105 protein-coding genes, 1 tRNA gene, 1 rRNA gene and 5 pseudogenes (1 of these 112 running past the window's edge) are annotated in these 115,343 nt (G+C 35.5%); 42 read left to right on the top strand and 70 right to left on the bottom strand.

The features are described 5' to 3' along the window. A 5S ribosomal RNA gene (gene rrf, locus BOQ64_RS20315) occupies positions 1 to 86 on the top strand; the annotation flags it as partial. A gap of 544 nt (positions 87 to 630) precedes the next feature. Beyond that, complete coding sequence (locus BOQ64_RS20320; protein ID WP_129058586.1) at positions 631 to 828, top strand: bacteriocin-like protein; 198 nt, start codon at positions 631 to 633, stop codon at positions 826 to 828. A gap of 183 nt (positions 829 to 1,011) precedes the next feature. Here BOQ64_RS20320 and BOQ64_RS20325 read toward each other — a convergent pair whose 3' ends face one another. Both BOQ64_RS20325 and BOQ64_RS20330 read right to left on the bottom strand, forming a co-directional pair. After that, on the bottom strand, positions 1,012 to 2,640 hold the full coding sequence (locus BOQ64_RS20325) for an acyl-CoA carboxylase subunit beta (RefSeq protein WP_129058587.1): 1,629 nt from the start codon (positions 2,638 to 2,640) through the stop codon (positions 1,012 to 1,014). 279 nt (positions 2,641 to 2,919) lie between these two features. Continuing rightward, the gene (locus BOQ64_RS20330) at positions 2,920 to 3,444 is read right to left on the bottom strand and encodes a GNAT family N-acetyltransferase (protein WP_129058588.1); all 525 of its coding nucleotides are present in this window, start codon (positions 3,442 to 3,444) and stop codon (positions 2,920 to 2,922) included. Between the two features lie 174 nt (positions 3,445 to 3,618). Here BOQ64_RS20330 and BOQ64_RS20335 point away from each other — a divergent pair. From BOQ64_RS20335 to BOQ64_RS20350, 4 genes and pseudogenes are all read left to right on the top strand, one after another. Next, positions 3,619 to 4,496: pseudogene (locus tag BOQ64_RS20335) on the top strand (DMT family transporter). A 14-nt stretch (positions 4,497 to 4,510) separates the two neighbouring features. Then, complete coding sequence (locus tag BOQ64_RS20340) at positions 4,511 to 5,590, top strand: PorV/PorQ family protein (protein ID WP_129058589.1); 1,080 nt, start codon at positions 4,511 to 4,513, stop codon at positions 5,588 to 5,590. A 10-nt stretch (positions 5,591 to 5,600) separates the two neighbouring features. Beyond that, positions 5,601 to 6,371 carry a hypothetical protein gene (locus tag BOQ64_RS20345; RefSeq protein ID WP_129058590.1) on the top strand — a complete coding sequence of 257 codons (771 nt, stop codon included), beginning with the start codon at positions 5,601 to 5,603 and terminating at the stop codon, positions 6,369 to 6,371. Positions 6,372 to 6,451: 80 nt separating this feature from the next. After that, on the top strand, positions 6,452 to 9,322 hold the full coding sequence (locus BOQ64_RS20350) for a T9SS type A sorting domain-containing protein (RefSeq protein WP_129058591.1): 2,871 nt from the start codon (positions 6,452 to 6,454) through the stop codon (positions 9,320 to 9,322). A 431-nt stretch (positions 9,323 to 9,753) separates the two neighbouring features. On the opposite strand, the gene uvrC is transcribed toward BOQ64_RS20350, so the two are convergent. Further along, entirely contained in the window at positions 9,754 to 11,550 is a 1,797-nt protein-coding gene (gene uvrC, locus BOQ64_RS20355) for an excinuclease ABC subunit UvrC (RefSeq protein WP_129058592.1), read from the bottom strand. An 85-nt stretch (positions 11,551 to 11,635) separates the two neighbouring features. Then, positions 11,636 to 12,397, bottom strand: coding sequence for a hypothetical protein (locus BOQ64_RS20360; protein ID WP_129059829.1), 762 nt, complete (start codon positions 12,395 to 12,397; stop codon positions 11,636 to 11,638). Between the two features lie 131 nt (positions 12,398 to 12,528). Here BOQ64_RS20360 and hutH point away from each other — a divergent pair, with 131 nt between their 5' ends. The 3 genes from hutH (at position 12,529) to BOQ64_RS20375 (ending at position 16,312) form a co-directional block, all read left to right on the top strand. Then, positions 12,529 to 14,016, top strand: a complete 1,488-nt coding sequence (gene hutH / locus BOQ64_RS20365) for a histidine ammonia-lyase (RefSeq protein ID WP_129058593.1) — start codon at positions 12,529 to 12,531, stop codon at positions 14,014 to 14,016. Between the two features lie 115 nt (positions 14,017 to 14,131). Continuing rightward, complete coding sequence (locus BOQ64_RS20370) at positions 14,132 to 14,581, top strand: GNAT family N-acetyltransferase (protein WP_129058594.1); 450 nt, start codon at positions 14,132 to 14,134, stop codon at positions 14,579 to 14,581. A 249-nt stretch (positions 14,582 to 14,830) separates the two neighbouring features. Next, positions 14,831 to 16,312, top strand: a complete 1,482-nt coding sequence (locus BOQ64_RS20375) for a S8 family peptidase (protein WP_129058595.1) — start codon at positions 14,831 to 14,833, stop codon at positions 16,310 to 16,312. A 69-nt stretch (positions 16,313 to 16,381) separates the two neighbouring features. On the opposite strand, the gene ygiD is transcribed toward BOQ64_RS20375, so the two are convergent. Beyond that, complete coding sequence (gene ygiD / locus BOQ64_RS20380) at positions 16,382 to 17,209, bottom strand: 4,5-DOPA dioxygenase extradiol (protein WP_129058596.1); 828 nt, start codon at positions 17,207 to 17,209, stop codon at positions 16,382 to 16,384. Positions 17,210 to 17,291: 82 nt separating this feature from the next. Next, entirely contained in the window at positions 17,292 to 17,804 is a 513-nt protein-coding gene (locus BOQ64_RS20385) for a YceI family protein (RefSeq protein WP_129058597.1), read from the bottom strand. A gap of 377 nt (positions 17,805 to 18,181) precedes the next feature. On the opposite strand from BOQ64_RS20385, the gene BOQ64_RS20390 reads away from it, so the two are divergent. Both BOQ64_RS20390 and BOQ64_RS20395 read left to right on the top strand, forming a co-directional pair. Then, positions 18,182 to 20,320 carry a S9 family peptidase gene (locus tag BOQ64_RS20390; protein ID WP_129058598.1) on the top strand — a complete coding sequence of 713 codons (2,139 nt, stop codon included), beginning with the start codon at positions 18,182 to 18,184 and terminating at the stop codon, positions 20,318 to 20,320. 376 nt (positions 20,321 to 20,696) lie between these two features. Then, positions 20,697 to 21,722 (top strand): LLM class flavin-dependent oxidoreductase, encoded by a 1,026-nt coding sequence (locus BOQ64_RS20395; protein WP_129058600.1) that lies wholly within the window; start codon positions 20,697 to 20,699, stop codon positions 21,720 to 21,722. Between the two features lie 81 nt (positions 21,723 to 21,803). On the opposite strand, the gene BOQ64_RS20400 is transcribed toward BOQ64_RS20395, so the two are convergent. The 3 genes from BOQ64_RS20400 to BOQ64_RS23255 all read right to left on the bottom strand — a co-directional run bounded on the left by BOQ64_RS20400 (position 21,804) and on the right by BOQ64_RS23255 (position 26,270). Further along, complete coding sequence (locus BOQ64_RS20400) at positions 21,804 to 24,839, bottom strand: AAA family ATPase (protein ID WP_129058601.1); 3,036 nt, start codon at positions 24,837 to 24,839, stop codon at positions 21,804 to 21,806. 3 nt (positions 24,840 to 24,842) lie between these two features. Next, positions 24,843 to 26,048: an exonuclease SbcCD subunit D gene (locus BOQ64_RS20405; protein WP_129058602.1), complete on the bottom strand. Its 1,206-nt coding sequence runs from the start codon at positions 26,046 to 26,048 to the stop codon at positions 24,843 to 24,845. A gap of 69 nt (positions 26,049 to 26,117) precedes the next feature. Further along, positions 26,118 to 26,270 carry a hypothetical protein gene (locus BOQ64_RS23255; RefSeq protein ID WP_164975860.1) on the bottom strand — a complete coding sequence of 51 codons (153 nt, stop codon included), beginning with the start codon at positions 26,268 to 26,270 and terminating at the stop codon, positions 26,118 to 26,120. A 168-nt stretch (positions 26,271 to 26,438) separates the two neighbouring features. On the opposite strand from BOQ64_RS23255, the gene BOQ64_RS20410 reads away from it, so the two are divergent. The 3 genes from BOQ64_RS20410 to BOQ64_RS20420 all read left to right on the top strand — a co-directional run bounded on the left by BOQ64_RS20410 (position 26,439) and on the right by BOQ64_RS20420 (position 28,252). After that, positions 26,439 to 27,260: a hypothetical protein gene (locus tag BOQ64_RS20410; RefSeq protein WP_129058603.1), complete on the top strand. Its 822-nt coding sequence runs from the start codon at positions 26,439 to 26,441 to the stop codon at positions 27,258 to 27,260. Positions 27,261 to 27,265: 5 nt separating this feature from the next. After that, positions 27,266 to 27,514 (top strand): VF530 family DNA-binding protein, encoded by a 249-nt coding sequence (locus BOQ64_RS20415; RefSeq protein ID WP_129059831.1) that lies wholly within the window; start codon positions 27,266 to 27,268, stop codon positions 27,512 to 27,514. A 237-nt stretch (positions 27,515 to 27,751) separates the two neighbouring features. After that, the gene (locus BOQ64_RS20420) at positions 27,752 to 28,252 is read left to right on the top strand and encodes a peptidylprolyl isomerase (protein WP_129058605.1); all 501 of its coding nucleotides are present in this window, start codon (positions 27,752 to 27,754) and stop codon (positions 28,250 to 28,252) included. Between the two features lie 206 nt (positions 28,253 to 28,458). Here the strand turns inward: BOQ64_RS20420 and BOQ64_RS20425 are convergent, their stop codons facing one another. The 3 genes from BOQ64_RS20425 to BOQ64_RS20435 all read right to left on the bottom strand — a co-directional run bounded on the left by BOQ64_RS20425 (position 28,459) and on the right by BOQ64_RS20435 (position 31,811). After that, the gene (locus tag BOQ64_RS20425; protein WP_129058606.1) at positions 28,459 to 29,052 is read right to left on the bottom strand and encodes a hypothetical protein; all 594 of its coding nucleotides are present in this window, start codon (positions 29,050 to 29,052) and stop codon (positions 28,459 to 28,461) included. A gap of 3 nt (positions 29,053 to 29,055) precedes the next feature. Then, complete coding sequence (locus BOQ64_RS20430; RefSeq protein WP_129058607.1) at positions 29,056 to 29,433, bottom strand: YchJ family protein; 378 nt, start codon at positions 29,431 to 29,433, stop codon at positions 29,056 to 29,058. Positions 29,434 to 29,669: 236 nt separating this feature from the next. Further along, a complete protein-coding gene (locus BOQ64_RS20435) occupies positions 29,670 to 31,811 on the bottom strand; it encodes a M3 family metallopeptidase (protein ID WP_129058608.1) in 2,142 nt (713 codons plus the stop codon). Between the two features lie 253 nt (positions 31,812 to 32,064). Here BOQ64_RS20435 and BOQ64_RS24240 point away from each other — a divergent pair, with 253 nt between their 5' ends. Together BOQ64_RS24240 and BOQ64_RS20440 are read left to right on the top strand one after the other, a co-directional pair. Beyond that, on the top strand, positions 32,065 to 32,163 hold the full coding sequence (locus BOQ64_RS24240) for a lipoprotein (protein ID WP_228448501.1): 99 nt from the start codon (positions 32,065 to 32,067) through the stop codon (positions 32,161 to 32,163). 95 nt (positions 32,164 to 32,258) lie between these two features. Further along, positions 32,259 to 32,879, top strand: a complete 621-nt coding sequence (locus tag BOQ64_RS20440) for a DUF2807 domain-containing protein (RefSeq protein ID WP_262708787.1) — start codon at positions 32,259 to 32,261, stop codon at positions 32,877 to 32,879. Between the two features lies 1 nt (position 32,880). Here the strand turns inward: BOQ64_RS20440 and BOQ64_RS20445 are convergent, their stop codons facing one another. The 5 genes from BOQ64_RS20445 to BOQ64_RS20465 all read right to left on the bottom strand — a co-directional run bounded on the left by BOQ64_RS20445 (position 32,881) and on the right by BOQ64_RS20465 (position 37,329). Next, positions 32,881 to 34,767: a monovalent cation:proton antiporter-2 (CPA2) family protein gene (locus BOQ64_RS20445; RefSeq protein ID WP_068940047.1), complete on the bottom strand. Its 1,887-nt coding sequence runs from the start codon at positions 34,765 to 34,767 to the stop codon at positions 32,881 to 32,883. A gap of 3 nt (positions 34,768 to 34,770) precedes the next feature. Continuing rightward, positions 34,771 to 35,292 carry an NAD(P)H-dependent oxidoreductase gene (locus BOQ64_RS20450; RefSeq protein ID WP_068940045.1) on the bottom strand — a complete coding sequence of 174 codons (522 nt, stop codon included), beginning with the start codon at positions 35,290 to 35,292 and terminating at the stop codon, positions 34,771 to 34,773. A 198-nt stretch (positions 35,293 to 35,490) separates the two neighbouring features. Further along, positions 35,491 to 36,312 carry a TPM domain-containing protein gene (locus BOQ64_RS20455; protein WP_129058609.1) on the bottom strand — a complete coding sequence of 274 codons (822 nt, stop codon included), beginning with the start codon at positions 36,310 to 36,312 and terminating at the stop codon, positions 35,491 to 35,493. Next, complete coding sequence (locus tag BOQ64_RS20460; protein ID WP_129058610.1) at positions 36,293 to 36,724, bottom strand: TPM domain-containing protein; 432 nt, start codon at positions 36,722 to 36,724, stop codon at positions 36,293 to 36,295. The genes BOQ64_RS20455 and BOQ64_RS20460 overlap by 20 nt, the downstream gene beginning before the upstream one ends. Continuing rightward, positions 36,724 to 37,329 (bottom strand): LemA family protein, encoded by a 606-nt coding sequence (locus tag BOQ64_RS20465; protein ID WP_045492756.1) that lies wholly within the window; start codon positions 37,327 to 37,329, stop codon positions 36,724 to 36,726. The genes BOQ64_RS20460 and BOQ64_RS20465 overlap by 1 nt, the downstream gene beginning before the upstream one ends. A gap of 76 nt (positions 37,330 to 37,405) precedes the next feature. On the opposite strand from BOQ64_RS20465, the gene BOQ64_RS20470 reads away from it, so the two are divergent. Together BOQ64_RS20470 and BOQ64_RS20475 are read left to right on the top strand one after the other, a co-directional pair. After that, positions 37,406 to 37,903, top strand: a complete 498-nt coding sequence (locus tag BOQ64_RS20470) for a dihydrofolate reductase (protein WP_129058611.1) — start codon at positions 37,406 to 37,408, stop codon at positions 37,901 to 37,903. A 149-nt stretch (positions 37,904 to 38,052) separates the two neighbouring features. Then, positions 38,053 to 38,622 carry a membrane protein gene (locus BOQ64_RS20475; protein WP_045492762.1) on the top strand — a complete coding sequence of 190 codons (570 nt, stop codon included), beginning with the start codon at positions 38,053 to 38,055 and terminating at the stop codon, positions 38,620 to 38,622. A gap of 39 nt (positions 38,623 to 38,661) precedes the next feature. Here the strand turns inward: BOQ64_RS20475 and BOQ64_RS20480 are convergent, their stop codons facing one another. The 5 genes from BOQ64_RS20480 to BOQ64_RS20500 all read right to left on the bottom strand — a co-directional run bounded on the left by BOQ64_RS20480 (position 38,662) and on the right by BOQ64_RS20500 (position 41,794). Continuing rightward, positions 38,662 to 39,183: a hypothetical protein gene (locus BOQ64_RS20480; protein WP_129059833.1), complete on the bottom strand. Its 522-nt coding sequence runs from the start codon at positions 39,181 to 39,183 to the stop codon at positions 38,662 to 38,664. 4 nt (positions 39,184 to 39,187) lie between these two features. Next, positions 39,188 to 39,820, bottom strand: a complete 633-nt coding sequence (locus BOQ64_RS20485; RefSeq protein ID WP_089739454.1) for a trimeric intracellular cation channel family protein — start codon at positions 39,818 to 39,820, stop codon at positions 39,188 to 39,190. Between the two features lie 49 nt (positions 39,821 to 39,869). Further along, positions 39,870 to 40,109 carry a four helix bundle protein gene (locus tag BOQ64_RS20490; RefSeq protein ID WP_228448507.1) on the bottom strand — a complete coding sequence of 80 codons (240 nt, stop codon included), beginning with the start codon at positions 40,107 to 40,109 and terminating at the stop codon, positions 39,870 to 39,872. Positions 40,110 to 40,267: 158 nt separating this feature from the next. Further along, entirely contained in the window at positions 40,268 to 40,732 is a 465-nt protein-coding gene (gene coaD, locus BOQ64_RS20495) for a pantetheine-phosphate adenylyltransferase (protein ID WP_047098871.1), read from the bottom strand. Between the two features lie 72 nt (positions 40,733 to 40,804). Beyond that, positions 40,805 to 41,794, bottom strand: coding sequence for a D-alanine--D-alanine ligase (locus tag BOQ64_RS20500; RefSeq protein ID WP_129058613.1), 990 nt, complete (start codon positions 41,792 to 41,794; stop codon positions 40,805 to 40,807). Between the two features lie 156 nt (positions 41,795 to 41,950). On the opposite strand from BOQ64_RS20500, the gene BOQ64_RS20505 reads away from it, so the two are divergent. The 6 genes from BOQ64_RS20505 (at position 41,951) to murI (ending at position 48,878) form a co-directional block, all read left to right on the top strand. After that, on the top strand, positions 41,951 to 43,039 hold the full coding sequence (locus BOQ64_RS20505) for a PASTA domain-containing protein (protein ID WP_129058614.1): 1,089 nt from the start codon (positions 41,951 to 41,953) through the stop codon (positions 43,037 to 43,039). A 73-nt stretch (positions 43,040 to 43,112) separates the two neighbouring features. Beyond that, complete coding sequence (locus BOQ64_RS20510) at positions 43,113 to 44,186, top strand: RluA family pseudouridine synthase (RefSeq protein WP_185147092.1); 1,074 nt, start codon at positions 43,113 to 43,115, stop codon at positions 44,184 to 44,186. A 51-nt stretch (positions 44,187 to 44,237) separates the two neighbouring features. Beyond that, positions 44,238 to 45,188, top strand: a complete 951-nt coding sequence (locus BOQ64_RS20515) for a type IX secretion system membrane protein PorP/SprF (protein ID WP_129058615.1) — start codon at positions 44,238 to 44,240, stop codon at positions 45,186 to 45,188. Between the two features lie 51 nt (positions 45,189 to 45,239). Further along, positions 45,240 to 46,364, top strand: a complete 1,125-nt coding sequence (gene hemW / locus BOQ64_RS20520) for a radical SAM family heme chaperone HemW (protein WP_129058616.1) — start codon at positions 45,240 to 45,242, stop codon at positions 46,362 to 46,364. A 90-nt stretch (positions 46,365 to 46,454) separates the two neighbouring features. Next, positions 46,455 to 48,005, top strand: a complete 1,551-nt coding sequence (locus tag BOQ64_RS20525) for a DUF4139 domain-containing protein (protein ID WP_129058617.1) — start codon at positions 46,455 to 46,457, stop codon at positions 48,003 to 48,005. 42 nt (positions 48,006 to 48,047) lie between these two features. After that, positions 48,048 to 48,878: a glutamate racemase gene (murI, locus tag BOQ64_RS20530; RefSeq protein WP_129058618.1), complete on the top strand. Its 831-nt coding sequence runs from the start codon at positions 48,048 to 48,050 to the stop codon at positions 48,876 to 48,878. Between the two features lie 268 nt (positions 48,879 to 49,146). Here murI and BOQ64_RS20535 read toward each other — a convergent pair whose 3' ends face one another. Beyond that, positions 49,147 to 49,746, bottom strand: coding sequence for an NAD(P)H-dependent oxidoreductase (locus BOQ64_RS20535; protein ID WP_129058619.1), 600 nt, complete (start codon positions 49,744 to 49,746; stop codon positions 49,147 to 49,149). An 84-nt stretch (positions 49,747 to 49,830) separates the two neighbouring features. On the opposite strand from BOQ64_RS20535, the gene BOQ64_RS20540 reads away from it, so the two are divergent. After that, complete coding sequence (locus BOQ64_RS20540; protein WP_129058620.1) at positions 49,831 to 50,178, top strand: winged helix-turn-helix transcriptional regulator; 348 nt, start codon at positions 49,831 to 49,833, stop codon at positions 50,176 to 50,178. Here the strand turns inward: BOQ64_RS20540 and BOQ64_RS20545 are convergent. From BOQ64_RS20545 to BOQ64_RS20570, 6 genes and pseudogenes are all read right to left on the bottom strand, one after another. Then, positions 50,175 to 50,746, bottom strand: a pseudogene (locus BOQ64_RS20545) (RsmD family RNA methyltransferase). The gene BOQ64_RS20540 and the pseudogene BOQ64_RS20545 overlap by 4 nt on opposite strands. Before the next feature lie 82 nt (positions 50,747 to 50,828). Next, complete coding sequence (locus BOQ64_RS20550) at positions 50,829 to 51,545, bottom strand: DUF3822 family protein (protein ID WP_129058621.1); 717 nt, start codon at positions 51,543 to 51,545, stop codon at positions 50,829 to 50,831. An 18-nt stretch (positions 51,546 to 51,563) separates the two neighbouring features. After that, entirely contained in the window at positions 51,564 to 52,058 is a 495-nt protein-coding gene (locus tag BOQ64_RS20555; RefSeq protein ID WP_129058622.1) for a Smr/MutS family protein, read from the bottom strand. 87 nt (positions 52,059 to 52,145) lie between these two features. Then, positions 52,146 to 52,643, bottom strand: coding sequence for a metallophosphoesterase family protein (locus BOQ64_RS20560; protein WP_129058623.1), 498 nt, complete (start codon positions 52,641 to 52,643; stop codon positions 52,146 to 52,148). After that, on the bottom strand, positions 52,643 to 53,092 hold the full coding sequence (locus BOQ64_RS20565) for a hypothetical protein (protein ID WP_129058624.1): 450 nt from the start codon (positions 53,090 to 53,092) through the stop codon (positions 52,643 to 52,645). Before BOQ64_RS20565 ends, BOQ64_RS20560 begins: the two co-directional genes overlap by 1 nt. A gap of 87 nt (positions 53,093 to 53,179) precedes the next feature. Further along, positions 53,180 to 53,641 carry a hypothetical protein gene (locus tag BOQ64_RS20570; RefSeq protein WP_129058625.1) on the bottom strand — a complete coding sequence of 154 codons (462 nt, stop codon included), beginning with the start codon at positions 53,639 to 53,641 and terminating at the stop codon, positions 53,180 to 53,182. Positions 53,642 to 54,032: 391 nt separating this feature from the next. Here BOQ64_RS20570 and BOQ64_RS20575 point away from each other — a divergent pair, with 391 nt between their 5' ends. The 5 genes from BOQ64_RS20575 (at position 54,033) to BOQ64_RS20595 (ending at position 62,438) form a co-directional block, all read left to right on the top strand. Further along, positions 54,033 to 55,637, top strand: coding sequence for a GNAT family N-acetyltransferase (locus BOQ64_RS20575; RefSeq protein ID WP_129058626.1), 1,605 nt, complete (start codon positions 54,033 to 54,035; stop codon positions 55,635 to 55,637). A gap of 26 nt (positions 55,638 to 55,663) precedes the next feature. Continuing rightward, the gene (locus tag BOQ64_RS20580; RefSeq protein WP_129058627.1) at positions 55,664 to 56,953 is read left to right on the top strand and encodes a lysine N(6)-hydroxylase/L-ornithine N(5)-oxygenase family protein; all 1,290 of its coding nucleotides are present in this window, start codon (positions 55,664 to 55,666) and stop codon (positions 56,951 to 56,953) included. A gap of 1 nt (position 56,954) precedes the next feature. Continuing rightward, entirely contained in the window at positions 56,955 to 59,321 is a 2,367-nt protein-coding gene (locus BOQ64_RS20585) for a TonB-dependent receptor (RefSeq protein ID WP_129058628.1), read from the top strand. Between the two features lie 10 nt (positions 59,322 to 59,331). Further along, positions 59,332 to 60,615 (top strand): hypothetical protein, encoded by a 1,284-nt coding sequence (locus tag BOQ64_RS20590; protein WP_129058629.1) that lies wholly within the window; start codon positions 59,332 to 59,334, stop codon positions 60,613 to 60,615. Between the two features lie 278 nt (positions 60,616 to 60,893). Then, the gene (locus BOQ64_RS20595) at positions 60,894 to 62,438 is read left to right on the top strand and encodes a serine hydrolase (protein ID WP_129058630.1); all 1,545 of its coding nucleotides are present in this window, start codon (positions 60,894 to 60,896) and stop codon (positions 62,436 to 62,438) included. A 213-nt stretch (positions 62,439 to 62,651) separates the two neighbouring features. Here BOQ64_RS20595 and BOQ64_RS20600 read toward each other — a convergent pair whose 3' ends face one another. Then, positions 62,652 to 63,197 (bottom strand): archaemetzincin, encoded by a 546-nt coding sequence (locus tag BOQ64_RS20600; RefSeq protein WP_228448502.1) that lies wholly within the window; start codon positions 63,195 to 63,197, stop codon positions 62,652 to 62,654. A gap of 327 nt (positions 63,198 to 63,524) precedes the next feature. Continuing rightward, a complete protein-coding gene (locus BOQ64_RS20605; RefSeq protein ID WP_129058632.1) occupies positions 63,525 to 64,001 on the bottom strand; it encodes a SixA phosphatase family protein in 477 nt (158 codons plus the stop codon). A 114-nt stretch (positions 64,002 to 64,115) separates the two neighbouring features. On the opposite strand from BOQ64_RS20605, the gene ruvX reads away from it, so the two are divergent. The 5 genes from ruvX (at position 64,116) to BOQ64_RS20630 (ending at position 67,715) form a co-directional block, all read left to right on the top strand. After that, positions 64,116 to 64,532, top strand: coding sequence for a Holliday junction resolvase RuvX (ruvX, locus tag BOQ64_RS20610; RefSeq protein WP_129058633.1), 417 nt, complete (start codon positions 64,116 to 64,118; stop codon positions 64,530 to 64,532). Next, positions 64,529 to 65,101, top strand: a complete 573-nt coding sequence (def, locus tag BOQ64_RS20615; protein WP_066698489.1) for a peptide deformylase — start codon at positions 64,529 to 64,531, stop codon at positions 65,099 to 65,101. The genes ruvX and def overlap by 4 nt, the downstream gene beginning before the upstream one ends. A 76-nt stretch (positions 65,102 to 65,177) precedes the next feature. Continuing rightward, positions 65,178 to 65,735, top strand: a complete 558-nt coding sequence (locus BOQ64_RS20620) for a DUF5606 domain-containing protein (RefSeq protein WP_129058634.1) — start codon at positions 65,178 to 65,180, stop codon at positions 65,733 to 65,735. Between the two features lie 278 nt (positions 65,736 to 66,013). Beyond that, on the top strand, positions 66,014 to 66,781 hold the full coding sequence (mazG, locus tag BOQ64_RS20625; RefSeq protein WP_129058635.1) for a nucleoside triphosphate pyrophosphohydrolase: 768 nt from the start codon (positions 66,014 to 66,016) through the stop codon (positions 66,779 to 66,781). A 55-nt stretch (positions 66,782 to 66,836) separates the two neighbouring features. Further along, positions 66,837 to 67,715, top strand: a complete 879-nt coding sequence (locus BOQ64_RS20630) for a hypothetical protein (protein WP_129058636.1) — start codon at positions 66,837 to 66,839, stop codon at positions 67,713 to 67,715. 69 nt (positions 67,716 to 67,784) lie between these two features. On the opposite strand, the gene BOQ64_RS20635 is transcribed toward BOQ64_RS20630, so the two are convergent. Both BOQ64_RS20635 and BOQ64_RS20640 read right to left on the bottom strand, forming a co-directional pair. Further along, the gene (locus BOQ64_RS20635; protein ID WP_129058637.1) at positions 67,785 to 68,243 is read right to left on the bottom strand and encodes a hypothetical protein; all 459 of its coding nucleotides are present in this window, start codon (positions 68,241 to 68,243) and stop codon (positions 67,785 to 67,787) included. Between the two features lie 123 nt (positions 68,244 to 68,366). Further along, positions 68,367 to 72,086, bottom strand: a complete 3,720-nt coding sequence (locus BOQ64_RS20640; protein ID WP_129058638.1) for a metallophosphoesterase — start codon at positions 72,084 to 72,086, stop codon at positions 68,367 to 68,369. 26 nt (positions 72,087 to 72,112) lie between these two features. Between BOQ64_RS20640 and BOQ64_RS20645 the strand changes: the two genes are divergently transcribed. Then, a complete protein-coding gene (locus tag BOQ64_RS20645) occupies positions 72,113 to 73,288 on the top strand; it encodes a Pycsar system effector family protein (protein WP_129058639.1) in 1,176 nt (391 codons plus the stop codon). An 87-nt stretch (positions 73,289 to 73,375) separates the two neighbouring features. Here the strand turns inward: BOQ64_RS20645 and BOQ64_RS20650 are convergent, their stop codons facing one another. The 26 genes from BOQ64_RS20650 to BOQ64_RS20770 all read right to left on the bottom strand — a co-directional run bounded on the left by BOQ64_RS20650 (position 73,376) and on the right by BOQ64_RS20770 (position 98,776). Next, on the bottom strand, positions 73,376 to 75,694 hold the full coding sequence (locus tag BOQ64_RS20650; RefSeq protein ID WP_129058640.1) for a GAF domain-containing protein: 2,319 nt from the start codon (positions 75,692 to 75,694) through the stop codon (positions 73,376 to 73,378). Positions 75,695 to 75,881: 187 nt separating this feature from the next. Further along, on the bottom strand, positions 75,882 to 76,286 hold the full coding sequence (locus BOQ64_RS20655; protein WP_129058641.1) for a hypothetical protein: 405 nt from the start codon (positions 76,284 to 76,286) through the stop codon (positions 75,882 to 75,884). A gap of 86 nt (positions 76,287 to 76,372) precedes the next feature. Beyond that, positions 76,373 to 77,026, bottom strand: coding sequence for an ankyrin repeat domain-containing protein (locus BOQ64_RS20660; RefSeq protein WP_129058642.1), 654 nt, complete (start codon positions 77,024 to 77,026; stop codon positions 76,373 to 76,375). A gap of 6 nt (positions 77,027 to 77,032) precedes the next feature. After that, positions 77,033 to 77,425, bottom strand: a complete 393-nt coding sequence (locus tag BOQ64_RS20665; RefSeq protein WP_129058643.1) for a hypothetical protein — start codon at positions 77,423 to 77,425, stop codon at positions 77,033 to 77,035. Positions 77,426 to 77,543: 118 nt separating this feature from the next. Further along, positions 77,544 to 78,641, bottom strand: a complete 1,098-nt coding sequence (locus tag BOQ64_RS20670; protein WP_129058644.1) for a hypothetical protein — start codon at positions 78,639 to 78,641, stop codon at positions 77,544 to 77,546. 110 nt (positions 78,642 to 78,751) lie between these two features. Next, positions 78,752 to 81,028, bottom strand: coding sequence for a hypothetical protein (locus BOQ64_RS20675; RefSeq protein ID WP_129058645.1), 2,277 nt, complete (start codon positions 81,026 to 81,028; stop codon positions 78,752 to 78,754). A gap of 17 nt (positions 81,029 to 81,045) precedes the next feature. Then, entirely contained in the window at positions 81,046 to 81,549 is a 504-nt protein-coding gene (locus BOQ64_RS20680) for a DUF4280 domain-containing protein (RefSeq protein ID WP_129058646.1), read from the bottom strand. A gap of 38 nt (positions 81,550 to 81,587) precedes the next feature. After that, positions 81,588 to 82,238: a hypothetical protein gene (locus BOQ64_RS20685; RefSeq protein WP_129058647.1), complete on the bottom strand. Its 651-nt coding sequence runs from the start codon at positions 82,236 to 82,238 to the stop codon at positions 81,588 to 81,590. Next, complete coding sequence (locus BOQ64_RS20690) at positions 82,178 to 82,660, bottom strand: hypothetical protein (protein WP_129058648.1); 483 nt, start codon at positions 82,658 to 82,660, stop codon at positions 82,178 to 82,180. Before BOQ64_RS20690 ends, BOQ64_RS20685 begins: the two co-directional genes overlap by 61 nt. 297 nt (positions 82,661 to 82,957) lie before the next feature. Continuing rightward, on the bottom strand, positions 82,958 to 84,337 hold the full coding sequence (locus BOQ64_RS20695; protein ID WP_129058649.1) for an NADH-quinone oxidoreductase subunit N: 1,380 nt from the start codon (positions 84,335 to 84,337) through the stop codon (positions 82,958 to 82,960). 152 nt (positions 84,338 to 84,489) lie between these two features. Then, positions 84,490 to 85,983 carry a NuoM family protein gene (locus BOQ64_RS20700; protein WP_129058650.1) on the bottom strand — a complete coding sequence of 498 codons (1,494 nt, stop codon included), beginning with the start codon at positions 85,981 to 85,983 and terminating at the stop codon, positions 84,490 to 84,492. A 2-nt stretch (positions 85,984 to 85,985) separates the two neighbouring features. Continuing rightward, on the bottom strand, positions 85,986 to 87,899 hold the full coding sequence (gene nuoL, locus BOQ64_RS20705; protein ID WP_129058651.1) for an NADH-quinone oxidoreductase subunit L: 1,914 nt from the start codon (positions 87,897 to 87,899) through the stop codon (positions 85,986 to 85,988). A gap of 2 nt (positions 87,900 to 87,901) precedes the next feature. Continuing rightward, positions 87,902 to 88,231, bottom strand: coding sequence for an NADH-quinone oxidoreductase subunit NuoK (gene nuoK / locus BOQ64_RS20710; RefSeq protein ID WP_065396642.1), 330 nt, complete (start codon positions 88,229 to 88,231; stop codon positions 87,902 to 87,904). 4 nt (positions 88,232 to 88,235) lie between these two features. After that, positions 88,236 to 88,733 (bottom strand): NADH-quinone oxidoreductase subunit J, encoded by a 498-nt coding sequence (locus tag BOQ64_RS20715; protein WP_129058652.1) that lies wholly within the window; start codon positions 88,731 to 88,733, stop codon positions 88,236 to 88,238. Next, positions 88,733 to 89,290 (bottom strand): NuoI/complex I 23 kDa subunit family protein, encoded by a 558-nt coding sequence (locus BOQ64_RS20720; protein WP_040996950.1) that lies wholly within the window; start codon positions 89,288 to 89,290, stop codon positions 88,733 to 88,735. The genes BOQ64_RS20715 and BOQ64_RS20720 overlap by 1 nt, the downstream gene beginning before the upstream one ends. Before the next feature lie 57 nt (positions 89,291 to 89,347). Further along, entirely contained in the window at positions 89,348 to 90,412 is a 1,065-nt protein-coding gene (nuoH, locus tag BOQ64_RS20725; protein ID WP_129058653.1) for an NADH-quinone oxidoreductase subunit NuoH, read from the bottom strand. Between the two features lie 97 nt (positions 90,413 to 90,509). After that, positions 90,510 to 91,508, bottom strand: coding sequence for a 2Fe-2S iron-sulfur cluster-binding protein (locus BOQ64_RS20730; RefSeq protein ID WP_129058654.1), 999 nt, complete (start codon positions 91,506 to 91,508; stop codon positions 90,510 to 90,512). Between the two features lie 41 nt (positions 91,509 to 91,549). Next, positions 91,550 to 92,422, bottom strand: coding sequence for a hypothetical protein (locus BOQ64_RS20735; protein ID WP_129058655.1), 873 nt, complete (start codon positions 92,420 to 92,422; stop codon positions 91,550 to 91,552). Positions 92,423 to 92,427: 5 nt separating this feature from the next. Further along, on the bottom strand, positions 92,428 to 93,786 hold the full coding sequence (gene nuoF, locus BOQ64_RS20740) for an NADH-quinone oxidoreductase subunit NuoF (protein ID WP_123859054.1): 1,359 nt from the start codon (positions 93,784 to 93,786) through the stop codon (positions 92,428 to 92,430). A 76-nt stretch (positions 93,787 to 93,862) separates the two neighbouring features. Beyond that, a complete protein-coding gene (nuoE, locus tag BOQ64_RS20745) occupies positions 93,863 to 94,372 on the bottom strand; it encodes a complex I 24 kDa subunit family protein (protein ID WP_068939949.1) in 510 nt (169 codons plus the stop codon). A 104-nt stretch (positions 94,373 to 94,476) separates the two neighbouring features. Further along, positions 94,477 to 95,700, bottom strand: a complete 1,224-nt coding sequence (nuoD, locus tag BOQ64_RS20750; protein WP_047096007.1) for an NADH dehydrogenase (quinone) subunit D — start codon at positions 95,698 to 95,700, stop codon at positions 94,477 to 94,479. Positions 95,701 to 95,762: 62 nt separating this feature from the next. Continuing rightward, on the bottom strand, positions 95,763 to 96,257 hold the full coding sequence (locus BOQ64_RS20755; RefSeq protein ID WP_129058656.1) for an NADH-quinone oxidoreductase subunit C: 495 nt from the start codon (positions 96,255 to 96,257) through the stop codon (positions 95,763 to 95,765). A gap of 6 nt (positions 96,258 to 96,263) precedes the next feature. Next, entirely contained in the window at positions 96,264 to 96,824 is a 561-nt protein-coding gene (locus tag BOQ64_RS20760) for an NADH-quinone oxidoreductase subunit B (RefSeq protein ID WP_002983540.1), read from the bottom strand. Between the two features lie 79 nt (positions 96,825 to 96,903). Further along, positions 96,904 to 97,275, bottom strand: a complete 372-nt coding sequence (locus tag BOQ64_RS20765) for an NADH-quinone oxidoreductase subunit A (RefSeq protein WP_045492896.1) — start codon at positions 97,273 to 97,275, stop codon at positions 96,904 to 96,906. Positions 97,276 to 97,397: 122 nt separating this feature from the next. Beyond that, positions 97,398 to 97,574 (bottom strand): hypothetical protein, encoded by a 177-nt coding sequence (locus tag BOQ64_RS23260; RefSeq protein ID WP_164975861.1) that lies wholly within the window; start codon positions 97,572 to 97,574, stop codon positions 97,398 to 97,400. A 68-nt stretch (positions 97,575 to 97,642) separates the two neighbouring features. Beyond that, entirely contained in the window at positions 97,643 to 98,776 is a 1,134-nt protein-coding gene (locus BOQ64_RS20770) for a GNAT family N-acetyltransferase (protein WP_129058657.1), read from the bottom strand. A 105-nt stretch (positions 98,777 to 98,881) separates the two neighbouring features. Here BOQ64_RS20770 and BOQ64_RS20775 point away from each other — a divergent pair, with 105 nt between their 5' ends. Then, on the top strand, positions 98,882 to 99,592 hold the full coding sequence (locus BOQ64_RS20775) for a zinc metallopeptidase (RefSeq protein ID WP_129058658.1): 711 nt from the start codon (positions 98,882 to 98,884) through the stop codon (positions 99,590 to 99,592). Here the strand turns inward: BOQ64_RS20775 and BOQ64_RS20780 are convergent. The 10 genes and pseudogenes from BOQ64_RS20780 to rbfA form a co-directional block, all read right to left on the bottom strand. After that, positions 99,589 to 100,194, bottom strand: coding sequence for an IMPACT family protein (locus tag BOQ64_RS20780; RefSeq protein ID WP_129058659.1), 606 nt, complete (start codon positions 100,192 to 100,194; stop codon positions 99,589 to 99,591). The two genes, BOQ64_RS20775 and BOQ64_RS20780, sit on opposite strands and share 4 nt — an antisense overlap. A 103-nt stretch (positions 100,195 to 100,297) precedes the next feature. Next, complete coding sequence (locus tag BOQ64_RS20785; RefSeq protein ID WP_129058660.1) at positions 100,298 to 102,352, bottom strand: YCF48-related protein; 2,055 nt, start codon at positions 102,350 to 102,352, stop codon at positions 100,298 to 100,300. Between the two features lie 109 nt (positions 102,353 to 102,461). Next, a complete protein-coding gene (locus BOQ64_RS20790; RefSeq protein ID WP_129058661.1) occupies positions 102,462 to 102,647 on the bottom strand; it encodes a bacteriocin-like protein in 186 nt (61 codons plus the stop codon). A gap of 42 nt (positions 102,648 to 102,689) precedes the next feature. After that, on the bottom strand, positions 102,690 to 102,854 hold the full coding sequence (locus BOQ64_RS23265; RefSeq protein WP_164975859.1) for a bacteriocin-like protein: 165 nt from the start codon (positions 102,852 to 102,854) through the stop codon (positions 102,690 to 102,692). 65 nt (positions 102,855 to 102,919) lie between these two features. After that, a pseudogene (gene ribD / locus BOQ64_RS20795) lies at positions 102,920 to 103,944 on the bottom strand (bifunctional diaminohydroxyphosphoribosylaminopyrimidine deaminase/5-amino-6-(5-phosphoribosylamino)uracil reductase RibD). 64 nt (positions 103,945 to 104,008) lie between these two features. Further along, positions 104,009 to 105,811 carry a DUF349 domain-containing protein gene (locus BOQ64_RS20800; RefSeq protein WP_129058663.1) on the bottom strand — a complete coding sequence of 601 codons (1,803 nt, stop codon included), beginning with the start codon at positions 105,809 to 105,811 and terminating at the stop codon, positions 104,009 to 104,011. A 64-nt stretch (positions 105,812 to 105,875) separates the two neighbouring features. Next, positions 105,876 to 106,621 (bottom strand): annotated as a pseudogene (locus BOQ64_RS20805) (shikimate dehydrogenase family protein). A gap of 63 nt (positions 106,622 to 106,684) precedes the next feature. Next, positions 106,685 to 108,484, bottom strand: a complete 1,800-nt coding sequence (locus BOQ64_RS20810; RefSeq protein WP_129058665.1) for an endonuclease — start codon at positions 108,482 to 108,484, stop codon at positions 106,685 to 106,687. Positions 108,485 to 108,564: 80 nt separating this feature from the next. Beyond that, positions 108,565 to 109,769, bottom strand: a pseudogene (locus BOQ64_RS20815) (ABC transporter permease). A 3-nt stretch (positions 109,770 to 109,772) separates the two neighbouring features. Beyond that, entirely contained in the window at positions 109,773 to 110,132 is a 360-nt protein-coding gene (rbfA, locus tag BOQ64_RS20820; RefSeq protein ID WP_047096027.1) for a 30S ribosome-binding factor RbfA, read from the bottom strand. 93 nt (positions 110,133 to 110,225) lie between these two features. Between rbfA and mce the strand changes: the two genes are divergently transcribed. The 3 genes from mce to BOQ64_RS20835 all read left to right on the top strand — a co-directional run bounded on the left by mce (position 110,226) and on the right by BOQ64_RS20835 (position 112,148). Further along, positions 110,226 to 110,624, top strand: coding sequence for a methylmalonyl-CoA epimerase (mce, locus tag BOQ64_RS20825; RefSeq protein ID WP_047095995.1), 399 nt, complete (start codon positions 110,226 to 110,228; stop codon positions 110,622 to 110,624). 63 nt (positions 110,625 to 110,687) lie between these two features. Beyond that, positions 110,688 to 110,761 (top strand) — tRNA-Ile (locus tag BOQ64_RS20830). A gap of 187 nt (positions 110,762 to 110,948) precedes the next feature. After that, positions 110,949 to 112,148 (top strand): site-specific integrase, encoded by a 1,200-nt coding sequence (locus BOQ64_RS20835; RefSeq protein WP_129058666.1) that lies wholly within the window; start codon positions 110,949 to 110,951, stop codon positions 112,146 to 112,148. Positions 112,149 to 112,162: 14 nt separating this feature from the next. On the opposite strand, the gene BOQ64_RS20840 is transcribed toward BOQ64_RS20835, so the two are convergent. Then, positions 112,163 to 113,587 (bottom strand): hypothetical protein, encoded by a 1,425-nt coding sequence (locus BOQ64_RS20840; RefSeq protein ID WP_129058667.1) that lies wholly within the window; start codon positions 113,585 to 113,587, stop codon positions 112,163 to 112,165. 195 nt (positions 113,588 to 113,782) lie between these two features. Between BOQ64_RS20840 and BOQ64_RS20845 the strand changes: the two genes are divergently transcribed. Both BOQ64_RS20845 and BOQ64_RS20850 read left to right on the top strand, forming a co-directional pair. Beyond that, entirely contained in the window at positions 113,783 to 114,781 is a 999-nt protein-coding gene (locus BOQ64_RS20845) for an AAA family ATPase (protein ID WP_129058668.1), read from the top strand. After that, positions 114,759 to 115,343, top strand: partial view of a DUF3871 family protein gene (locus BOQ64_RS20850; protein WP_129058669.1) — the start only. 690 nt of this gene lie beyond the right edge of the window; 585 of the gene's 1,275 nt are visible here — the first part of the coding sequence; its start codon is at positions 114,759 to 114,761; the stop codon falls past the right edge of the window. Before BOQ64_RS20845 ends, BOQ64_RS20850 begins: the two co-directional genes overlap by 23 nt.

Below are 115,343 nucleotides of genomic sequence, written 5' to 3' on the forward strand. Positions count from 1 at the left end.
CTCACCTGTTCCCATTCCGAACACAGAAGTTAAGCCCACCAGCGCCGATGGTACTGCTAACGCGGGAGAGTAGGCCGCCGCCAGTTTTTATTTTATTTTAAAAGTCTCATACAGCAATGTGTGAGACTTTTTTTTGCTGTATACCTACTCCAAGCAAAGCAAATCATATCACTATAACAATCACTACCACTAACTCAGCATATGAGTAATGAGTAATGAGTAATGAGTAATGCAGGGTGTTCTCAAAACAGGACTTGTTACAATCTATAATATCTTGCCCTCATCCTTTCATTCATTCTTTTCTTTACCGTATATTCTTTATTGCTGTATCGCTATTCTAGATTTATGATCTATTCTTACTTGTATTATGGATCTATTCCCTGGTATTATTACTTCTGATAGATGTATGGAGTACATATACTAAATTTTCACACAAATGTTCTTTATTTTCTCTTTTGATTTTAATAATAATTCCATAAATTAAATCTTTACGTAGTGATTTATTGTTTATAATTTGCTGTTAAATATTGGTTCTGGTTTTCAGTAATCTAAGTTAATTTCTTATTATTGATATAAGAAGCGGAAGCCGAAAAGCTTTAATAGAGTAGGCTACATTAAAACTAAATAACTATGAAAAACTTAGTGAAAATCTCAAGAGAAAATTTAAAAACACTTAATGGGGGAGCTACAGGACCAGGTTGTCCGGATGATCCACAATTTGGAATGTGTTATCCTACAGGCTGGCCTAATGGAATCTGTATGACTAAATATCAATGTTGTGTTCAGCTTGGTCATCCTAAAGATTGGTGTAAAGAAGAATATTTGTAATCTGGAACTACTTTAAAGTTTTTGTTCTAAGAATTGAATATTACAAAAAAATTATTGAACCTACTATCAATTTTGTACTTCAATGGGTAGGTGAACGAATAAAACTTTATACTTGAAGTTTAAAAATAAAAAGGCTATCTCAATACCTGAGATAGCCCTCTTTTTATCTATATTTTGATTTAATCAGACTTGAATTACTCCTAAGTTGAATTTCTCTGTAATAGGAGAGTGATTAGCTGCTTCTATTCCCATAGAAATCCATTTTCTGGTATCTGTTGGGTTGATGATAGCATCAGTCCATAATCTTGCCGCAGCATAGGTAGATTCGGTTTGTTTCTGATATTTTTTTGAAATAGTATCTAATATTTCATTGTGTTCTTCTTCAGATATTTCTTTACCTTGCTTTTTCAACGTAGATTCTTGAATCTGTGCCAGTACCTTAGCGGCTTGGGCTCCACCCATTACTGCAAGATCTGCCCAAGGCCATGCTACAATCAGTCTGGGATCATAAGCTTTTCCGCACATTGCATAATTTCCTGCTCCATAAGAATTTCCTGTAATGATGGTAAATTTGGGAACTACAGAATTGGAAACAGCATTTACCATTTTAGCTCCATCTTTAATGATTCCGCCGTGTTCTGATTTGGAACCTACCATGAAGCCGGTAACATCCTGTAAGAAGATTAAAGGGATCTTTCTTTGGTTACAGTTGGCAATAAATCGGGTTGCTTTATCAGCAGAATCGGAATAGATTACTCCACCAAACTGCATTTCTCCTTTACCACTTTTAACCAACTTTCTCTGATTGGCTACAATTCCTACAGACCAGCCATCCACTCTTGCAGTGGCACAAATGATACTTTTACCATAGTCTGGTTTATATTCTTCATATTCCGAGTTATCTACGAGACACTTGATAATTTCGTAAGTATCATATTGCTCAGCTCTGGAAACAGGCATAATTCCGAAAATATTATCAGGGCTTTCTTTTGGTGGGAAACTTTCTATTCTGTCGAAACCTGCTTTTTCAGTGCTTCCGATTGATTTCATGATGTTTTTGATTCTGTCTAAAGCATCTTTATCATCTTTAGCTTTATAATCAGTAACCCCTGAAATAGAGCAGTGTGTTGTAGCACCTCCCAATGTTTCATTATCAATACTTTCTCCAATAGCAGCTTTTACAAGATAACTTCCTGCAAGGAAAATGGAACCTGTTTTATCCACAATCATTGCTTCATCACTCATGATAGGAAGATAGGCTCCTCCAGCTACACAGCTTCCCATAACAGCTGAAATCTGGATGATTCCTGAAGCACTCATTTTAGCATTATTTCTGAATATTCTACCGAACATTTCTTTATCCGGGAAAATTTCGTCCTGCATAGGTAAGTATACTCCTGCGGAATCAACAAGGTAAATGATTGGAAGTCTATTTTCCATTGCAATTTCCTGTGCTCTCAGGTTTTTCTTTCCTGTGATCGGAAACCATGCTCCTGCCTTTACAGAGGCATCATTGGCTACAACAAGACATTGTCTTCCGGAAACGTAGCCCATTACTACTACTACACCTCCACTAGGGCAACCACCATGTTCTTCATACATTTCATAGCCTGCAAATGCACCTATTTCTATGGAATCAGAATTTTTATCAAGAAGATAGTCTATTCTCTCTCTTGCAGTCATTTTTCCTTCTTCACGAAGCTTCTGAAGCCTCTTTTCACCGCCTCCTTTTTTGATCTCGGCAAGCAAGCGATTTATCTCTGATAATTTTAATCTGTTCTGATCTTCTCGTTTGTTGAATTCGATGTCCATAGAATTTTCAATTTTTTACGCTTAAAGATACTATTTTTATGAGGAATACGGATAGGAAGTAAAACAGATGTTTAATAGTTTGGTTATTAGTAAATTGTGAAATTTTTAACTAAAAAATATTTTTAAATAATTTATATTTTTTCTAACTTTACACTAGAGTAATAGAGGTTGAAATCCCCTGAAAATTACTCTGTTCCTAGTTTATTTTTTTAATAGTTTATTATTTGAAGGCCCTGAAAGTTCAACCAATTTTCAGGGTTTTTTATTACTGACTAAAAATTATGAGTAATATTTTCTGTATTCTAAAATACTAAGGTCGGTAGGAGGATTTTTATATTTTCTGTATTTTTTGGTAAGCTTGAACCCTAGTTTCTCAGGAATTTTTCTGCTGGCTGTATTTTCTTCATCTACGGGATATAGAATATAGTTGAAAGTCAAGTTGCTTTCAGAAAATTCAATGAGCGTTTTTATGATCTCGGTACCTAATCCTTTTCCCTGAGCACTTTTTTTTAGCCATAACCCAAGTTCAATAGACTCTTCTGTTATATTATGAATACCACAGCAGCCTACAAAAGTTCCTTTAGAATCCAGAACGGCCATTACCAGGTCCGTATTTTGTAATAAAGTCTTTTGTGACTCATTGACAAATGTAATAATCTCTTGTCTGTCCCCTTGAGGATTGAAGGGCATATATTGAGTAACCTCCTCTGTAAAATGTTCAACAATATCATCTATGTATGAATCATTAACAGGTTGTAATGTTATACGCTCTGTTTTAATTTTAATATCCGGGCTTAATATCATGTAGCTATTATTTTATTTCTTTTTGGAAAATTAATAGAATAGATCATGTATTAGATAGAAGAACTATTAGAAACTTTATTTCCCAATTTTTATTAACTTAAATTTATATTTTTTATGAGATTTATAAAAGCCTATTTGTAAATTTGCATGTTAAAATTTTAAAGAAGGTAGGATATGCATAAATTAGCTCTTTTCAGGTTGCACTTAATAATATTTTTATGGGGATTCACTGCAATTTTAGGAAAACTGATTCATGCCAATGCTCAGATCCTTGTATTTTACAGAATGTTGTTCGCAGCAATTTTTCTTTTTGTATTCATCAGGATATATAAAAAAGAAAGCATTAGGGTTTCAAAAAAAATATTTTTCAGCTGGCAGCAATAGGTTTTACCATGGCACTTCATTGGTATTGCTTCTTTTATTCAATCAAAGTTTCTAATGTCTCCATTGCGTTGAGTTGCTTGTCATTATCTACACTCTTTGCCTCTATTTTAGAGCCTGTTATCTTTAAAAGAAAGATAGATATTTCAGAAGTGGTGATGGGAGTAGTGATTGTAGCCTGTATTTTACTGATCTTCAAAACAGAGTTCCAGTATAAGGAAGGAATTATGTATGGCGTTCTTTGTGCAGTCTTTGGAACTGTATTTTCAGTTTTTAATGGTAAAATGTTTGGAAAAACGAGTTCAGGGAATATTATATTTTACGAAATATTCTGTGGTTGGTTTATTTTAATGTTATTTTATTTGTTTTCTGGGCAAATTTTTCAAATGAATGAAATAAACTACCGCGATATAGCGTTAATATGCTTGTTAGCCAGTGTTTTCACTGCTTTTCCAATGCTGGAATCAGTGAATTTAATGAAGTATATATCGCCTTTTACTCTAATTTTAACAGTTAATTTAGAACCTGTTTACGGAATTATACTAGCTTTTTTTATCTTTGGGGAATCAGAACATATGAGCCCAATATTTTATATTGCTTCAGGAGTTATGATACTGGCAATCATTGCGAATGGATTAATAAAAGCCAGGAAAACTAAAAACTTTAACTAGCATCAATTTTATAGATGAAAAAATACTTTTTACTCGCATTTTCACTGCTCTACGGGCTGTCTCAATCTCAGATTATCAGGAAGTATTCCAATGAATTCTTAAATATCGGAGCCGGAGCCCGAGGACTGGCAATGGGAGGGGCTGTAATATCCAATCAGGATGACGTGTATTCCCCTATGTGGAACCCGGCAGGTTTGATGGCTATAGAAAAAGACTGGCAGGGAGCAGCAATGCATGCCGAATACTTTGAATCTATTGCAAAATATGATTATTTAGCGTACGCGAGAGTAATGGAAGAAGGAGTTTTTGGAGTTTCAGTAGTAAGACTGGGGGTAGATAATATTTTGAATACAACTCAGATGATTGATGCTGAAGGAAATATTGATTACGATAAAATCACGAAATTCTCACAGTCTGATTACGCAGCTATCCTTTCATATGCATTCCGCCCTGGGGGAAACCCGAACCTTGATGTTGGGGTAAATGCTAAAATTGTCTATAGAAATGTAGGTAAATTTGCGAATGGCTATGGATTCGGTTTTGATGTGGGGGCCATTTATAAAGGTGAAAACGGATGGAAATTCGGAGGAATGGTAAGAGATATTACAACTACTGTCAACTTTTGGAGTATTAATCAGAAAGAGCTGTCAACAGTAGTAAACGGTGAAGAGTTCAACCCGGCACCAAAAGATAAAATGGAACTTACCATGCCTAAGCTTAATGTAGGTGCAAGTAAATTATTTGAAATCAACAGCAGTGTTTATGTATTGCCGGAAGCTGGGATTAATGTAGATTTTGCGAAAACCGCCTCTCTTATTTCTACTGATTTTGCAAGTATCAGCCCTTACGCAGGTGCTGAATTAGGATACCAGAAAATGATTTTTGTAAGATTGGGTATCAATAGATTCCAGTCTATTACAGATATAGAAGATTTAAAAAGAAAAGTTTCTTTCCAGCCAAGTGCAGGGATTGGGATCAGATATAGAGGACTTACCCTGGATTATGCTATTACGAATTCGGGTATTGGAGGTTCTAATTTCTATTCTAATTTCTTCTCGCTTAAGCTGGATATGGGAGCATTCAGAAATGACTAAAATATAGGATATGAAAAAGTTATCAATATTAATGCTGGCGATCTGTTCAACAGCTATTTTCGGACAGAAAGTTTCAGATTATAAATATGTATCTATTCCGGAATATTTTGTAACCTTCAAAGGAGACAGTTATGGTTTAGAAGCAAGATTAGAAAAAGCATTAAAAGCTAAAAAATATGTGGTTCTGCCTACAAATAAGGATCAATGGCCAGCAGAAGCTAGAGAAAATACCTGTAATGTATTGAATGCTGAAGTTTTGAATGTAAAGAGTATGTTTACAAATAAACTGTTGCTAGTTATAAAAGATTGTAATAATAAAACCCTTCTCGAATCTAAGGGAAGTTCGGCTATTAAAGAATTTGAAGAGGGTCTTGCAGACGCGTTGAAGATGGCTTTAGTGAATGTTGGTATGTCTAACCCTGTTGCTGTCCAGCCTGCAATAACCCAAGCTTCAAATACTTCAATTGCTACTGGTTCTACCCAGACTTCTGCTCCGGAAACAGCTGTGATTGCTCCAGCTGCAGCCTTAGGTACAGGAAATTATTCCAATGGAAAATTTGATGTACAGAAGATACAGATTGATGCCAGTCAGTTTATCCTTGCAAAATCAGGGAGTTCTGTACCGTTTGCTATCTTTAAAGCAACTTCAAAGAAAGATGTATTCCTTGTGAAACTTGCGGATAATAATACTACAATTGGTTATTTTGAAAATGGAAATATTGTCATTGATATTCCACAGGCTGATGGAAAGTATTCTAAAGATACTTTTGCAGCAAAATAATCTGCAGATATAATAAACTCATATACAATCCTTAATTCTTGATACTGTCTTGAATTAAGGATTAACTTTATAAAAAAACCATGAAGAAAATCTATATTTCTATATTGACAATCGTGTCAATATTTTCGAACGCACAAAATGTATTCAATACAGAGTTAAAAGAAATTAATTTTGGCTCTTCAAGTGACCCAAGTAATTTTGTAAAACTCAATGATCATATTCTTTTCCCAGCTACAAGATTTGTAGAAGAAGGAAGAGAGCTGTGGAGTTTTGATCCTGTATCTAGGAAATCAGTATTACTTAAGGATATTTTTCCCGGATATAGTATAGGAATGTCAGGTGATCATGCCTTTATGAAGTTTAACAATAAAGTGTACTTTGTTGCTGAACAGAGTAATAATTCTTCCAATAAACAGATTTGGGTTACAGATGGTACAACAGCTGGAACTTCCAAACTAAAGGATCTGAACTTCCAATATTCAATTGAAGCTAGTGCTTTAGCTGGAAATAATATTTTTTTCTACTGTAATAAAGAACTTTGGACATATAATATTGTTACAGACAGCCTGCAGCATTTAAGAACATTTGAATATATGTCAGGAAACATGAAAATGCATACCATGAATAATGCCCTGTTCTTTGTAGGTAATGATGGAGTACACGGAACAGAGCTATGGAAATCAGATGGGACTGTTGCAGGAACTTCATTATTAAAAGATATTGTTCCTAATGCATCAGCGGGCAGTCTTGGTGTAGATTTTAATGCATTAGTTTTTAAAAATAAACTGTACTTTATTGCTAATCTTGGGACAGGATTTGATGGGTATCAATTATATTCAACAGATGGTACAGAAGCAGGTACACTGCCTGTAAAAACTGTGGGGTACCCTCAGTTAGAAGGGGCAGCAAATGATAATTACATCGTTTTTACAGGATTTGATGCAGCAAATGGTTTGGAACCATGGGTTTCAGATGGAACAGCTGCCGGAACACATCTTCTGAAGAACCTGATCCCCGGAGCCACAAGTTCTATGGCAATGAAGAAATTTGTAAAGTTTAATAACAAAATATTCTTTGAAAGTGGAGCCAATGGAGTAAACTCAGCATATGGTAATTATATATGGGAAACGGATGGCACAGAAGCAGGAACTGTTCGCTATAATAGCAATAATGATGCTCTGATATATGGAACCAGCTCAGATAACAATCACCTTATTCTTACAATGCCTAATTATTATAACAGATATTGGGTTGTCAACGGAAATCCCTCTCAGGACTTTGAGATTACAGGACTTGGAATGCCATATAAAAACAGCTTTATAGATCTGAATTCTAAAATTTATCTTACTGGAAATACTCTGAAACATGGAGCAGAGTTATTTTCACTGGATCCGGTTACTCATGAGACGGCAATAGCTTCTGATATCAGCAGATTTGACAGCTCTTATCCTCATGCGTTCCATACATTGAATAACGATCTTCTTTTCATTGCCAGAGACAAGCAGTATAACAACCAGATTTATAAAAGAAATAAAAGTACACAGCAGATTGAAAAACTTTCTAATTATGGAAGTGAATGGTCTGTTGGGATGGGGAGTGATGTGGATGATAATTTTATTAAAGTTGGAAACTATCTTTATACTCCTGAAGCATCTTACAGAACCGATGGAACAGCAGCCAATACAATATCAATATCATCTCCAGATATTACCAGCAGAGTATTGTATACCGCTTTAAATGATAATACACTGCTTTTTGCAGGATATAATAACTTGGTGGGAACTGAACTTTGGAAAATTGATAATACATCCAATACCGTTAGTCTGGTAAAAGATATTTCTACAGATTATATGGGGAGTCTTTATTCCGTAGATTCAAAAGCGACAGTACTGAATGGTTTTGCTTATTTTGTGGCAAAAGAAAATGGAAAACTGGGAATCTGGAAAACAGATGCAACGGAAGCTAATACCCAGAAAGTAATACAATTCTCTTATCAGGATGGAACAGATGGTGATATTAAAATACTGAATGCAGCTAATAATAAACTATTTTTTACAAAACAAAAGGAAAATACACCCACAACTTATAGTTCAGGGCAGAATGAGCTTTGGGCTTCAGACGGAGATCAGGCATCCGCTGTATTACTGAAATCTTACTCAGCTCCTTATAGTTCTGCCACTATTGCCAGAGAAACATTTGTATTTAATGATAAGCTGCTTTATATTACTTCAGGTTATTCTTCATCAGCATTGAACTCTACTGATGGTACTGTTGCGGGAACACAAGAAGTATTTTCTGGGAATTTTTCAGGAGATGTGAAATTTAAAAAATGTGGTAATCAGTTATTTTTTACCAACAACAATGATACACAGTTGTGGAGAACAGATGGAACCACAGTTGGTACTTCTAATGTATCCCAGAATCTTACTTCCATTAAAGAAATGGTGTGTACCAACAACTACCTTTACTTCTTGAATGGTGATTCTCAGAAAGTATGGAAAAGTGATGGTATTTCAGCGCATGCTATAGATATTCTTGTAACTAATGATGATAACCAGCTTCTTGCCAATGAAAATATTCAGAAATTGGGAACAGATGGTGAGAAATTAGTTCTGACGATTACCACCAAAGAGCATGGAAATGAACTTTACGAAGTTACAGATCTGTTACCGGTTTACTTAGCCACCAAGGAAACTCCTAAAACAGAAAGTAAAAATACAGCTTTAGATGTTCAGATTTATCCTAATCCTGTTTCAGAATATTTTTCAATAAAACTGAATGAAAGCAATAAAGTTGAGACCGTGAAAATTTTTGATGCTTCAGGAAAGTTGGTGAAGAACGTTATCTATGACAATAAGAATATTCATGTAGTAGAACTTTCATCAGGAATATATTTCATTAAAGTAAAAACAAATAAAGGAGAGTATCTCGGTAAAATTATAAAGAAATAATACTTGTAAATAAAAGGCTCTTGAAAAAGAGCCTTTTTGTAGTATATATGTTGATGTGTTTTTTCTGTGTCAGTAGATTTCTCGTCCTGTAAGGCTCTGTTATATTATATATTTGTTGAATATTATTTGGAAAAGCTTAAAAGAGGAGGAGAAAAGCTGATAAATGTAAATGATAATGCAGTATCATTTGTAGAATTAGCGTTTTTTCATGGTATTATTGTTTTTTATTAATAATACTAATTTATGAAAAAATAAATATAATGATATTATTTTTGTAATATTTTAAATGTATTTAATTTTTATTGTATTTAATTTGATTTCGGGTGCTGTTTTGTAGCGTATGTCTCTTTTTGAGATAATGTATTTCGAGATGAATTTTTATGAAAAAAGTTCATTTATTTGTGAAAAATAGATTGAAGCAGTAATTGGAATTATGCGTTGTTATTGAAAAATTCCCAAATAACTTTCGCTTTGCTTTTGCCCAGGATTTCTTCTAAAGTTTCCTGGCTGGCTTCTTTAATCCTTTTTACAGATTTAAGTTTAGACAGTAATAATTCTATTGTTTTTTCACCTACACCAGGAATTTCTTCCAGTTCAGATTTTATAGTAGAGTTTTTTCTTCTTGTTCTGTGATGTTTTACCCCAAACCGGTGAGCTTCGTCTCTCACTCTTTGAAGAATCTTTAAAGTTTCAGATTTTTTATCAAGATATAAAGGAATAGGATCTTCCGGGAAGAAAATTTCCTCCAGTCTTTTAGCAATTCCCACAATGGTAATTTTACCATAAAGCCCCAATAACCTCAGGCTTTTGACTGCAGAAGACAGCTGTCCCTTTCCACCATCAATAAGAATGAGCTGCGGAAGATTTTCACCCTCGTCAAGCATTCTTTTATATCGGCGGTAGATAACCTCCTCCATCGTTGCAAAGTCATTAGGTCCTTCCACTGTTTTAGGATGGAAAATTCTATAATCTGCCTTACTGGGCTTTCCATCTTTGAAAACTACACAGGCAGAAACCGGGTTGGTTCCCTGAATGTTCGAGTTATCAAAACCTTCAATATGCCTTGGTTCTACAGGCATTCTCAGAAGCTTCTGCATTTCAGCCATAATCCTGTTGGTATGTCTTTCCGGGTCTACGATCTGAACCTGCTTTAATTTTTCCAGACGATATTCCTTCGCATTTTTTTCTGAAAGTTCCACGATTCTTTTTTTATCTCCAACCTTTGGAACAATAAGTTTCACATTCGGAATCTCTACAGACAAATGGAAAGGAAGTAATACCTCTTTTGAATCAGAACCAAACTTTTGCCTGATTTCGATTAAAGCCTCTTCCATGATATCCTCATCCGTCTCTTCAAGAATTTTTTTAATCTCTGTAGTGAAACTCTGAATGATATTTCCGTTTCTTATTTTAAAGAAGTTCACATAAGCTGCTGTTTCATCACTGGTCATTCCGAAAACATCCACATCATCAATATTGGGATTTACCACGGTATTTTTAGCTTGATAATCTTCCAGAATGTCCAATCTTTCCTTAATGATTTGTGCCTCTTCAAACTGAAGATTAGAGGCAAGCTTCATCATCTGATTGACCAGATATTCTTTTGCTTTTCGGAAGTCTCCTTTAATAATTCCACGGATGGCATCTATCTTTTCGTCATATTCTTCTTTGCTTTCAAGATCTTCACAAGGGCCTTCACAGTTTTTAATATGATATTCCAGACAGACTTTATACTTTCCGTCTGCAATTTTAGAAGGTGAAAGATTCAGATTACAGGTTCTGAGTTTATAAATATGTTTGATGGTATCCAACAAAATTTTTGCTGGACGCACCTTGGCATAAGGTCCATAATATTCCGAACCATCTTTAATGACATTTCTGGTGAGGAAAATTCTTGGGAAATCTTCGTTTTTGATACAGATCCATGGATAGGTTTTGTCATCCTTCAGCATGACATTGTAAAACGGCTGATGTTCTTTAATAAGATTGTTTTCCAGTAAAAGAGCATCATACTCACTGTTCACAATGGTAGTTTCCAAACGCTGGATTTTACCAACCATGATTTTGATCCTGTATCCCGAAAGATTTTTATTGAAGTAGGAGAGAACCCTTTTCTTTAAATTTTTAGCTTTTCCCACATACAAGAGCTGTTCGTTTTTATCATAATAACGATAAACACCAGGTTCGGAAGGTAAAGTTTTGAGCTGTAGTTCTAAAGAAGGATTCATATAACAAAATTAAGGATTCTTTCGGTTTAAAAGAAGAAAACCTGCAGAATGCACTACAGGTTTTAGAATTTTATATTGAAGATGCTTATCCGTTACTCATTTCAGTATAAGCATTTACCAGAAAACTGAAGTAATCCCATTCAACAGAATTTTTAGGATAAAGCTTCATGAATTGCTGATTGTCACCAAAAAGAAAATCATAATTGTCTTCAAAATCATCTTTATGAAGCCACATTACTTTATCTCCTTTCTTTACATAATAGGATTTAATAACACCGCCACCAAGCTGTGGGCCACCCATTACGCCAAATCCGCCTGTTTCTTTGGCTCTCGGATCATGATATACAGAGATGATATCATCAAAATCGGGATTAATGACCTGCATCAGGAATTCTTTATCATCCTTTTTATTTTTCAGAGAAACAGTTTGGTTTACAAAATAGATCCTGTCATTATTAGTTCTTTTTGTCAGTTTCTTGGTACTGTAATTCCGGATATTTCCCATATACCTTGAAACTTTCATGAATTTTTCCGCATTACTCGGATAAACATACATCTCACTGATCTGTTCTGCATTGAAATTAACAGATTTTTTAGTAATACTGTCTTTAATAGCTACTTCATAGATCTGGCCTTTTTTAGTTTCAATATTATTACAGAATCCTTTGTGGGAAGTACCGTCTTTTAAAATAATAGTGGATGTTTTTTTAGGAGAAGGAGCATTAAAACCTTCATTGAAAAGGTAAGTCTCCATTTTTTTGATGTCTTCCTTAGAATATTTTATTTTCTGGGCGAAGGAAGTAGTTCCTGCAACGCATAAAGCAAGCAGTAAAGTTTTCAGTCTCATGTATTGTAGTTTTTTAATGTTGGCGGTAAAAATAGCAAATTAATTTACTTCTTCAGATAAAAATATAGAACAGTGAAATTTAGTTTCTCCAATTATTGTTAAATGCGTAATTTTAAGAAAATTTTTTAGAAATGATATACGGAGTAGATGTTTTTACTTTCCATGATGTTCTGGAAATATGTAAAAAACCTAATAAAGCCAAGCTGAACAAAGCAGCAAAAGACCAAATTTTAAAATCTCAGAAAAACGTACAGCAAATTGTAGAATCCGACAGATGTGTATATGGAATCAATACAGGATTCGGGCCGTTGTGCGATACTAAAATATCAGCTGATGAAACCGCTCAGTTACAGTACAACCTGATTATTTCTCATGCAGTAGGAGTAGGAAAGCCTATTGAAAAGGAACTTTCCAAAATCATGATGATTGCTAAAGTTCACGCTTTATCAAAAGGATTTTCGGGAGTTTCTCTTGATGTTATTGAGAGAATGATTCTGATGCTTGAAAAAGATATTATTCCTGTGGTTCCTGAACAGGGATCTGTGGGGGCATCGGGAGATTTGGCTCCTCTGGCTCACCTTGTATTACCTTTATTAGGTCTTGGACAGGTTTGGGAAGGAGATCAGGTTTCCGATACGATGGAAGTACTGGGAAAACATAATCTTGAACCATTAGTTCTTGGGCCAAAAGAAGGACTTGGATTAATTAATGGAACACAGTTTATTCTGGCTCATGCGATCAAAGGGTTAGAAAAATTTGAATATTTATTAGATCTTGCTGATATGACGGCTTCAATGAGTATTGAGGCCTACAGAGGTTCTGCAAGCCCTTTCAAAAAAGAACTTCACGAGATCAGACCGTTTGAAGGAAGTAAAAAAGTAGCTGCAAGAATGCTTAAGTTTCTGAAAGGATCAGAAAATATGAAAGCTCATGAGGATTGTGAGAGAGTTCAGGATCCTTATTCTATGAGATGTGTACCTCAGGTTCACGGAGCGAGCAGAAATGCATTTGAGCACCTTAAAAATATGGCAGAAACAGAATTGAATTCTGTAACAGATAACCCAATTGTATTAAGTGCGGAAGAATCTATCTCCGGTGGAAACTTCCATGGTCAGCTGATGGCTTTACCATTAGATTATGCTACCCTTGCTGCTGCAGAATTAGGAAATATTTCAGACAGAAGAAGTTATTTATTATTAGAAGGAAAATATGGACTTCCAAGATTATTAACAGAAAGCTCAGGATTAAATTCAGGATTTATGATTCCTCAGTATACTTCTGCAGCGTTAGTAACAGAAAATAAAACTTTATGTTTCCCGGCATCTGCAGACTCTATTCCTACAAGCTTAGGACAGGAAGATCACGTTTCTATGGGAAGTATTTCAGGAAGAAAATTCAATCAGGTTCTTGGTAATCTTGTTAATATTCTATCTGTTGAGCTAATGTTTGCCGCTCAGGGACTTGAATTCAGAAGACCTTCAAAATGCTCTAAGATCATTGAAGAAAACTTTACGATTCTTCGTTCTAAAGTTGCCAAGCTTGAAGACGACAGGTTGATCGGGCAGGATATGCTGGCTATTGCAGAGCTAATCAAAGAAAGAAAGTTTATTGTAAACTAATCCTATAATGAAAGGCTTCCGAAAGGAGGCCTTTTTGTTTGTTTGCTCTTGCAGAATTATATCTAAATACAGAAAAAAATATAAGAACATCTTTTTAAATTTTAATCAGATAATAATGAGAATACATAGAACCGATTCTAATTCCTCAGATTTTAAAACCCTTGTAAAATCTCTTGATGCTAACCTTGCAGAACATAACGGAGAAGATGATGCATTTTTTGCTCAGTTTAATAAAATTGATATGATTAAAAACTGTATTGTGGTTTATATAGATGAAACTCCGGCAGCTTGCGGTGCTTTTAAGGAACTATCCGAAGACACTGTTGAAATAAAAAGAATGTTCACAGATCCTGAGTTCAGAAAAAGAGGACTAGGATCTTCCATTGTAAAGGAACTGGAAAACTGGGCTAAGGATTTAGGCTATAAAAAAGCCGTTCTTGAGACATCTAAGGATCTCACCAATGCCATTTCCGTTTATGAAAAAAGTGGCTTTCAAAAAATCCCTAATTATGGACAGTATATTGGTGTTGACAGCAGTGTCTGCTATGGAAAAGATTTGAAATAAAAGAACAATACCTCAGTTGAAAGAGCTTAAATTCTCCTCCTCTGGAGGGTGGTCAAAAATTCTTTGGATTTTTGACGGGGTGGTTAGTTTTATCTATAATCTACACTAATATTCATTAAAGAATACTTATTTAAGGATATTGATCTATTATCCTCAAAATTAATATTCATATAATGCTAAATTCACTTTTTTACAACTTTTAATTCTCATGAAAGTGTTATATTGTGACACCAATCAAAATTATAACATATGAAGAAAAGTGTATTTTTCCTGGCATTATTTTTTGCCTTAAACTCCTGTACACAGGAAGAACTTCGCAATGAGAATTCAAATACTGAAATGTCTCAAAAAACTCCATTAACCGAAAAGCAGATCAATGAAAGGATTAACCAGGCCATAAAAAAGGATGGAACTTTCAATTGGAGCAATGAATCCGATCATTTTCTCTGGAGTGCCATTTTCCGTGGGAACAGAATGGTATCTATTGGATTTGGTTCATCCAAAGATGATTTTGACAGAAGCAAATCCCCGGACAATAAGAGTATGGAGGAAGATATTTTAAATCTTATTGCAAAATCTGAAGGAAAGGGATCTGGAAGGTTTCTTTTGAATTCCGACAAATATCTTAACCAGATGGATGTTACCATTGAAAAAGAAGAGACTATAACTGCCCTTCGCCAAATGAAGAACATCCGATATGTAGAACCTGCAGACTATCATTATTTTGAGAATGAAGCTAAATACAATACCACTGCAAAATCTTCAGGCAGCGGTTCTTCAGGATGTGGTTTTTCTACAGCTACTCTAAGTGCAGTAGATTATACATCCACAACACCAAGTGCCAAAATTCCATGGGCATTTGCCAAACACAACATTCCTGATGCATGGAGCTACAGTACCGGAGCAGGAGTAACTATCGGTCTTATTGATACAGGAGTCTCCCCGGATCAGTCTTTATTGGGATCCAGCTTTAATAATGGAGCATCATCGGGAAGAACAATCAGCAAATTTGGAGTGTATAATTCAGATGGTTCTGCAGATCAATGTGGACATGGAACTAAAATGGCTTCTGTAATGACTGCTCCAAGAAATAATGCCGGACTTCCGGTAGGAGTGGCTTATAATGCGAATCTTATTGCATACCGTGCTGCAGAAAATGTAGTTTTGGAAACTTCAAGTGAACAGAATGGGGTGAAAACTGCATTTACCGAATTAGGAAACAATACCAATGTAAAGATCATTTCCATGTCTATGGGGCATATTTTTTCAGTAGGAAAAATTGAAGATGGAGTAAAATATGCTTATGCAAGAGGAAAACTGATTTTCTGTGCCGGCGGAACATCTACCAGCTTTACCAACTTTGTAGGCGTTATTTTCCCTGCTTCAATGTCAGAAACTCAGGCGATAACAGGAGTGAAAGAAGGAACTTCCGACCAGAAATGTAATGTTTGCCACTCCGGAAGCCAGATTGATTTTACCTTCCAGATGGAAAGAGCATCAGGAAATACGGTTCCGGTTTTAAGTTATTATAACGGACAGGCTGATTATGTTGGCGGATCTTCGGTGGCAACGGCTGCTACTGCGGGAATTGCTGCTTTAGTTTGGGCTAAAAATCCATCATGGACCAGAGATCAGGTGCTTAATAAAATGAGACAGTCGGCGACGTATTATCCAACAGTTAATTCAAGCTATGGCTACGGAAATATTAATGTTTTAAAAGCAGTACAGTAAATAATACTACTATAAAAAGAAAAGGAAACATCTCAGTTGAGGTGTTTCCTTTTTTATTTTTAATATCATTTATCCTATCCTTACACTGGTCATACTCAGTGAACCGCCTATAAGCTCATCATTAAATAAAGTGAGTTCTTCGGCCCGATCCTTTAATCCTAAGGTATAAATTAAAGGAAGATAATGGTCTGGAGTAGGAACTGCATATTGTAGAGATGTTCCCTGTTTATGATAGTCAATAATATTCTGGAAATTACCGTCCAGAAGCCAGTTATTGGTTTTTTCACGAGCTTCTATCGCCCAATCCCAGCCAGCTCCTACAGTATTGATATTTTTCCAGTCAATCATGCGTAGATTATGAACAATATTTCCGCTTCCTATAATCAGGATCCCTTTCTCACGAAGTTTATTCAGTCTTTGGGCAAGATCATAATGGTATTGTGGAGACTTCGTATAATCAATGCTTAATTGGATTACCGGAATATCAGCATCAGGATATAAATGTCTGATGACAGACCATGCACCGTGATCCAGTCCCCAATTGTGATCTTCTTCCACGTCTAGAGGAAGCAAAAGTTCAGCAGTTTCTCTGGCCAGTTCCGGACTGCCTGGAGCGGGATACTGTACTTCAAATAATTCTTTAGGAAAACCATAGAAATCATGAATGGTTTTAGGCATTTCCATTGCTGTAACAAACGTTCCCGGAGTATACCAATGAGCAGAAATACATAAAATGGCATTAGGTTTGGGAATCTCACTTGCTGTTTTACGGAATCCCTGTACAAACTGGTTCTCCTCAATGGCATTCATCGGGGAGCCATGCCCAAGGAATAAAACCGGCATTCTTTGTGTGTTGTTAAAGCCTTCGCTTATATTTTGAAGATCGTTGAGGTTCATAAGTATTGAATATTGATAAAAAAGAAAAGGTTCAAGGTTTTTAGTAAAAATCCCTGAACCTTTTTATAATGTATGGTATAAATTATGCCTGTTTTACAAACTGTAATTCACCTGCAATTTTTACATCGTCACTCACCATTACACCTCCTGCTTCAAGAGCTGCATTCCAGTTCAGTCCAAAATCTTTTCTGCTGATCTTTCCTTCAAAAGAGAAACCTGCTTTTGTATTTCCCCATGGATCAACGTTAATTCCACCGAAATCTACATCTAATGCTACAGGCTTTGTAATCCCGTTGATAGTAAGGTTTCCAACCACTTCATTGTTCAGGTTCTGAGAATCAAAAGTGATGGTCGGATGAGCTTCAGCATTGAAGAACTCAGCAGACTTTAAATGGTTGTCTCTGTCGGTATTATTGGTGAACACAGAATCCGTCTGGATGGTAGCTGTAGTTTTAGCATTTGCAAAGAATTCGTCTTCAGATTCAATTTCAGCTGTGAAAGTTCTGAAACTTCCTTTTACGTTAGAAATCATCATGTGTTTTACTTTGAAAGTAATTTCACTATGTGTTGGGTCTAAAATCCATTTTGTTGCCATTGTAATTTTGTATTTTTTTGTTATTATTAATGATGCAAATTTAGAACAGAGAACATATACGAGTCATTGATATAGGATAAGAAATGAAATAGTAACATTTTTTGAATGATGAACTTTTCTCTTAATTAGCCTTATAATGTTTCATTTTAATATTCTCAATCAATTTTATCACAGATAAAATCCCCGCGTTTTAAAAACATATCCTTTTAAACAAATTTTTGCGTCTTCATTTTTTCCAACTAACATTACAAAATTCTACTATTAAGTTAAGAAATAATTTCTATCGATGGATTAATTACATTTTATGAATGTTTTATTTTAACGTTTCTTAACGGATGATTTTTATTTCTTATTTTTGATGGATTCAATTTTATACAATGAAATTACATAAATTTTCTTTATTGATGCTTGTTTTGGGAAGCTCAGCGTTTGCCCAGACACAGAAGTTTACGATGGCGGAGGCTGTAAATGGAATGAGAACCAACCTTGCCGTGAAAAATATATCACAGTTTTCATGGTCTGCAGATGGTAAATCCTATATCCAGTCTGTAAAAGGTGGATATCTGGCTACAGATTTAAAAACAAACAAGCAGGATACTCTGATATCTCTGACACAGTTGAACAGGCAGTTTGCAGATAATAAACTGAAATCTGTTCCACCTATTAAGTTTACAGGAATATCTAACGGATATTTCAACACAAACGGTAAAATGTTCTGGATTGAAAAATCAGGAAACGACTGGAAAGTAAAAAATTCAACAACGGTAGATCAGGATGCAGCTAATGTAAAAATGTTTGGTGACGGGCAGACTTTTGCCTTTACAGCAAAGAATAATTTATTTGTTAATAAAAACGGGAAAACTATTGCCGTTACCAATGAAGCTAATGAGAATATCATCAGCGGTCAGACGGTTCACAGAAACGAATTTGGAATTGATACGGGGATTTTCCCGGCACCCAACTCTGAAAGCGTAGCATTCTATAAAATGGACCAGACTATGGTAGCAGACTATCCAATCATTGACTGGTCTGTAACTCCGGCTGTTAACCATAACATCAAATACCCAATGGCTGGGCAAACCTCTCATCAGGTAACAATAGGGATTTTCAATATCAAAACGCAGGCAACTACTTTCCTGAAGATTGAAGGTGAAAAAGATCAGTATCTGACAGCAGTTACATGGAGCCCTGACTCAAAATATATTTTTGTAGGTGTATTGAACAGAGGGCAGAATCATATGAAAATGAATCAGTATGATGCCGTTACAGGAACACTGGTAAAGACTTTATTTGAAGAAAAAGACAGCAAATATGTTGAGCCACAACATCCGCTTACATTCTTCCCGAACTCAAATACAGATTTCATCTGGCAGAGCCAGAGAACAGGATACAATCACTTATTCCATTATAATCTTGAAAAAGGATTGGTGGCTCAGATCACAAAAGGAGACTGGCTGGTAACCGATATTTTAGGATTTAATGAAAAGAAAAAAGAGATTTTCTTTACTTCTACAAAAGAAACTCCTTTGGAAAGACATTTGTACAAGATCAACTGGGCCAACTTCAAGATGGAAAGACTGGATACTGCTGAAGGTATGCATGCCGGAGTTTTGAGCAGTGACGGAAACTATCTGTATGATACTTATAGCAATGCAAACACTCCAAGAGTAGGAAACATTATCAATACATCCAATTTAAAATCTACAAACATCCTTACTTCTGAAAATACTTTAAAAAATTATCAGAGACCGGAAATTAAAAATGTAGAATTAAAAGCTGATGATGGAACTCCTTTATATGGAAAGATTATTCTGCCAACCAATTTTGATCCGAATAAGAAATATCCAACGATTGTTTACTTATACAACGGGCCACACCTACAGTTGATTACGAACAGCTTCCCGGCTTCAGGAAATCTTTGGTATGAATATATGGCTCAAAACGGATATATTATTTTCACAATGGATGGAAGAGGTTCTGCTAACCGTGGAATGAAGTTCGAGCAGGCTGTTTTCAGAAACCTGGGAACAACAGAGATGAACGACCAGATGAAAGGAGTAGATTATCTGAAATCACTTCCTTATGTAGATGGGGATAAAATGGGTATTCACGGATGGAGCTTCGGTGGATTCATGACCACTAGTTTCATGCTTCGTAAACCTGATGTATTCAAAGTAGGAGTAGCTGGTGGGCCAGTTATCGAATGGAATATGTACGAAATCATGTACGGGGAAAGATATATGGACACTCCGCAGGAAAATCCACAGGGATATGCAAATGCTAATCTTTTAGATAAAGTTCAGAACCTGAAAGGAAAACTGTTAATGATTCACGGGGCACAGGATGATGTCGTTGTATGGCAGCATTCTATTAAGTTCATCAAATCAGCGGTAGACAATGGAGTTCAGTTAGATTACTTTGCTTATCCGGGACATCCGCATAATGTGATCGGAAAAGACAGAGTTCACCTGATGCAGAAAATCACAGATTATTTTGATCAGAATCTGAAAAAATAATAATAAAATCCAGCCATTTTGGTTGGATTTTTTGTTGATGTACTGTTGGATAACGCAAAGGCGCAATGAACACTTAATATAATGCTGTTTTAAGGCGCAAAGATTTTATCTGAGATAAAATTGTACACCGTTTTATAATTGCCATTAATATTCGCAGATAAAAAGAAATTCGTGCATTCGTGGCAAAAAATAAGCGTAACTCTTGCTGAAAATCTTTGATTTTCTTACGCCTTACAACAGCATCCTTTTTAATTTCTTTGCGCCTTTGCGTTTTTCCAACATCATTCATTAAACCATATTACCGATCTTATCAAACATCAATGGATAAACCTTTTCATAGCCGTAACTTTGCCTGTATAAAATCAAAATCAACAATATGGAATTAGGAATAGGAATGTTCGGTGACTTGGCTTTCGACCAGTCAACCGGGAAATATAGAGATGCAGGAACCAAGATTCATGAAATATTGGAACAGGTAAAATTCATGGATGAGGTAGGAATAGATGTTTTTGCGATGGGAGAACATCACCGTCCGGATTATGCTGTTTCCTCACCAGAGATGGTATTGGCAGCAGCAGCAAGCATTACAAAAAATATAAAATTAGCAAGTGGAGTAACAGTTTTGAGTTCATCAGAACCGGTAAAAGTATATGAGGATTTTTCAACATTGGATCTTATTTCCAATGGTAGGGCAGAAATATTTGTAGGACGTGGAAGTTTCATTGAATCATTCCCATTATACGGTTATTCTTTGAATGATTATGAAGAGCTCTTTGATGAAAAGCTAGATTTATTATTAAAAATTAATTCTGAAGAAAATGTAACCTGGTCTGGGAAACTTCGTGCTCCAATGAAAGACCAGACTGTATATCCAAGAGCAAAAAATGACGGGAAACTTTCAATTTGGAGAGCCGTAGGAGGAACGCCACAATCTGTTTTAAGTGCTGCTCAGCTAGGAATGCCTTTAGTGGTAGCGATCATTGGTGGAATGCCGATTCAGTTTAAAAACCTGATCGAATTCTACAAACAGGAATACCAGAAAGCAGGACATGATATGTCTAAAATGCAGATTGCGATTCACTCACATACTTTTGTAAGTGACGATCAGAATGTAGTAGACGGATATTTCCATAACTATAAGTCTCAGATGGATAGGATTGGGTCTTCAAGAGGCTGGGCTCCTTATACAAAAATGCAGTATGATGGCGGAAGAAGTAAAGATGGAGCATTATTCATCGGAAGTCCGGCTGAAGTAGCAGATAAAATTGCTTATATGAAAGAGATCTTTGGTATCACAAGATTCATTGGACACATGGATATTGGTGATCCGGCTCATGATATCATGATGAAATCTATTGAGTTATTTGGGAAAGAAGTAAAACCATTGGTTCAAAACCTGTAATTACAGATAGTATTTAACCACAAAAGTCACAAAAGCTTTATTTTAAAATACTTTTGTGCTTTTGTGGTTTTAAATTAAAAGTTAGATGATCTCAATTAAACTTCCTCTTTCCTCATCTTTGACAATGTTAAGAGCTGTAGGAATCTTCTCTTTAAGCTCTTCTACGTGAGAGATAATCCCCACAATTCTGTTTTCCTTCATCAGGTTGGTCAATGTTTCAAATACAATATTTACTGACTCTGTGTCCTGAGTTCCGAAACCTTCATCAATAAAGAAAAAGTTTTTATCAGCCTGAGCATTGGACTGTACACTTTCTGCCAACGCTAAGGCAAGACTTAAAGATACCTGGAATGCCTGTCCACCGGAAAGTGTTTTTACACTTCTGCTTCTGCCTTCGTTGAGGTAGTCGATGATTTCAAAATCGTTATTTTCATTAAGCTGTAAACTTAATTGATTTCTGGTCATTCTATGGAAGCGAGAATTGGCATGATCGCAAAGCTGTCTCAGATAGATAGATGAAACATATTGTACAAAGCCTGCTCCTTTAAACAGGTTCATCATCAGTTTCAGGTTTTCAGAACGTTTTTGTAGTGTTGACAACTCTTTTAGAAGTTCTTCTTTTTTCTTGTATTCCTTCTCTAACCTTTCTTTTTCAGCAGCCATAGTGACAACAGCATCGTTGATTTGTTTTAATTCAGTCTGAGCTTCTTCAAACTGTTTTTCAGCCAATGAAAACTGTTCATCATCAAAGGAAAGATCTTTCAGTTTCAATTCGAGTCCTTCAATTACTTTTTTCAGGGTTTCAAAATCAATTTTAAACTGTTGAATTCTTGTTCTGGCTTCCTGAAGATTGATTTCCTGCTGCAGAATATTTTCCACTTCATTAAAAGTTGTGAAGTTCTGCTCATTTAAAGCTTTATCAATAGTCTGTTGATTCTCTGAAATTTCTTTTTCAAGTGCTACAATCTGCTTTTCAGTCTGGTCAACAATAGTCTTCTGTTCTGCAAGTTTTGGTGTAAGATCTTTTTCCTGCTGAAATGCCTTTTGATACAGTTGTTCTGTTTCCGTGTTGGATTGCACTAATTTTTGGTAAACCTCTTCAACTTCTGTTACCGATTTTGAAGCATAAGGCTCCCATTCCAAAATTTTAAGGTTGGAAAGACTGATGTTAATTTCTTTTTGCTTCGTAGCCTCTTCCAGCTTGAAAGTCTCCAAAGCATTTTTATATTTTTCAAGAACTTTATTTTCCTTTTCCAGAGTTTCGCGTTCAAGACTGATTGTTTTATCTGTTTCTTCAATCTTCTTTTCCACAGCAAAAGACTCCAATCTTTTTTTCTCAAAATCATTCTCTTGATCCGGACTGAATGGCTTCCATGTAAACTGTTGAAGATGGTTCTCTAAATCTTTTTGGATCTGCTGAAGAACTTTCTGTTCAGAGGCTAATTGTTCCTCAAAGATCTTCTTTCTATCCAGAATTTTCTCTATAGTATTTTCCTGTTGCTGAAGTTGCTGTGTTTCCTGCTCAATAGTTTTAATTTTCTCCTGAATCTCCTGTAATTCAGCATTTACATCATGAAATTCCACAATATGCGGATGTTCCTGAGATCCACATAGTGGGCAAGCCTCTCCATCATGAAGTTCACTGGCAAAACGGGAAAGTTCTTTTTGAATCTTCAAGTGATCGAGTTTTTGAGAAAGTTCCTTTTTTTGAGCTTCCAGAGCTTCTTTTTTACGATTGAAATCGGCTTTAAAGTTTTCCTGAAGAGCAAAAGGTTTCAATTCCTCAGCAATCAGTTCAATCTGTTTCTGTTGTTTTTCAGTTTTTTCAACCTGTTCCTGTTGGGATTTTTTGAGGTTTTTTTGCTGGATAAACCAATTACCTACACTTGAAAGTAAAGAGGTATCAAGCTTTTGTTCCTTTAAAACATCAATATTTTTAGAAAGTTCAATAATCTTTTTCTGAATAGCATCCCTTTGGATTTCTACTTCGGCTACCTTTTCCGAACCTTTCTGAGTTCTTTCCTTAAGTGTTTTGATCTCATCATAAAACTTAAGGATCTGGACAATTAGATTCAGGTCGTTTTCCTGTATTCTGGATTGCTCCAATGCCTTGAACTTTGGTTCCAGAGCAGTCAGTTGTTCTTTTACAGCGTTAAAAATACCTTCCGTTTCCTGTAAGGTTTTGGTATGAATTTCCTTTTCGTTCTTCTTTTCGATAATGCTTTTGGAAAGCCTGTTTTTTTCAACAATCAATGGGCTAAAAGCTCTGAAAGTACGATCATATAGGTCTGATTGAGCTTCCAGTGCATCCATGTGAGATTTCTGTTCGGAAAGTCTATTGAAATTCTCCTGGTTCTGTTTTAAACTTTCAAAATCAGTTTTTAAATTTTTCAGTTGTTGATAAGTCTGAGAAACTTTTTCAAACTTTTCATTAGCCTGAACCAGCTTTTTCTGTTCCTCACCCAACAGGTTTTTCTGAAGCTGAATTTTCTCTTCATTGATCTCTTCAAAACCTTTCAGCTGGCCTTCAAGCTGATCTAACTCAGATCTGTTTCTGGCATTTAAAGCTGAAACATTATTCTGCAGATCATAACGCTGAAGGCTGAAAATTTCCTTCATCATATTGGTTCTCTCTGCTGCACCCAATTCAAGAAACTCCTTAAACTGTCCCTGAGGAATGATGATAGTACGTTTAAAGTTGGAATAGCTTAAACCGATAATCTCTTCTGCATTGGAATGATCCAAAGGAATCCATTTTCCGTTACTATTCTCATAGAATGTTACTGAATAAGGTTTTACATCCTCAAACTTTTTAGAATTCCGTCTGAAATCCCTGGTAGCGCGGAACAGTTTATTTTCATAATTAATAAAATCAAACTCAATATAAGAGGTGTTTGATTTTAAATTCATCATGTTATACGCTCTTTTATCACGCATATTCAGACGTTCGGTTTCCCCATATAAAGCAAACGAGATGGCTTCAAGAACCGATGACTTTCCGGAACCTACTGCTCCGAAAATACCGAATAATCCGGCTTCCGTAAGATTTTTGAAATCAATAGTCTGGCGCTCCTGATAAGAATACAGACCTTCAACTGTTAATTGAACAGGAATCATAGCTTAGGCATTTAAAATTTCGTTAAACAATTTCATCAGTTCTTCATTGGCTTCCTGGCCTGCATTTTTTGATTTAAAATAATCTTTGAACAGGGTTTCTATATTCTGATTGAGATTAATTTCATGACTTGTTTCTTCATTGGATTCCTGGTTTTTAACTTTAGGAATCAAATGAACAATTCCTGTATGGGACTGATAGATCAGTCTGCGTTCATCAGCTGTTAAGAAGGTTTCACTTTCTAATGTTAATTCAATAAATGTATTTGGGTTTTCCTTTAGCCACTGAACAGTTTCATCTACGGATGTAAACGTTTTTCTTACTAAAGCTCTTCCGCTTTTCAATATCTTTTTTTCATAAGAAACAGGTTTTCCCGGTTCTGCATCAATCATTGAAACATACTTTGTCTGCCCCGCTTCACTAAAGCTGTAGCATAGGGGAGAAGAAGAGTAGATGACAGGTCTTTCCTTTGTCCCGATATTCTGAAAACCATGTAGATGGCCTAATGCTGTATATTGAATCTGCTCAGGAATACTATCAGAATAAATAAGATCTGCATTCCCGATTTTAATTGGTTTTTCACCTTCAGGTTCTTCCAGAATGTCAGCATCTCTTTTATTCATGTATAAATGAGCGGTGAGAAGGTTGATTCCGTTTTCATCACAAAACTCGTTTGCAAGATCTTTCCAGGCTCTGGAAAGGACATTATTAATCTCTTCTTCCTTATTTTCTCCTAAATATTCCTTCAAACGGATCTCATTGGCGTAAGGAGTATGCAACAGTCTCACAGGGAAATCAATAGTATTGATCTTTATTTCTATAAAGCCTTCTTTTGAATGGGTAATTTTAAAATGTTCTGTTTCAAACGGGACAATTTCTGCTTTGGGATGACCTATGAGAATAATTCCGCATTCTCTGGCCAGGGGATCCGGAGCATTGATGAGGTTGGGAGAATCATGATTTCCTGAAATAGCAATAACAGGACGTTTTCCATTCTGCGATAAACGTTTCAGAGTCTTATAAAAAAGCTCAACGGCTTCTACAGCAGGGTTGAAATTATCAAACAGATCACCGGCAATAAGGATCATATCTGCATGCTCATCATCAGCAATCGTGATGATCTCTTCCATTACTGAAACCTGTTCTTCCAGCCGGGAAAAGCGGTCCAGTCGTTTTCCTAAATGCCAGTCGGCTGTATGTAGAATTTTCATAAAAAGTATATCAATGTTTAAAGGAAATATAGGCTTTTAAAGGTCATTAGGTTAAATAATGACCGATTTCTATGGTTTATCATCAGCTTCCTTTGCTTTGAAATCCTGATGAATTTGTTTTAAACGTGCCTTTCTTTCTGCTTCTGCGTTTTGTGCTTTCTTTTTTTTCTGCTCAATCTGCTTTTTATTTTTTTTCCTGTTTGCTTCGTTGTTTTTGCTCATATCATATTTGTTGATAGCGAGTAATTTTTATGGATAAAAAATTGCTTCTTCAAAAATAAGAAACAAAATTGCAAAGTTGAAATATATTGATCATTCAATCTATGATTGGAATAAGTCTTTTTCAGTTAGATTTTTTTATTAGTATTTTTGAAAAAAAATTATTTCCACATGAGAGTTGTATTAACTTTTTGGCTTGTTTTATTGAGTTTATCTATTAACGGTCAGAATATTTCCAGAAATGCCGAAATTAGAGCAGAAGGAGTAGAATTATATCAAAGTGAAATGGCAAGCTGGTATGGTACTGATATCTTTAAGAGTCAGTATACTAAGAGTGAAAATGTAGGGGGATATTTTTCTTATCTCGATGGAAAAACACCCAGATGTATCTTCTTTTCCAAAAACAATAAAGTAATAGCAACCCTATCTTTTCCTACGGGTTATAACCCGGAAAAGGCTCAAAAAGACTTTACTGAAAGAGATTTTACCCCTAAAGAGATGGATTATTTCAGTATAAGACAAAGCGCAATCAAAAGAGTACAGAATGATACTATTTTTAAACATTATAAAAATGCCAGTCTCAATCTGGTTCCTGTTATCAGAAACGGAGTGAAAAAAGTGTATGCACTTACAGGGCCTTCTATAGATAATATTGTCATTTTTGGTAATGATTATCTTATGACTTTTAATGATAAAAATGAAGTTAAAAATGTAGAGAAATTACATCAGGGGATGATTGTTCAAAAGATTATTGATGAAAAGGGTGGATCCGTTGGGGGTGCCCATAGCCATGTTTTGGAAAACTGGCAGGAAATAACCCCAACAGATATTTGTACATTGATGCTTTATCAGAGGTTTACCAACTGGAATTATTATACTGTTGTATCTAAAAAGTATGTGAGCCATTGGGACTGTAAATCAAATGATTTGGATATCATGACTTCTGAAGAGTATGAAAAGATGGCAGATAAAGATAATAAAGAAAATAAATAAAAATAATGTCAGAATCAAAAGACCCTTTACACGGAAAAAGACTTGATGCCATTCTTGAAGAATTGGTAGAATACTATCAGGGCTTTGAGGAGTTGGGAAAACAGATCAATATCAAATGTTTTACAGATAACCCGAGTATCAATTCATCATTGAAGTTTTTACGGAAAACAGATTGGGCCAGAGCGAAAGTTGAAAGCTTGTATCTGTATGTTTTAAGACAGAAAAAAAGAGACGAAGCCAGGAATAAGAAGTAGCAGTGATGGAAGCTGGATGAATGATATCGGAAGTTTTTGCTGGTCTTACAACTTCTGATCGTTCATGGATTAAAATTCATGGTTCTGTTTTGGGATGAAAAAAGAGCAATAATTGTTTTTTATGTCTTTCATAGCTTCCTTCTTCCTTCTCCCAGCTTCCGATCTGTTTAATTCATTTCAAAAAGAGTATATTTGTATTATTAATCGTGAGAAAAAAATCACGACAAAAAAGAAAATATGACAATCGAAAACAACCACGTTGTAGCTGTAAAGTATATCCTTCACACTATCGAAGCAGATGGAACTAAAGTTCTAGTAGAAGAAACAACAGCAGAAAACCCACTTACATTTTTGTATGGTGTTGGAATGATGATTCCAAAATTTGAAGAGAATATCCTTGGTTTGAAAGCTGGTGATACAGCTGCTTTTGTAATTCAGCCTGAAGAAGCTTACGGAGAAAGACAACCTGATGCTATTGCTCAATTACCAATTGAAATGTTCAAAGAATCAGGAACTCCTCCAATTGGAGCAATTTTACCTTTATCAGACAACCAAGGGAATAACTTCCAGGCTTTTGTAGTAGAAGTAACTCCTGAAGCTGTAGTAGCAGACCTTAACCACCCAATGGCTGGTAAAGTGTTAGATTTCCAGGTTGAAGTTTTAAACACTCGTCCTGCAACAGAAGAGGAATTATCTCACGGTCACGCTCACGGGATTGACGGAACTGAGGGTCACTAAAAAATAATATGATGTCCGATTTTTTTCGGACATTTTTTTGATTGGATTTTTTATAAAGATCTCAATCTGACATAAAATAAAAATACCTCACAGAATTTTCTGTGAGGTATTTTCTTATAAGTAATAATAGTCAAATAATGTTTGGCATTCCCCTCCGCTGGAGGGGTGTCAAATCTTCGATTTGACGGGGTGGTTATATCAAACTCTTACTCCGCATCATGCTCCGTCACATCAATCAACGTAAGAAACCATTTTCCATCAATCTTCGTCATGATAAATCTGAATCCGTTAACTGGAGCATTTTCCTTACTGTTTTCAGCAAGTGTTACAAAAACAACATTTTTAGGATTGGAATTGATCTTAAAAATTTCCTGATCTTTAACCGAGTATTGCTCTAAGAACTTGTCAGCATAATTATTAACAGCATTAGAATTAAACTGAGCTGATAATCCTTCTTTTTTCCACTGTTTATTTTTTACATCATACTCAAGCGTAGTATCAAATTGTACCGGAAATTGATTTCTGATATTCCAGGCCTTTTGAATGTAATCTAATGACATACCGAAATCAATATTCTCATTTAAAACAAATCCAAGATCCCCGCCACTTTTAAAAAGGATGCCTACTCCATAGGTTTCGTTCACATATTTATTCATGAGATCGCCATTTTTGTTCTGGAAACCTTTTAAGATATCGGTCACAGCTATAGAAATCTCCTTTTTATCTTCAGCGGTTTGTGCTTTGAAAACACTAAAGCTACAAAGCATAAGCAGCAATGTGTACATAAAAATCTTCTTCATATTTTAATCTAAAAATTCACCTGAAACATAATACCAGCGTTCATGCATTTTCTGGAAAACAGAAAACTCATGATGAATTTGAGGATGTCCGTCCTGATCGGTATAATAAGCCTTAAACTCTATATGATTCAGAGCAGGAGTTTGAACGATTTCCAGTTTTGTCCATTCATTAATTTCTCCCCATTCCTGTAGATCCCTTTTGTTATGATATTTTCGTTTTCCCGGAAGGGTTGTTTCCATTAAATATTCACCATTCGGAATAGCAAAGGCGGAAAATCGGGAACGCATTAATGCTTCAGCAGTAGGAGCATGTTTTTCTCCGGTATGATAAGGCTTACAACATTCTTCGTAGGATTTTCCTGAACAGCAGGGACAATTCATTTTTTTGATTTAAAATTTTAAGTTGCAAAAATATAATAAATATCAATAGGAACGGGTTTTAGCCCGTTCTAACTATGTAACCAATCCATTAGCTTTAGCCAAAATTTATTTCCCCATTGAGCTTATCTTTCAGGTTTTGCTTTAATCAGATCTGCGTTATTTGCCTGATCTGCGAGAATAATTTTAGGCTTAGATCAAAAAAAGAAGCACTCTTAAAAAAGAATGCTTCCTTGGTATTATTTAATAAACCCTCTGTTTCTTAATAAAGGTTTAATATCCGGATCGTGTCCTGTGAAATCTCTGAATGCCTGGTTAAGATCTACAGAATTTCCTACAGAAAGAATATATTTTCTGAAACGGTCACCGTTCTCTCTTGTTAATCCACCGTTTTTGCTGATCCATTCCCATGCATCGTTATCCAATGTTTCAGACCATAGATAAGCATAATATCCAGCTGAATATCCGCCACCCCAAATGTGGGCAAAATAAGGCGTATGGTATCTTGGTGGAACTGTTGCTAAGGTAAATCCGTGGTTTGTTAAAGATTGTTTTTCAAAATCTAAAACAGGGATAAACTGGCTGTCATTGGTTACAGAATGCCAATCCATATCTAAAGCTGCTGCAGAAATCAATTCCGTAGTCATATACCCTTGGTTGAAGGTAGCTGCTTTTTTAATTTTATCTACCAGAGCCTGAGGAATAGGTTGCTTTGTTTCATAATGAACCGCATAGTTCTTGATAACCATTGGGTCAAGTGCCCAGTGTTCGTTGATTTGAGAAGGGAATTCCACAAAGTCTCTTGGTACATTTGTTCCTGAAAGAGACGGATACTTCTGGCTTGCAAACATTCCGTGGATAGAGTGTCCAAATTCATGGAAGATTGTCGAAACATCATCAAAACTAATTAATGATGGTTTTCCAGGAGCAGGTTTCTGATAATTGTAGCAGTTTACAATGACCGGTTTTGTTCCCATCAGATAAGACTGCTCTACGAAGTTGCTCATCCATGCACCTCCATTTTTAGAATCTCTAGTGTAGAAATCCAGGTAATAGATGGCGATAGATTTTCCATCATGATCGAAAACTTCATAAGTCACTACATCTGGGTGGTAAACTGGAAGATCAGTTCTCTTTTTGAAAGTTAATCCATAGAATTTTTCAGCAGCAAAGAAAACTCCTTTTTCTAAAACGGTTGTGATTTCGAAGTAAGGTTTAATTTCACTCTCGTCAAGGTCAAATTTAGCTTTTCTTACCTGTTCAGCATAGAAATTCCAGTCCCAAGGTTCTACTTTGAAACCGCCTTTTTGCTGATCGATTAGATCCTGGATATCTTTAGCTTCACGTCTTGCAGTTTCAACTGCTGGTGTGGCAACCTGGTTCATCAGCTTAGTAGCAGCTTCAGGGGTTTTCGCCATCTGATCCTGAAGCTTCCATTCTGCGAAATTCTTTTTACCAAGAATCTGAGCTTTCTTCAATCTGATTTTAGCTAGTTTTTCAATCGTTTCTCTTGTATCGTTAGCATCACCCTTTTCAGCTCTTGTCCATGAAGCTTTGAATAGCTTTTCTCTGGTCGCTCTGTTTTTTAGGTTTTGCAAAAGAGGTTGTTGGGTTGTATTTTGTAGAGCAAGAAGATATTTTCCTGGTTGTCCTGCTGTTTTAGCATCAGCTGCAGCCGCTGCAATTTCATCAGCAGAAAGTCCATCCAGTTCTTTTGCGTCAGAAAAGAATACACCACCTTGTTTTCTTGCTTCCAATAATTTATTGGCATATTGAGTAGAAAGTGAAGCTAATTCCTGGTTGATCTGCTTCAATGTTTCCTTATCTGCAGCAGAAAGATTAGCTCCTGCAATCTCAAAGTTTTGCTTATAATATTGTACCAATCTCTTGCTTTCAGGATCTAATCCGTCTTCTTTGATTGATTTGATTCTTTTATAAAGATTTTCATTCAGGTACATTTTATCAGAATGTGCTGCAAAAATAGGAGCATATTCTTCATCCAAAGCCTGTAGAGTAGGGTTCGTATTCGCACTTGTTAAGTTTGAGAATACAATCTGTGCTCTTCTCAGTACTTCACCACTTTTTTCCAATGCAACAATGGTATTTTCAAAAGTAGGGGAAGCAGGGTTATTGGCAATTTTCTCAATTTCAGCAGCATGTTGCTTTAATCCGAATTCAAAAGCCGGTTTAAAATGTTCGTTTTTAATTTTGTCAAACTCCGGAGCTTCGTACTGAAGCTTGCTCTTCTTCATAAAAGGGTTTGAAGATAATGATGGATCAGGGGCAGGAAGTTCCTGTTGAGTATCGGTCTGTTTCATTGTAGTACAAGATTGATTGAACGCCAAGGCAGAAATTAATAATACCGATGAAATATTCTTCATAAATATAGTTGTTATTAAAGTATAAAGATATTAAAAACTTGCCTTACAGTGGATATTTTAGTCTATGTATTTAATAAAACAGCTGTTTTAAACATTTTTATATAAATAGAAATAAGACCTTTGCTTTTATACAATATTTCCCAACAGTTAAATTATAGAGATTAAAAGGATAATGAGATGAAGATGTAATATTTTTTATATTTTAGTTGTTATTAAATTATAATCAAAAAATAATCTATAAAAAATAATAAACATGAAAAAAAGAACTCTTTTTATTTTTTCAGCCTTAGTGGTTTTAGCCTCATGTAATGAAAGACATGAGAAAAAAATAAAGAAAATAATGGCTGGGTAGAGAAAGTAATCAATAAGGAAGCAGGACCTATTCAGCAGAGAGAATTCAATGGAGATTTTGATGAAATTCAGGTTTCTCAGGCAATAGATGCAGAAATTGTAAAGTCAGATACTGAAAAAATAGTGATTTCAGCCCCTCAAAGTATCATTGATGAAATACTTGTAGAGAACGAAGGTGGAAAAGTACACATTCACTACAAGAAAGGAATCAGGGTAATGAATATTAATAAAGTTACTGCAAAAATTTATACCAGAGATTTTACAAAACTGACAGCAGAATCTGCAGCAAGCATTAATGTAAAAGATAAATTTACTCAGGAAAAAACTGATATTGAAGTATCAAGTGCAGGAAGTATCTCCGGAAATCTTGAAGCTAACGAATTCAATATTAATACAGATAGCAGCAGTAGCTTCAGTGGGAAGATCTGGGCTGTAAATCTTGATATAGAATCTTCATCAGGATCAAGTATTGATATTTCCGGAAAAGCTAAAAATGCTGATATCAGTTCTTCTTCAGGCAGCAGCATTTCAGCTAGGGAAGTGATTGCAGATAATGTAGTGGCTGATGCATCCAGTGGGGCCAGCATTCATATCAGCGCAGTTTCTTCCGTTAAGGCAGAAGCCTCTTCAGGGGGAAGCGTTGATATCGCTAAAAAAGGAGACCTTAAAAGCGTTACTAAAGAAGAAAGTAGCGGCGGAAGTGTGAACATCCAATAAATCAATCTTGGGATTCTTCCTCGTCTTCTTCCTCAGTGGATGAGGAATCTTCCCAATTTTTATTATCAAAATTAAGATTATCGTAAGCCAATAATTCCTCCTCACGCTGGAGGATTTCTTTTGTGGTGAATAAAGCAATATCACTATCTTCCGTTGCTTTTGCCAGTTTTCTGATGGAAGCCTTATCAATAGCCATAAATCTTTGCCCAAGACGTCTGGCTGCATACTTTCTCATCCCTGTTTCATGTAGGACATCAACGGCCATATCAACAGCTGTTCCCAATGTTTCCCGATAAATATGATTGATTCCATTGTTAAGATATTCATAGGCATCAATTCTGTTCTTTGCTCTTACGAATATTTTTACCTCCGGATAATGTTCACGTACCAATTCTGCAATAAACATATTGTCATCCGGATCATCAAGACATAATACAAGAATCTCGGCGTCTTCAATTCCTGCTGCTCTTAGAATGGGAATCCTTGTAGCGTCTCCATAATAAACCTTAAAACCATAGCTTCTTAGAAGCTTCACACGGTCAGAATCTCTGTCCAAAACAGTTGCAGATATTTTATTAGCTTTTAAAAGACGTCCTACAGTACTTCCAAAATGCCCGAAACCTACAATAATGATCTTTTTCTGGCTTACATCACTGTCCAGAATATTGTAATCATTTTCCTCTTCAGGGATTTCTTTAATAAACTTAGGGGTAATGAATTTATCATTGAGGATCAGGAGAATAGGGGTAATGCACATGGTGATTGCTGTAACAGCCATCAGTTGTGCATTCAGCTCAGGACTTAAAAGATAAAGATCTGAAGCATAATTAATCAATACAAAGGCAAATTCTCCCACCTGAGAAAGGGCGAAAGCATAGAAAAGACTTTGTGGAGTATCTATTTTATAAAACTTACCAATAGTATACAACACTAAGAACTTTACTGCCAATACCGCGAATACCGTACTGAAAATAAACAGAGGATCTTTTTGAATGATATTAAAATTGATGGTTGATCCTACACTTACAAAAAATACCGCCAACAATAGCCCTTTAAAAGGATTGATCTGTGCTTCAAGTTCATGTCGGAATTCACTGTTGGCCAGCATTACTCCTGCCAGGAAAGCTCCTAATGCCGGAGAAAGCCCAATAACGATCATTAATTCTGATACTCCAATAACTAGGAATAGAGAAGAAGCGGTTAATAGTTCTGCCATTCCTGATTTTGAAACATAGCGTAAGAAGGGTACAAATACATATCTGCCCAATAGAATCAACAAGGCTACCCCAAGAATAACGGTGCTTGCCTGAAGCCATTCCGGAAGTTTTTGTATAAGAATCTGAATTTCATTATCGTGATGCTTTGCCTTATAATTGGCAATAATTGGTAGGATAGCCAGAATAGGAATTACAGAAATATCCTGAAACAATAAGGTAGAGAAAGATGCTTCACCAGCTGTGGTTTTAAAATTATTCTTTTCCTGGAGTGTTTGTAATACAATAGCAGTAGAGGATAGGGCGAAACACATCGCTACTGCAATAGCCTTATCTATTCTCCAGCCTACACTGATGAATACAAGAAATAATAATAAAATAGTCAGAAGCATCTGAGTCAGCCCCAGCCCCATAATTTTCTTACGCATCTCCCAGAACTTCCTTGGTTCCAGTTCCAGCCCAACAATAAATAAAAGCATGATAACCCCAAACTCACTGGCATGCATAATGTCATTAACATTATTTCCGGTAAGTCTGAGAACGTAAGGACCAATGATGATTCCTCCTAAAATATAACCGATGACTGAACTCAATCCAAATTTTCTGGCTAGTGGAACCATGATAATGGCTACACCCAGAAAAAGTAATGTGTTCATCGCTAAGCTGGACTCCATATATTATTGATTGAGCAGTTCTGTAAACTCTTTTTTATGTAGAATAATTTCTTTTTTAGACAATTTATTGGCTTCGTAAACGATCTTGATAAGCTTTATATCTGCCTTGAAAACCTTTAATGAAACAATCAGTCCACTAATCAGTTCATCTACGGTATATTGATAGGTGCCGGTTTTACTGAAGGATCTTTCTTTTCCACCGGTGGTTACCAGAATATAGACTTCTTTATTTTCAAGTGGGTTGTGCTTTCCGGGCTGAAGCCAGTCGCGGTCGAAAACTTCATCAATCCATAACCTTAACAGAGGTGGCATTCCGAACCAGATCAGTGGAAACTGAAAAACAAAGCGATCGTAGTTGGCTAAACGTTTTCTTTCCCTGAAGGCAGCAATATGGAAGTCAGGATATTCCTCATAAAGATCTCTTAAGGTATAATGCTGGTGACGAACGTAGAAATTGATGAGCTCTACATTCGAATTGGAGTGCTCCAGATAAGGGTGTGCAAATACTACCAGCGTCTTCTTCATAATCCTGTTTTCAGTAAATATACTGAAAAAATATTGAATAAAAGGTAGGTTTTATGTTGATTTATTAATTTTTTAATATGTGAATATGGATTTAATATTAATTAAAATCAAAGAAACGCTGTTATTTTAAGTTTTTAAATAAAAAATCAGGCCCTTAAGACCTGATCTATTTGATATGTGATTGTAATTGTTGTGAGATTACCATCCACCGGAAGCACCGCCACCGCCGAAACTTCCACCGCCACCGAAGCCGCCAAAGCCTCCGCCACCACCGCCGGAACTTCCACCTCCGAAGCCACCACCACCAAAACTGCCTGGGAATGGGAAGAACCCGCCAGGATAATTTCTGCGTCCTCTTCGGGTGATGATCACATCATCGTCGTCATCATAATTACCACGACCACCGCCACCACCGCCTCGATTTCCGAAGAGAATAGCAATGATGATAAAAATAACAAAGGCGATAATAAGAACTTTAAGCGCACTGCCATCACCGGAAGGTGCTGTAGTAGGAGCAGGTTTGAATTTGCCCTGAACAGCCTCCATAATGGCTGAGGTTCCACGGTTGATCCCCTCATACCAAAGTCCTTTTTTGAAATTAGGAGTAACAATATAATCCAGAATCTGTCCTGCAACTGATGCAGTAAGGTATTGCTCTACGGCACGCCCTTGCTGGATAGACATGGTTCTGTCTTCAGTTGCGATCAGGAAAACGACTCCGTTATCCACACCCTTTTTTCCGATCTTCCACTGCTCACCAAACATGGTGGCCAGAAAGTTGACATCTTCGCCCTTGGTAGACTTAATGATAACAACTTCAATTTCTGTGGAAGTGGAATCAGCAAATTTGATCAGCTTATTGTTAAGCTCATCTTTTTCCTGTTGAGAAAGAAGGCCGGCTTCATCAAAAACAGGATATAAAACTGCTGGTTTTTGGGGAATGGTGTATTGTGCTGATACAAAAGTGTAAAAGCAGATCAGTAAAAATGAAAATACTATTTTAAGAGAACGTAATTTCATTCGGAAGTTGGTTTGGATTTTCTCCTTCAACAGGAAAATATTTTTTAAGTTCAATGCCGGTTTCCAGAATAGCACTTTTTAATGCCGGATAATAATTTCCTTTGGCAAATTCAGAAGTAATATAGTCATGAAGATGATCCCAATAGGATTGATGAACCTTCTCATGAATGCCTATGTCACCAATAATGGTGAGGTATTTCTGTTCAAAATTTACATGAAAAAGCACAGCATTCCTATCAGTAGTTTTATCCATACACAGTTCTTTGAAAACTTCAAATGCTGTTTTAGCATCACGGTTTTCCGTATTAGAGTCAATATGTACCCTAATCTCACCTGTAGAATGGTCTTCTGCTGACTGAATCGCTTCCACAAGGGAAGCGATCTGTTGATTTGTAAGGAAATTACCCATTATTATTTGAATACTTCAGGGGCTTTCTGAGCTCCTGCATCAGCTTTGAAATAAGGTTTTTCTTTAAAGTTGGTGAAATTCGCCAGAATATTATTCGGGAACGTCTTGATAGAGGTGTTGTAATCCTTTGCAGCATCGTTATAGTAAACAGTTTCTGTTCTGATACTGTTTTCAATAGCGGTATATTCTCTCTGGAAGTTAATATACTGCTGATCTGCCTTTAAGTTAGGATAAGACTCTACCACAGCCATTAATCTGCTTAATGCTCCTGATAATTCTCCCTGTGCAGCCTGGAATTTAGCAATATCTGCTTCTGTCATATTGGTAGGATCAATGTTGATAGAAGTAGCTTTAGAACGTGCTTCCACAACTTGTGTTAACGTTTCCTGCTCAAATTTTGAATACGATTTTACTGTTCTTTCCAGGTTAGGAATAAGATTCGCTCTTTTCTGATACACGGTCTCTACATTAGACCATTTTGCGTTAACAGTCTGCTCTTTGCCTACAAAGCTGTTATATCCGCTTTTTCCCCAAAAGAATAGGACTGCAACAATAATAAGGAGGGCAATACCAATGGTTCCTGCGCCCAGACATCCTTTATTTTTCATAGTTTATTTTTTTTTAATTTTTTGTGCTAATCAAATATACAAATTATGTGCTAATTTTGTAGAAAATTATATTTGAATGACAACAATAGTGGTGGCAATGGGAGAGAAGAATGAGATTGGTTTTGAAAACCAGTTGCTTTGGCATCTTCCTAAAGATTTAAAACATTTTAAAGACCTTACTTCCGGGCATCCGATTATTATGGGAAGAAAAACGTACGAGAGTATTGGAAAACCACTTCCTAACCGTACCAATATTGTTGTGTCAAGAAAGAAAGACTGGTTTGAGGAAGGAATTCTTATCGTGGGAAGCCTTAAAGAAGCAATGAAGTTTGCTAAAAAGATTGATGAAGAGGTTTTCGTTATCGGAGGTGGAAACATCTATGAGCAAACAATGGATATTGTGGATAAACTTGAAGTTACGCTGGTGAAAGCTGATCTGAAAGCTGATACATTCTTCCCGAAAATTGATGAGAAGATCTGGAAAAAAACAAATGAAATTTGCCACGAAAAAGACGAAAAGAATGGTTATGATTTCTGTTTTCAGACGTTTGAAAGAATTAAGAAAGAAGCTTAAGAGTCAATACTCAGTTTTTGCTTTGCAAAGTGAATCGTGAATTGTTGGCAGATGTAAAAATTAATAAGCACAGCGAATTGACCATTCACCATTGACTTTTTGAACTTTAACCTTTAAATTTATTATCTTTGCACTTCTAAAATTTAATAATGAATAAGAACATTAAAATTGCAGTAGCAGCACTTCTTATCCTTCTGGGACTTTATATGATGATTTTCACGAGAAATCTTGGATGGGGGATTGTTGTTTTTCTTCTTGCCGCATTTCCAATCGTACTTTACTTTAAAAATGAGTATATTCTTTTGGCATTCTGGCAATTGAGAAAACAAAATATGGAGAAAGCTGCAGAATGGTTAACAAAAATTACCGACTATAAAGGACAACTTCATAAAACTCAATACGGATATTTCCACTATTTATTAGGATTAACACAGGCTCAGGATCACCCTACAAAAGTGGAGCCTCTAATGAAAAAAGCTTTGGAATATGGTTTGAATATGAAGCACGACAGAGCAATGGCGACTTTAAATCTTGCCGCAGCAGCTATTTCTAAAGGAAGAAAGCAGGAAGGGCAGAAGCTATTGGATGAAGCTAAAAGATTAGACAGTGCAGGAATGATGACAGATCAGATCAAAATGATGAAGGATCAGTTGAAAATGCCAACCATGCAAAAGCATATGCACAATCCTAATATGAGAAATAGAGGGAAGTTCTTCTAAGAAGAAAACCCTGATATAAAATATAAAAGTCCTGAATTTTCAGGACTTTTTGTTTTTTAAAGGAACAGGTTCTTCTATTTGTAAGAAAGTGTCATTCGGGTATATCTTTTTTCTTACAGGTGCCAAGCTATCTATTTTTTCAAAAAGATCTCTAAGATCACTTGTGTAAAAACGCTTTCTTTGATTTTTATAAGTGATGGAGACCAATGCCCAGTCATCATTTTTATCAACGGTATCTGTTTTCTTTAAATACTTAAAATAATTTTCAAAAGATGAAGGATCATGTGCTTTAATCTTATACATCATTTTCGGTAATGTTTGTTGTCTATCAGAACCTTCACTAGAATACTTTTCTACGAATAAAGTATCATTTTGTTTTGTGAAAGTATATTCTTCCAAGGCAAAATATGTACAGACTGAAAGATTCGTTTTTATTTTCACTGTATCTCCATTCTCCATTTTTTCTGAAAACTGATAAAGATCTTTATCCAGATCAAATCTGTGTTCCTTTTTACAGGATAATAAAGAGATTATCAGAATAATGAAAGAGAGTTTTTTCATTGTGTTACATTTCCGAAGTCTGGTCATAGCCATAAAATTTGGGCATCTGCCATTGATATTTCACAGCAAGTGTCCTGATGGCTACAATAAGTAAGATGGTAAAGATCTGTACAAAAGTATAGGAGAGTGGAGTGTACTTTGTCATTAGTAAAAATGCTGCCCCACCTACAATACATGCTGTAGCGTAAATCTCCTTTCTGAAAATTAATGGAATTCTGTTCAGTAATATATCCCGGATAATTCCACCGAAACAGCCTGTGATAGTTCCTAATCCAATACAGATTAATGGATGGATGCCAACATTTAAACCTTTCTGAATTCCAATAATGGTAAACAGTCCAAGCCCAAAGCTGTCGAAGATGAATAAGGTAACCTTAAAGTTTTTTTCAAGGGATTTGAATACCATGGAGACAACGCTGGTAATAATAATCAGGGCACACATCAGAAGATCATGCATCCAGAATACAGGAATATCCAGCAAGAGGTCTCTTACAGTTCCGCCACCTACGGAAGTAACAAAGGCAATAATAAGAACACCAAAAGGATCAAGCCGTTTCTGCATGGCTGCAAAACTTCCTGACATGGAAAACGCGATGGTTCCCAATACTTCTATGGCAAAATTGAACTGTTCGTGCATATACTATAAGTAATGAATAATGAGCAATGAGTAATAAAAATTATGCCACTTAAATTTGAGATAATTTAAATTTATATCGGGTCATAACTTTTACAAGCTCTTCACATTCTGATTTTAAATGTAGAATTTTTTCTGGACTTATGTATTCTAGTTCTTCAATAATTTCAAGCCAAAGTTGTGTTTCATCAATCTCTTCAACTACAATGCAGATTTTAGCAAATTTTTCTTTTTCAGATCTGGCTCTTGAAACGGCTCTGTAATTCGCTGCGACTGAAGTTGAAGACCTGATAACTTACTTTCTTATTATTGAAACATCATCAGAATATGGCAATACAGAAAGTGCTCTAATGATAGCAATAGAAAATTTTTTGGCTCTTTCACGGAAGATCTGATTAAAATCCATACGGTCAAAATTACCCATTGCTCATTACTTATTACTCATTATATCTATCTTTCAACCCTTACAGAATCAGGAACCATCAGTTCGTATTCGCCGCCGTGGGTAATAATTTCCCTTACGATGCTACTGCTGATGAATGATTTTCCTGATGAGGTTAATAAGAATACGGTTTCTAATTTTTTGTGGGCTAATGTCCTGTTGGTATGAGCGATTGCTTTTTCGAATTCAAAGTCAGCAGGGTTTCTTAAGCCTCTGATGATATACTGAGCATTCTTTTCAAAACAGTAGTCTACCGTTAAGCCCTCGAAAGAATCTACTTCTACATTGGGGAATTCAGCTACGGAGTTTTGAATGAATTCCATTCTTTTTTCAAGAGGAAACATGTATTTCTTCTGAGAATTTTGGCCAATAGCAATGATTAGTTTATCAAATAGCGGTGCCGCTCTTTCTATGATATCATAATGTCCTAAAGTGATGGGGTCAAACGACCCGGGAAAAACAGCAATTTTCATGTTGTCTGATTTTATAATTGTTCGTCAAAAATGAAAGATTAACGTAATCTTTCATTTCCAACATCTATTATCTTATTTTCTTTTATTTAAAGCTTTTTCAACTTCGTTTCCACAAAGATCCATAATGGAAATTCCATAATGTTTGGCCTGCTGAGGAAGAATACTTGCAGGAGAAAATCCTGGGTTGGTATTCATTTCAAGCATATAAGGAATACCATCCATTAAGATATATTCACTTCTTGAAAAACCGCTCATTCCAAGAGAATTATATGCTCTTTTAGCAATTTCTTCTACTCTTTTTGTGGTCTCTTCATCAATTCTTGCCGGGGTAATTTCTTCAGAAGCACCCTCATATTTAGCTTCATAATCGAAAAACTCATTGGTTGGAACAATTTCAGTAATTCCTAAAACAATGGTTTCTCCTTTGAAATCAATAACACCTACAGAAACCTCCATTCCGTTCAGGAAACTTTCGATAAGGATTTCATCATCTTCTTTGAATGCAAATTCTGTAGCAGCAATCAGTTCAGATTTTTCTTTTACTTTAGAAATTCCCAGTGAAGATCCGGATTGATTAGGTTTTACAAAAAGTGGAAGGTTTAATTCTTCTACAATTTTATCCACATCAATATTTTCTCCTTTTCTTAAATAAATACTTTTAGCGGAAGGAATTCCATATTTTGACAATACGGCAAGCGTATCTTTTTTATTGAAGGTAAGGGCACTCTGGTAAAAATCACAACCTGTATATTTTTGACCAATGGCATCCCAGTAAGCCTGCAGAATACCATTTTCACCCGGTGTTCCGTGGATGATATTGAAGCATACATCAAATTTCAATGTTTCTCCATTTTCTAAGGTAACAGAAAAATCTCCTTTGTTGATCTGGTATTTTTTATCATTTTCTCCCAGAAAATACCATTCATCTTTAAGGACTACTACTTTATATACGTCATATAGATTTCTGTCTAAGGAATCATAGATCAACTGTCCGCTTTTTAAGGATACAACATATTCATCAGAATAGCCTCCCATTACTACGGCAACACTTTTTTTATTCATAACCATATAGTATCAATTGAGGCAAATTTAAACATTTTATGCAATGCAATACGGGAAATCGGGAAATTTTCAAATCAAAAATGAATTGTGTTAAATAAAAAGTCCATTCTAAAATTATTAGCTATATTTGCGGTTATAATTAAAGTATTTTTAAGTATGCTTAAATCACTTTTCAATTGGAAAGTTTTAGTGAATTTAGTAGTGGCAATCGGTGTTTTCGTGGGTCTTGTATGGCTTACGTTCCGCTGGTTAGAGTACCATACTAATCACGGTCAGGAAATTCCTGTTCCCAATGTAGTTAATAAATCTGTACATGATGCTGTTAAAATATTAGATGATACAGGTTTGGAATATGAAGTAGACAGTGCCAATTATGACCCTAAATACAGACCATTCCAGGTTTTACAAATCTATCCTGCTCCGGGTTCCCGTGTAAAGGACGGAAGAACTGTGCGTCTTAAAGTGAACCCTAGAACATGGGCTCAGATTGCTGTTCCGGATGTGATCAACAAATATTCAGGGCTGGCATTCCAGAGATTGGATCAGGTAGGTCTGAAAATTGGAGATACCATTTATGAACCAAGTATTCAGAAAGATGCTCTTTTAAGAATTTTATATAAAGGAAATGCCGTAAATCCGGGAGCACGTCTTCCTAGATTCTCTGTGATTGATGTAGTAGTAGGATCCGGACCAATGAGAAATATTTCAATTCCTAATGTGGTTGGGCTTTCTGTAAAAGAAGCAAGAGCGGTAATTGCAAAGAGTATGTTTGAAGTAGGATTGGTAGAACATGAAGATGGAGGTAAGGATGAATCTGATATTATCTATTATCAGGATCCGGCTTCAGGAGATGTTCGTGACCAAGGAATGCAGATTGACCTTTGGGCAAGTAAGAAAACTCCGGCAGAATTAAGAGCAAAAGTGGAGCAGCTGAATTCTATTTACCGAATGAAGGTAGATACTTCTCTGCCACCGGTACGATATGAGGAAGTTCATAATGAACCAAGATATGATGCTCCGGTAGTACCTGCACCAGCACCTAAAAAGGAAACTCCAAAGGTGGAAGCTCCGAAGACTGAGACTCCAAAGCCACAGTCAACAGCTCCTAAACCTGTAAGTACAACAGAGAAACCTAAGGCTTCTACCAGTACTCCAGCTACAGGAAACACTGCAAAACCAGCAGCCTCAACTTCTACACAACAGCCGGCTCAAAAGCCAAAGGCTAAGAAGGTAGTCGTAGAATAAATAGAAATTAATAGTAAAAATATAGGCTTCAACTGCAAAATGTTGAAGCCTTTTGTGTAAAAAAATAAATACAATGTCAGAAGATAACGAAGATTTTTTAGACGAAGAATTATTGGAGTCCAACAGTATTGATAATATCGATATTGACGAGGAAAACAAAGGTTTATATGAGCATCTTAATATCACTGTTGATCCAGGACAGGAAACATTAAGAATTGATAAGTTTCTTTTAATACACCGCCAGAATTCTTCAAGAAATAAAATTTCTCAGACTTGCAGAGCTGGAAACGTTGTAGTGAATGGCACTGCAGTAAAGCAGAATTATAGAGTGAAGCCCGGAGATCAGATCTCCATATTATTAACCCGCCCTCCAAGGGAAAATGTAATTATTCCTCAGGATATTCCTATCAATATCGTTTATGAAGATGATGATCTGGTAGTGGTAGATAAAGAACCCGGAATGGTTGTTCACCCAGGACATGGAAATTGGGATGGTACGTTGGTGAATGCACTGGCTTATCACTTTGAAAAAAACGGTGCAAAATCTGATCTGGACAGGGTAGGGCTTGTCCACAGAATTGATAAGGATACTTCCGGATTATTGGTGATTGCTAAGAATGAATATGCTTTAAGCTTTTTGGCTAAACAGTTCTTCAACAGAACTACAAAGAGGCTATATTGGGCTTTTGTGTGGGGAAATCCTCAGGAAGAAGAAGGTACTATCAGAGGACATATCGGTAGACATCCTAAAAACAGAATGCAGATGTCTGTTTACGAAGATGGAAGTCAGGGGAAACATGCTGTTACTCATTATAAAGTCCTGGAAAGATTCAAATACATGACTTGGGTGGAATGTAAACTTGAAACAGGAAGAACCCATCAGATCAGGGCTCACTTCAAACATATTGGACATACATTATTCAATGATGAGCGTTATGAAGGGCACACACCGTTAAGAGGAGTGAACCTTCCAAAATATAAACAGTTTATTAAAAATGTTTTTGAAATTCTTCCAAGACATGCACTGCATGCACATACCCTCGGATTTATACACCCAACAACAAAAAAGGAATTATATTTTGAAAGCCCAATGCCCAAAGATATGGAGGATGCTGTAAAAAAATGGAGAAATTATTTGGAAAACTAAAAATATATTGAGATTTTTTTTATATTTGTTGAATTGAAATCAAGATTTGTTATGAGAAAACTATATGCTATCGTATGTTTAGCTCTTTTGTCAAATGCATACAAAGCACAAGAATCACTACCATATTATCAACAGTACCTTTTGGATGGTGATTTCCTGTTCAACCCAGCTCAGTACGGTAAAACAGACTACGTACAGCTCAATGCCATTTATCAGAAGCAATTTTCAAAATTCAGCGAATCCCCAAATGTACAATCGGTGGGAATCAATGCAAACATTTTCGATAGAGTAGGTGCCGGTCTTACCGTATTCAGAGACAGCAATGGAGCTGAATCTGCAGGAGGTGTTACAGCGGGTGCTTCATATTTTATTCCTCTAAGTAGTGAAGGAGACAGAAAAGATCAGTTCTCATTCGGTACAAGTGTTAGTTTGTACAACAGAAATTTTGACTATACTAAAATCAACGTTGAAGAGCAGGGAGATCCTTTAGTAAAAGGTGACCAACAGAATATTTTCATGGCTTACGCCAACTTCGGTTTAGCAGCTACTTATAGAAACCTTTTCGGGGGTGTTTCTGTAAATGATATTGCATTAGGTAACGATAAACCTATTGTAAACGGATGGGAACCTTCTCCAATCAAGTTTTTCTTAAATTTAGGATATAACTGGCATATTGCTGATAACATTCAGTTAACTCCTGCCATGATGATCAACCTGAATACAAACTCAACAAGAGTAATGGATTACAACCTAATGGGTACATTCTCTAATGAAGTGAATGCATTCTCTGTAGGGATAAGTTATAGAACTGCTCAGAACAGATTCGACAGCCAGCAATTGGAAATTGCTCCGATTGTTAAAGTAAGATTCAACAAATTTATGATTGGAGCTACTTATAACCTAGGATTGTCTGATATTCAGCAATACGGTGGAAACAGCTTCATGATCGGACTGGGTTATAATTTCGATAACTTTATTAATGTTCGAGGATATAGATATTAATCAATTTAATTTAAATAAATTTGAGCTCTGAATTTTTTCAGAGCTTTTTTTATGATATATATTCACATTCCGTTCTGTAAACAAAAATGCAGTTACTGTAATTTTCATTTTTCAACATCCCTTAATTTTAAGGATGAAATGCTTCATGCCATGAAAACTGAAATACAGCTTAGAAAAGATGAATTACAGAACCGAAGCCTAAAATCCCTTTATTTTGGAGGCGGAACTCCTTCTATTCTTTCGGTGGATGAAATTCATTCTTTAATTGATGAGGTTTTACATCATTTCAGTTTTGAAAAGGATATTGAAATTACGTTGGAAGCGAATCCAGATGATCTTGATAAGAATTTCCTAAAGCAATTGGCTGGAACACCTGTTAACCGACTGTCAATTGGAACACAAAGTTTTTTTGAAGAAGACCTTAAACTGATGAACCGTGCCCATACAGCATCAGAAGCTGAAGGTTCCATTAAACGGGCTCAGGACTTCGGGTTTGAAAATCTGAGCATAGATTTAATTTATGGTTCACCAACTTCTAACCTGGAAATCTGGAAAGAAAATTTACATAAAACGATTGCACTGGAAGTTCCTCATATTTCCTCATATGCCTTAACGGTTGAACCTAAGACTGCTCTTGATAACTGGATTTCAAAAGGGAAAGTTAAAAGCCCGAAAGAAGAAGAACAGAACAGAGAGTTTTATTACCTGTCAGACTTTTTAAAGGACCATGGTTTTGAACATTATGAAGTTTCCAATTTTGCAAAACCCGGTTTTTATTCCAGACATAATTCATCATACTGGAAGTATCAGGAATATTTAGGAATAGGTCCTTCTGCCCATTCGTATAACGGGTTTGATGTGAGGAGCTGGAATGTAGCCAACAATCAACAATATATTAAAAAACTCAATACAAAACTTTTAGCTAAGGAAGAAGAAATTCTCTCTAAGGAAGATCAGTTTAATGAAATGATTATGATTGGTTTGAGAACCATTTGGGGGGTAGATCTGAAAAGTTTGAAAGAAAAGTTTGATGACCGATTCATGGAGCACTTTCAACGTGAGATCAAACAGAAAATGGAAGAAGGTATTTTAATCATAGAAAACGATCATTTGAAAATCCCGGAAAAACATTGGTTCATGGCGGATGGAATTGCTTCGGATTTATTTATAGTTTAGCGTTTATAGTGTATATTTGAAGCAGACAACTTTAAATAAAAACTAAACTATGAAAAAAACTTATTTCTCTTACTATTATTTTTCAGTGGATTGTACTTAGCACAAAAGCCCATATTTGTTAAGGCTAAAGTAGTTGCTGTAAATGTTTACAGAACTTCAGCTGAGCTTCAGAATACGGTGAATGTTTCTTTGCCCTCGGGAACTTCTGAAGTTATAGTAACAAATATTTCGGATGAAATTGAAGATAAATCAATCCAGATTAATACGAACAATAAGAACATTTCAATTCTTTCCGTACAGTATAGAGATCGTTATCAATCTGCATATCTTGAAAATAATAACCCTAATGGTAAAAGAATTAAGGACAGCATTGCTATTTTAGAAAATCTTACTGCAAAAATTGATATTGAAAGGAAAACAAATGAAAAGACTCTTGAACTTTTAGATAAAAATCAAGCTCTTCTAGTGGGCAGCAATACCTCAAGTGTAGCCCAGCTTATGCAATTAACTGAATATTATAAAACTAAGAGAAACGAACTTAGTATTAGCCAGCTTGATATCAATAAAAAATATACAGAAACTGTATTAAAAATTGAGAGACTGAAAAACCGTCTGAAAGCTAACACAGAAATTGAAGAAACTCTCTCAGATGGAGTACTTGTTTTAAAAGTAAACAGCACTACTGCTGGAAATGCTAAAATGGATATAGGCTATTTAGCAGAAAGTGTTTCTTGGGAACCATTCTATGAAGTAAAAGGAACCAAGCTTACAGAACCTTTAGATATTACTTTTAAAGCAAAGATAAACCAGGAAACAGGACTTGACTGGAAAGGAGTTAAACTATCTCTTATTAATGCTAGATCTTCCAAAAATAATAATGCGCCAATAATGGACCCATGGTTTTTGAATTCTTATAAAAATGAGGAAAAAGTTAATCGTACTTATTCTAAAAAAGATACGGTGATGAAAGAAACACGGATAGAAGAAGTTGTGATGGTAGGTTATAGTGGATTTAAAATTAATGATAATCAGCTGAATACAAGCTTTGATGTAGATATTCCGTACGATATTCTTTCTAATAATGAAGATCATTTTATCAACTTAAAGCAAATAAAAGTACCTGCAGAATATAAGTATTACACCGTTCCAAAATATAATAAGACAGCTTACCTTGTAGCGAATATAAAAGACTTTAATAAATATGATCTTATATCCGGTTCAGCAAATATAATCTTTGAAAATATGTATGTTGGGGAGGCAAGAATAAATCCCAATCTTACGGATGATAAAATGAGTATTACTCTTGGAGATGACAAAAAAATAAGTATCAGAAAAGAAATTGTAAATGATAAAGCAAGTGAAAAATTCTTCTCCTCTTATCAGGAAAAAACATTTACTTATGATCTGGTTATTCGTAATAATAAAAAAGAAATGATTAATATTGATGTTAAAGACCAGATTCCTTTGAGTAAAGATGAATCTGTAAAAATTGAACTTCTTCAGAGCGATAATGCCGAATTTGATAAAGAGAAAGGTTTTTTAACCTGGAATATTAAAATTTCCCCTTCAGAAACCAAAAAAATCAGAGTAAGCTATAAAGTGAGGTTTCCGAAAGATTTTTCAATCAGTAATCTTAATTAAGTAACGGATTATTCACTATTTTTGTATAAAATTTCAGGTCGTTTGAAAACTAAAAAACAAGATTATTCGCATCTTTCACCCAGCCAGCCTATCGGTATTTTTGATAGTGGAGTAGGTGGTCTTACCGTAGCTAAGGAAATCAAAAGGCTTTTGCCGAATGAAGATCTTATCTATTTTGGAGATACAAAACACCTTCCCTATGGTGAAAAATCAAAGGATGCGATTATAGAATATTCCACCAAGATTACGAACTTTCTGCTGGAGCAGAATTGTAAAGCGATTGTAATTGCCTGTAATACGGCTACAGCCAATGCTTTGAATGAAGTAATGCAGTCGGTGGCCGGAAAAGTTCCTGTTATAGACGTTATTAATCCTGTAGCAGAAAAAGTTTCTTATGAGATTCACAATAATGTGGGAGTAATTGCTACCAAAGCTACGGTGAATTCCGGGTTGTATAAAAAGAGTATCAGAAAGCATAATAAATGGATCAAGGTTGATGAATTGGCTACTCCTTTATTAGTGCCGGCTATTGAGGAAGGTTTTAAAAACCATCCGATTACCCATGCTATTATCTACAATTATCTGAGTAATAATAAGCTGAAAAATATTGAAACCTTAATTCTAGGTTGTACACATTACCCTCTGTTAATTGATGAAATTAAGCAGTATTACGGGAACAGGGTTAGAGTTATTGATTCTCCTAATATCGTAGCGAATCATCTGAAGATTATCCTTGATAAATACAATCTTCTGAATGAAAATAATGCTAAGCCGAATTATCATTTCTACCTTTCGGATATCACCAAGAACTTTGAAAAAATATCCAAGAAATTCTTCGGTAAAACCATCGATTTAGAACTTAAAGTATTATAAATAAAAAGTCTGCCTCATCTGGAAGCAGACTTTTTTCTTGTCATTGCGAGCGTAGCGAGGCAATCTCTATATTGTATTATGTTGGAAAACGCTAAGGCGCAACGATTTTATCTTCTATAAAATTTTATTCCGGATATTTTTCTCGCAGATTTCGCGAATTACGTAAATTTTTTTAAACACAAATTGCACAAATTTCCCCTCAAATAGCCACAAACATCTGTGTAAGTCTGTGGGATCTGCGGGAAATAAAACGCTCTTATTATTCAAATTAAGCTTCCAGGATTACTTTCTCAGCTTTTAATCTTGTTTTTGGATTGAATTTAGGCTGGTTGGCATCCGTATCTAACTTTTCTCCGATAGCAACAGCAAATAGTGTTTCGTATTTATCATTTTTCAGAACCTCATCATAGAGTTCAGGCTCTATCCCTTCCATAGGCGTTGAATCTATTCCCATATCTGCACATGCAGAAAGAAGAACTCCTAATGATAAATACACCTGATGTGCGAGCCACGATTTTACATAAGCTTCTCCTTTAGGTTTTACTCTGGTTCTGTAATAGTTTACAGCACCTTCAGGTAGATTTTCCTCAATCTGTTTTTCGAAATCTTCAGGATTTTTAATCACCTGGAAAATAATGAGGTGACTGCAGTCGATTACTTTTTCCTTATTAATGAAAGAAATTTCGGCCAATTGTGATTTCAGTTCACCACGATTTACAAAAATAAAATTCCATGGCTGGCTGTTGATGGATGATGGACTCAAGTTTAGAATTTCTTTCAGTTGAGAAATCTGTTCTTCACTGATATTGCCTTGTGGGTTATACTTTTTTACAGTATACCTTGTTTTCATTTTGTCTAGAAAGTTCATAATTTTATACTATCATTTTTATAGTTACAAAATTAATTTAAGTTTATTAACTTTGCAATAACGGTAAAAAAGGATAGTATAAAAATGTATACAATTGATAACAAATCTTACCCTTGCTGTACAAGTGTAACGATGAGATTTATAGGGGGAAAATGGAAGGCTGTAATTTTATATCATCTTACAGACGGAGCCAAAAGATATAATGAATTAAGGAAAGTAATACCTACCATCACAGAAAGAACATTAAGTCTTCAGCTCAAACAATTAGAGGATGATAATATTATTGACAGAAAAGTATATACAGAAAAACCACCTTTGATGGTAGAATATACTCTAACAGATTTTGGGAAGACACTGCTTCCAGTACTAGATGCTATTACGGAATGGGGAAAAGGAGCTGCAAATAATTCAAAAAAAATAATCAAGAACTAAAGTTCCTGATTATCTTCTTTATTCGGATCAAAAAAACTGAAACTTACGTTTCCGTATTTTCTGGTATCTACTAAATTAGGGTGTTCCAGCTTCATGCGGCTTTGATGTTCTACGATAAGAACTCCGTTTTCTTTAAGAAACTTATTATTCAGAACTAAAGAAATAAGTTCGTAGTATTTTTTTCTTCCATTTCAAATGGAGCATCAGAAAAAACAATTTCAAAGGATTTTTTGTTTCTGAACTTTTTCAGCCAGTCAAATACATCTCCTCTCTGTACATTAATCTGAAGTGCCATATCAAGTTCAGAAGCTGTAGAATTGATGAATGCCGTGTGTTTTGGATTCATCTCTACAGAAGTTACATCCTGACATCCTCTGGAAGCAAACTCAAACGTGATAGAACCGATTCCTGCAAAAAGATCCAATACAGAAATCGACTGCATGTCGTATTTGTTTTCCAAAATACTGAATAAGGCTTCTTTCGCAAAATCTGTGGTAGGTCTTACGTCAAAGTTTTTGGGAGCTGCAATTTTTTTGGCTTTCCACTTGCCTGATATTATTCTGAACATGTTAAATTAGGGTTTAGATAATAGATTTTAGGTGGCAGGTAATTTTGTTTGGATGATCTCACTATTTCCTGCGGTCTGCAATCTAGTTAAGTATAAAATTCTTATTAGGAATATTGTCAAAAACGATCTTCAGGTTTTTTACAAACTTCTGAAGCTCGGAAATAAATGTCTCATTTTCTGTAGTTTCACCATAAGCGTAAAAACTGGTTTCATTAATTCCAAAACCGATTTTGCTTAATGTAAACATGATGAAATAAAGGAAATCAACCTCAGAGTTCACATCCAGATTATTGTAAAGGATGATCTTCTTATTATCAATGGCAAAAAATTCACACTGATTGTGATAAAGATTGATATGGATTTCTTTATTATTCTTATTGTGGATAGAGCTTAAAAACTTTTCCCCTGAAAAATTAAAATGTACCGGTATCGCCAGTTCCTTTATTTTTTTATAATAATGTTTAGGGAAAGTATAATAAAACTGAATGTTGAATTTTTTGTTGATGGAAAGCATCAACTCTTCCTGCTCTTTATCAGCCGGAGCATTGAATGAGATCAAATCAAAACCTGCTTCATGATCAGAAAAACCTTCCGGCATCAATGTAAAATGATTCAAAGCAGAAATCACCTGGATTTCATCAAAACGCTGTTTGATAAGAACTTCATCCAGCTTTTCCTCAATAAGATTAGCGGGTGTTTCTTCAGTAACAAAATAAGATTTTTCTTCCAGAATGTTTTTGTTTTTTACAATCTGGTAGATTAATCCGTCTTTGGTAAAAAGTAAATTAAGTACGTTCATATTTCAATTCCTGCAAATTTAGTGAAATTCTACCATTACCGCACCCGATTGATGGTGAAGTATTTCCTTATTATAAAAATCAATACCCACCTGGCTTTCCAAAACATCTCTAACCATCCGCTGTAAGGTACCATCTCCAATCCCATGAACAATTTCCAGTCTCTTCAAATTATTTTTTCTGCAAAATTCTATTACTTCAATCAGCTTTTCCTTTTGGATAAACAATCTTTCAAAACTATCATAATCATTGGGATTCTTTACCAAATTATGAAAATGTAAGTCTAAAACCAAATGATTTTTCTGATGTTTTTTAGAAATAATCTTTTTAGGTTCTGCTTTTCTTACGACCCGGATATTTTCATAAAGATCAGCATTCTTGGGGACCAGTTTTTCTTTAGGATATTGATGGGTAAAGCCATATTCATCTTTAAAAACCACAATATTCCCCTTCACGGAAGTAACTACTCCGCTTAAATCTTCATCCACTACAGAAACTGTATCTCCAATTTTCATCTTGCTATTTTATTTAACCTTGGCAAGGTTTTAAACTCTGTCAAGGTTCTTTCTTTACCACTCTCAAACATTCAAATTCCGGGATTCTCAAACCCTCGGCCCTAATTCTATCACCTCCAGATCCTTTATTTCCTCACCATCTACTACAAAGCGCATCATTGTTCTTACTTTATGCCAGCCTTGCTTTCCACAGGCACCCGGATTCAGATGTAAAAGGTTATTTTTCTGGTCATACATTGCTTTTAATATGTGCGAATGTCCTGATATAAATAATTTAGGGGTTTTCTCAGCAATTTCTTTTTTTGTTAGCGGGGTATATTTTCCGGGATATCCGCCGATATGGATCATTAAAACGTCCAGTTTCTCACAGAAAAAACGGTTAACCTCCGGAAATTCTGATTGAATTTTTGGGTTATCTATATTTCCGTAAACGCCTTTTAAAGGTTTTATTTTTTCGAGCTGCTCAATAACATCCATGCTTCCAAAATCCCCACAATGCCAGATTTCATCAGCCTGAGATGCATATTCTAGGATTCTGTCATCTATATAAGAATGAGAATCGGAGAGAAGAAGGATTTTTGTCATTATCTAAGGGTTCTTTGGGTAATATTTTCGTCGTATTTTTCTTTAAATATAGCAACACGTTCAGAATTCAGCTCACCATTCTGATTAATTACTCTTTCTTTAAGCATCCATTTTACCAGTTTTTCCATTCCTTTTTTGGAATTCATAAAATTGGCAATTTTGGCTAAGTCAGTGGATTCTACCTTAATCTTTTCTGTTAAAAAGTTCAGGACAAAATAATCATCACTTACATATCTTGGCGTTTCATTATCCATGTATCTGTACATCAATATTTCTTCGTCATCTTTCATTGAGAAGAATGAATATTGTGTGACATTAATCTTTTCTGCTTTTAGAATCTGTTTTCCATCCAGAAGAACCTTGTCATCTTTAATGCTTACATCCTGAGAGAAATATAAATTACAGCTCACTACTAATAAGAAGAAAGCGAATAATCTGTTTACTGCCATTTTTAATATTTTAGACTGCAAATATAAAGAAGCTTTGATAAATGCTTTTTTAATTGAATTTTTTAATCCCTGTATGTCCGTTTTTTATTAATAAGAAATACTCTTGGTTCTACGTATTGAATCCAGTTTCTTTTCTATGTCTGCACTGAATATTTTTCTTAGCTTCAGTCCGCTTTCAGTAAGTCTTGGAATCACAAAAGTTCCATCCATACTGTTATTTGAAGTAAATGTAATGGCAATGGTTGTATCTGAGACCTTTTTCCAGTTTCCAATATACCGTTCCATTTTTGAAACCTTTCCCGGGAAATCTTCTTTGGTGTCATAACCATTAGCTGATTTGCTTAGATTTCCAATGATTTTTCCGTTTTTACTGAACTTTAAACCAGGAGTTTTGGCATTGAAAATATTCTGTTTTTCGTAAGTATAAATATAGTTGTCCAGCTCAGTCAACTTCCATGTCTGTAAAAGAAAAGGATCTGAAGTTCTGTCCTGGCTTTTCATCAAGCCTATAGTAAAGAAAAATAGAAGAAAGGGGATTGTCTTTTTCATACTTTAAAATGATTACACTTTAGTATCAACAAAATTAAGCTTTTCAATACAAGACTGAAAGTTTTCTACCTGTATAAAGTTAGTTATTACAGCTTAAGATTTTTATAAAACCTCAAATTGAGACATTCTCTATTTTATTGCTTATTTTTTATTTAATTCTTAAAAACGATTTTTTGGAGTGTTGGAAAATGGTTCTTGAGATAAAAAAAGGGGATTGAAAAATGGCATGTATTCACTTTTTAGTGTATTAATTAAGTAGAATTATTGTTTTTAATTGCTTGAAAATCATTATTTTAAATTGTTCATTTTGGTATTTTAAATAATTTATTTGTCGGTAATAAAATATGTATATATTTGTCTTAATTTTTATTTAATCTAAACAAAAATAATAATGAGTGTCGGTTTATACTTATTGGAAAGCAAAAACTGGTATTATTTTGACCTTATACCAAAGTTTGATGAAGAGTTATCAACGTTCATGAACAATTGTTCTGAAAGTAAATTCATCCGAATTAATATTACAGGTAAAGAATCTTATTTAATTGTTCCTGTAAAGCATTTCTCTACTACCGGAGTTCATTATCTGGGAAAAGATGTAGGGTATAGAGAAAAGAAAATGGGTGAAGTGGTGAAGATTGACGCAGAAGAAGCGTATCGATTTCTTACTTCCCTGGCTTATAGCGGAAATACGACAGTAGAAAACCCGGAAGAGGCTTATATCAAATATTTTTCTGAAGAATTTGATGAGTATTTTGACAAAGGGTATAAAATGGAAGAAAGTATTGATTCTTTCATAGACGCTGCTAAGGCGGGGGCTATCTTTAATTATTTCGGATACGAAAATGAAAATCTACTGGATTTTATTTCGAAGAATGTTGCATTGGAGTCCAATTACGATAAGAAAGCAGCTATTATCCAGTGGTTTTCAGAATATACCCATTCATTGCTGAAAACAGCAGTAGGAAAGTATATTGAAGAAGGAATTATTTATAACAGCAACATCGAGCATACATTTATCAATCAAAGTACAGAAAAGGTAAATGTTGGTTTTGATGAATATATTACAGACGGATCTGCTATCAGAAGAGAAAAAGCTGAGAGTTTTATACGAACTCATGTGGTTTATTACAATCTTTATCCGGTTCTGAGACATTTGGCTTATCTGGGCTCAATTGAAGAAGAAATTCTTTACCAGATTGTAGATACTGAAATTGATTCATTAAGAGAAGTTTATGGGGATGCCATGAATTTTATTTATGAAACCATAGAAGCAAGGCTTTTCCTGAAGCAGGCTCACAGTGTGAATGGAGACACCTGGAAAGAATATATCAGACAGCATAATTTCCTGATTAATCCTAAGCATTATTCCAAAAAGCTGATAAAGCCTGATTACGGGGAAATACTGCATAAAAGATATTTCAATAACGGAACTTTAGAAATTACCCTGAGAGCTTTTAATCCGGAAACGGATATGGAATTCCTTCATGAATGGTCCAATATGGAGTATGCTAAAAAGTATTGGGAAATGGATGTGGATAAACAGGAATTTGAAGAAGCCTATATCAAACACATGGGGGTAGATTATTCCCACCCTTACATAGGACTTCTGAACGGCAATCCTATTTTTACTCTGGAACTGTATTGGGCTGTAAAAGATGAAGTAGGTAAATATTACCGTTTCAATCCTGGAGATTATGGCTTTCACATGCTTATTGCTCCTGCAAAAGAAAAAATTCCAAACTTTTCAATGAATGCATTGGCTATGTGTATGGAGTACTTCTTCTCTTTCCCACAACTTACAAGAATGATAGGTGAGGCTTCTGCATCCCATAAAGGAACGCATAACCTGATTACGAAAGTAGGGTGTGAATTCAACAGATCACTGGCCCTTCCTTACAAAACATCCAATCTGACATTCCTTGAGCGCGAGAAGTTCTACGAAACAACGGAAGATATTTTCAAAAACTCGGTTCTGAAAATAAACATTACAACTTAATACTTGAACACTGAAAAAGATAATTTATGAAATATGATATCATTGGTATAGGAATAGGACCCTTCAATCTAAGTCTTGCCGCTCTGCTTGAAGAACATAATCTGAAAACCATATTTTTTGATAAAGCACCAAGGTTTGAATGGCACAGTGGTTTAATGATAGACAGGACAACACTTCAGGTTCCTTTCCTGGCAGATCTGGTAACGATTGTAAATCCGACAAGTCCTTTTACGTATATCAATTATTTGAGAGAGAAAGGTAAAATTTTCCGTTTCTGCTTTAAGGAAAGCTTCTATGTAACCAGAATGGAATATAACCTGTACTGTAAATGGGTAGCCTCACAGATTGAAAGCCTTAATTTCAGTCATACGGTTACAGAAATAGATTATAACGAAATTCATGAATGCTATGAAGTTTCAGTGATTGATCTTATTAATTGTGAAAAGAAAGTGTATCTCACGGATAAAATTGTCTTAGGAGTTGGTTCAATTCCTAATGTTCCTAAAATAACGGAACGTTTCTCGAAAGAACATATTTTCCATTCTTCTGAATATTTACACAGAAAACAATATATCAAAAAAGGCAGTAGTATTACTGTTTTGGGTTCCGGACAAAGTGGAGGTGAAGTATTTTTTGATCTTCTTGCATCAAGACCGGATCTGGATTTAAAACTGAACTGGGTAACAGCAGCAGACCGATTCTTCCCAATGGAAAATTCAAAATTCACTTATGAATTTACTTCCATGGATTATATTTCTTATTTCAACAGGCTTCCGTTAGCAAAAAGACGAGAAGTTATTAACAAACAGGATATTCTTTATAAAGGAATTAATGATGAATTGATAAGTACAATTTATGATGAGCTGTATCATCAGCAGATGAAAGAAGAGCAGCCACTTCCTGTAAAAATCCTTACCAATAGCCTCCTTGAAGATATGGAGTATGATGAAAATTATACCCTGAAGATGAGACATCTTGAAGAAGAGAAAGCTTTTTCAGTAGATACGGATTATCTTATTCTGGCAACAGGTTACCGTTATGAAGTTCCTCATTTCTTACAGCCTATTGAAGACCGTCTGAACAAAAGTGAAAATGATGGAACCCTATTGTCTTCAGAAGACTATACGGTTGACGTTAATGACAATGAAATATTCATGCAGAACGGTTGTGTAGATTCACAGGGAATTATCACTTCAGATTTAGGAATGGGGCCTTATAGAAATGCCACTATTATCAACAAAATACTAGGTCACGAATATTATCCATTGGAAAAAAATATTGCATTTCAGCATTTCGGAGCATTAGAAACTATATAATATGAAGCGTATATTTTTCCTGACCTCTTTACTTTCTTCTTTAGCATTGGCAGCCTGTCCGATTACTTTAATGGTTAAGAACATTAAAAATTATAATCATGATGATGTGTATGTGGTGATTAATGGCGAAAAGAAGAAGGTTTCAAAACAGGGAACTGTTGATTTTGCTGAGGTATCGGATGGTCTAGTGAAGGTTTCTGTAATGTATCATAATAAAGTTATTTATAATGATACATTAGATATCAACTGTCAGATGAGTCAGAAGTATGAAATCGCAATTTCAGATGCAAACCGTATTGATGAGGTTTATATCAGAGGTAAAAAGAAGCTCGAGAAGCTTAAAGAAACTCCGTTAAGTGTTAAAATTGTTGATATGCAGGCGGTAAAAAGCCAGGCCAACAATATAGGAGAGATACTGAATATGGCAACTGGAGTCAAGCTTCGTACAGAAGGAGGTGTTGGTTCAGGATTTCAGGTTAATCTTGGGGGGCTACAGGGAAAAGCAGTCAGAATTTTCAGGGATGGAGTCCCTATTGAATTTTACGGACATAGCTTTAACCCGAATGTTTTATCTCCCAATATGCTGGACAGGGTAGATGTGTACAAAGGGGTAATGCCTATTTCTCTGGCATCAGATGCTTTAGGAGGCGGAATTAACTTTATCTCAAAACCCATACAGAAAGACAACCTTGAAATCTCCAATGAGATTGCATCATTCAGTACTTATAAATCTCATCTTAATGCAGTATTTACAGGGAAAAAAGACAGCTTATTTTATATAGGAACCCAGGCGAGCTACGTATTTTCCAAAAACAATTATAAAATTCTGGGAGATGTTATAGATCCGGAAACGGCCAATCTTAAAAAAGTGGAAGCGAAAAGATTTCACGACGATACGGAAGCTTCTTATATGGAAGTCTACACCGGTGTAAGGAATAAAAGCTGGGCCAATGATTTTAGAGTTGGATTTATCTACTCTCATTTCTATAAGGAGATTCAAAATGATCTTGAAATGAGAAAACCTTACGGAGAGGCTTTTGCCAAGGAAAACAATGTGACAGGTTATCTTCAGTATAAAAAGATGTTTTTTGATAATCGTCTTAAGCTGGATTTGATGACTGCTTTTGCCAGATATAACAATTCTTTTGTAGACATCAGCAAGCGCAGATACAATTGGCTGGGAGAATATACTTTCAGTAATGAAAACAGTGCTGGTGAGATCAATAAAGGGAATGATATGAAGATGAACTACAACATGTTCCATACAAGGCTGAATGCTGCATTCCGGATTAATAATAATCACAGCCTGGAATTTGGAAATATGTATTTCTATCAACGAAGAAAAGGAAGTGATCCCTATGGAGCAATCAATATAAATGGAGAAGATGTTCTTAAAGTTCCGGCCATTTACAATAAAAATATTGCGGCTTTGGGACTGGTTTCTCATTGGCTTGACCGTAAGGTGGAAACAGTACTTGGTGTAAAGAATTATTTCTTCAGCTCTAAAGGATATACTACGGATAAATACAATTTCACATGGGGGTCCGACAGAAATAAGAATGCAACCGGATATATGGCAGGAATAAGTTATAAACCTAAAAACTTTATCCTAAAATTATCCTATGAAAAAGCAGTACGTCTTCCCGATGAAACTGAAATTTTCGGAGATGGAATCTTAATCAAAGAAAATCTGGATCTTGAACCTGAAAAAAGTGATAACGTCAATGTTGTTCTGGATTATACTTCATCAAATTATAAACTGAATACAAGTTTAAATCTTTTCTACAGAAACGTCAAAAACACCATATTCATGATACCGGATAATCCTTACGGAAGGTATCAGAACTATTATGACAACCAAATTTTCGGACTGGAATATGAGATCAACTACCAGCCTATAAAAAATCTTCAGACAGGATTCAATTTTACCTATCAGGATATAAGGCTTAAAAACTTATCAGGTTCTGAAACCATCTGGGAAGATGCCAGACAACCGAATATCCCTTATTTATTCGGAAACCATTATCTGAGACTGAATTTTTCAGATATTCTGAAAATGAAGGATAAAGTAGAGCTGTACTATAACATTAATTATGTACACCGTTTCTTACTGTATCCTGTACCCAAAAATCTTGAACCTGGATTATTTTCCAAAGCCACTATTGCTTCCAGTGATCTTCTGATCCCGAATGACGGAAGACTGGGAATGGTGGATGTAGGCGTGGGAATAACCTATTTCCTGGCAGATCCTAAACTGGCTATTAATTTTAGCGTAAATAATCTTACGAATGAGAGGCTTTACGATAATTATAACGCACAGAAGCCAACAAGATCTTATCATTTGAAATTAACGTATACAATTTTTTAATATTATAATCATGAGAAAATCAAAACCGATTTCAATCATTTTATCTGCATTAAGCCTTTTGCTTTTTACTCATTGCAGCAGCGATGACAACATGGAACAGCAAAAGACTCAACCCACTACACAAACTAAAGACAGCTGGATTATCTATAACAGTACAGCAGGATGGGGTGGAAATATTTACTCATTCTCAGAACTTCCTCAGGGAGAACTTTCATTAGCTGATAAAAAACCTTTCTATCAGATTGCTTATTCTGCAGGTGGAAAAGCTTTTGGTGAAAATATATACAGATTGGGTGGTGCAGCCTCTTCAGAAGAAGGTTTCTCTAAACTTACAGCAGATAATGCTGGAAATATATCTTCAAAAGGTTTCATTGCTACTCAAAATAATGGTTTTGAACCTAATTATCTTGTGGTAAGTGATACTGAAGGATATTATTGGGATGGTTCAAGAGGAATGCTTAAACTTCAGACCTTTAATCCGGGAACCATGCAGCGTACAGGAGAAATTGATCTTTCTTCATTAGCTCAGACTATTGATCCTGCTGTACTTGAACCGGGAGAAACAGCTTATCAGGCTGCTGGACAGTTAATTTTAATCAAGAGAGATGATAAATTATATCTTGACTTACAAATTGGTAAAAAAGGAACGAACTGGCAGATAAAACCTGTAGTAAAAGAAGTGGCGGTTGCTGTATATAACCTGACTACGAAAAAAGTGGAAAATGTTACAAAATATCCTAATGCTACAAACCTTGGGCTTTTCACTGATCATGTTTTATGGAGTATTGATGAGGTAACTAAAGATATTTATATGGTAGCAACATCTGATATGAAAGCGCAGGAAGCAGCTTATTCATCTAAGATTCTTAGAATAAAGAATGGGCAGACTACCTTTGATTCTACCTTTGAAATTGATATGAAAAATTATGTTCAACCAGCTGAGTTTAACAGAATATTTGCTCATAATAATAAAATCTATACTACAATTCCTTCAACAGGTGCATCTTATTACAGTGGTGGACATGGAGTAGGTTATAGAAATGACATCTGGTTCTGGAACGAAATTGATGTTCAGACCAAGAAAGCTGTAAAACTGGATATTCCTGTGGATAACTTCTATAACTATCAGAACCCATTCTTATATAAAAACAGAATCTATTTTATGTCTAATAATAAGGCGGATAACTTTTCAGGGTTAAGTTCTTATGATCCGGTTTCTAAAAACACAAAAGTTGAGTTTAAGCTTAAAGGAAGCGGAAGATTAATGGGTGTGAATATCATCTCCAAAAAATAATTTCTTTTTTGTTAGTACAATAAGATCATTTGATTTAATGACAGCCGGGAGAATTTTCTTCCGGTTTTTTTGTGGATTGAAGTCAGGAAGCTGGAAGTTATCGTAAACAAAATGATTACACTTTAGTCTAAAAAACAGATTAAGTTTAAAGTAACTTCCCTTTATTATAAGCCTAATAGTACTTTTAGCCTCTCTCTTCCAGCTTCCAGCCATATAAATCATAATTTTTCTCCTCTAAACACATGTTATTTACTAAATTTGGGAAAATTAATAAAATAATGAAGCAGAAGTTTTCTCTTTTTGTTTTTCTTTTAACCGTTGGGTTGGCCAATGCACAGGTTGAAGAGAAGAAACTGGATGATCTGATCCAAAATACCCTGAAAACCTTTGACGTTCCCGGAATGTCCGTAGGAATTGTAAAAGATGGAAAAGTGACCTATTCTAAAGGATTTGGAGTGCGTTCTCTTACTTCCAAACAACCAATGGATGATAATACTCTGGTAGGAATTGCTTCCAACTCCAAAGGATTCACCTGTGTGGCATTAGCCATTCTTGCAGATGAAGGAAAACTGAACTGGGATGATAAAGTTTCAAAGTACATCCCGGAATTCCAGATGTATGATCCTTATGTTTCTCAAAACGTAACCATCAAGGATTTGATTACCCACAGAGCCGGATTAGGTTTGGGGCAGGGAGACCTGATGTTTTTCCCGGAAGGCGGTAATTTAACAGTTAATGATATTGTTCACAACGTAAGATATCTGAAACCTGAAAATCCTTTCAGAACCACTTTAGATTACAACAATATCATGTTCATCGTTGCTGGGGAAGTTATTCACAGAATTTCCGGACTAAGTTGGGCAGAATTTATCGAACAGAGAATTATGAAACCGGTAGGGATGACTTCAAGTTTTGGAAGTTATAACAGAGCTAAGGCTACAACCAATAAAATTGATGCTCACGCTCCTGTAGATGGAAAAGCAATTGCCGTTCCACATGATTGGAACGAAACCGGAAATGCAGCCGGGGGAATCATGAGTAATATTAAAGACATGACGACATGGGCAGAATGTTTATTGAACAATTTTACCACTAAAGATGGTAAAAAATTAGTTTCAGATAAAAATGTACAACAGCTTTGGAGCCTACAGATTTCGGATAAAGTAGCTGCTAAAAACCCTTACGACACAAGTTTCTACGGATATGGTCTAGGTTGGTTCTTAAGCGATGTGAAAGGACACAAACAAGTACAACATACAGGCGGATTGATTGGTACTGTAACCCAGTTTACATTAATCCCCGATCTGAAATTAGGAATTGTGGTATTAACAAATCAACAGTCTGGAGCAGCCTTCAATACTATTACGAATACGGTTAAGGATTCTTATCTTGGAGTAGCAGACAGAAACTGGCTGAAAACGTATGGAGACAGAATGACAAAAGTGAATGCCAACTTCGATAAACAAAAGAAAGAAGCTTTCGCAAAGTCTGATGCCTTCAAAAAAGAAAAAGCACTGCAGCCAAAAGCAGAACAGTTTACAGGAACATATAATGATGTTTGGTTTGGTGATGTAGATATTGCTCAGCAAGGAAATACTTACAGGGTTTCATGTAAAAATTCACCAAGATTAAAAGGCGAATTGCTGCCATATTCCAATAATTCATTCATCATTAAATGGGATGACAGAAGCTATGATGCGGATGCCTATATTATTTTTGATTATGATGAAACAGGAAAAGCGCAGTCTGCAAAATTAAAAGCCATTTCAGATGTTACGGATTTCAGCTTCGATTTTGATGACCTGGATCTGAAGAGAAAATAAGAAACAAATTAGTAATAACATATAGAAAGAACGGACTTGGATCCGTTCTTTTTTATTTTATTCTCGCAGATTTAGGAGATAATGCAGATTTTCAAAATACTCATGATTCTTAAACGAATAAGATCTGCGTGAGCTATTAACCACCCCGTCAAAAAAATATTTTTGCCACCCCTCTAAGGGAAGGGAATATGAGGTTTGTAAAATAAAATAAGTTTATTGGAGCAGGTTGAGGTCCTGTTCTGTACGGACAAGCTCTGAATTGAGATGATGCTTTTCAAAGAACCCTTTTAATTCAAGTAACCTCTTTTTGTTGTTATAAGGAATACTGGAGTTGAGTTTTCTCTGGCAGAGTGAGCAGGCTCTTGCATAATGAAAATCAGTTTCAGAAAGAGTATTGGTTCCGTTCATTACACAATTGGCATTAAGACAATGAGTGATTCCAAACATATGCCCGATTTCATGAGAGCTGATCTTCATCAGTCTTAAGGTACTTTCATTAAAATTAGAATCTGTTAAATGTCCATTTGCAAATCTGTACATTGAAGTTACTCCAACGCCGTTTTCATAGGATGCCAATCCAAAAACATAGTTCCATTCAGGTATTGGGTAAAGGTCTCTTTCTGTAATTCCCATGAGCACTACGGCATCTTTTGGTTTTCTTTTGATTAAAAAACTATCCAATACATAACCTGCCCATAGCTGTTCCTGCCCATCTTTGAAAATTCTTTTTACTTTTTTAGGGAAAATACTGTTGGGCAAAGTAGGTAATATTTTCGTTTCCAGCTGAAAATATATTTTTAAATAGTCTTTTGTAAACTCAATTTCCTTTTGCTGAAGGGCATTGAAATCTCCAATAGGCTGCAGATAAATAGTGTTTTTACCAGGCTGTGGTTTTATCTTTTTTGATTTTTGAAAATCTTCAAACTGTTGAAATTTTTCATCATGATGATACCTCCAGCTTCCGGGTTTTGGAGTGGCAGATAATTTTATATCGTTGATAGCTATTGTTTCAAAATAAGTTTTCTCTTTTTTCTGACATGAAAAAAGAAGAGAAAGACGATGGCATAAAGAAAAGTCTGGAGAAGGCTATATTTTCCCTGGCTCATAAAAGAACAGAAGTTTCTTTCTGGCACCGTCAAATTCGGACCAGGAATCACAGTCTACTTCAAAACCGGCTACTCCACAGGTTGGAAAATGGAAAATATCTTCCGAAATGGAATTGGCAAAATTGGAGATTCCATTGTTATGGGAGAAAAGGGCAACCGTACTCAGGTTGTCATCCAGATCATAAATTACAGATTCAAAATTTCTTTCCGAAGGATTGTATAATTTTTCATTTGTAGTGCAATCCAGCTGATAAGCCTGATTAAAAATTTTACACGTATTTAAAGCACGCACTGCAGGGCTTGATACAAAATAATCAATAGAAATATTATTGTTTTTAAGGAATCTGGACATGTTCATAGCATCTTCCAAACCTTTGTCTGCCAAAGGTCTGTCAAAATCATCCGTTTCTTCCGGCCAGTCGCTTTTCGCATGTCTTACGAGGATGAGTCTCTTCATATAGTCTGTTTTTTGGAAGATTAAAATTATAAAAAAATATGGAATAAAACATGATTTATAGAAAAAAACTGCGTAATGAATAAAATCAGTAAATTTTACTAAATTTGCAGACTTATGGGACAAATCCTTGCAATAGACTACGGAAAAGCCCGTTGTGGCATCGCTGTAACGGACGATATGCAGATTATAGCCAGTGGGCTGGATACTGTGGAGAACCGTGTTTTAATGGAATTTTTGAAAAAATATTTCAATGAAAATAAGGTGGATGAAGTAGTAATTGGACTTCCCATAGATTTGAAAGGAAATATTTCTGAGGTGGAAACCGATATTTTAAAGTTCATTGAAGAATTTAAAAAAGAATTTTCGGATATTGCAGTCCATCGTTTTGATGAAAGGTTTACTTCCAAAATGGCTTCATTCTTTATTTCCCAAAGCGGAAAAAACAAGAAGAAAAGACAAGAAAAAGGATTAATAGATAAAGTAAGTGCAACCATCATATTGCAGAATTTTTTAGAACAAAGATTAAGATGATATTACCGATAAGAGCTTTTGGGGATCCTGTTTTGAGAAAAGTAGGAAAAGATATAGAAAAAGATTACCCCGGATTACAGGAACTGATAGATAATATGTTCGAAACGATGTACAGCGCAAACGGAATTGGTCTTGCAGCGCCTCAGATCGGTTTGGATATCCGTCTGTTTGTAATAGATGTAACTCCTCTTGCGGAAGATGAGGATTATGAGGATATTAAGGATGAGTTGGCAGAATTCAAAAAAGTGTTCATCAATGCTAGAATCCTTGAAGAATCAGGGGAAGAATGGAAGTTCAATGAAGGTTGTCTTTCTATTCCGGATGTAAGAGAAGACGTGAAAAGAAAGGGCACAATCGTTATTGAATATTATGACGAAAATTTTGTGAAACATACAGAAACTTTTTCCGATATTAGAGCCCGCGTAATTCAGCATGAATATGACCACATTGAAGGGATTCTGTTTACCGATCACCTAAGCGCTTTGAAGAAGAAGCTGGTAAAAGGAAAACTGTCAAAAATCTCTCAGGGGGACGTAAGCATCGGTTACAAAATGAGATTTCCTAAATAATTTAAACAAGGATTAAAAGAAATAATAAAAAGCAAAAAGCTTAACGCTGATTGCAGAATTTACAAAAAATAAAATTATGCTGTTAGAAAAAATAATTTCAATTTCTGGAAAACCAGGACTTTACAAACTAGTTTCTCAATTAAGAAACGGATTCATCATTGAAGATGTTACCAACAAGAAGAAAGTAAGCATTGGAAACTCAAGCCAGGTAAGCTTATTAGATAATATCGCAATGTTTACATTTGAAAAAGAAGTTCCATTGTTCGAAGTTTTTGAAAATATTGCAAAAAACAACGATTACAAAGAAACGATCTCTCACAAATCTTCAGATGCAGAGTTAAAAGACTTTATGTTAGCTTCTCTTCCTAACTACGATACTGAGAGAGTATATTCTTCTGATATCAAGAAATTGGCTCAGTGGTACAACACTCTTCAGAAAGCAGGATACATCACTCCTGAAAGCTTCGTAAAAGCAGAACCTGAAACTTTAGAGGGAGAACCTGCAGGAGAAGTAAGCTTAGATGTTGATGCTAAAAAAGCAGCTCCAAAAGCAGAAAAGCCGGCAGCTCCAAAAGTAAAAGCGACTTCAGCAGCAAAATCAGCTCCTAAAAGTACGCACAGAAAGCAAGGATAATTCATTTTTGAATTTACCATATAAAACCTCGTCAGAAATGATGAGGTTTTTTGTTTGTATGAATTGAAAAATATTGTTGCTGTCATGCTGAGTGACACGAAGAATCTAGAAAATGGATATAGCTAAAACCTGTTAGGTTTAAACATTCAGCCTATCACGTTATTCCACACCCCGTACCCCGAATCCCGCACCTCGTATCTCATAACTTTCAGCCCCAACGTTTGTCATCGTGTCCGAATAACCCTTACATTTGTATAATATTGAATTTCCAATTACTTATGAATACAAAACAGGAAAAATTAGAGGCTTTCGGAAGATTACTGGATATAATGGATGATTTGCGTGAGAAATGCCCATGGGATCAGAAGCAGACCTTACAGTCTCTTCGCCATCTTACCCTGGAAGAAACGTATGAACTTTCCGATGCCATTTTGCAGGAAGATTTGCAGGAGATTAAAAAAGAGCTGGGAGATGTACTGCTTCATCTGGTTTTTTATTCTAAAATAGGTTCTGAAAAAGGAAGTTTTGATATTGCAGATGTCATCAACTCTCTAAATGAAAAACTGATTTTCCGTCACCCTCATATCTACGGAGATACTGAAGTGAAAGATGAGGAAGAGGTAAAACAGAACTGGGAAAAATTAAAACTGAAAGAAGGAAACAAATCTATCTTGGGTGGAGTTCCCAAAAGCCTTCCAAGCTTAGTAAAAGCTTATAGAATTCAGGATAAGGTAAAAGGGATCGGTTTTGAGTTTCATGATGCAGAAGATGCCTGGAAAAAGGTGGATGAAGAAATTCAGGAGTTTCATGCAGAGACTGATTTGGATAAAAAGGAACAGGAATTGGGAGATGTATTCTTCTCACTGATTAATTATGCAAGAATTTCAGGAATCAATCCGGATTCTGCACTGGAGAGAACCAATCTGAAATTTATTTCAAGATTTCAGAAGATGGAAGGCCTTGCAGAAGATCAGGACTTAAAGCTTGCCGATATGTCTCTTGAAGAAATGGATGTTCTTTGGGAAAAGGCCAAACAATTATCATAACATCTGGATTGGAACAATTAATGCTACTAATATTCAGTTAAAAAAAATAAAAAATATGCTACGCTTTCTTATAATTCCTGCTATGCTTTTATTAAGTTGTAATCCAAAAGCTCAGAATTCACCTGTTCAGGGTGATGATCTGAAACCACAGTTTTCTTTACCTAAAAAACTAAAGGAGGTTTCCGGGATTACACTGTCAAAAGATAAAAAGACAATCTGGGTCATAGAAGACAGAGGGAATAAAAATGCAGTGTATGGCCTTAATACGAGTGGGCAGATGATGGCTAAAGTTCCGGTTGAAAATGCTGAAAATACAGACTGGGAAGACATTATATCTGATGCTCAGGGAAATATTTATATCGGAGATTTCGGGAATAATGATAATAACCGACAGGATCTGGCTATTTTAAAAACCGATCTGAAAGATATCACCCAAACCACTACAAAAGTAGTTCAGACTACTAAGTTTCATTATGAAGGGCAGACGGAATTTCCACCAAAAAAATCTAATCTTTTATATGATTGTGAAGGATTTGTAGAAATGGATGGTAACTTCTATCTTTTCACAAAGAACAGAAGCAAAGGATTTGATGGTACTTTCCTTGTCTTTAAAGTTCCTAATAAGGAAGGAGACTTTGAAGCTAAATTGATTGGTAAACTAAAACTGCAAGGTGGATATAATGATGCAGCGATTACTTCGGCAACCATCAACAGCACAAAAGATAAGATTGTACTACTGACTCATAAAAACGTACATGTTCTTACCGGATTTACTGCTGATGATTTCAGTGCAGCCAGGATTAATAAAATTCCTTTAAACCATAACTCTCAGAAAGAAGCCATTGTTTTCCTTAATGACCAGACTTTAGTGATTGCAGATGAAAAAGGAAAAGACGAAGGGGGAAATGTATATCAGTTTTCTCTTAAGCCATAAATTTTCAAAATAGAATATAAACTAAAAATCATGGAACACTCCACGGGATTTTTATATTTAGTTTAATCCTTATTGTTGCTTTCTTTGAAATTCATCATACAGCGATTTTAATTCTTTGGGCGGGTTACCGGAATCAAAACTTGCAGAAGTGTAAGTAGTACCATTACTTGTGATGATAAGATTGGAAATCATAGCCTGATCAGAATTTCGTCCTGTAGTAGGAGCTTCAAGGGTTGAAATTTTAGATAAATCAATAGCTGCAGCCTGCTTTGAGATACGCTCCCAATCAGAAGAAGACATAGGCGTCTGCTTTTCCTCACCATTAAAAGAAGAGAATTTAGACTTAGGAGTGAGGGTAATTATAGTATGAAAACCCCTGGTTTGCTCCGTCAATTCTATTTTTTCAATTTTTGTCTGTTGAGTATTTACGGTTGAGTTTTTTTCGATGTTTCCATTTTTGCTTTGGTTTTGGCAATGAATACTTGATAAAACCAAAATGATATTAAGTGAAGTGATGAGTGCTTTCATTGTGTGCTTTTTATGATTCTTTATTAGCTAAAATATAAAAACGTAGTGAATGTAAAACTATTATGTCTGTTAAAAAATAAAAGCTCAGGAAATCCCGAGCTTTTTATTGATCAATATTTTTATTTAAAATTTCATACCTACTCCGGCTGAGATACGTCCACCGTCTGCACCATAGAAATAATTCAGTCTGGCTGACATCATTTCCACAACGCTTAGCCAAATTCCGGCACCTACAGACTGATGCCATTTTCTGGAGTATTCACCATCGTTCCACACACGGCCAATATCATAACCTACAAGGATTCCCAGATTGGCAGGAATAATATTGTTTCTGATTCTTCCAAAATCCCAACGGATCTCAGAATTATTAGTGAAATAAGATCTTCCTGAGAATCTTTCATTTCTGAAGGCTCTCATTCCATTATTTCCACCGATAGTTGCAGCTTGATAAAATTCAAAATTATCATTGTTGATCCACATCGCATTGCTGGCATTGGCAAATACAAAAACTCCTTTTTTATCAATTCTGTGATCAATCGCAAATCTTCCTTTTACTGTAAGGAAGTTTTTGTTGAAATTGGAGAACGTAGCTTTCCAGTCGGCGTTCAGCATCAGTTCCATTCCTAAGGTAGGAAAAGCAGGATTATCTGCATTTTTATAGCTGAATGTATAATTCGCTCCTAAGAACTGTTGGCTGTCAAAAACTTCCGGTCTTACATCTGGAGAAGTGTTGATGAAACGGCCGTCTTTTCTCTGTACTTTATTATCTTCAAAATTAAGCTGGATCTGATGATTGAAATTCATCCAGCCTTTCTTGGAAATGGAAGGAGCAACATTAAACTTAGAAATTCTAGCTCTGTTGTATTCTCTTTCCGTATTTTCTTTGTCGTATGGGCTGTCATTTGAAAGTCCAAAGAAGTTCTGAGAAAATCTTGGAGTGGTATAAGCTGCATCAATATTAAAATCCCACCCTGAGATCGCTTTCTTGAAAATCCCTTTATAAATAAGGCTGAATCCTGCAGTAGCAGTATAAAAATTAGCTTTTAAGCTATGTCTTTGAGTAAAAGGATCACGGATGAAGTTATTTACCGTATAATTAGCTAAAACTCCTACAATAACCCCGTCATCCGGGTTATAATCCAAATTAGGATATCCTGCGAATGCATTATACTTCGGATGCTTGTAATTGTAGGTGTTTATTTCATAATCATCTGCAATATTTTTGGTTGCATTTCCTGCGTTGTAGTAGGTGTTTTTCTGAGAAGCAAAGTCGTAGATTTTTACTTTTCTTCCGTCTGCTACTTTATAAACATCATGGTTATAGCCACCAATCAATCTGATATTCATTTTAGGACGCCCGGTTCCCACCACTTCATAAACATCATCATCTTCAAGTCCGTAAATCCAAAGCTCTTTTGTTTTTGAATCATGATAGGTCTTTTCAAAAACCAGTTCGTTTTTATCTTTGTTTTTACCTAATTTATATTGTTGTACAAGAACGGAATGTCCGTTTTTGGTAATCACAAACTTATCAGGCTCCACCGTTCCTGCCAAAGGAACTTTTTCCTGCAGATCATTATAATAATCGGATGCGTATTTCTGCAGTTTTGTCTTTCTTATTTTTAGTTTTCTCTGAATATCTGCTACCGTGCTATCCTGAACTTCTTTAGGTAAATTATGGAATGCATCATCAATATCTGCATCAGTTAAATGTTCCTGAATATATTTTGCCTGTGCTTCCCATTCTTCCGAGGTAGAAGCTTTTAAAAAGACAAGATCCATGGGATAAGGTTCCATAGCCAGCCATTTTACACTGCTGATATCTTCGGTAAAGGTTTTCATGTGTCGGATGGCCGGAACATTCATAATAAGTCTGAATGCAGCCCCGTCATATTTACTGAATGCCTGATCTCTGTCTTTAGGAATTGGTTTATAGATGATTTTACCGTCCTTTTCATATTCTGCCCATTTCCACTGATCCGAATGTCTGTCCCAGTCACCAATCAGCATATCAAATAATCTTGCTCTGATGTAAGATTCCCGGTCTACGGAATATTTGTAGTTTTTGGTCAGATTTTTCAGAACATCGTCAGTAGAAAGAATATCTTTTGCATTATCCAGGTAAGCCAATGTTTTTGGATCTGAAGAATAACGTTCTTCAATCATATACATTTCATCACCATAGTTTTGATTATACTTGCCTAAAGCCTGCTGTTTAGGAATATAATACAACTTCGGATTACTGTGGAAGATATTCAGTTTTGCTGACATATTTCCAATGGTAAACGGTGTAAACGGATGGTTGGTTGTATAAAAATCCAGCAGGAATTTCTCTGGGAAGGTATTGTTTAATTCTTCTGCCAGAGTGCTTTTGGTGAAAGCCATATTATTTAGGAATCGTACGGCACTTTTTTTCACTCCACGCATCACAAATTCCTGTCCGTCATTAGCTTTTAATCTTAAACTGTTAGACTGGTTTCCACCTCCTTCTCTGAACGGGATATATCCACCATCCAGCTCTGAAAGATTGGCGGTAGGCGCTTCAATAGGAATTCCATAATATCTTCTGTAGTGTTCTCCCCACAGCCACCGGTAAACACCACCTTTTTGGGTAAGCTGAACCGGGTAGATGCTGGAAGAGACTGTAGCCGGGAATGTATTCGGGAAGTTATTCACAAATTCATCCGGCTTAGAGATCACAGAGATTTGTGATAATTTCTGAAGCTTTGCATCTTTGGTGGAAAAGAACTCCACATCTGTGCTCTGGTCTTTTCTGATATTAAGGACTGCAAAACCATTTCCGCCATAGGAAAAGTCTGTTTTTTCAGCAATGGTAGAAGGATCTGTTTTAGAACCTGCACCACTGATGATCTGGCGCATATTTCCTTCTTCATGATACTGTAAATTATGGTCATGTCCGGAAACGAAAATAACATTATCATTATCCTGTACAATACTTTTCAGTCTGTTGGCAAGCTCTGCATAATGCTGATTATTTATATCTGCCGGACTGATTCCTGAAGAACTTCTGAGAATGTTGATAAGACTGGCTACTCCAGGTACCGGTACTTTACTTTTCAGAGGATAAAGATGTGATTTCGCTGAATGAAATCCTGCATGTGTTCCACTACTGATGATTGGATGATGGAGCGCAACAATAATTTTTTTACCCTGATTTTTAATGATAAGATCTTTAAACTCTGTGTAAAAATCTTCTCTAGTTTTAATGTTACAGTTTTTATTGATTCCGGGATAGTTGTCCCAGTTGGTAATGGCCCATTCCGTATCAATAGCGATCAGCTTAATATCTTTGGTGATACTGATATCATCAATAGGACAACCATTTTTCGGTAGGAAAGCCTTTTTATCATCAAAATATTTTTTGACCAATGATTCCTGAGCATTTAATCCGCTCAAACCGCTGTACCAATCATGATTTCCAGGGATTACAAGGGTTTTTCCTTTAAAATTTTTAGTAATAGCCAGTTGATCTTCCAGTTTTTGTTTGGCTAAAGCATAACCTTTATCTGTTTCTTTAGGCATTCCGTTGGGATAAATATTATCTCCAAGGAAGATCAGCATAGAGTTGCTGTCTGCAGAATCCAGCTTGCCTTTCAGTAAATTTAATGTTTTCTGTGCCTGGGGTTCATCTGCATTTCCGGCATCTCCAATCAGGAAAAGTTTAAAATCATTTTCAGATTTTATCTCGGAATCTTTTACTTCAAATAAGTTTTTGCCTTTTTGCACGTTATATGTAGCGCAGGAATATAGTACTCCGGCGGACATTACTGTTCTCAGAACAATAGAAGTATTTTTTAGATGAGTTTTAAAGGATAAATTCATAAATTTACATTAACAAAAATTCAGGAATGAACATTCTAGACAACGCTAAAAATTATGTTGAAATCTTATTCAAAGATAAGTTATCTTCAGTATATTTTTATCATAATTTTATTCATACTGCCTATACGGTTAATAAGGCCGAGGAGATTATGAAGCATACTCCTGTTTCTGAGGAAGATCAGGAAAAAGTACTTGTGGCCTTATGGTTCCATGATACAGGATATATAGAATGTGCCATGAACCACGAAGAAAGAGGAGTGGAGATCATGAAGAGTTTTCTTCAAAAAGAAAATTATCCGGAAAGCTATATCTCCGATGTAGAAAAACTGATTCTGGCTACTAAAATTACCTATGTTCCTCAGAATTTACTGGAAAAAATTGTGAAAGATGCTGATTTCAGTCATTTTGCGGGTCACGATTATAATGATATTTCCGATGCCTTAAGAAAGGAGTGGGAGCTTACCAATGTAAGATGTTTCTCTAATGAAGAATGGAATGCCGGAAATCTGGATATGCTTAAAAATAAGCATACTTTTTATACCGATTATGCGAAAGAAAACTGGGAGCCATTAAAAAAGAAAAATATCAAGAAGATCGAGAAGAAGCTGGGCAAAGAAGAGGAGAAAAAAGATACTACTGATGCTAAATCTGAGAATAAAAAAGATAAAGAAAAATCAGACAGAAGTGTGGATACCTTATTCAGGGTAACGCTTAACAATCATACAAGACTGAGTGATATTGCAGACAGTAAAGCGAATATTCTATTATCAGTAAATGCCGTGATTATTTCAGTTTGTCTTTCTGTATTGGTTCCGAAGCTGGATGCTCCTAAAAATTCACATCTTATTCTGCCAAGCTTTATCCTGTTACTTTCAAGTGTATTAACAATTGTATTTGCGATATTATCTACGAAGCCTAATGTTACCAAGACAACGTTTACTTCTCAGGATATTGTGAACAGAAAAGTGAATCTGCTGTTCTTCGGAAACTTTCAGCAAATGCTGTTTGATGATTATCAGAATGCGATGAGAGACTTAATTAAAGACAGAGATTATATTTATGACTCTATGGTGAAAGATCTGTATTATCTCGGAAAAGTTCTGGACAGAAAGTATAAGCTATTATCCATTACTTATAAGATCTTTATGGCCGGAATTATTATTTCCGTCTTGTCTTTTGGGTTTGCATTCTTTAGCCTTTAATGAAAATAAAATAATAAAAAATCAGCCAATTGATATTGGCTGATTTTTTTTACAAAGAATTTTAGTTGAGGAGGTAAAAAACAGGTTTTATTTTACTGAATTATCCTGTTTTATTGAAACTCTCAATGCCAGTAACCCTGTAATTCCCTGTAGATCTTCTACCTTTAGAAACTCTGCATCATGTTCCAGAATACCTTTTTTCTGAAGCCTGGTGACATATTCCAGATATTCTTTCTGGTTTTCCATTCCGAAATAGACGATGGTAATTTTTCCCGGAGCTGTAATACGTTCTGAAGAATCTTTTACATGGGCTTTATCCAGACGTTTTTTAATGATTTCGTAGTAAGAGTTATAGGCTCCGTCTACATCAAAGCGCTTTTCATCCATTCGGAAACGGATGTCTATTTTTTCATTATACACAAAGATCAGAGAAGCGATATCCAAAGAAATAGGAAGATCCTGTTTAAAAGACTGAAATTCCAGTTCCATTTTGCAGATGGTTTTCAGTTGCCAGTATCTTAATTTGTGTACAACTTTTGAAGTATAGTGTAGTTCCGGTGCAATATTCTGGCCGATGTACAGATTATGTTCTACACCATCAGATTTAAATCTTTCATAGTAATGAGGAAAGATCTGCTGGGCTTTAATCTGGTTTTCGTCCAGCATATCTGCCAGTTTTCTGTTGAGAAGGGTTATGGAATCATCCAGTTTTTTTCTGTGATTATAGAACAGATCAGTTTGAGGACGCATTTGTAAAAAATAATCCTTAATCTTTGTCTTTACTTCCCGTGGTGATCTTACTTCCAGTTTGGCTTGCAGGAAAGGATGAATTTCTTCTCTCAATAATCTCTGAAAACGCTGTTCCGTGTCAGCTTTGATCTCATTATTCAGTTCATTCTCAAAAATATCAAGTGCCAGTGTGAATTTTTCCGAATCGGAATTTGTTAATGTCAGGATATCAATAAGCCACTCAATTTGTTGGTTGAGATCCTGAAGCATTAAGTTAAAGCGTTTTTCAGAGGAAGAACGGATATCGGATACTCCAAATAAAGGAGTTAGGTTTTTAAAGGAGATCTGCTTTAAAGTATATATTTTTTTCCCAAGTGATGCCGTAAAATATTTTTCAGCTTCATTCCTGAATTTCCATACCACACTGTCGTGGATTGAAGTGTATTCACGCTGGATGATGGCTTCTATCTGGTAATTTTTTTCAAAATAGAATCTGCTCAGAGAGAAAAGAATCATGTCTGAGAAAAACTCCATTTTTTTGAGCTTTAAACCATTAAAACTACCGGCAATAGGAGAGGTGAACTCCATGATGGCAAGCAGATCATTGTCTTTCATGATAGGAATTACCATGAAACTGTTGACATTATTATCCTTTAAAATAGTAAAAGAGGGAAGCTGTCTGACATTTTCATCCAGGTTATTCACATTGGAAACCACAATGGGTTTTGAATTGTGAGTTAAATTATTGAAGGTATTGATCCTGGTTTCTTCATCAAATGTATTGATCCAGAAATCAAGGATATGATTCGTTAAAACACTTTCATAAATAGGAAGTTTATCGAGCTTTTGTTCTTTCTTGTTGAAAGTCATCAGCCCGAAATTAAGTTCGGCTACATCAAAATAAGATTTGAAGATTTCAGTAAGGTTTTCATTGGGATTTAAATCTTCGGGATCAATCTCTATCATGCTTGATTTCAGATCAGATAATGCTACCTCAGAAGTGCAATCCACAAGGGAAATAATGGTAAACCCTTTCAGTATCCAGGATTGTGAAGGGAAATATTTTTTCCACAGCTTAAAGTCATCCAGGTTTTCCAACAGCATATCCAGAATATCGTTGGAAGGGATTTTGGCATCTTCCGTAGGGAAAATTTCAGTGAAATCTGAATTTACGGTAATCTTATAATGCTTCATGATTCCCTGTTTATTGGGAATATCATAATAAAATGGAAGCGTACTTTTAATATCTTTTTTGAAATAGCTTTGAAGAATCAGACAGCAGCAGAACACATAAAATTCATTATCTGAAATATTCCTCAGTTCTATTTCAAAGTCTTTTCCTGCATCTTTAAGGATTCCTTTAAATCTTTCGGTATAATTAAAGGTGATGTTGGAGAGCGGAATACTTGCCGCTTTTATTTCATTGTGGGTAAGTCCGGTAGGGAAGAGGTCTGCAAGAAGTAACCTGATGAGGTCGCCATGTTTTTCTAAAAGACTGATATCCTGAAAACCTTCTTTCAGTTCCTTAAAGTTCTTTGTCCTGTCAATGAGAGATTCAGCATAGTTCACCCTATATTCCAAGCGGTCATTATAACGGATATGCTCCAATACATCCAAATACTTTTTGAATGATATATAAACCTGAAAGGGGGAGTCTTTTTTGTAGAGATTAGCCAACTGCTGAAATTTAGAGTAAAGTTATGAAAAAAAGACTATTTCCAAGTCTGTTTCAGATTGGTAAAAATGATACTTTATTGTTCTTTTGTTCTGTTTCTTTGATGAAATAATAAAAATGTATACAACATTAGAAACTTATGCTTTTCTTTTTGAAAATATTGGCAGTCATCTCATATATTCTGTTATCTTACTCTTTTGATTGTGGAAGCTTAATCTTCTTATCTTGAACGAGTGAAGCAGCAAATTCTTTGAATGATTCCTGAGCACTGAGGATATAATTATCCAGAATGTTATTTTGATTTTCCTCATTGATGATTTTAACAATTTCTCCAGTATTGCTGTAGTAAAAAAGATATGTTTCATAAGTAGTTTCTGTCTGTTCATCATTCAGATAATTATCCACTTTAAACTTTACTCTTACGGAAGTTTTATCCTGGGAAATATCTTCTGCCGTATAGGTAGCTGCACAGCCTGAACCACAGCTGAGAGTAAATGAATTGTTTTCAACATCCGCTATGGTTGTTTCTTTAGAAGGAAGAGGTGCTGTAGCTGTAGTAGGTACTGGTGGAAGATTCTCTATTTTCTGTTGCATCGTTTTCTTCTTGCAGGAAGATAAAACGGAAATGATGAACAGAGATGTTAGAAGTACTTTTGTTGTCATACAATGATCCGGACGGACTATTTTTTAAATAAGTTGAAGATGCTTTTATTATTCTCTTGGGCATAGTTATAGGCAGAGAATCCCTCAAAGGAGGTTTCTTTCGGATCAGCACCTTTTTCAAGCAATAATGTAACCATTTCAGGTTGGTTGGCTTGAGTAGCTTCTAATAAAGGAATAAACTTTTTGTTTCCTTCGGGATCGGTAAATGTTTCTATATTTGCTCCTGACTGTATCAATAGCTTCACAATATTGAGATTCCTGGAATCGATAGCTGCTATAAGAAGAGAGTATCCTTCTTCATTGATTTGGGTATTCAGGTCTGCTTTATGGTCTATGAGGAATTTCACCATGGCCTCATTTTTTGTATTGATGGCAATATACAAAGCTCCGTAAGCATAATATTCATCTTCTGCGGCATTGTTTATATCAGCACCGTTTTTCAACAGTTTTCCAACTTCGTCAATGTTTCCGGATTTTACAGCCAATCCCAGTTTATTATATTTTAAATGATCGTCCTGATCCTGAGATAGAGTTTCAACAATTTGCTGAGGTTTTGCTATCGTATCTTTTACAATTCCTTTTTCTGTTTTTGGCTGGGGATGTGTTTTTTCTTTAGGAGAACAACTCACTAATGAAATTATGGTTACTGCAGCCAGTACATTTTTAATCATAAATATTTATTTTTCCTTTATTAAAGGCATCTCATTATTTCCCGGGTTAATAAAATAGATCGGGTAACCGGAAATTAAATAGGTATCATCCGATTTTTCGATGTAAATAATTCCCATTTCATCTTCTAATGAAGGGTCGAAAGCCAATTTTATATTATCATCATTAAGAACTTCTGCTTTTATATGAGAATAGGATACTTTATCTCCATCATCATTAATCTGAATTGAAATATCATTGAGAGAGATAATGGTAATGTCATAACTTGTTTTAATCTGATCTCTGTTTAAGGCTTCAAAATGATAGTTGCCTTTCCAGGGATCTGAAACTGCTGTAGGTTTTGTTGAGGTATTCTGAGCTTGAGCAACTACATTTTCTGTATTTTTTGTGGGCTGAACCATTGTTTTATGATTGTCTTTTTTACATGAAAAAAGACTTAGAAATAATAAGATGAGAATATAGTTCTTCAATTTTGTTTTCACTTATATTTTACTGTGCTGAGCTTCTGATTTTGTCAATTTATTCCATTCCAGGACCGGAAACACCACCTGTTCTGGTTTCTTCCCAGACGTTTTTGAAATCTGAAATACCATAATAATTAGCTTTTTTGAATTCCTCTTCATATTGAGCACCGCCCTCTCTGCTTCCTAGAATACTGAAAAAGTCATAATACATATTGTGCTTCTCCCCAATTTTTGTGCTGTAGTAGGCTATTTTCCCTAATATTTCAGCTTTTATGGATGATTTTTTATCTAATGGCGAATTATTATTGCCTGTTTCTTTTACCAGATAATCTGAAACAGCTCTTAGATAATCGATCTGATCCTGTTCCTGAGCTTCGGAAATGACATCGAAAACCTCTTTATTGAATATAATATCTTCATTACATCTCTCGTTCCACAGTACTTTCTGTAATTCATCGATATTTTTATAGCTATTCCTTAAAACAAAGGTTAACAGGCTTTTATCTTTTGTATATCCAAAGGTTTTAACCAAAGATTCCAGAAAAAGCTTATCATTAAACTTAAGCCATGTAAGACTTGCTTTCACATCATTGAACAGATATTTATTTCTATGAATAAGCCTTTGATTATTAGTGAACTGTATTTCATTGAGGTCTTTAACATCTGCCCATTTAATAATATCAACATTAGCTCCGTCTACCAGTTTTTCTTTTGGAATCTCCTTTTCTTTCTGATGTACTGCTGGATATTGAGATTTATAATCTATGAGTTGCGGAATAAAAAGAGGTTCCAGTAAAAAATTATTTTTTGTATCTATAAATATGGGGTTATTATTGCTTACAACATAGTTCCCGTCTATCTGATAGACCGTTTTATCCTGAGTACAGGGATATTCAATTAGAAAAATAAGATTATTTTTTTCAGCTCTTACATTAAAAATAGTCTTCAGCTTATTTTGGAACTCTTCGTTACTAACAGATTTAAACCCATTCTTTTTAAGAATATCAATTGATAAACTATTAATAGCGTCATAATCCTCTTTCTGATATTTATAATCACTAATCATATCAAGCCCTTTTTCTTTGATAGCATAGCCAGCCATGATTTGATTTTCAAGAATTTTTTCTATTGAGTTATTATGATGTAAGCTCATACTGTCTATTTTGGTAGAATTAGATAATGTCTTCTGATCTTCCTTTTTGCATGCAAAAAGAAAGTTGTTAATGATACTAAAATGGTTAAAGTAACTTTTTTCATAAAATTTTAAGCGGTATTTCCTTCACTATATTTTTGAGCTTTCGGGCTAAGATCTGAAGGTTCTATAGATTCTAAAGGTAATAAATCCCCGGTATAATCAGCAGGAAAAATGCAATATGCATGAACTTTTGTTTTTGGAGCTGTCCAGAATCTTACCCCATTATCCTGGTTACCTCCTAAAAGTATATAATTTTTACTATTACTTTTATCTATGCCTACAACAATTGTTGTATGTCCGTTATTATGCCATTCTACAATTCCGCCTATATACATTTCGGTATATTTTTTACCCCATTTTTCTTCAGTTTCATAAGGTGCTCCCTTCTTCCTTTTTACTAAATTTTCCTTACCATGCCAAATGGCACCAGGGTCTGGCTGATACTTGTGGCCGGAAGTTTTTAAACAATAAGCTACAAATGCTCCACACCATGCAGAATTTGCTCTCGAAGCATCTTTTTCAGAACCACATCTTGACATTTTAGCATTATCTGTACTGGCATGATAAGTATTAATAATATAGCTACAATGTGTTGATTCACGTATTATTTTAGCTTCTTCAGCAATAGCAATATCTACCCAAGGTGGATATTTGCCATTCGACTTCTTTTTCTCCTGAGGTTTCTCTTCACAAGTACCATTAAAAAATTGTGCTTTGCCTGGGTTATAATGTTCTTTTACAAGTTTATCAGTGACTTCCCAGACATAAGTTTTGCCATTTTCAAAACCTCTTCTATCAATTGATCCTCGGGAATATGAGTTAAACTTTCTTATATGTGCCCACTCTCCTTTTTCTCTCATAAAAGAAGGATTACTGGAATAGCCGTATTTTGTAACCCAAGGTTCTCTGCTTAAATTATTTATATCATATGGTGCATTAGGTACAGATACACTTTCATCAAACAATACATAATCTCCATTAGCTCCTTGTCCTACTGCATTTTGTTTAAGGACGAGTAGATAGAGATCTGTCATTGTTTTGAGGGCCGCTTTTTTCTTTTCAAAATATTTTTTTACATAATCCATCTGCTGCACAAAAGTCATTTTTTTCAATGCAGCTCGTGTTGAACCTACAGATTTTGCAGAAGCATCACTAAATTGTATAAGTCCTGAATAACCGGCATTATTGTCTGCTGCAGGGCTGAAAGTGGTATTGGTTTCAAGATGCATTACAGACATAAGCTCACTAGCCTTTTCTTTTTTATGTTGCTCTCCCCAAAGTTCAGCACATACCTGCAATACTTTTTTCCTTTCTTCACAGGTTAATTTAATGCCCCAGTTAAATTGATTTTCTTTACAGATGCAGGTTTCTGTTTTTTGAGGATCAGGAACGCTGTTAACTTGTGCCGGACTTATTTCTTTTGGAGGAGTAGGGGTTGGGGGCTGTTGATTATCTATTTTTCCTTTGGCTTCAGACCAGTCCCATACTTTTTTATCCTTATCAGTAATATCTTCCTTAGGGGCTGCTTTAGCCTCTTTTTCTTCTTTTTGGCTTTTGCCTTTTTGTTCTGCTGGTGTGGCTTCTTTCTTAGGTTGTTCTTTAGGAATTTCTTTTTTCGGAGGTGGAGAAGGATCTGTTTTAGTTTGTGACTTTTCAGGAGGTAGAATTTCTTTAGGAGTATTGATATTTATATTATCAGTTGCATGTTTTTTATGGGCATAATATTCCACAGTCACATAAAATTCCAGCTGCTTAGGATCTGTTTCTCCTTCCATCGCTTTTTTCATAAGTGCTTGTGTCAGTATGAATTCTGCTCTGGCGGTTTCGTTTTTTACTTTTTCTTTTTTGCTGCCAATCAATAGGTTTTTATTATTATGGCCTGCGTTTTGAGCATCATCTTCCCAAAGGGTGAACTGTAGATATTGTCCTTCGAGGTTCATACATTTTGCTTCTGCAACCAGTTTTTCAGAGAAACTGAAGACTGTTCCCGGAGTATCGTCTATATATTTTAATTCAACTTTATTGATCCTTGGGACATCACTAGGCTGTGGCTGTACCTCTAAGGCCATGGGAGCTTTTCCTTCCGGATTATGAAGGTAAGCTTCAATTCTGAAGGTATCCTTGTAGGCATTTGTGTTAAACGTAAAACTGCTTACGCCCACTTTTTTGATATTGGTGGGAACAAATTTTCCGTTTACCTTTTTGAAAAGATGCCAGGTAACACGTGCCGGGTTTCTTTTTTCTAATGGAGTAGCAGGGTACCATTCTTCAATTTTATAGGTAACCGGTTCTCCAACCTTTGGTTTTGTATTTCCCGATATTTTATATATTCCTTGTTTTGACATGGCTGAAAAGTTTAAGTTTAGTAAGCATCCACTTCATCATCTTCCGTTACCTTTTGGAATTCTTTAAAATCTACAAAAGGATTGATGTTATGCTGCTCTTGTGGATCAGCACTTTTTACATTTTGCTTGCTCATTGATGCGGTTTGTCCATGTTCCATAATGGAGATTTTTCCCCCTGTAGAACACATGAGCTCTGATATTTCTGTGACACAGCTATTGCCCAACACCTTTACTTTATCATAAGTTTTCTGCCATTTGCCTGCGGGAGCATAAGCACAGGGTAGATATCCACCCGGGGTTGGTTTCAGTTTACATTTTCCAAAACTGGGACCCTGAGGGGTAAATTGAAGGTCGTTTTCGGTGACAGCCAAAAAATTTGCCTGCCCTTCTTTATCATTCCAGTAATGTTTCTGATGGGAAGTTACTTTAAACTGTGGGAACTGGTCCCCTTGATTACACTGTGCTTTTCCTTTCTGAATGACAAAGTGTTTTCCGTCATGTGGTGAGGTGGATTCGGACATATTTTGTGGTTTTTTTGTGCTGGATCATGGTTAGTAGTTTATTTTAACTGTTTTTCTAAAGTAAAAATATCCTGTTCTGTTACATCTCCGATCTGATTTTCAAAATGTGCAGTGACTTTTTGAATGATCAGATTGGTAAGATTAAAAGTATATTCCGCATCATGGTGACAGGCCACTGAATAATTATTGATGGGTGACTGCTCATGATATTCGTACTCTTTATTATAAAGCTGATTCAGATTCCGGTAGTCGCATGATTTTCCAAATTGTTTGATCTTTACTGTATCATTGTCTTTATTTTTAGGAAAGATGCAATTATAAAGTTCAAAACGGATAGGAGAGGCATTTGACAGCCAGGGAATAAATTCATAGTAGGGATCAGAATCCGTCCACTCTTTATATTTTGCTCTGTAAAAAGCACCAAAAAGAAACTGAAGAGGTAATGTATTTCTTATGTTTCTTAAAATTTGATCATTGTCTTCAGTCATTTTTTTGAGCTGATCAATGTAAGATGCAGACAGATCATCTGTAAAATATTTTTTTAAAGCATCCAGTTCACTTTTAATCACTGTTTCTGAATGAAAGAATTTTGCTTCTGTAACTTTACCTTTTTTATTTACTCTGATTTCTACAGGAAATAAGATGGCTGCAGATGCTTTTGATAAGCTTGATGCTTTACTGTCTGACACTGCTCCGTTTTTATGAGAACAAATATTTGTAGTGAAAAGAAATGATCATCATGTTCAGCTCTCAGATACTTAAGTTCAGTTTGGTATGAATAACTGCTCTGTATAATTCCATTTTCGAGTTTTTGATGTGTTACTGTATAAGCGCCATTTAGCAAAGGAATTTGATAAGGTATTTTTCCATGAGGCGGATGGTAATATAAACTGTCTCCGTTTTCATTGATTTCCTGGTTAAGTTTAGTGATTTCATCACCAAAGGGTATAAGAAGCAGCATTCCCGGTTTCATCTTTATCGGTTCTGCAAGCCTGTCATATACGGCACAATGCTTATTATGAAAATCTCTGAGATAGGTTGGATTTTCTACTTTCAGATCAGATGCAATTTTTTCCAACGTATCGCCTGGAAGTGTCATATAAGTAATCATGTGATTGGTGATTAATGATTATTAAAATACTGAGATTTATTTCTCAGCGTGAAATTTAGAAAAAATCTTACAAAAAAACCTTCCAAATCATGTGAAACGTTTATTAATAAGGCAATTATCCCTGAAATCAGGGAGTAATTTTATACTTCGGATATCCTTAATCTGGTGTTAAAGTGGAAGCTGTGTTTCTGGAAAAGTTATTTCATAGGATTTCATTTCTATGACAGTCTTAAAAATTTAATCACAAAAAAACCTTTCAGATTTCTGAAAGGTTTTTGATATTGTATGGATAACTTTTTATAATCCGAACACTTTTGCAAACAGATCCGGGAAAACTCCAAGGATGATAATTGAAGCGATTACAAATACCGCAACAATATTGTAAGTAAGTGTTACTTTTTCTGATGATTTGAATGTTGATTCTTTAAAGAAGAACATTGCGATAATCAGTCTTAAATAGTAAGCGATAGATAGGGCAGAACCTAGAACTGCTACTAATACTAAGAAGGCTGCTCCGTTCATTGCCTGGGAGAATAAAGCAAATTTCCCCATGAAACCAGCCGTTAGCGGAACTCCTGCCATTGAAAGCATAGAGATAGCTGCTGCTGTTGCCAATAAAGGTTCTGTTTTTGCCAGTCCTTTGAAAGCTCCGAAAGAAGTTTCTCTTTTTAATTTCTCTACCCAGATCAGACACATGAAAACTCCTACTGTAGATAAAGCATAAGCGAATAAATAGAACGCTAAGTTATAAGTAGAAAGGCTTGTCATTCCGAAGAATACCAACCCGATGTATCCCGCGTGAGATACTGAAGAGTAAGCCAACATTCTTTTTGCATTCGTCTGGGCAAGACCCATAACGTTCGCTAACAATAAAGTGATGATTAAGAATACTCCAAGTACATTAATCCATTCGTGAGTGACTCCGGCAAATCCGATTGTCATTAATCTGAACAATGCGAAGAAACCTGAAATTTTTACCACACTCGCCATGAATGCTGTGATTAATGAAGGTGATCCTGCATATACATCAGGGCTCCACATATGGAAAGGTGCCAATGCAACTTTAAATGCCAATGCACAAAGGATAAGCAATACTCCTAAGATGAACATTACGTTCCCTGTATTTGCTACTCCAAAGTCATGGATTTTATATAAATCAAAGCTTCCAGCGCTTCCGTAGATGAACGCGATCCCGAAAAGTAAGAAACCTGTCGCGAATGCACCCATTAAGAAATACTTGATCGAAGCTTCGTTTGATCTCAGATCAGTTTTGTTAGCACCAGCCATTACATATAATGGAATAGAAAGGATCTCAACACCTAAGAACATTGTTACCAAGTTCTGGTATCCGAAAAGAACAATTCCACCACATAATGCAAATAGCATCAATGCATATAATTCTGACTGGTGGCTTCTGTGATTGCTGAATGCAAAACCTCCCAGGAAGAATAACAATAAGGTTGTTACAATGGATAATTTAGTGAATAATGCAGTATTGGCACTGTATTCATACATATGCTTGTATTGATCGAAGAACGAACATTCAGGCATAAAGCTTACGTACAATGCGATGATTAAACCCAAAATCCCAATGTATCTTGCGAATTTTCCTTGCTCGAAAACTCCTGAAAATAACGCAATAACTGCCGTTAGGAAAACAATAATTAAAACACTCATAATATAGATTTGAGATGTGAGATCTGAAGTTTAAAGTTCAAGGGGTAAGAGTTTAAATTCCAGGTTTTGTCACCTGTCTCTAGTCTCTCAGTCTCCTGTCTCTTACTCTTCTCTAATCTCTTATTTTTTTAATTTTTAAATCTTTTAATTTTTTAGTTAGCCATCGCTGTGTAGATAAACTTCACTGAACTACTTACCATATCGATTACCGGTTGTGGGAAAATACCAAGTAAGATCACGAAAACCGCTAAACTAGCCAATACAGAGAATTCTACACCAGATAAATCTTTTGCTGTGCTTAAAACTTCTGCATTTCCTTCTCCAAACATTGCTTTTCCGTAGAATCTCAATAAGTACACCGCACAAAGAATTACCGTAAGACCAGCAATTACTGCTGCTGTTCCGTTGAAATCATATACTGATTTTAACAGGATAAATTCTCCGATAAATCCATTCGTCAATGGAACTCCCATTGAACCTAATATAATGATCAAGAATAAAACAGCAAACTTAGGTGCTACTTTAGCTAAACCACCCATTTGTCTGATGTCTCTTGATTTAAATCTCTTGTATAAAATATCACAACAGTAGAATAATCCCACCACGTTGATACCGTGAGCGAAAGTCTGTACCAAAGCTCCTTCAGCACCTTCTACATTGAAAGTTCCTCTTAAAGTAACTACTGCAGAAGCGAAGATACCTGCTACCATCAATCCTACGTGAGAGAAAGATGAATAAGCGATGATTCTCTTCATATCAGACTGGATGATCGCGATCAATGCTCCGTGAACAATTCCCACAATAGCAAGGATAATTACAATCTGTCCGGAAATTCCTGCAATCGGAAGCGGAGTGATTGGAAGTAAATAACGCATTACCCCGTACACTGCCATTTTAAGCATGATACCAGATAACAACATTGATCCTTGAGTAGGAGAGTAGGTATAGGTATCAGGCTGCCATGTATGGAAAGGGAATACCGGTAATTTCACTGCAAAAGCAAAGAAAATGAACCAGAATACCACAGTCTGTTGTACTTCATTCAGTTGTGCATTGTATAGATCCGTTAAAGCGAAAGATGCAGAGTGGTTGTACACATAGATCAATCCGGCTAACATAAATAAAGACCCAACGAATGTATATACGAAGAATTTCGTAGTGAATTCAAACCTTTTATTCTCTTGTCCCCAAAGTCCGGCAATAAACCAAATTGGAATCAAAGTTACTTCCCAGAAAATGTAGAACAATAATCCGTCTAAAGAAGTAAATACTCCTACAAGACCGAATTGCATCAACAGAATCAATCCGTAGAATGTATTTCTGTAGCTTACACTTTCGTTGAAAGAAGATAAAATGATGATTGGCGCTAAAATATTAGTCAGCAATAAAAGAAGCATGCTCATCCCATCGATACCGAAGTGAAGAGAACTCTTCATAAACTGTGACCACGGATAATTGATCTCGTGCTGCAATACGCTGTCTACTGTCGGAGTAAAATCAAAATCCGATAGTATGTAGAACGTAAGAAGCATTTGTACCAATGCAATCCCTAGTGCCAAATATTTGCTGGAATTACCCTTCCATGCAAAAACTAATCCCGAACCTACTAGAGGTAATAGTAATAATGTTAATAATAAACAAGACATTATTATTGTAATAAAAAGTTAACAATTAATATAATTCCCACAGCTAAAGACATGATAAGAATATACGTCTCTACATTTCCGTTTTGTACACGCTTCATAGCTTTACCGCTGTCTTCAGCACCATCACCTACAAAGTTTACAAAACGGTCTAAGATACCCTTATCAAACATTTTTCCTCCGCGTCCTAATCCTTCAACAGTTTTTACAATCAATGCGTTGTAAAGTTCGTCTACATATAATTTCTTAGCAGAAAGCTTTTCCCATCCGGTATAACTTTCTTCTGCCACAGCCATTTTTTTCTTTTTCACGTAGGTATTTCTTACGATAAACCATACAGAGAAGAACATTAATACTGTAGCTGCTAATAAGATCATTTCAGTGTTGAAATCTACTCCGGAAAGAGTAGCTTCCATTTGGCTGTAGCTTTGTTCCGTAAGAACAGGCTTTAACCATTCCATCAATTTAGCATAGTGTCCGTGACCGATGAAGTGTGGCAAGTTGATGAAACCTCCAACTACTGAAAGGATAGCCAATACGATCAATGGTAATGTCATATTAGACGGGCTTTCGTGTAAGTGGTGTTTTTGCTCTTCAGTACCTCTGAACTCTCCGTGGAAAGTAAGGTAGTATAGTCTGAACATATATGTTGCAGTCATTGCCGCTAAAACAAATAAGATTACCCAGTAAATAGGGTTTTTAGCGAAAGCTGCTACTAAAATTTCGTCTTTAGAGATCATCCCTGATAATAAAGGGAAACCTGAAATTGCTAATGTTCCGATAAAGAATGTAGCGTGGGTAAGAGGAATATATTTTTTTAAACCTCCCATGAAACGCATATCCTGCTCGTTGCTCATAGCATGGATTACAGAACCTGCACCTAAGAATAGTAAAGCTTTAAAGAAAGCGTGCGTCATTACGTGGAACATAGCTGTTGTATAAGCTCCAAGACCTAAAGCGATGAACATAAATCCAAGTTGTGAAACTGTAGAGTATGCCAATACTTTTTTGATGTCGTTCTGACGTAATGCATAGAATCCTGCTAAAGCCGCCGTTAAGAATCCGATGAATAAAATTCCTCCTTGTACAGTAGGTGCTAAAGTAAATAAGAAGTTAGATCTTACTACTAAATAGATCCCCGCTGTTACCATCGTTGCCGCGTGAATTAACGCAGAAACAGGAGTTGGCCCAGCCATCGCGTCTGGCAACCAGGTATATAATGGAACCTGAGCCGATTTACCGGTAGCACCGATGAATAAACTCGCTGTGATAAAGATAATCACTGTTCCGTCTAATTCAAATTTTGAAGCATTTTCAGCTACTGAAAGGTAATCTACAGCATTCGTCTGAGCAGCAATCATAAAGATACCGATCAATAATGCCAAGTCACCAATTCTGTTCATGATGAAAGCTTTTCTTGCCGCTTTACCGTATTCTTCGTTGGTATACCAGAATCCGATCAATAGGTAAGAACAAAGACCTACACCTTCCCATCCGATGAATAGGATAAGGTAGTTGCTTCCCATCACTAAAAGTAACATTGAGAAGATGAAAAGATTCAGGTAAGTAAAGAACTTATAGAATCCTTTATCATGACTCATATATCCGATAGAGTATAAGTGGATCAGTGAACCGATACCCGTAATGATCATTACCATCATTAAAGACAGCTGATCGATCTGGAATCCAAAATTGATCTGAACTCCGTTTACTCTAAACCATTCAAAAGCTTTTACGATTACAGGCTGGCTTTCAGAATTGAAATTCATGAAAAGACTTACAGCGATACAGAATGATCCGAAAACCATAGCTGTTGCTAAAGAACCAACTACTATTTTTGGAAGATTTTTTCCGAATAAACCGTTAATAAGAAACCCTAAAAGTGGTAAAAGTACTATTGCATATACTAAATTCTCCATTCTTATCCTCTTAATTTATTAAATATACTAACATCTACAGAACGGGTATTTCTATACAGCATAGCAATAATTGCCAGACCTACCGCTACTTCAGCAGCAGCAACCACCATAATGAAGAACACTAAAAGCTGTCCGTCTCCGTTTCCTTTGTATGCTGAAAAAGCAGCCAATAAAAGGTTTACAGAATTAAGCATAAGCTCTACACAGCCCAGAATCACAATAGCATTTTTTCTAAGCAATACGCCCATTACCCCTAAGCAGAACAATACTGAACAAAGGATAATGAAGTAGTCCAAAGGGATGCTTTGTATAAATGTATTTACTTCTCCCATAATTTTATAAATCTTTTTTACCGATTAATACCGCGCCTACAATACCTGCTAAAATCAGGATGGAAGCAAGCTCAAACGGTAAAACATATTCATTAAACAAAAGTCTACCCAGGTTCTTCGTAAGACCAACACCTCTGTCTACATTCTCAACAACAATGTGGTTTTGCTGAACTCCTCTGAATACTCCTAAAACTCCTACTAAAAGAAGACCTGCAGTAAAAACTCCAATAAATTTTAAAGTATTACCCTTCTTACTTTCGTCTGCTTTATTAAGGTTAAGCATCATTAAGATGTAAAGGAAAAGTACCATGATGGCACCTGCGTACACTATAATCTGGATGATTGCTAAGAACTGTGCATTCAGAAGAATGTACATTCCGGCAATTGAAAACATCGTAACAATTAATGACAAAATAGCATATAAAGGGTTTCTTGCAAATACAAAGTAAACTGCACTTGACACTGCTAAAAACGCCACCAAGAAAAATAAAAACTGATCCATTATTTTACCGCATTTTTTTGTTTCTCGGATTGTCTTGTCGTGATGTCAATCCTTTCATTTATTTTTTCAACTAATTTATCTTTTCCGTAAATGAAAGAACCTCTGTTGGTTTCTACGTCTACCAATCTGTCTGTAAGATAGATGGCAGATTTAGGACAAGCCTCTTCACACATCCCACAGAAAATACATCTTAGCATATTGATTTCATATACTGAAGCATATTTTTCTTCTCTGTAAAGTCCTTTTTCCTCTTTAGTTCTTTCAGCAGCAGTCATTGTAATGGCTTCTGCAGGACAAGCTACCGCACAAAGTCCGCAAGCAGTACATCTTTCTCTGCCTTCCTCGTCTCTTTTCAAAACGTGCTGACCTCTCCAGATGGTAGTTCTTGGCTTCTGTACTTCCGGATACGAATATACTGCGGGAGCACCTTTTATCACGGTTCTTACAGCATGCTTAAATGTAATCCCCATCCCTGTAAAGATTGCAGGAAGGTAGATTTTTTCAGCAAGGGTCATTTCTTTATTGGAAACAACTTTTGATCTGTTTGTAAGTTTCATTTATTTAATTTTTTTAGGCTGAATCTGTATCCAGCATTAAAAATATATTCTTATCTCTTAGTTTGCAAATGCTAAAATTACAGCTCCTGTAATTAATAGGTTTACTAATGCCATTGGGATTAATGTTTTCCATCCTAAGTGCATTAACTGGTCATATCTGAATCTTGGAAGTGTCCATCTGATCCACATGAAGATCAAGATTCCGATTACAGTTTTCGTTAAGAATGCTACGATACTTAAGATTCCTGCAACGTTTTCTCCCCAGTTTTCTGTTACCCAATCAATACCAGGATAGTTGTATCCTCCGAAGAAAAGAACCACCATGAAAGCATTAGAAATAAACATGTTCACGTATTCCCCGAACATATACAATCCTAACTTCATGGAAGAATATTCTGTAGAGTATCCTGTTACCAATTCAGATTCACACTCAGGTAAATCGAACGGGTGTCTGTTGGTTTCAGCTAGTGCTGCTACAAAGAATACAAGGAAAGCGATTGGTTGGTAGAAAATGTTCCAGTTCATTCCGGAAACCCAAGGAATAACTCCCCATAGTTTTCCACTAGTCTGACTTTCAGTAATTTCTTTTAAGTCTAAACTTCCAGACATCATGATGATAGAAAGAAGTGCTAATCCCATCGCCAATTCATAAGAAATCATCTGAGAAGAAGCACGGATAGCACCTAATAATGAATATTTGTTGTTCGAAGCCCAACCTCCGATCATAATTCCGTAAACCCCGATGGAAGCCATTCCGATGATGAAAAGTACACCAACGTCAATATTAGCCACCTGAAGATCAAAAGAAGTACCTGCAATATTTAAACTTTTACCCCAAGGAATAACTGCCCCGGTGATTAGTGAAATAAACATTACTAAAGCCGGACCTAATACGAAAAGGAATTTTTCAGCATTAGCAGGCGTAAAGTCTTCCTTGAAGAAGAATTTTCCACCGTCAGCAAGAGGTTGCAGTAATCCGAAAGGTCCAGCTCTGTTAGGACCAATTCTATCCTGCATGATAGAGGCAACTTTTCTTTCTGCCCAGGTAGAGTAGGCTGCAATCGTAAGCGATAGCAGGAAAAGTGCTAGTACAAGTATAAGTTTAAATGTAAGTAAATCCATTTTTTGTTGTAAAGATTTTTAGATGTGAGATGTCAGATACTAGATATGAGGTTAAGTCTGATGTCTTGTGTCTGAAATCTAATTGTCTTTATTAAAATTATTTTTCGTCTTTTTCACTGATTTCCTTAGCCATTGGATTGTCTAAAACTCTTAGCTCATCTTTAGGCTTTTCGTAGTGGTTCAATGAAATTACAGAGTGTCTGTCGATATGTCTAGGACCTTCGATATTCCAGTCTGATAAAGATTTTCTTTCGAAACGGCATGTATCGCAGATGAATTCTTCAACTTCACCCCACTGGTCTTTTCTTGCAGTAACTCTTACAATTTCGTCACCTTTCATCCAAACTACAGCTTTTCCTGAACACTTATCACATTTACAAGTTGCGTTCATTGGTTTTGTAAACCATACTCTGCTGGCAAAACGGGAAGTTCTGTCTGTTAATGCTCCTACAGGACAAACGTCAATAACGTTTCCAATGAAGTCATTATCTAAAGCTTTATTTAAATAAGTAGAAATTTCAGCGTGATCTCCTCTGAAAAGAATACCGTGCTCTCTTTCACCTGTTAATTGATTAGCAGCTAATACACATCTAGCACAAAGAATACAACGGTTCATGTTCAGCTTGATGTTCGGTCCAAGATCATCAGCTTCGTAAGTATTTCTTTCGAATTCTGTTCTTGTTTCAAGATTTCCATGCTCATATCCAAGATCCTGAAGGTGACATTCACCTGCCTGATCACAAACAGGACAGTCCAGCGGGTGATTTACCAATAAGAACTCGGTAACCGCTTTTCTTCCTTCCTGAGCTTTCTCAGAAGTAAGGTTTTTAACTTCCATACCGTCCATTACGTTCGTTCTGCAACTTGCTACCAATTTAGGCATAGGACGTGGATCTGCTTCAGATCCTTTAGAAACTTCTACAAGACAAGTTCTGCATCTTCCACCACTGGTTTCTAATTTGCTGTAGTAACACATGGCAGGAGGTACAGATTTACCACCGATTTGTCTTGCTGCTTCCAGAATAGAAGTACCAGGCAAAACTTCAGTAGTCTGTCCGTCTATAGTTATTTTGAATTTTTTAACTTCTTCGCTCATATCGTATGCTTTAAGCTTTATGCATTAAGCAATAGGCTTTGTTATTTATATTTCTTAGTATTAAATGTATATCCAATTCCAGCCATAATCTGTCCGAAAACAAAATCCTGCTGTGCTTTGTCTGGCTTGTTATTCAATGTAGTTTTAATGTCCCACATATTGATGTAACCGGCTTTTCCTTCTACTCTTACCATTATATGATTCCAAAGCACTAAGTTAATACTGGATCTTATATCAGTTCCCATACCAGCAACGTGGAAACGGTCACTTCTTTCATTTCCAAAAAGCTTGATATTACTTTTCGGGAACATTACTCCAATTCCGGCACCGTAAGACCAAACTAAATCAACATTTTTCTTGTTGATAAGGTTCTGGTATTTTTCAAGACCTAAGTTTTCGTAATTAAGTCCGTCTGTATGTTCAAAAGTAAGGAACTTCTCATCTGCCAGGTTAACCTGACCGTTCTGAACCATGGCTGCATATTCAGGATCTGAAATATGTCCTCTAAAGTTAACGGTTTGATCTTGATCCATCACATACTTCATGTGGTCAATCCCTAAAACAAGCGCTAAATTATCTTTAATAAAATATCCTAATCTGAAATTATACTGCGTTACTGTAAACCAACTTGGATCAAAATAAACAAGTCCAAATTTTGTAGGTCTATCCTGAGCAGTTACGTTATTCAACTGGAAATCATATCCATTTCCTTTAAAACGGATGTCAGAATTGCTGTATGCAGCTCTGTTCCATCCATAAAAAACAAACATCTGTCCTTTTTTGCTTAAAGGCTCTGGTTTTTGATAAACAGGAGCTTTAAACAAATCAGCATTATTTTCTGCTACTAAAGAATCTTTTTTTTGTCCGAAAACAAAACTCGACATCATTAAGCCGACAACAAACAATCTTTTCATTTCAACTACGCATTCTTTTCAACCGCTGGGATAGGATCTGCATAATGTGCCAATCCATAGTTCTGAGTTTGAGATAACTCAGGGTTTTTCACGTGCCACTCAAATTCATCTCTGAAGTGACGGATAGCTGCTGCAACCGGCCAAGCCGCTGCATCACCTAATGGACAGATCGTGTTTCCTTCGATTTTTCTCTGGATATCCCAAAGTAAATCAATGTCTTCCATTTTACCTTCTCCTTTCTCAATTTTCTTTAAGATCTTATGCATCCATCCCGTTCCTTCACGGCAAGGAGTACACTGTCCACAACTTTCGTGGTGATAAAATCTTGCTAAAGTCATTGTATGATCTACGATACACTGATCTTCATCTAAAACGATGAAACCTCCTGAACCCATCATTGTTCCGGTAGCAAAACCACCATCAGCTAATGATTCGTAGTTCATATATCTTGGCTCTCCGTTCACGGTTCTCAACAATAAGTTTGCTGGAACAATAGGAACAGAACTTCCTCCAGGAATACAAGCCTTTAATCTTTTTCCGTCTTTAATACCACCACAGTATTCATCAGAATAGATGAACTCTTCTACAGTGATCGTCATATCAATTTCGTATACTCCTGGTTTGTTGATGTTTCCACAAGCAGAAATTAATTTCGTACCTGTAGATCTACCTACACCAATTTTAGCATACTCAGCACCTGTAATATCAATGATTGGAACAATTGCTGCAATAGACTCAACGTTGTTTACCACTGTTGGTCTCTCCCAAAGACCTTTTACAGCCGGGAAAGGTGGTTTTAATCTTGGGTTACCTCTTTTTCCTTCAAGGGATTCAAGCAATGCAGTTTCTTCACCGCAGATATATGCTCCACCACCTCTCTGTACATAGATTTCAAGATCGAAACCTGTTCCTAAAATATTTTTACCTAAAAATCCTGCTGCTTTAGCTTCTTCAATTGCTTCTTCAAGGATATCCGGAATCCATGAATATTCTCCACGGATGTAGATATAAGAAACATTTGAACCTAAACAGAAAGATGAAATTAGCATTCCTTCAATCAATAGGTGAGGAAGGAACTCCATCAGATATCTGTCCTTGAATGTTCCAGGCTCAGATTCATCCGCATTTACTACAAGGTGTCTTGGAACGCCTTCCGGTTTTGCCAAAAAGCTCCATTTCATCCCTGTTGGGAATCCAGCTCCACCACGTCCTCTTAGTCCTGAAGTTTTTACTTCTTCAAGAATTTCGTCAGGAGTCATTTTCAAGGCTTTTTCAGCTGCAGTATAACCTCCCTGTTTACGGTAGGTTTCAAAGTAGCGGATACCTTCTATATGTGCGTCTTTAAGTAAAAGTTTTTTACTCATTGTTTATTATGCTTTTAGCGTTCAGCTATTGGTTTGTAGCCTTTAGCTTATGGCTATTTAATGTGTTAAAATTTATTTAGTCTAAAGCAAGTTGTCCCTGTCTGCAAAGATCAAGGATTTCATCTACTTTTTCTATCGTTAAATTTTCATGAAAGAACTTACCAAGCTGCATCATTGGTGCATAACCACATGCTCCAAGACATTCAGCAGGCTTTAGAGTGAACATACCGTCTTCAGTAGTTTCTCCGTCTTTAATGTTCAGTTTCGTTCTGATATGGTCAAGGATTTTTTCGCTTCCACAAACCATACAAGGTCCTGTTCTGCAAACTTCCAAAACATATTTACCTACCGGCTTCATGTTGAACATGGTATAGAAAGTAGCCACTTCATATACTTCGATCGGTTTGATACTTAATAGTCCGGCAACATAATCCATCACAGGAACATCTAACCATCCTCCGAATTCTTTCTGTGCCAAGTGAAGTACAGGAAGAAGAGCAGATTTCTGTCTTCCTTCAGGATATCTTGCGATAATTTTGTGTACCTGTGCTAAACTTTCCGGTTTAAAAGCTATTGTTTCGCTCATTTTTTATCTAAGATTTCAGATGTCAGATTTCAGACATCAGATTTTAAATTTATATACAAAGCGAAGAGTCTAACATCTGAAATCTGATGTCTGACATCTTCTTTTTATGCGTCTAATTCTCCCGCAATAATATTCATACTACACATCGTTACAATGGCATCTGAAATTACAGAACCTGTAATCATTTCAGGGTATGCCTGATAGTAGATGAAGCATGGTCTTCTGAAGTGAAGTCTGTATGGGCTTCTTCCTCCGTCACTCACAAGATAGAAACCTAATTCTCCGTTTCCACCTTCTACTGCATGGTAAACTTCTCCTTTCGGTACATCGGTTTCTCCCATTACAATTTTGAAGTGGTAAATCAAAGCTTCCATTTTTTGATATACATCTGCCTTTTCAGGAAGATAGAAATCAGGAACATCCGCGTGGAATGGCCCTTCAGGAAGGTTTTCGTATGCTTGTTTGATAATTTTAATGGATTCCCAGATTTCCTGTTGACGAACCATGAAACGGTCGTAAGTATCTCCTGAAGTTCCTACAGGAATAATGAAGTCGAAATCTTCGTATGAGGAATAAGGCTGTGCAACTCTTACATCGTAATCTACACCTGCTGCACGTAAGTTTGGACCAGTGAAACCGTAGCTTAATGCTCTCTCGGCAGAAATAGCTCCTGTACCGATGGTTCTGTCCATGAAAATTCTGTTTCTTTCCAATAGGGTACAGAATTCTTTGAATCTTGGTGGGAAAGTCTTTAAGAAGTCTTTCAGTAACTCATGGAATTTAGGAGTGAAATCTCTTTCAAATCCTCCGATTCTTCCCATATTGGTTGTCATCCTTGCTCCACAGATCTGCTCATACATATCATAAATACGTTCTCTTTCGATGAACATATAGGTAAGTCCTGTAATAGCTCCTGAGTCCATCCCGGTTACCCCGTTACAGATCAGGTGATCACCGATTCTTGCAAGCTCCATCAAGATAACACGCATATAGTCTACACGTTTTGGAACTTTAACGCCAATCAGCTTTTCTACTGTCATGTGCCAACCAAGGTTGTTGATGGGTGCAGAACAGTAATTCATACGGTCAGTAAGGGTAGTGATCTGAGAATAGTTTCTTCTTTCAGAAATTTTCTCAAATGCTCTGTGGATATATCCTACCGTTTGCTCAGCGTGAAGGATTCTTTCTCCGTCCATCGTTAAGATATTCTGGAAAATCCCGTGAGTAGCAGGGTGAGTAGGTCCTAGATTCAGGGTGTATAATTGTCCGTCAATCTGTTCCTTACTTTCGTACTGGTTTAGTATATTAGATAATGAGTTATCTTTCATAATGATTGCTTTTAGCTATTTGCTTCTGGCTATTGGCTAGCTGCCATTGGCCATTCGCTTTTTTATCTTCCGAACATATTATCGTCCTTATCGGTTCTTGTACCGTCTTCAAGTCGATATTCCTTCAACATTGGGTGGTATCCTAGATCTTCCATATTCAGAATAGGTCTCAGATCCGGGTGTCCTTTAAATTTAATCCCATAGAAATCATACGTTTCTCTTTCCATCCAGTTAGCTCCTGCATATAACTCAACAAGTGAGTCTACTTCAATATTTTCTCTGGACATAAAGATCTTCAGACGTAATCTGAAGTTGGCCATCATATTATGTAAATGGTATACAACACCAATTTCCTTTTCCGGGAATTCCGGGTAATGAATACCACAGATATCTGTAAGGAAATTAAATTCAAGTGTTGAATCTTTAAGATAATGAATGATTTTCTTGATATCTTCTTTCTTCACTTCAATAGTCAGCATACCATAAGGTTCTGAACTTGAAATAACAGATTCCGGAAATTCTCTGGTGATTGCTTCTAATACAAATTCGTTTGTCATTTCCGTTTAGTTGCTTATGTTGTAAGAATCTAATAATTTCTGATATTCAGGCATGTCTCTTCTTCTGATGCTTTCGCTTTCTGCAAGAGCCTGTACCTGCATTACTCCTTCAATAATCTGTTCTGGTCTTGGAGGACATCCAGGAACATAAACGTCTACCGGAATAATTTTATCAATTCCCTGAAGTACAGAGTACGTATCAAAAATACCACCGCTGGAAGCACAAGCTCCAACAGCTACTACCCATTTTGGTTCTGCCATCTGAGTATATACTTCTTTTAGGACAGGTCCTAATTTTTTTGATATAGTTCCGCAAACCATCAGCATATCTGCCTGTCTTGGTGAGAAAGAGTTTCTTTCCATACCAAATCTTGAAGCATCATAAGTAGGGTTCAGGGTAGCCATAAACTCAATACCACAACAAGAGGTTGCAAATGGCAATGGCCAAAGTGAAAACTTTCTTGCCATACCGATTACACTGCTCAGTTTTGTTGCGAAAAACCCTTCTCCTTCATATCCTTCGGGAGCAGGTGCATCTGTTCTTATTACTGGTTTTTTATCTGACATGTTGTTTGTTTTTAGATTTTGAATTATAAATGCTGGATTATTGATTCAAAATCCATCATTCAAAACTCATAATTTGCTTTTATTTATCCCAATCTAGTGCACCACGTTTCCAAACATAGAAAAACGCCACGAAGAAGATCGCAACGAACGTAAGTACAGCAAGGAATCCTTCCATACCGAATTCTCTGAAGTTTACCGCATAAGGATAAAAGAATACGATTTCAATATCGAATAGTACGAACAATACCGCAGTCAGGAAGTACTTGATAGAAAACGGTGTTCTTGCGTTTCCTTCACTAGGAACCCCACATTCCCAACTCTGGTTTTTTACAGAATCTCCTTTTTTCTGTTTTGGACCTAAGAAATGGGCTCCAAGCAATGAAACAGCGACAAATCCTACTGCTACACCTGCCTGAATAAGGATTGGAATATAACTTTCAGGTAAATTCATTTTTGCATTATTATCTCAATTTGCAAATTTAACGAATAAACAAGAAAGCATGAAATTTATCAGCTTAAAAGTCGGGTGAAAATAGAGAAAATCTACAATTTAGAATCAATAAAAATAACGAATTATTTCTTCATTTTTTTAAGGACAGAGTAAGCCATAAATGCAATATATCCAAAAAGAAGACTCGCAAAAACAATGTTAATCATCGTATTTGTTCTGTCATCATGTGATTGGAAAAAGAAGTTGTAGGCGATAAATCCTGCAATTAAAACAGCAAAAATGATAAGTTGTGGCTTCATGAAGTAAGGGTGTTTGAGGGTGGGAGGGTTTTAGAGTGGGAGAGTGAGTCTTGCCCCACTCATCATTATCACTTATCATTTATCTCAAGTGAGTACGTTCTTCTTCTCTTATGGTTCACAGGGTTGTAATCCTGCCATAAAAGTTGAATGCTTTTGTTTTCTTCCAGTTCAGGATTCGTTTCCAGATATTTGACTCCTTTTTTTCTGAATATTTTCCAGATTTCTTTGAAAATAATAGAGGTTACACCTCTTCTTTGGTAATCAGGATGAATACCAATCAGGTAGAAATTAGCTCTGTCATTCTTTCTGCCTGCCTTCAGAAAATGCCACCAGCCAAACGGAAGTAGTTTCCCTCCGGATTTTTGCAATGCTTTGGAATAAGAAGGCATCGTAATCGCAAAGGAAATAAGGTGATTATTCTCATCAACGATGCAAACAATGAAGTCCTTGTCAATAAGCTTGAAATATTTTTCCTTATATGTTTTACGCTGTTCGTCAGAAATAGGAGTGTAGGTGGAAAGGTGCTTATATGTTTCATCTAAAAGATCAAACATAGGATCCACATACTGAATAATCTCTTCTTTTGTATTGAATTTTAAAACTTTCAGTTTGTATTTCTGGGAAATAAGTTCGTTGAATTTGTGAATTTTATCGGGTAAAACTTCAGGGAAAATAATTTCAAATTCTACCCACTCCTTTTCTTTCACCAATCCCAGTTTTTCAAGATGTTTTGGGTAATAATCATGGTTGTAAATTCCAATCATGGTGGCTAGCTGGTCAAAACCTTTAATCAGCATTCCTGCTTTATCAAGATTGGTGAATCCCATTGGGCCTTCAATCTTATCGGTGTTTTTTTCTTTGGCGTAATCAATTGCTTTCTGAATTAATGCCTGGGAAACTTCATCATCATCAATAAAATCTATCCATCCAAAACGTACTTTTCGGATTCCTAATTCTTTTTCCTCTTTGTGATTAATAAGAACAGCAATTCTCCCTACAATTTTGTCATTCTTGTATGCTAAATACTGTTTCGCTTCAGAATATTGAAGAGCTGGATTTTCATCAGCATTCCAGATGTTGATTTCGTCATTGATAAAGGATGGAACATAGTACGGGTTATTTCTGTACAGATCCATGGGAAATCTTACGAATTGCTTGAGTTGACCGGGAGTTTTTACTTCAATAATTGAAACTGTTGACATGTTTTTTGAGAGTAATTTATGGACAAATATAAATAATAAAATCGTATACTTTGGCACAGTTTTTATATGATTATGGTTAAAAATTGAACACAAAATCTAAATAAAATGACGGGTTATTATATCATTATTGGTATTTCAATGCTGGTGAGCTGGTGGGTTTCGTCCAGATTGAAATCAAAATTTGAATATTATTCCAACGTACATCTTCGAAATGGTCTTTCGGGGAAAGAAGTAGCGGAGAAAATGTTGAGAGATAACGGGATTAATGATGTTCAGGTAATATCAGTTCCCGGACAGCTAACGGACCACTATAATCCGGCAGATAAAACAGTAAACCTTTCTGAAGGCGTTTACATGCAGAGAAATGCGGCGGCAGCAGCTGTGGCAGCTCATGAATGTGGACATGCCGTTCAGCATGCAGTAGGATATTCAATGTTGAATTTACGTTCAAAATTGGTTCCTGTTGTGAATATAAGTTCCAATCTGATGCAGTTTGTTCTTATTGCAGGTATTGCGATAATGGCAGCAACCAGAACAGTGGAGAATCCTAACGGAAACACAGCCATTCTTGCTATTGGTGTAGCGATGTTTGCAGTAACCACTCTGTTTGCTTTTGTAACATTACCGGTAGAGTATGACGCCAGTAACAGAGCAATGAAATGGCTTAAAGATACAGGTACTGTAACTGCTGAAGAATTTGTAGGAGTTCAGGACAGTTTAAAGTGGGCAGCAAGAACATATGTTGTAGCGGCTTTAGGATCTTTAGCTCAACTTCTTTACTGGGGATCTTTGCTTCTCGGTGGAAGAAGAGATTAATCATTAAATTCAAATGAAACATATTGCATCTCAGATAATTTTTCTGAGATGCTTTCTTTTTGTGCCAGTTTTAACGAGGCGGTAAGAATGCAGTTTTCATTCGCATCAAAATTAAGGACCTTGGCATCAAATTTTGAAAGCAGGGTAAAAATGGTATTCTGCTGATTGAAGTTGAACTGGATTTCAATTTCAGTTTCCAGTTCTCTTGTTATAATATTGGCTTCTTCTAATGTAATCTTTGCAGATTCTTTATAAGCTTTTACTAAACCTGAAACACCCAATTTTGTTCCACCATAATAACGAACTGAAATAACCAGAACATTGGTGATTTCATTAGCTAAGAGTTGGTTGTAAATGGGAAGTCCGGCACTTCCTGAAGGCTCACCGTCATCATTAGCTCTGTAATTTTCGCCATTCAAACCCATTCTGAAAGCATAGCAATGGTGTGTTGCTTTTGGATGTTCTTCCCTGATCTTTTCCAATGCAGCTTTGAGTTCCCTTTCATTGGTAACCGGGAAGGCAAATCCGATAAACTTGCTTCCTTTCTCTTTTAATAAGGTATTTTCTATGGGTTTTTCTATGGTTTTGTACTCAAACGTCATTCTGTATTCCGGCTTTATTTATGCAAAAGTATTAAATGCTTTATAAACTTGCACCTTTATTGGAAAAGAAGCTGTCGGAATTCCGAGAGCTTCTTCAGTATTTTTATTGTTTTATTATTTTTTGGGTGAACCATTTTCCACTGGATTCAAATTTGACAAAGTAAACTCCTTGTGGTAAATGTGATATATTGATGCTGTTATTTTCTTTATTAAATAGAACTGTTTTTCCATTTGTATCATAAACCTGAACTTTATCTAAAGTCACTGGCGTTTTAAAGAAAACTGATGATGTAGTAGGGTTAGGATATATTTGAATACTTGGATGGTCTTTTATTTTTTCAGTTTCATTGGTAGCTAAAGATGTATTCGAAAAGTCAACGATATAGATGTCTGAATAATCTCCTACAACTATAACTTTGTTATTAAAATATTTAAAAGCATTAATACTTACAAGATCTAAATCATCATTGCTTGCAGCAGAAACAACAAGTTGTGAGGTGGCACCTCCGTCTGTAGTTCTGTAGAGAGCGTTATTAGAATCATAGTAATAGCCTGTATTCTCATTGATAAAATAATATTTAGAAGAAATGGAATTTGTAGTCTCTACCCAAGTTGCTCCTGAATTATTACTCATATATGCTTTTCCATAATTGGCCGTTATAGAAATTTTAGTGGCACTAATTACATTTACAGAATTTAAATAACCTGTTGCTTCGAAAATAGAATTCCAGGTAATTCCCCCGTCTGTAGTTTTATACAGTTTTTGAGAGCCGCCTGCATAACCAATCATATCGTTATAGAACTGAATGGATTCTATTTTTCCCATATCAGTAAATTGGGAAGCTGTTGATGGTGATATGAAGTGTATTCCATTTGGAGGGCTTATATAAGGTGATGCAGTACCTAATAAGACATCTCCATTATCTTTAATCCAGAATGCAGAAGGGTATATTGCTGGATTGGCTGAACCGGGACTATTCCATGTTTGCCCAAAATTTGACGTTAGAGAATAATTTCCATTCCCCACAAGAATACCTTTTCCATTTTCTTTTAATTGTACCCCTTTAAAAGCATTCAATGTAAATGTTGCTGTTTGATTAATCCAAGTATGACCACCGTCAATTGTACGGTAAACAACACTGTAGAATCCGGTAGATCCGCTTCCTACGATAGTTCCCTGGTTGTCATTTGCAAAAGAAATGCTTTTTAACACAGAAGGATAAACCCCAGGAACTAAAAGGCTCCAGTTCGTTGTATCAGTAGATTTATAAATGTTTGATTGTCCTCCAACGATCATATTGCCATTTATAATACCAATCGAATTAAGGTTGAAGTAAGGGTAAGTGTTAATTAATCTTTGATTCGTCCAGGTTTGTCCCATATCTGAAGACTTATAAATTCTATTGTCATCACCAACAATATAAAGCTGGTTTGAGTACAGTTTTATATCATTTAGATTATAAGTTGCTGAAATATTTACAGGAGACCAGTTTGCACCTTGATCATTTGTTTTAAAGAGGTTACCGTTATTTCCTACAATAAAAGCCTCTGTATTGTTAATAAAAAGAATTTTATTGATGCTGGTTGTGCTTAAACTTGTAGCGGTCCAATTTGCTCCCTGGTTTATTGTTTTGTAGACTTTTCCATTGGCGGCGCACACAAACCCGATATTCTCATCTATAAAAAAGATATCATTAATATTACTTTGTTCCGGTAATGAAACAAAAGAGAATGAATTTCCTGAATTTAATGTTTTGTATATAACACCTGAATTCCCACCAAGAAAACCTACAGATTCATTTACAAAATAAAAACTTCTTAAAAAAGCAGCATTTGCTGATTTGTAGACGGAAGTTTTAAATCCATCTGTAGTTTTATAAATTCCGGTTTGTGTTAAAACAAATCCAAGATTATTATTGAACATTTGAATATCTCTGTATATTTCATTTCTGAAGAGTTTTTTCCAGGTTTTTCCTCCATCCTTTGACGATGCTACGATTCCATTCTCAGACTGATCAAGCATGTATAATGTTTGATCGGGTGTAACTTCCAGATTAGTGATAGTGGAAAAAGATTTTACAGGGGTTAAAAATTTCCATTCCTGGGCTTTAATAACTGATAGTAAGCTCAAGAAGAGAAGAGAAAAGTATTTGTACATTATTATTAGTTTTTGCAAAACTAGTAAAAGTATCTATGATTTTCATTGAAAAAGATAAAAGCCGTCAAATTTTGACGGCTTATACTTTTTTAAAATATGAAACTATTTCTTAAATCCCATCTCCGCAAAGATCCATAGGGATCAGACACATATAGCTTGTTGGGCCACAGAAATCTTCAGGACATCTGTCTCTACATCTTGTAGGCTGGCCATTAGGTAATGTGCATGTAACAAATACAGCGCCTCCCTGAATTGTTTTCAATCCAGCTCTGGATAGTTTTCTTGAATTTTTCATGTTAATATTTTTAGTTTGATTAATTTGTACGATGTAATCATATTAACATGGGAACGATCCAACTTCCCAAGGTGGTGGGCAACTCATACTTGAGGGTGTAGGACAGCAATGTTGCCATTGTGGTGGGTAATAAGAACAGCATTTAGGAGCAATACCTCCCTGTACTTTTTTTAAACTTTCTCTTGAAACTTTTTTCAAATTTTTCATTGTAATATTTTTTTGGATATTACTAAGGTAAATAAATTATTTCATTTCAAGGTGATAAACAGTGTTTATTTTGATTTAAAAAAAGAAATGGTATTATCTCTGTAGTTTTCTGTTTTGTAAATGGTATGATTAAATTCCGGGGCTTTGGTTCCATTTTCCAATTTCAGATTTTCATTTTTAATGACGATGGCTTCGTCCCAAAGATCAGCATCAATGAATTGCTGTAAAGTAAAACGGCCACCTTCAATAATGATAGACTGAATCTGTTCTTTGTATAAAACATCCATCAGATCAGACAGAAAGTTTTCTTTTTTGATCTGAATAAATTGAATATTATCTTCTGTTCCTTCTTTTACAGCATTTAAAACTAATGTTCTGACTTCACTGTTGTAAATTTTAAAGTCGCTGGGAACTTTCAGATCAAAATCGATAAGAACTCTAACGGGATTATTTCCTTCTACGTTTCTTACCGTGAGGCTTGGGTTATCTGTTAAGGCTGTTTGAGTTCCTACGAGAATAGCATGTTCGTCTGCTCTTAGCTGATGAACAAATTGGTTGACTAATGCGTTTGAAACAGCGGTTGGTTTAAAATCCTTATCTAAAAACCCATCACCGGATTCTGCCCACTTTAATATAATATAAGGTCTTTTCTTTTCATGATAGGTGAAAAATCTTTTGTTCAGTTCAATGCATTCTTTTTCCAAAACTCCGGAAATAGCTTCTATTCCTGCATCCTGAATTATTTTTTTCCTTTTCCATTCACCTTGTCATGAGAATCCATAGCACCAATAACTACTTTTTTGAATCCGAGTTCTTTAATTTTCAAAGCACACGGTGGTGTTTTTCCATAATGAGCACATGGTTCCAAAGAAACGTAAATTGTGGATTCAGGAATCAGAGTTTTATCTTTAACTGAATTAATAGCATTGATCTCTGCATGGTTTTCTCCAGCTTTGTGATGATATCCTTCTCCAATAATTTCTCCATTGTGAACGATTACACTTCCTACGAGGGGGTTAGGGTAGGTTTTGCCCAAAGCTTTTTGAGCCAGTTCAATGCATCTTTTAATATAGAATTCGTCGTTATTCATAGCGTATAAAAAGAAAAAGCGAAGACAAATTGCTTTGCTCCGCCCTTATTTATTTTATTAAGATTTATTCTCCTACAATAATGCTGTGAAGATTTTGTTTTAAAGTTTCCAGATGAGCTTTCTTTTCATCAATAGTGTTGTAAGTATCTCTTAAAAGAGGATTCTCTCTTGACGGTTTGTTGAAGAATGAAAGGTTATTTTCAAGCTTAACGATTTCAGCCTCAAGATCAGAAATCTGATTTTTGATCTTTCTTGCTTTGTCTGTAAGTTGATTTTCTGATAATCCCTCTTCTTTCAGTTCAAGCTCGTTGATTTTATTGATTTTCAATTTCTCTCTTAAAGTCTTATTGAATTCAGAGTTGATAGAAATTTTATCTCTTGGAACTTTTCCGATATTATTCCAAGCTGTTTTGATGGCTTCAATTTTTTCGATGCTTCCTTCTTCATTGGAAACCAATTTCAATTCGTCAAGAAGGGCTTTCTTGTTTTTGTAATTTTCTTTCCAGTTATCAGTAGAAGTATTGCTCTTTTCTCTGTAGTTATTAAAGAAAGCATTACACGCATCACGGAATTCATCCCAGATCTTATTGGTCATGCTCTTAGGAACATGTCCTACCTTTTTCCAGTCTTCCTGAAGCTTTTTGAATAATGGAACTGCAATATCCCATTCTTCATTATTCTGATTATCCTGAGCAGTCTGAATCAGTTTTAATTTTTCTTCCAGGTTAGCCTGCTGAGAACCTTTTAAAGATTTATAATAATTATTTTTTGTTGTATTAAAGCCTCTAAGGGTTGTTTTGAAATCATTCCAGTTCTGGTTAGATAACTTTCTTGGGACACTTCCGGTTTTTAAGAAATCAGAACGTAGATCTTCAACTCTTTTGATGGCATTTTGCCAATAATTGTGGTTAGGGGTTTCAGAAGGTTCTGAAAGCTTCTTGATTTCAGCAATAATCTGACTTTTCTTTTCAAGATTAGCTGCCTGCTCTTTTTCAATAGATGCTGAAAGTTCAGATTTTCTTTCGTGAATTTTATTGGAGATTTCTTTGAACTCTTCCCACGTTTTTTCACGAAACTCTTCTGCTACAGGCTCAGCTTCTTCTTTCCACAGTTTATGAAGATACTGAAGCTCGTTTAATGCCTTTTGGATAACAGGTTCATTTTCCAGTTCCTGAGCACGGGCAATAATGTGCTGTCTTTTTTCAAGGTTGTGGCTGTATTCCTGTTCTAAAAATTCCTTATTCAGATCCAGCATTTGATAAAACTGGTTCAGATGGTGGAAATAATTATTGTTAAGGATCTTAAATTCAGATTTGGCAACCTGTCCGGCTTTTGACCATTCTTCTTTAATTTCACGAATAGATTTGAAAAGATTGGTTCCCGGTTCGGAATTGGTATATAGATTTTTTAATCTTTCAATAATACTCTGACGGTGTTCCAGATTTTTCTTCTGTTCTTCTTCCTGTCCCTTTTGGAATTCGTCGTGCTTTTCTTTAAAAATATTAACCAAAGCAGAGAATTTAGCCTGTGAAGGATGCTCATAACTGAAAGTTTCAGGAGCATTACCTGCTTCTACAAACTCATGTTTTTTATCTTCCACTTCATCGTGGATGTGGTGACTTGCTTTTTCTTTCAGCTGATTGAATTTTTTAGAATTTTCACCGGCATCAGGTGCATTGATGAGTTTTTCCATTTCTTTCAGGGCATCAGCCAGAGAGATCTCAACATCTTCATGTTCTTCCAGGTGTTCAGCATCATCTTCATGGGGAATGGTATCGTGAGAAACATTGTTCTCCGATGTGTCCTGAGATACTTCGTTAGGATTTTTCTTTTCTTCGTTTTCAGAAAGATTGTTTTCTGTAGTCATAGCAAATCTTTTATGTGAGTGGCGTTAATATCCTTCAAATATAGCTGTAAGGCCAATTAAAGTACTAATTTATGTTATTTTTTTGAAAATTCCAAATTTCCCAAGCTTTTTCTGCTTGCTGCTCAAGCATATAATAACCGTTTACCGTTTTTGCTCCTTTTTCGGAAGCATTGAGGATAAATTGGGTATAGTTGGGGTTGTAAATTAAATCGATAACTAAATGTTCCGGAGAAAGCGCATCAAAAGGAAAAGTAAGGCAGTCTTCAATATTAGGGAATGTGCCTACCGGCGTACATTGGATAATAATCTGATGTTCCTGTACTGTTTCCTTATCCAGATTTTCAAAATTGATTTCTGTACTTCTTGAAATGGTTTGGGATGGAATATTATGTTTGTCCAAAACATATTTTACGGCTTTTGCTGCTCCACCGTTTCCTAAGATCAAAGCTTTGTTTTGTGATGGTTTTTTGTGAAGAAGAAGTGTTTTTTCAAAACCGAAAGCATCTGTGTTGTATCCGGTTTTTTCCCATCTTGAATTAAAACGCAGTTCACCGCTCCAATTTTTTCAGCTTCATCACTTAATTCATCAAGATAACTGATGATCTGTTCTTTATAGGGTATGGTCACATTAAAACCTAACAACTCAGATGAGGAAAAAAGTTTCTCTACTTCATCAATTTCATTTAAATCAAAAATATCATAGGAGAAATCTTTAAGCATAAGCTTTTGGAACTTATTTTCGAAGAATTTTTTAGAAAAGGAATAGGAAATATTTCGTCCTATCAATCCTAATTTTTTATTGGAATCCATACATCAAAATTATAAAAAAAGACCGGATAAATCCGGCCTTTGGTTTGAAATATTTTATAATAATTATTCTACGATGAATTTAGTAGAGAAATTATCTGTTTTTAAGATGTAAGTTCCTTTTACTAAACCTTTAAGATTAATTTTATTTGAATTTTTAAAAGGATTGTTAAGGGTTTCAACTGCTTTTCCTGAAAGGTCATAGATCTCAGCTTTTGAAATTTTGCTAAGGTTTTCTCCTTTTACAAACAGTTCGTTATTTCTTACTGGGTTAGGGTAGATAGTGAATTCTGATTTGTCTTTCTTCGTTTCAGAAGTTGCTAATGATCCGCTGTAACATGTCCAGCTAAGATCATCTATTGCGACTCTGTTGCTAGTGCTAGGATTTACAATCTTAATGACAGCATTTCCACTTACGTTTACATTAATTGTGTTTGTTGCAACTGACGCACTGTAAGGAATTGTTCCTACTAAATTATCATTTACAAAAACATTCAGGTCACCATTTCCACCGTTGAATTTACGCTGAGTTGTTAGTGTCAATGTTTGAACTCCACCAGATATGCTGGAACTTGTAAGATTTCCACCTTGGAAAGTTAAAGCTTTACCATTGATGGTTTGGTCTGTTCTCGTTGATGTTGCAGTCCAGGTGATCCCATTATTTGTCCATGTTCTGGTTGCATATGAAGATGCTAGAGATGTTCCATCCTGCATTGTGTTAAAGTCTTCTGTTCCACAGCTTCCTCCACCCACAGGTCCACTCAGTGTGGTTTCTGTTGCTGTATTACTTTGTGGAGATGTATTTCCAAATGCGTCTTTAGCTACTACATAGAATGTATAGAGAGTTATTGGAGATAATCCTGTTACTGTTGTAGATAATGTTGTCCCTGATACTGAAGTCTTCAGTGTATTTCCTACATAGATATCATATCCAGTAACGCCAACATTATCTGTTGAAGCTGTCCAGGTTAAGTTGATCGTATTTGATGTTGGGTTATTGGCTACAAGGTTTGTAGGAGCTGTAGGAGCCTGGTTATCTACAACTGGAGGTCCCCAGATTGAATTTGCATAAGCAGGATTATCAATGAATGGGTTTCTGTTTCCCTGAAATGTATAGCCTGCATTATTTCTGTTGATTTCTTCCGGAGATACAGGATCCATAGCATTCCATACTAAAAGCTGTTGAAGTTCCCATGACTCAAGTCCTGGGAAAGCCGAACCGCCAAGCATATTACCAGTACTAAATGTAGAAAGCTTATCCTCATATCTTGTTACAAAATAGAAGATCATTCTGGCAACATCTCCTTTGAAGGTGTCAATCGGTTCAAACACTGTCCCGCCATATCCTGGTGAAACTGAATTTCCTAATTTAGATCCGTTATTTGAAGTATAACTGGCATTACCTACTTTACCAAAAGGGTAATTGGATCTCATGCCATTTACTTTTCCATCTGTAGGGCGGATAAAGTGAATATCTGCAACCATAGGAGAAGCTTTATTAAATAAGCTTTGAGGAACAATGTGCTCTCTGTTATAGCAATCCCCTTCATTAGAATAAGTTCCACATTGTCCACTACCTATAGTGAAGTTGTAAGGATCCTGTCCATTAGGGTTTTCAGAGTATATATCTAATACAGTTCCATCGTTTTCAAAGTTTGTATTTAAATCTCGATCAGTTGTTTGATAAGCTGTCCATAAACCTCCATAACCTTTATCTATGTGGTTGGCGGTAATGATAGATTTAAGAGCTGTTTTAAGAGGAGCTCCTGTTAAACCTGCTGCTGCATTGTAATAACCAGCAGGTGCCTGAGCAAATGCATTGATGAATGCAAAGCTTAATAAAAAAAAAGATAGAATTCGTTTCATTTTTTTAAAATTGGGGCGTAAAGGTACAAAAAAATGAAACCGAAAAAGCTTTTTGAAGTTAAATGTATTAACTTAATATATTAATTTTTAGTAATATACTCTTTGCTTATTTTTGAGAAGAACCAAGAGATCGTAATTCCGAAGATAGATGCTGTAAGGGCTACAATAAGATAATTTTTGCCTACAATTTTTACAGGGAAGGGCAATACTTCATTTGCTCTGAAGAATTCTGTATATAGCTGGAAATAACATAATGCTGTTCCAAAAATTAATCCGGTAATCACTCCGGAAATAACAATAAGAATTCCAGTGTAGAAATAGGTCATTCTAAGATGACTTAAAGGGAAACCTAACGAAATAAGAGATTTTGCCTGTTCTTTTTTATCAAGCTGTAGGATAATGATAGCTCCCGCAAGATTAAAGGTGGTGATGAAAATAACCAATGCAAAAATCAGATAGATGAATAGCTTTTCAGTATTGATCATCTTCCAGAAAGCTGCATTTTCTTCTTCCTTGGTTTTAATTTCAATATTTTTTCCCAGAGAGGACAGCAGGCTCTGTTTTACAGCATCAGCATTTTCAGGATTTTTTAATTTAATAACAATCTGGTATGCTGAGTTTTTCGGAAGGCTTAATAGTTCTTCGGTAAGTTCAATAGGAGAAACAATATAGTTGTCCAGTTGATCTTTTCCTGGGAAAACACCCGTTACCAGGATGTCTCTTTTGTTATAAATGTCCTCTTCTTTGCTGATGATTCCAGTTCCTGGTTTGGGCATGAAAACGGTTGCATAATGATTGGAAGAATCTACTGGAATGGATAACCTGTTGTCAAGACTGTTTTCCATCAATACCTCATTGGAGTATTTGAAACTCGGATAAGTTCCGTAAAATATTTCCTTATTGATAGGGTTTACCTTTATATAAGCAGAATCAACACCGCGTAAGTAAGCAATATCACCTTTTCCATTAAAACTGATGTATACTTTTTCTTCAATAACACGGGAGTAGCTGCTGATTTCTTTATTGCCGTTTAAAGCTTTGTTAACCTGATCCAGGTTTTTAATGGTCTTCCCTGATGCACTTTTTAGGGTCAGATCAGCATGAAGATTTGAAATTAGGTCTTTGTTAAGATCTTCAAGTCCTGAGAAGACTGAAATAATAACGAACATTGCAGCCACAGCAACCGTCATGGCACCTACTGCCAGCCACGTAATAAATGTAACCGCGGTACTACCTTTTTTGCCAAAAGGTATCTGGATGCTATGTAAAATGCAATATTCTTCAAGATCTATAAAACAGGATTGTCGCCTTCGCCTCTTAATTCTCTTTCTAATTTTTCTACATCATCAAGAGCTGTATCTAAATAAAAGTTAAGCTGTGGGATGATACGTACCTGTTTTGCCATTTTCTGGCCGATAAAATTTCTGTATTGAGGTTTGTTTTCTTCAATCTCCTTCATTACCGCTGCACGGTGTTCTTGAGGGAAAATACTTAAATAAATTTTAGCAATACCTAAATCTGCCGTTACTTTTACATCAGAAACGGATACCAATATACTTTGTTTGCTGTCAGCAGCCTGTTTGCGGAAAAGTTCTGCGAAATCTTCCTGAATAATCTGTGCTACTTTTCTTTGTCTGTTACTTTCCATAATTTCTGCAAATTTACTACTTTTGTTTGAATTGATACTTTGAAATTCAGCGATCGTATCAAATTTACGAATTAATTATATTTATTAGTATTTATGAAGCTAGAACATATCGGTATTGCCGTAAAGTCTTTAGGTGTTTCTGATGAACTTTTTGCTAAACTATTAGGAAAAGAATCCTACAAACAGGAAACTGTAGAAAGGGAAGGTGTGGTAACGTCTTTCTATGAAACGGGGGAGAGTAAAATTGAACTTTTAGAAGCCAGTAATCCTGAAAGTCCGATCTCAAAATTTATTGAAAAAAAGGGTGAAGGCATCCATCACCTGGCATTTGGGGTTGAAAACATCCTGGAAGAAGTAAAAAGATTAAAAAAAGAAGGATTTCAATTTATCTCCGAAGAACCGAAAGAAGGTGCTGATAACAAATTAGTTGTATTCCTTCATCCAAAATCCACAAACGGCGTGCTGGTAGAACTTTGCCAAGAAAAGCAATAAAAAATTTTGTAGTGAAAGAAATTTTACTATTTTTGCAAACACAAAATTTAACCAAAGTTTTGAGGTCCTATAGCTCAGTTGGTTAGAGCACCTGACTCATAATCAGGTGGTCCCTGGTTCGAGCCCAGGTGGGACCACTTTTAAAGCCTAAGCAAATCATTCAGATTACTTAGGCTTTTTTTATGCCTTAAAATCAAGGTTTTGTATTCTTCTTTTTTCTAGAATACTCTCATTATATTTTAAATCTATACTAAAAAAGATCCCCAAAAGGAACCCCATTCTGAGAAATTGGAACCCCATTATAACCCTCATTAATACTAGAAAATGACAATTAAAATATTATTTGTATTAGATAAATCAAAATCTAATAGTAAAGGTCTAGCTCCCTTAAAATGTAGGATCACTTACATGGGAGAGAGAAAGCCTTTTGCTACGGGGATATTTATTAATCCTCAAAACTGGGATAATAAACAGCAGAAAGCCAAACCACCTAATTCTGAGAACGAAACTATCAATACACAATTGAGCCTGATTAAGAATAAGATTAATCAGGCTTTTTTGTTTTTACAAGTTAATGAAGAAGATTTTGATGTGGAAGATGTTTTCTTACAGTATAAAGGAAATCCTCCTAAAAAGAATAAAACTATATTACAGCTCTTTCAAGAACATAATGATAGAATTGAAAAGCTGATAGGTAAGGAGTATTCTATAGCAACTTTATGGAAGTTTAAACAAGCAAAAGAACTGTTAAAGGGCTTTATTAAGTATTCTTTTCATAAGGGAGACTATCATTTCAAAGATTTGGACTTAAAGTTTATTCAAGATTATGAATTCTTTCTGAAGGCAGAGAAATCTTTAGCTCTTGCAACTACTAATAAGATGATACAAAGGTTCAGGAAGATAGTTAAGCTTGCTATATCCCAAGATATTATACAAAAAGAACCATTTACAAGCTACAAAGTAAAGCATATCAAAAAAGAAATTACTTATTTGACTAGGGAAGAGCTAGCTAAAATAGAAGAGTATCAATTTAAAGCAGAGAGATTACAAATAGTAGCAGATATGTTTATCTTTTGCTGTTATACAGGTTTAGCATATAATGAAATGGTAAACCTTGAGAAATCTCATATTATAATTGGCTTTGATGGTAATGAATGGATTAATATGATTAGAGGAAAGACTCAGCATTTATTGTCAGTACCACTACTTTCTAGAGGTAAGAAGATGATTGAAAAATATGATTATGTTGATGAAAAGAGAGTTTTACCTAAGTTTAGTAATCAAAAGTTTAATGCTTATTTAAAAGAAATAGCTGATATAGTTGGATTAGATAAAAGACTTACTCATCATCTAGCTAGAAGAACCTTTGCAACAACTGTTTTACTTTATAATGATGTACCTATGGAGATTGTAAGTGAGCTTTTGGGACATTCTAAAATCACTATTACTCAAGAGCACTATGCTAAAGTTGTTAAGAGTAAGGTTGCTGAGCAGATGAATAAGCTAAATTCAAAATTGATGTAAAATAAAAGAGGTGGTTATTCCCACCTCTCTATTTTTAAATTAGGTTTAACTCCAATATTCTCTTTCATTACTTGAACTAAGACATACTTTACATATTCAACATTTTCCTCTGTGGTAATTATAGAGTCATGTAATGTAAATAAAGGTATATCATCTTTATCCGTATTAATTCTTTTACAAGCTTTTTGTAAAACTAAATCTGCTTCAAGACTCTGGAGTACAATAGCTAATGTATTGTGTTGTCCTTTTTTTACATACTTAAGAACTTTATATACATTTGGAAAGATTCTTTTGAAAATCTTAATGTAGTTTGAATGACTAATAGCTCTATTGTTGCTGAATAAGGTACTGAAAGTTATATTCTTGACTTCTTTTCTTAAATTATCATCTGAAATATTTTCAAACTCTCCATTATTTTTTAAGATTTTTCCAAATTCTTCATAAAACTTTCCAGAAGAAACTATTTTTTTGAATAAAAGGACATCATCTTCTCTAGATATGCTATATATTAAAACTCCTAACATAATAGTATCAAACTTAACATTAACCTTTTCTAGTTTTATATTCATATTACATCTTTCATAAACTTCTTTATTAAGTAATGCTTGTAAGAGGTAAGGTTGTGAATTTGAAATATCTATACTACATAAAACCTTGCCTTTCCATTTTAAAAACTTTCTTAATTCTGATTTAAGCTGAGTTATATAGGTATGTAGTCTTCCAGCAGTTGCATCCACGAAAAACAATTGATTTTCTTTTTTGCATAAGTGTTCTACAGGAAGCAACCTGCTATTATACTTTAGGATTGCAGTATCAGAGTTTTCAGTTTTATAATCTTCTCTCCATTGCCTTTTTAAATACTTTCTAGCAGCTTTAATATCTACATCAATATCTTTAAACCATTTTTTCAGAAAAATCAAATCATTAGTTAGTTCTGAGTTATAGTTCTTTCTGAGATAAACAATGTTTTTTATTAAAGTCCATGATGTAATCTCAGTAGGCTTTAAATGATGCCTATATTGATGTGTAAATCTCAAGCCACCACATTTTTTATCAGGAATATAATTATCTTCCTCTACAATGCCTTGTTCTTTAAGGTAATTGATATGAACCCTGTAATCTTTAATGATACTACCAAGTATTGTTTTACTGACAGGTGTAAAACCACTATAGTTCTCAATTGATTTCTTTTTCCTAGCAGGAAGAGCATATATAAGATTAAGAATATAAACAAATTTATCCCTATCATAATTGAATTCAGGGGGATTTTTCTGTAAAACATTGTCTATGTCTAAGTTTTCAGGTAAATAGAAAGTAAGCTTGTCTATTACGGGATAGCCACCCTTTGTTTTTATCTCAAGTGTTGCCTTTTCACTTGGGCTATTATTCTGTTTAGAGTTGGTTGCTAAGGCAAAACCAACTTTTTGATTTTGTGCCATTACCCCCTCTCCTGAGGGAGCTGTGCCTTTGGAGTGTTAAATCCAAGAGGTGCTTAGCAGTAAAGCAAGTGGCTTACAATTATTTTACAAAATTACGAATTTAAAGCCATAAATCATAATTTATTTCACTTCGTAATTAAAAATGTTTAACATTTACTTTTATATACGTTCATATTAATATTAAGGTTACAAATTATGCAATTAAAACAATCACAAAGACAGCAAGTCAAGCTCAGATTAGGATTATCAGGAGCTTCTGGATTTGGAAAAACCAAATCAGCTTTATTATTAGCCTATGGAATGGCGCAGGACTGGAGTAAAATAGCTGTAATAGATACAGAGAATTCTTCAGCTTCCTTATATTCAGACTTAGGAAACTATAATGTACTTGATCTACAAGCTCCTTATAATCCTGAAAGATATATTCAGGCTATTGAACTCTGTGAGAATTCAGGAATTGAAGTTATCATTGTAGATTCAGCTAGTCATGAATGGAATGGTACAGGTGGATGTCTTGAAATTCATGAGAAGTTAGGTGGAAGATTCCAAGATTGGGCAAATGTAACTCCAAGACACCAGGCTTTTATTAATAAGATTCTGCAATCTAACTGCCATATCATTACTACTACAAGAAGGAAAATAGATTACTCTCTTGATGTTGGAAGCAATGGTAGGACCCAAGTAGTAAAGCATGGAACTAAGGAAATTACAAGAGATGGCTTTGAATATGAGTTGACTATCAACTTCGAGCTTATTAATGAGAATCATCTTGCTAAGGCTTCAAAGGATAGAACAGGATTATTTATGAATAAACCTGAATTTCTTATTAATTCTGATACAGGCAAGATGATATTAGAATGGTGTAATTCAGGTTTAAAAACTAATACTTCTCAAATCTCTACTACAAGCCCTATAGGAAGAGACTCCATACCTAAAATAGATCCAAAAGATGCTTTTGAGGGTATTTCTCCTTATGAGAGTAACCCAAGTTTAGATCTTACCCATATAACGGAAAAGGAAGTATTTGAAGCTATTCAGAATTGTAAGTCAGTCACAGAACTTTTAGCTTTATACAGACAGTTTCCACAATTTCAGGAAAGTCTACAGCCTGATTTTGAAGCTAAAAAATCTTTACTTATTAATTTAAATAACCCTAATAATTTTTGTAAAAATGGGCACACAAAGTTTCAATAAAACTCCCAACATAATAGAAGTAAGTTTAAGATCAGAAGAGCCCCCTTTTAATCTGCAGCTGAAAAGTGTAAGTAATACTATTCTTGTAGAAAAGAAACCAATTAGAGATATTTTCCTAAATGGTAATGAGAGCTTTAAAGATGCAGAAGTATTTTATTCAAGCAAGATGAATGATGTTGAAAAGAAAATTGACACTCCTGTACAAGCTGTAAGAGTTGATGTTCCCAATAAAGAGCCTGAACATAAAGAAATGTTTCAGGTTTTTTTAATGCCCGTTTCTAAAGTTCAGAATATACCTGATACTCCAGTTGGGCTAGCTGAAAATGGAGGTAATCAATCTAGTCCTTTTATCATAGCTAATACATCAGAAGCAACATTACATCATCTACAGAATGATTGTATTATTCCTGTGTTCAGTAAAGATAATGAGAAAACTATTGCTCATCAGGAATTTATTGAAGTTGTTTTAAGTGCTGTTCAGAAAGTTTTTCCACATTACTGTATTACAGAACCTGAAATTAGGGTTTCTCACCAAATTAAGGGTAGAACACCTTCAGCTATT

This window comes from Chryseobacterium sp. CH25, from assembly GCF_004119455.1.
Lineage (GTDB): Bacteria > Bacteroidota > Bacteroidia > Flavobacteriales > Weeksellaceae > Chryseobacterium.

Coding starts and splice junctions, on each gene's coding strand:
- BOQ64_RS20320 (WP_129058586.1), top strand. CDS start 631: ATGAAAAACTTAGTGAAAATCTCAAGAGAAAATTTAAAAACACTTAAT.
- BOQ64_RS20325 (WP_129058587.1), bottom strand. CDS start 2,640: ATGGACATCGAATTCAACAAACGAGAAGATCAGAACAGATTAAAATTA.
- BOQ64_RS20330 (WP_129058588.1), bottom strand. CDS start 3,444: ATGATATTAAGCCCGGATATTAAAATTAAAACAGAGCGTATAACATTA.
- BOQ64_RS20340 (WP_129058589.1), top strand. CDS start 4,511: ATGAAAAAATACTTTTTACTCGCATTTTCACTGCTCTACGGGCTGTCT.
- BOQ64_RS20345 (WP_129058590.1), top strand. CDS start 5,601: ATGAAAAAGTTATCAATATTAATGCTGGCGATCTGTTCAACAGCTATT.
- BOQ64_RS20350 (WP_129058591.1), top strand. CDS start 6,452: ATGAAGAAAATCTATATTTCTATATTGACAATCGTGTCAATATTTTCG.
- uvrC (WP_129058592.1), bottom strand. CDS start 11,550: ATGAATCCTTCTTTAGAACTACAGCTCAAAACTTTACCTTCCGAACCT.
- BOQ64_RS20360 (WP_129059829.1), bottom strand. CDS start 12,397: ATGAGACTGAAAACTTTACTGCTTGCTTTATGCGTTGCAGGAACTACT.
- hutH (WP_129058593.1), top strand. CDS start 12,529: ATGATATACGGAGTAGATGTTTTTACTTTCCATGATGTTCTGGAAATA.
- BOQ64_RS20370 (WP_129058594.1), top strand. CDS start 14,132: ATGAGAATACATAGAACCGATTCTAATTCCTCAGATTTTAAAACCCTT.
- BOQ64_RS20375 (WP_129058595.1), top strand. CDS start 14,831: ATGAAGAAAAGTGTATTTTTCCTGGCATTATTTTTTGCCTTAAACTCC.
- ygiD (WP_129058596.1), bottom strand. CDS start 17,209: ATGAACCTCAACGATCTTCAAAATATAAGCGAAGGCTTTAACAACACA.
- BOQ64_RS20385 (WP_129058597.1), bottom strand. CDS start 17,804: ATGGCAACAAAATGGATTTTAGACCCAACACATAGTGAAATTACTTTC.
- BOQ64_RS20390 (WP_129058598.1), top strand. CDS start 18,182: ATGAAATTACATAAATTTTCTTTATTGATGCTTGTTTTGGGAAGCTCA.
- BOQ64_RS20395 (WP_129058600.1), top strand. CDS start 20,697: ATGGAATTAGGAATAGGAATGTTCGGTGACTTGGCTTTCGACCAGTCA.
- BOQ64_RS20400 (WP_129058601.1), bottom strand. CDS start 24,839: ATGATTCCTGTTCAATTAACAGTTGAAGGTCTGTATTCTTATCAGGAG.
- BOQ64_RS20405 (WP_129058602.1), bottom strand. CDS start 26,048: ATGAAAATTCTACATACAGCCGACTGGCATTTAGGAAAACGACTGGAC.
- BOQ64_RS23255 (WP_164975860.1), bottom strand. CDS start 26,270: ATGAGCAAAAACAACGAAGCAAACAGGAAAAAAAATAAAAAGCAGATT.
- BOQ64_RS20410 (WP_129058603.1), top strand. CDS start 26,439: ATGAGAGTTGTATTAACTTTTTGGCTTGTTTTATTGAGTTTATCTATT.
- BOQ64_RS20415 (WP_129059831.1), top strand. CDS start 27,266: ATGTCAGAATCAAAAGACCCTTTACACGGAAAAAGACTTGATGCCATT.
- BOQ64_RS20420 (WP_129058605.1), top strand. CDS start 27,752: ATGACAATCGAAAACAACCACGTTGTAGCTGTAAAGTATATCCTTCAC.
- BOQ64_RS20425 (WP_129058606.1), bottom strand. CDS start 29,052: ATGAAGAAGATTTTTATGTACACATTGCTGCTTATGCTTTGTAGCTTT.
- BOQ64_RS20430 (WP_129058607.1), bottom strand. CDS start 29,433: ATGAATTGTCCCTGCTGTTCAGGAAAATCCTACGAAGAATGTTGTAAG.
- BOQ64_RS20435 (WP_129058608.1), bottom strand. CDS start 31,811: ATGAAGAATATTTCATCGGTATTATTAATTTCTGCCTTGGCGTTCAAT.
- BOQ64_RS24240 (WP_228448501.1), top strand. CDS start 32,065: ATGAAAAAAAGAACTCTTTTTATTTTTTCAGCCTTAGTGGTTTTAGCC.
- BOQ64_RS20445 (WP_068940047.1), bottom strand. CDS start 34,767: ATGGAGTCCAGCTTAGCGATGAACACATTACTTTTTCTGGGTGTAGCC.
- BOQ64_RS20450 (WP_068940045.1), bottom strand. CDS start 35,292: ATGAAGAAGACGCTGGTAGTATTTGCACACCCTTATCTGGAGCACTCC.
- BOQ64_RS20455 (WP_129058609.1), bottom strand. CDS start 36,312: ATGAAATTACGTTCTCTTAAAATAGTATTTTCATTTTTACTGATCTGC.
- BOQ64_RS20465 (WP_045492756.1), bottom strand. CDS start 37,329: ATGAAAAATAAAGGATGTCTGGGCGCAGGAACCATTGGTATTGCCCTC.
- BOQ64_RS20470 (WP_129058611.1), top strand. CDS start 37,406: ATGACAACAATAGTGGTGGCAATGGGAGAGAAGAATGAGATTGGTTTT.
- BOQ64_RS20475 (WP_045492762.1), top strand. CDS start 38,053: ATGAATAAGAACATTAAAATTGCAGTAGCAGCACTTCTTATCCTTCTG.
- BOQ64_RS20480 (WP_129059833.1), bottom strand. CDS start 39,183: ATGAAAAAACTCTCTTTCATTATTCTGATAATCTCTTTATTATCCTGT.
- BOQ64_RS20485 (WP_089739454.1), bottom strand. CDS start 39,820: ATGCACGAACAGTTCAATTTTGCCATAGAAGTATTGGGAACCATCGCG.
- coaD (WP_047098871.1), bottom strand. CDS start 40,732: ATGAAAATTGCTGTTTTTCCCGGGTCGTTTGACCCCATCACTTTAGGA.
- BOQ64_RS20500 (WP_129058613.1), bottom strand. CDS start 41,794: ATGAATAAAAAAAGTGTTGCCGTAGTAATGGGAGGCTATTCTGATGAA.
- BOQ64_RS20505 (WP_129058614.1), top strand. CDS start 41,951: ATGCTTAAATCACTTTTCAATTGGAAAGTTTTAGTGAATTTAGTAGTG.
- BOQ64_RS20510 (WP_185147092.1), top strand. CDS start 43,113: ATGTCAGAAGATAACGAAGATTTTTTAGACGAAGAATTATTGGAGTCC.
- BOQ64_RS20515 (WP_129058615.1), top strand. CDS start 44,238: ATGAGAAAACTATATGCTATCGTATGTTTAGCTCTTTTGTCAAATGCA.
- hemW (WP_129058616.1), top strand. CDS start 45,240: ATGATATATATTCACATTCCGTTCTGTAAACAAAAATGCAGTTACTGT.
- BOQ64_RS20535 (WP_129058619.1), bottom strand. CDS start 49,746: ATGAACTTTCTAGACAAAATGAAAACAAGGTATACTGTAAAAAAGTAT.
- BOQ64_RS20540 (WP_129058620.1), top strand. CDS start 49,831: ATGTATACAATTGATAACAAATCTTACCCTTGCTGTACAAGTGTAACG.
- BOQ64_RS20550 (WP_129058621.1), bottom strand. CDS start 51,545: ATGAACGTACTTAATTTACTTTTTACCAAAGACGGATTAATCTACCAG.
- BOQ64_RS20555 (WP_129058622.1), bottom strand. CDS start 52,058: ATGAAAATTGGAGATACAGTTTCTGTAGTGGATGAAGATTTAAGCGGA.
- BOQ64_RS20560 (WP_129058623.1), bottom strand. CDS start 52,643: ATGACAAAAATCCTTCTTCTCTCCGATTCTCATTCTTATATAGATGAC.
- BOQ64_RS20565 (WP_129058624.1), bottom strand. CDS start 53,092: ATGGCAGTAAACAGATTATTCGCTTTCTTCTTATTAGTAGTGAGCTGT.
- BOQ64_RS20570 (WP_129058625.1), bottom strand. CDS start 53,641: ATGAAAAAGACAATCCCCTTTCTTCTATTTTTCTTTACTATAGGCTTG.
- BOQ64_RS20575 (WP_129058626.1), top strand. CDS start 54,033: ATGAGTGTCGGTTTATACTTATTGGAAAGCAAAAACTGGTATTATTTT.
- BOQ64_RS20580 (WP_129058627.1), top strand. CDS start 55,664: ATGAAATATGATATCATTGGTATAGGAATAGGACCCTTCAATCTAAGT.
- BOQ64_RS20585 (WP_129058628.1), top strand. CDS start 56,955: ATGAAGCGTATATTTTTCCTGACCTCTTTACTTTCTTCTTTAGCATTG.
- BOQ64_RS20590 (WP_129058629.1), top strand. CDS start 59,332: ATGAGAAAATCAAAACCGATTTCAATCATTTTATCTGCATTAAGCCTT.
- BOQ64_RS20595 (WP_129058630.1), top strand. CDS start 60,894: ATGAAGCAGAAGTTTTCTCTTTTTGTTTTTCTTTTAACCGTTGGGTTG.
- BOQ64_RS20605 (WP_129058632.1), bottom strand. CDS start 64,001: ATGAAGAGACTCATCCTCGTAAGACATGCGAAAAGCGACTGGCCGGAA.
- ruvX (WP_129058633.1), top strand. CDS start 64,116: ATGGGACAAATCCTTGCAATAGACTACGGAAAAGCCCGTTGTGGCATC.
- def (WP_066698489.1), top strand. CDS start 64,529: ATGATATTACCGATAAGAGCTTTTGGGGATCCTGTTTTGAGAAAAGTA.
- BOQ64_RS20620 (WP_129058634.1), top strand. CDS start 65,178: ATGCTGTTAGAAAAAATAATTTCAATTTCTGGAAAACCAGGACTTTAC.
- mazG (WP_129058635.1), top strand. CDS start 66,014: ATGAATACAAAACAGGAAAAATTAGAGGCTTTCGGAAGATTACTGGAT.
- BOQ64_RS20630 (WP_129058636.1), top strand. CDS start 66,837: ATGCTACGCTTTCTTATAATTCCTGCTATGCTTTTATTAAGTTGTAAT.
- BOQ64_RS20635 (WP_129058637.1), bottom strand. CDS start 68,243: ATGAAAGCACTCATCACTTCACTTAATATCATTTTGGTTTTATCAAGT.
- BOQ64_RS20640 (WP_129058638.1), bottom strand. CDS start 72,086: ATGAATTTATCCTTTAAAACTCATCTAAAAAATACTTCTATTGTTCTG.
- BOQ64_RS20645 (WP_129058639.1), top strand. CDS start 72,113: ATGAACATTCTAGACAACGCTAAAAATTATGTTGAAATCTTATTCAAA.
- BOQ64_RS20655 (WP_129058641.1), bottom strand. CDS start 76,286: ATGCAACAGAAAATAGAGAATCTTCCACCAGTACCTACTACAGCTACA.
- BOQ64_RS20660 (WP_129058642.1), bottom strand. CDS start 77,026: ATGATTAAAAATGTACTGGCTGCAGTAACCATAATTTCATTAGTGAGT.
- BOQ64_RS20665 (WP_129058643.1), bottom strand. CDS start 77,425: ATGGTTCAGCCCACAAAAAATACAGAAAATGTAGTTGCTCAAGCTCAG.
- BOQ64_RS20670 (WP_129058644.1), bottom strand. CDS start 78,641: ATGAGCTTACATCATAATAACTCAATAGAAAAAATTCTTGAAAATCAA.
- BOQ64_RS20675 (WP_129058645.1), bottom strand. CDS start 81,028: ATGTCAAAACAAGGAATATATAAAATATCGGGAAATACAAAACCAAAG.
- BOQ64_RS20680 (WP_129058646.1), bottom strand. CDS start 81,549: ATGTCCGAATCCACCTCACCACATGACGGAAAACACTTTGTCATTCAG.
- BOQ64_RS20690 (WP_129058648.1), bottom strand. CDS start 82,660: ATGATTACTTATATGACACTTCCAGGCGATACGTTGGAAAAAATTGCA.
- BOQ64_RS20695 (WP_129058649.1), bottom strand. CDS start 84,337: ATGAGTGTTTTAATTATTGTTTTCCTAACGGCAGTTATTGCGTTATTT.
- BOQ64_RS20700 (WP_129058650.1), bottom strand. CDS start 85,983: ATGTCTTGTTTATTATTAACATTATTACTATTACCTCTAGTAGGTTCG.
- nuoL (WP_129058651.1), bottom strand. CDS start 87,899: ATGGAGAATTTAGTATATGCAATAGTACTTTTACCACTTTTAGGGTTT.
- nuoK (WP_065396642.1), bottom strand. CDS start 88,231: ATGGGAGAAGTAAATACATTTATACAAAGCATCCCTTTGGACTACTTC.
- BOQ64_RS20715 (WP_129058652.1), bottom strand. CDS start 88,733: ATGGATCAGTTTTTATTTTTCTTGGTGGCGTTTTTAGCAGTGTCAAGT.
- BOQ64_RS20720 (WP_040996950.1), bottom strand. CDS start 89,290: ATGAAACTTACAAACAGATCAAAAGTTGTTTCCAATAAAGAAATGACC.
- nuoH (WP_129058653.1), bottom strand. CDS start 90,412: ATGGATTTACTTACATTTAAACTTATACTTGTACTAGCACTTTTCCTG.
- BOQ64_RS20730 (WP_129058654.1), bottom strand. CDS start 91,508: ATGAGCGAAGAAGTTAAAAAATTCAAAATAACTATAGACGGACAGACT.
- BOQ64_RS20735 (WP_129058655.1), bottom strand. CDS start 92,422: ATGAAAAGATTGTTTGTTGTCGGCTTAATGATGTCGAGTTTTGTTTTC.
- nuoF (WP_123859054.1), bottom strand. CDS start 93,786: ATGAGTAAAAAACTTTTACTTAAAGACGCACATATAGAAGGTATCCGC.
- nuoE (WP_068939949.1), bottom strand. CDS start 94,372: ATGAGCGAAACAATAGCTTTTAAACCGGAAAGTTTAGCACAGGTACAC.
- nuoD (WP_047096007.1), bottom strand. CDS start 95,700: ATGAAAGATAACTCATTATCTAATATACTAAACCAGTACGAAAGTAAG.
- BOQ64_RS20755 (WP_129058656.1), bottom strand. CDS start 96,257: ATGACAAACGAATTTGTATTAGAAGCAATCACCAGAGAATTTCCGGAA.
- BOQ64_RS20760 (WP_002983540.1), bottom strand. CDS start 96,824: ATGTCAGATAAAAAACCAGTAATAAGAACAGATGCACCTGCTCCCGAA.
- BOQ64_RS20765 (WP_045492896.1), bottom strand. CDS start 97,275: ATGAATTTACCTGAAAGTTATATTCCAATCCTTATTCAGGCAGGTGTA.
- BOQ64_RS23260 (WP_164975861.1), bottom strand. CDS start 97,574: ATGAAGCCACAACTTATCATTTTTGCTGTTTTAATTGCAGGATTTATC.
- BOQ64_RS20770 (WP_129058657.1), bottom strand. CDS start 98,776: ATGTCAACAGTTTCAATTATTGAAGTAAAAACTCCCGGTCAACTCAAG.
- BOQ64_RS20775 (WP_129058658.1), top strand. CDS start 98,882: ATGACGGGTTATTATATCATTATTGGTATTTCAATGCTGGTGAGCTGG.
- BOQ64_RS20780 (WP_129058659.1), bottom strand. CDS start 100,194: ATGACGTTTGAGTACAAAACCATAGAAAAACCCATAGAAAATACCTTA.
- BOQ64_RS20785 (WP_129058660.1), bottom strand. CDS start 102,352: ATGTACAAATACTTTTCTCTTCTCTTCTTGAGCTTACTATCAGTTATT.
- BOQ64_RS20790 (WP_129058661.1), bottom strand. CDS start 102,647: ATGAAAAATTCAAGAAAACTATCCAGAGCTGGATTGAAAACAATTCAG.
- BOQ64_RS23265 (WP_164975859.1), bottom strand. CDS start 102,854: ATGAAAAATTTGAAAAAAGTTTCAAGAGAAAGTTTAAAAAAAGTACAG.
- BOQ64_RS20800 (WP_129058663.1), bottom strand. CDS start 105,811: ATGACTACAGAAAACAATCTTTCTGAAAACGAAGAAAAGAAAAATCCT.
- BOQ64_RS20810 (WP_129058665.1), bottom strand. CDS start 108,484: ATGAAACGAATTCTATCTTTTTTTTTATTAAGCTTTGCATTCATCAAT.
- rbfA (WP_047096027.1), bottom strand. CDS start 110,132: ATGGAAAGTAACAGACAAAGAAAAGTAGCACAGATTATTCAGGAAGAT.
- mce (WP_047095995.1), top strand. CDS start 110,226: ATGAAGCTAGAACATATCGGTATTGCCGTAAAGTCTTTAGGTGTTTCT.
- BOQ64_RS20835 (WP_129058666.1), top strand. CDS start 110,949: ATGACAATTAAAATATTATTTGTATTAGATAAATCAAAATCTAATAGT.
- BOQ64_RS20840 (WP_129058667.1), bottom strand. CDS start 113,587: ATGGCACAAAATCAAAAAGTTGGTTTTGCCTTAGCAACCAACTCTAAA.
- BOQ64_RS20845 (WP_129058668.1), top strand. CDS start 113,783: ATGCAATTAAAACAATCACAAAGACAGCAAGTCAAGCTCAGATTAGGA.